The 115,343-nt window shown below is 45.4% G+C and carries 103 protein-coding genes and 2 pseudogenes (2 of these 105 cut by a window edge); 44 read left to right on the top strand and 61 right to left on the bottom strand.

All coding sequences use genetic code 11. From position 1 onward, the window contains the following. From kdpB to QZW82_RS04405, 5 genes are all read left to right on the top strand, one after another. Positions 1-539: the final stretch of a potassium-transporting ATPase subunit KdpB gene (gene kdpB / locus QZW82_RS04425; RefSeq protein ID WP_293145143.1), read on the top strand. The gene continues 1,567 nt to the left of window position 1, outside the view; only the last 539 of its 2,106 coding nucleotides appear in the window; its start codon lies beyond the left edge, outside the window; its stop codon occupies positions 537-539. A 150-nt stretch (positions 540-689) separates the two neighbouring features. Continuing rightward, positions 690-959 carry a K(+)-transporting ATPase subunit F gene (gene kdpF, locus QZW82_RS04420; protein ID WP_293145140.1) on the top strand — a complete coding sequence of 90 codons (270 nt, stop codon included), beginning with the start codon at positions 690-692 and terminating at the stop codon, positions 957-959. 167 nt (positions 960-1,126) lie between these two features. Continuing rightward, on the top strand, positions 1,127-1,753 hold the full coding sequence (gene kdpC / locus QZW82_RS04415; RefSeq protein ID WP_293145137.1) for a K(+)-transporting ATPase subunit C: 627 nt from the start codon (positions 1,127-1,129) through the stop codon (positions 1,751-1,753). 158 nt (positions 1,754-1,911) lie between these two features. Next, positions 1,912-3,063, top strand: coding sequence for a universal stress protein (locus QZW82_RS04410; RefSeq protein ID WP_293145134.1), 1,152 nt, complete (start codon positions 1,912-1,914; stop codon positions 3,061-3,063). A 215-nt stretch (positions 3,064-3,278) separates the two neighbouring features. Then, positions 3,279-4,547 (top strand): sodium:proton antiporter, encoded by a 1,269-nt coding sequence (locus tag QZW82_RS04405; protein WP_366664967.1) that lies wholly within the window; start codon positions 3,279-3,281, stop codon positions 4,545-4,547. 174 nt (positions 4,548-4,721) lie between these two features. Here the strand turns inward: QZW82_RS04405 and QZW82_RS04400 are convergent, their stop codons facing one another. The 5 genes from QZW82_RS04400 to QZW82_RS04380 form a co-directional block, all read right to left on the bottom strand. Beyond that, entirely contained in the window at positions 4,722-5,318 is a 597-nt protein-coding gene (locus tag QZW82_RS04400; RefSeq protein WP_293145131.1) for a ferric reductase-like transmembrane domain-containing protein, read from the bottom strand. Positions 5,319-5,552: 234 nt separating this feature from the next. Further along, on the bottom strand, positions 5,553-6,458 hold the full coding sequence (locus QZW82_RS04395; protein ID WP_293145128.1) for an AraC family transcriptional regulator: 906 nt from the start codon (positions 6,456-6,458) through the stop codon (positions 5,553-5,555). A 273-nt stretch (positions 6,459-6,731) separates the two neighbouring features. Then, the gene (locus tag QZW82_RS04390) at positions 6,732-7,367 is read right to left on the bottom strand and encodes a class I SAM-dependent methyltransferase (protein WP_293145125.1); all 636 of its coding nucleotides are present in this window, start codon (positions 7,365-7,367) and stop codon (positions 6,732-6,734) included. Between the two features lie 6 nt (positions 7,368-7,373). Then, positions 7,374-7,835 carry a cupin domain-containing protein gene (locus tag QZW82_RS04385; RefSeq protein WP_293145122.1) on the bottom strand — a complete coding sequence of 154 codons (462 nt, stop codon included), beginning with the start codon at positions 7,833-7,835 and terminating at the stop codon, positions 7,374-7,376. A gap of 66 nt (positions 7,836-7,901) precedes the next feature. Continuing rightward, on the bottom strand, positions 7,902-8,381 hold the full coding sequence (locus tag QZW82_RS04380; protein ID WP_293145119.1) for a hypothetical protein: 480 nt from the start codon (positions 8,379-8,381) through the stop codon (positions 7,902-7,904). Between the two features lie 227 nt (positions 8,382-8,608). Between QZW82_RS04380 and QZW82_RS04375 the strand changes: the two genes are divergently transcribed. From QZW82_RS04375 to QZW82_RS04365, 3 genes are all read left to right on the top strand, one after another. Further along, positions 8,609-10,063 (top strand): folate/biopterin family MFS transporter, encoded by a 1,455-nt coding sequence (locus QZW82_RS04375; protein WP_293145116.1) that lies wholly within the window; start codon positions 8,609-8,611, stop codon positions 10,061-10,063. A gap of 265 nt (positions 10,064-10,328) precedes the next feature. Beyond that, the gene (locus QZW82_RS04370; RefSeq protein ID WP_293145114.1) at positions 10,329-11,822 is read left to right on the top strand and encodes a carotenoid oxygenase family protein; all 1,494 of its coding nucleotides are present in this window, start codon (positions 10,329-10,331) and stop codon (positions 11,820-11,822) included. Positions 11,823-12,009: 187 nt separating this feature from the next. Beyond that, positions 12,010-12,918, top strand: coding sequence for a DUF4436 family protein (locus QZW82_RS04365; protein ID WP_293145112.1), 909 nt, complete (start codon positions 12,010-12,012; stop codon positions 12,916-12,918). Positions 12,919-13,142: 224 nt separating this feature from the next. Here the strand turns inward: QZW82_RS04365 and QZW82_RS04360 are convergent, their stop codons facing one another. Continuing rightward, complete coding sequence (locus QZW82_RS04360; protein WP_293145109.1) at positions 13,143-13,997, bottom strand: SGNH/GDSL hydrolase family protein; 855 nt, start codon at positions 13,995-13,997, stop codon at positions 13,143-13,145. Between the two features lie 507 nt (positions 13,998-14,504). Here QZW82_RS04360 and QZW82_RS04355 point away from each other — a divergent pair. From QZW82_RS04355 to QZW82_RS04320, 8 genes are all read left to right on the top strand, one after another. Then, positions 14,505-14,747, top strand: a complete 243-nt coding sequence (locus QZW82_RS04355; RefSeq protein WP_293145106.1) for a hypothetical protein — start codon at positions 14,505-14,507, stop codon at positions 14,745-14,747. Positions 14,748-14,853: 106 nt separating this feature from the next. Further along, the gene (locus QZW82_RS04350) at positions 14,854-15,387 is read left to right on the top strand and encodes an RDD family protein (RefSeq protein ID WP_293145103.1); all 534 of its coding nucleotides are present in this window, start codon (positions 14,854-14,856) and stop codon (positions 15,385-15,387) included. A gap of 38 nt (positions 15,388-15,425) precedes the next feature. Beyond that, positions 15,426-15,614 (top strand): 50S ribosomal protein L33, encoded by a 189-nt coding sequence (gene rpmG / locus QZW82_RS04345; protein ID WP_015175916.1) that lies wholly within the window; start codon positions 15,426-15,428, stop codon positions 15,612-15,614. Between the two features lie 128 nt (positions 15,615-15,742). Beyond that, the gene (gene rpsR / locus QZW82_RS04340; protein WP_006631377.1) at positions 15,743-15,958 is read left to right on the top strand and encodes a 30S ribosomal protein S18; all 216 of its coding nucleotides are present in this window, start codon (positions 15,743-15,745) and stop codon (positions 15,956-15,958) included. Positions 15,959-16,260: 302 nt separating this feature from the next. Beyond that, on the top strand, positions 16,261-18,270 hold the full coding sequence (locus QZW82_RS04335; RefSeq protein WP_293145100.1) for a ribonuclease R family protein: 2,010 nt from the start codon (positions 16,261-16,263) through the stop codon (positions 18,268-18,270). 445 nt (positions 18,271-18,715) lie between these two features. Continuing rightward, complete coding sequence (locus QZW82_RS04330) at positions 18,716-20,164, top strand: 1-acyl-sn-glycerol-3-phosphate acyltransferase (protein ID WP_293145097.1); 1,449 nt, start codon at positions 18,716-18,718, stop codon at positions 20,162-20,164. Between the two features lie 753 nt (positions 20,165-20,917). Continuing rightward, positions 20,918-21,811, top strand: a complete 894-nt coding sequence (locus QZW82_RS04325; RefSeq protein ID WP_293145094.1) for a histidine kinase dimerization/phospho-acceptor domain-containing protein — start codon at positions 20,918-20,920, stop codon at positions 21,809-21,811. 246 nt (positions 21,812-22,057) lie between these two features. After that, the gene (locus QZW82_RS04320) at positions 22,058-23,497 is read left to right on the top strand and encodes an IctB family putative bicarbonate transporter (protein WP_293145188.1); all 1,440 of its coding nucleotides are present in this window, start codon (positions 22,058-22,060) and stop codon (positions 23,495-23,497) included. A 282-nt stretch (positions 23,498-23,779) separates the two neighbouring features. Here the strand turns inward: QZW82_RS04320 and QZW82_RS04315 are convergent, their stop codons facing one another. From QZW82_RS04315 to smpB, 3 genes are all read right to left on the bottom strand, one after another. Beyond that, on the bottom strand, positions 23,780-24,010 hold the full coding sequence (locus QZW82_RS04315) for an Osc7112_2153 family protein (RefSeq protein WP_293145091.1): 231 nt from the start codon (positions 24,008-24,010) through the stop codon (positions 23,780-23,782). Beyond that, positions 24,007-24,732 (bottom strand): tetratricopeptide repeat protein, encoded by a 726-nt coding sequence (locus QZW82_RS04310; protein WP_293145088.1) that lies wholly within the window; start codon positions 24,730-24,732, stop codon positions 24,007-24,009. Before QZW82_RS04310 ends, QZW82_RS04315 begins: the two co-directional genes overlap by 4 nt. Positions 24,733-25,747: 1,015 nt before the next feature. Then, positions 25,748-26,215, bottom strand: a complete 468-nt coding sequence (gene smpB / locus QZW82_RS04305; protein ID WP_293145085.1) for an SsrA-binding protein SmpB — start codon at positions 26,213-26,215, stop codon at positions 25,748-25,750. Between the two features lie 138 nt (positions 26,216-26,353). Between smpB and xrtO the strand changes: the two genes are divergently transcribed. Together xrtO and QZW82_RS04295 are read left to right on the top strand one after the other, a co-directional pair. Next, a complete protein-coding gene (gene xrtO / locus QZW82_RS04300) occupies positions 26,354-27,904 on the top strand; it encodes an exosortase O (RefSeq protein ID WP_293145082.1) in 1,551 nt (516 codons plus the stop codon). Continuing rightward, positions 27,882-30,746 (top strand): TIGR02921 family PEP-CTERM protein, encoded by a 2,865-nt coding sequence (locus tag QZW82_RS04295; protein ID WP_293145079.1) that lies wholly within the window; start codon positions 27,882-27,884, stop codon positions 30,744-30,746. Before xrtO ends, QZW82_RS04295 begins: the two co-directional genes overlap by 23 nt. A gap of 248 nt (positions 30,747-30,994) precedes the next feature. On the opposite strand, the gene QZW82_RS04290 is transcribed toward QZW82_RS04295, so the two are convergent. Together QZW82_RS04290 and QZW82_RS04285 are read right to left on the bottom strand one after the other, a co-directional pair. Continuing rightward, positions 30,995-31,465, bottom strand: a complete 471-nt coding sequence (locus QZW82_RS04290) for a cupin domain-containing protein (protein ID WP_293145076.1) — start codon at positions 31,463-31,465, stop codon at positions 30,995-30,997. Between the two features lie 818 nt (positions 31,466-32,283). Beyond that, positions 32,284-32,592, bottom strand: a complete 309-nt coding sequence (locus tag QZW82_RS04285; protein ID WP_293145073.1) for a Rieske (2Fe-2S) protein — start codon at positions 32,590-32,592, stop codon at positions 32,284-32,286. A 116-nt stretch (positions 32,593-32,708) separates the two neighbouring features. Between QZW82_RS04285 and QZW82_RS04280 the strand changes: the two genes are divergently transcribed. The 3 genes from QZW82_RS04280 to QZW82_RS32180 all read left to right on the top strand — a co-directional run bounded on the left by QZW82_RS04280 (position 32,709) and on the right by QZW82_RS32180 (position 35,777). Beyond that, positions 32,709-33,242, top strand: coding sequence for a COP23 domain-containing protein (locus QZW82_RS04280; RefSeq protein WP_293145070.1), 534 nt, complete (start codon positions 32,709-32,711; stop codon positions 33,240-33,242). A 489-nt stretch (positions 33,243-33,731) separates the two neighbouring features. Further along, on the top strand, positions 33,732-35,387 hold the full coding sequence (locus tag QZW82_RS04275; RefSeq protein WP_293145067.1) for a serine protease: 1,656 nt from the start codon (positions 33,732-33,734) through the stop codon (positions 35,385-35,387). 27 nt (positions 35,388-35,414) lie between these two features. Continuing rightward, a complete protein-coding gene (locus QZW82_RS32180; RefSeq protein ID WP_366664968.1) occupies positions 35,415-35,777 on the top strand; it encodes a DVUA0089 family protein in 363 nt (120 codons plus the stop codon). 176 nt (positions 35,778-35,953) lie between these two features. On the opposite strand, the gene QZW82_RS04270 is transcribed toward QZW82_RS32180, so the two are convergent. From QZW82_RS04270 to QZW82_RS04240, 7 genes are all read right to left on the bottom strand, one after another. Then, positions 35,954-36,175, bottom strand: coding sequence for a hypothetical protein (locus QZW82_RS04270; RefSeq protein WP_293145064.1), 222 nt, complete (start codon positions 36,173-36,175; stop codon positions 35,954-35,956). Beyond that, entirely contained in the window at positions 36,138-36,704 is a 567-nt protein-coding gene (locus tag QZW82_RS04265) for a zeta toxin family protein (protein WP_293145061.1), read from the bottom strand. The genes QZW82_RS04270 and QZW82_RS04265 overlap by 38 nt, the downstream gene beginning before the upstream one ends. Further along, positions 36,697-37,050: a hypothetical protein gene (locus QZW82_RS04260; protein ID WP_293145058.1), complete on the bottom strand. Its 354-nt coding sequence runs from the start codon at positions 37,048-37,050 to the stop codon at positions 36,697-36,699. Before QZW82_RS04260 ends, QZW82_RS04265 begins: the two co-directional genes overlap by 8 nt. Before the next feature lie 24 nt (positions 37,051-37,074). Then, positions 37,075-38,535, bottom strand: coding sequence for a serine/threonine-protein kinase (locus tag QZW82_RS04255; protein ID WP_293145055.1), 1,461 nt, complete (start codon positions 38,533-38,535; stop codon positions 37,075-37,077). A 116-nt stretch (positions 38,536-38,651) separates the two neighbouring features. After that, entirely contained in the window at positions 38,652-39,320 is a 669-nt protein-coding gene (locus tag QZW82_RS04250) for an HAS-barrel domain-containing protein (RefSeq protein WP_293145186.1), read from the bottom strand. 232 nt (positions 39,321-39,552) lie between these two features. Next, positions 39,553-39,744: an NAD(P)H dehydrogenase subunit NdhS gene (locus tag QZW82_RS04245; protein ID WP_293145052.1), complete on the bottom strand. Its 192-nt coding sequence runs from the start codon at positions 39,742-39,744 to the stop codon at positions 39,553-39,555. A gap of 365 nt (positions 39,745-40,109) precedes the next feature. Next, entirely contained in the window at positions 40,110-41,180 is a 1,071-nt protein-coding gene (locus QZW82_RS04240; RefSeq protein WP_293145049.1) for an Mrp/NBP35 family ATP-binding protein, read from the bottom strand. 189 nt (positions 41,181-41,369) lie between these two features. On the opposite strand from QZW82_RS04240, the gene hemF reads away from it, so the two are divergent. The 3 genes and pseudogenes from hemF (at position 41,370) to QZW82_RS04230 (ending at position 43,365) form a co-directional block, all read left to right on the top strand. Next, positions 41,370-42,413: an oxygen-dependent coproporphyrinogen oxidase gene (hemF, locus tag QZW82_RS04235; RefSeq protein WP_293145046.1), complete on the top strand. Its 1,044-nt coding sequence runs from the start codon at positions 41,370-41,372 to the stop codon at positions 42,411-42,413. A gap of 346 nt (positions 42,414-42,759) precedes the next feature. Beyond that, positions 42,760-42,891, top strand: a pseudogene (locus tag QZW82_RS32175) (zinc ribbon domain-containing protein); the annotation flags it as partial. Between the two features lie 111 nt (positions 42,892-43,002). Next, entirely contained in the window at positions 43,003-43,365 is a 363-nt protein-coding gene (locus tag QZW82_RS04230; RefSeq protein WP_106149243.1) for an STAS domain-containing protein, read from the top strand. Positions 43,366-43,556: 191 nt separating this feature from the next. On the opposite strand, the gene QZW82_RS04225 is transcribed toward QZW82_RS04230, so the two are convergent. After that, the gene (locus QZW82_RS04225) at positions 43,557-44,207 is read right to left on the bottom strand and encodes a chromophore lyase CpcT/CpeT (RefSeq protein WP_293145043.1); all 651 of its coding nucleotides are present in this window, start codon (positions 44,205-44,207) and stop codon (positions 43,557-43,559) included. A gap of 158 nt (positions 44,208-44,365) precedes the next feature. Continuing rightward, on the bottom strand, positions 44,366-44,524 hold the full coding sequence (locus QZW82_RS04220; protein ID WP_293145040.1) for a hypothetical protein: 159 nt from the start codon (positions 44,522-44,524) through the stop codon (positions 44,366-44,368). A 23-nt stretch (positions 44,525-44,547) separates the two neighbouring features. Between QZW82_RS04220 and psb29 the strand changes: the two genes are divergently transcribed. Further along, positions 44,548-45,261 carry a photosystem II biogenesis protein Psp29 gene (gene psb29 / locus QZW82_RS04215; RefSeq protein WP_293145037.1) on the top strand — a complete coding sequence of 238 codons (714 nt, stop codon included), beginning with the start codon at positions 44,548-44,550 and terminating at the stop codon, positions 45,259-45,261. 401 nt (positions 45,262-45,662) lie between these two features. Here psb29 and QZW82_RS04210 read toward each other — a convergent pair whose 3' ends face one another. Together QZW82_RS04210 and QZW82_RS04205 are read right to left on the bottom strand one after the other, a co-directional pair. Next, positions 45,663-46,205, bottom strand: a complete 543-nt coding sequence (locus QZW82_RS04210) for a late competence development ComFB family protein (RefSeq protein ID WP_293145034.1) — start codon at positions 46,203-46,205, stop codon at positions 45,663-45,665. A 212-nt stretch (positions 46,206-46,417) separates the two neighbouring features. Further along, positions 46,418-47,266 carry a M23 family metallopeptidase gene (locus QZW82_RS04205; RefSeq protein ID WP_293145184.1) on the bottom strand — a complete coding sequence of 283 codons (849 nt, stop codon included), beginning with the start codon at positions 47,264-47,266 and terminating at the stop codon, positions 46,418-46,420. Positions 47,267-47,572: 306 nt separating this feature from the next. On the opposite strand from QZW82_RS04205, the gene QZW82_RS04200 reads away from it, so the two are divergent. The 4 genes from QZW82_RS04200 (at position 47,573) to QZW82_RS04185 (ending at position 49,731) form a co-directional block, all read left to right on the top strand. After that, the gene (locus QZW82_RS04200) at positions 47,573-48,742 is read left to right on the top strand and encodes a formylglycine-generating enzyme family protein (RefSeq protein WP_293145031.1); all 1,170 of its coding nucleotides are present in this window, start codon (positions 47,573-47,575) and stop codon (positions 48,740-48,742) included. 147 nt (positions 48,743-48,889) lie between these two features. Next, positions 48,890-49,012 carry a hypothetical protein gene (locus tag QZW82_RS04195; protein WP_293145028.1) on the top strand — a complete coding sequence of 41 codons (123 nt, stop codon included), beginning with the start codon at positions 48,890-48,892 and terminating at the stop codon, positions 49,010-49,012. Positions 49,013-49,159: 147 nt separating this feature from the next. Then, the gene (locus tag QZW82_RS04190) at positions 49,160-49,402 is read left to right on the top strand and encodes a type II toxin-antitoxin system ParD family antitoxin (RefSeq protein ID WP_293145026.1); all 243 of its coding nucleotides are present in this window, start codon (positions 49,160-49,162) and stop codon (positions 49,400-49,402) included. Positions 49,403-49,404: 2 nt separating this feature from the next. Further along, on the top strand, positions 49,405-49,731 hold the full coding sequence (locus QZW82_RS04185; RefSeq protein WP_293145023.1) for a type II toxin-antitoxin system RelE/ParE family toxin: 327 nt from the start codon (positions 49,405-49,407) through the stop codon (positions 49,729-49,731). Positions 49,732-49,805: 74 nt separating this feature from the next. Here QZW82_RS04185 and QZW82_RS04180 read toward each other — a convergent pair whose 3' ends face one another. Further along, entirely contained in the window at positions 49,806-50,897 is a 1,092-nt protein-coding gene (locus QZW82_RS04180; RefSeq protein ID WP_293145020.1) for an acyltransferase, read from the bottom strand. A 119-nt stretch (positions 50,898-51,016) separates the two neighbouring features. Here QZW82_RS04180 and QZW82_RS04175 point away from each other — a divergent pair, with 119 nt between their 5' ends. Next, complete coding sequence (locus QZW82_RS04175) at positions 51,017-53,332, top strand: cation:proton antiporter (protein ID WP_293145017.1); 2,316 nt, start codon at positions 51,017-51,019, stop codon at positions 53,330-53,332. A gap of 242 nt (positions 53,333-53,574) precedes the next feature. Here the strand turns inward: QZW82_RS04175 and QZW82_RS04170 are convergent, their stop codons facing one another. Further along, positions 53,575-53,787 (bottom strand): RNA-binding protein hfq, encoded by a 213-nt coding sequence (locus tag QZW82_RS04170; RefSeq protein ID WP_293145014.1) that lies wholly within the window; start codon positions 53,785-53,787, stop codon positions 53,575-53,577. Positions 53,788-54,042: 255 nt separating this feature from the next. Between QZW82_RS04170 and dapF the strand changes: the two genes are divergently transcribed. Continuing rightward, the gene (gene dapF, locus QZW82_RS04165; RefSeq protein WP_293145181.1) at positions 54,043-54,900 is read left to right on the top strand and encodes a diaminopimelate epimerase; all 858 of its coding nucleotides are present in this window, start codon (positions 54,043-54,045) and stop codon (positions 54,898-54,900) included. 313 nt (positions 54,901-55,213) lie between these two features. After that, positions 55,214-56,359 carry a hypothetical protein gene (locus QZW82_RS04160; RefSeq protein WP_293145011.1) on the top strand — a complete coding sequence of 382 codons (1,146 nt, stop codon included), beginning with the start codon at positions 55,214-55,216 and terminating at the stop codon, positions 56,357-56,359. Between the two features lie 469 nt (positions 56,360-56,828). Here QZW82_RS04160 and QZW82_RS04155 read toward each other — a convergent pair whose 3' ends face one another. Beyond that, positions 56,829-58,013 carry an aspartate aminotransferase gene (locus QZW82_RS04155; RefSeq protein ID WP_293145008.1) on the bottom strand — a complete coding sequence of 395 codons (1,185 nt, stop codon included), beginning with the start codon at positions 58,011-58,013 and terminating at the stop codon, positions 56,829-56,831. A 231-nt stretch (positions 58,014-58,244) separates the two neighbouring features. Further along, positions 58,245-59,390: an iron-containing alcohol dehydrogenase family protein gene (locus tag QZW82_RS04150; RefSeq protein ID WP_293145005.1), complete on the bottom strand. Its 1,146-nt coding sequence runs from the start codon at positions 59,388-59,390 to the stop codon at positions 58,245-58,247. 193 nt (positions 59,391-59,583) lie between these two features. On the opposite strand from QZW82_RS04150, the gene QZW82_RS04145 reads away from it, so the two are divergent. The 3 genes from QZW82_RS04145 to QZW82_RS04135 all read left to right on the top strand — a co-directional run bounded on the left by QZW82_RS04145 (position 59,584) and on the right by QZW82_RS04135 (position 61,948). After that, positions 59,584-59,919: a DUF4437 domain-containing protein gene (locus tag QZW82_RS04145; RefSeq protein WP_293145002.1), complete on the top strand. Its 336-nt coding sequence runs from the start codon at positions 59,584-59,586 to the stop codon at positions 59,917-59,919. 440 nt (positions 59,920-60,359) lie between these two features. After that, complete coding sequence (locus QZW82_RS04140) at positions 60,360-61,133, top strand: SGNH/GDSL hydrolase family protein (protein WP_293144999.1); 774 nt, start codon at positions 60,360-60,362, stop codon at positions 61,131-61,133. Between the two features lie 98 nt (positions 61,134-61,231). After that, positions 61,232-61,948 (top strand): hypothetical protein, encoded by a 717-nt coding sequence (locus QZW82_RS04135; RefSeq protein WP_293144997.1) that lies wholly within the window; start codon positions 61,232-61,234, stop codon positions 61,946-61,948. Positions 61,949-62,038: 90 nt separating this feature from the next. On the opposite strand, the gene QZW82_RS04130 is transcribed toward QZW82_RS04135, so the two are convergent. The 8 genes from QZW82_RS04130 to QZW82_RS04095 form a co-directional block, all read right to left on the bottom strand. Beyond that, entirely contained in the window at positions 62,039-62,368 is a 330-nt protein-coding gene (locus QZW82_RS04130; protein ID WP_293144994.1) for a type II toxin-antitoxin system PemK/MazF family toxin, read from the bottom strand. Further along, positions 62,355-62,762: a DUF2281 domain-containing protein gene (locus tag QZW82_RS04125; RefSeq protein ID WP_293144991.1), complete on the bottom strand. Its 408-nt coding sequence runs from the start codon at positions 62,760-62,762 to the stop codon at positions 62,355-62,357. The genes QZW82_RS04130 and QZW82_RS04125 overlap by 14 nt, the downstream gene beginning before the upstream one ends. A gap of 245 nt (positions 62,763-63,007) precedes the next feature. After that, a complete protein-coding gene (locus QZW82_RS04120) occupies positions 63,008-63,730 on the bottom strand; it encodes an IS1 family transposase (protein WP_293144988.1) in 723 nt (240 codons plus the stop codon). 238 nt (positions 63,731-63,968) lie between these two features. Continuing rightward, positions 63,969-65,657: a DNA repair helicase XPB gene (locus QZW82_RS04115; RefSeq protein WP_293144985.1), complete on the bottom strand. Its 1,689-nt coding sequence runs from the start codon at positions 65,655-65,657 to the stop codon at positions 63,969-63,971. A gap of 512 nt (positions 65,658-66,169) precedes the next feature. After that, complete coding sequence (locus QZW82_RS04110) at positions 66,170-68,050, bottom strand: hypothetical protein (protein ID WP_293144982.1); 1,881 nt, start codon at positions 68,048-68,050, stop codon at positions 66,170-66,172. A gap of 243 nt (positions 68,051-68,293) precedes the next feature. Next, positions 68,294-68,578, bottom strand: a complete 285-nt coding sequence (locus tag QZW82_RS04105; protein WP_293144979.1) for a peptidase — start codon at positions 68,576-68,578, stop codon at positions 68,294-68,296. Between the two features lie 220 nt (positions 68,579-68,798). Beyond that, positions 68,799-69,233, bottom strand: coding sequence for a hypothetical protein (locus tag QZW82_RS04100; protein WP_293144974.1), 435 nt, complete (start codon positions 69,231-69,233; stop codon positions 68,799-68,801). Positions 69,234-69,597: 364 nt separating this feature from the next. Next, complete coding sequence (locus QZW82_RS04095; protein ID WP_293144971.1) at positions 69,598-69,981, bottom strand: hypothetical protein; 384 nt, start codon at positions 69,979-69,981, stop codon at positions 69,598-69,600. Positions 69,982-70,507: 526 nt separating this feature from the next. On the opposite strand from QZW82_RS04095, the gene QZW82_RS04090 reads away from it, so the two are divergent. Then, positions 70,508-71,932, top strand: a complete 1,425-nt coding sequence (locus QZW82_RS04090; RefSeq protein WP_293144968.1) for an aspartate ammonia-lyase — start codon at positions 70,508-70,510, stop codon at positions 71,930-71,932. 67 nt (positions 71,933-71,999) lie between these two features. On the opposite strand, the gene QZW82_RS04085 is transcribed toward QZW82_RS04090, so the two are convergent. After that, positions 72,000-72,215, bottom strand: coding sequence for a hypothetical protein (locus tag QZW82_RS04085; RefSeq protein ID WP_293144966.1), 216 nt, complete (start codon positions 72,213-72,215; stop codon positions 72,000-72,002). 38 nt (positions 72,216-72,253) lie between these two features. Here QZW82_RS04085 and QZW82_RS04080 point away from each other — a divergent pair, with 38 nt between their 5' ends. Further along, entirely contained in the window at positions 72,254-72,580 is a 327-nt protein-coding gene (locus QZW82_RS04080) for a hypothetical protein (RefSeq protein ID WP_293144963.1), read from the top strand. Here QZW82_RS04080 and QZW82_RS04075 read toward each other — a convergent pair. Further along, positions 72,577-72,780, bottom strand: a complete 204-nt coding sequence (locus QZW82_RS04075) for a hypothetical protein (RefSeq protein WP_293144960.1) — start codon at positions 72,778-72,780, stop codon at positions 72,577-72,579. The genes QZW82_RS04080 and QZW82_RS04075 overlap by 4 nt on opposite strands. An 81-nt stretch (positions 72,781-72,861) precedes the next feature. Here QZW82_RS04075 and QZW82_RS04070 point away from each other — a divergent pair, with 81 nt between their 5' ends. Both QZW82_RS04070 and QZW82_RS04065 read left to right on the top strand, forming a co-directional pair. After that, the gene (locus QZW82_RS04070; RefSeq protein ID WP_293144957.1) at positions 72,862-73,830 is read left to right on the top strand and encodes a DUF362 domain-containing protein; all 969 of its coding nucleotides are present in this window, start codon (positions 72,862-72,864) and stop codon (positions 73,828-73,830) included. Positions 73,831-74,224: 394 nt separating this feature from the next. After that, the gene (locus tag QZW82_RS04065; protein WP_293144954.1) at positions 74,225-75,163 is read left to right on the top strand and encodes a class I SAM-dependent methyltransferase; all 939 of its coding nucleotides are present in this window, start codon (positions 74,225-74,227) and stop codon (positions 75,161-75,163) included. 236 nt (positions 75,164-75,399) lie between these two features. Here the strand turns inward: QZW82_RS04065 and QZW82_RS04060 are convergent, their stop codons facing one another. Both QZW82_RS04060 and QZW82_RS04055 read right to left on the bottom strand, forming a co-directional pair. Next, the gene (locus QZW82_RS04060) at positions 75,400-76,539 is read right to left on the bottom strand and encodes a transposase (RefSeq protein WP_293144951.1); all 1,140 of its coding nucleotides are present in this window, start codon (positions 76,537-76,539) and stop codon (positions 75,400-75,402) included. Positions 76,540-76,983: 444 nt separating this feature from the next. Then, positions 76,984-78,447, bottom strand: coding sequence for an Ig-like domain-containing protein (locus tag QZW82_RS04055; protein WP_293144948.1), 1,464 nt, complete (start codon positions 78,445-78,447; stop codon positions 76,984-76,986). Between the two features lie 141 nt (positions 78,448-78,588). On the opposite strand from QZW82_RS04055, the gene QZW82_RS04050 reads away from it, so the two are divergent. After that, on the top strand, positions 78,589-78,864 hold the full coding sequence (locus QZW82_RS04050; RefSeq protein WP_293144945.1) for a hypothetical protein: 276 nt from the start codon (positions 78,589-78,591) through the stop codon (positions 78,862-78,864). Between the two features lie 200 nt (positions 78,865-79,064). On the opposite strand, the gene QZW82_RS04045 is transcribed toward QZW82_RS04050, so the two are convergent. From QZW82_RS04045 to QZW82_RS03995, 11 genes are all read right to left on the bottom strand, one after another. Then, entirely contained in the window at positions 79,065-79,871 is an 807-nt protein-coding gene (locus tag QZW82_RS04045) for a WecB/TagA/CpsF family glycosyltransferase (protein ID WP_293144942.1), read from the bottom strand. A gap of 120 nt (positions 79,872-79,991) precedes the next feature. Further along, on the bottom strand, positions 79,992-81,065 hold the full coding sequence (locus QZW82_RS04040; protein WP_293144939.1) for an NAD-dependent epimerase/dehydratase family protein: 1,074 nt from the start codon (positions 81,063-81,065) through the stop codon (positions 79,992-79,994). A 58-nt stretch (positions 81,066-81,123) separates the two neighbouring features. Then, positions 81,124-82,377: a glycosyltransferase gene (locus QZW82_RS04035; RefSeq protein ID WP_293144936.1), complete on the bottom strand. Its 1,254-nt coding sequence runs from the start codon at positions 82,375-82,377 to the stop codon at positions 81,124-81,126. 148 nt (positions 82,378-82,525) lie between these two features. Continuing rightward, the gene (locus QZW82_RS04030) at positions 82,526-83,686 is read right to left on the bottom strand and encodes a glycosyltransferase family 4 protein (RefSeq protein WP_293144933.1); all 1,161 of its coding nucleotides are present in this window, start codon (positions 83,684-83,686) and stop codon (positions 82,526-82,528) included. Between the two features lies 1 nt (position 83,687). Beyond that, a complete protein-coding gene (locus QZW82_RS04025) occupies positions 83,688-84,596 on the bottom strand; it encodes a glycosyltransferase family 2 protein (protein WP_293144930.1) in 909 nt (302 codons plus the stop codon). 288 nt (positions 84,597-84,884) lie between these two features. Continuing rightward, the gene (locus tag QZW82_RS04020) at positions 84,885-86,135 is read right to left on the bottom strand and encodes a glycosyltransferase family 4 protein (protein ID WP_293144927.1); all 1,251 of its coding nucleotides are present in this window, start codon (positions 86,133-86,135) and stop codon (positions 84,885-84,887) included. Positions 86,136-86,285: 150 nt separating this feature from the next. After that, the gene (locus QZW82_RS04015; protein WP_293144924.1) at positions 86,286-87,212 is read right to left on the bottom strand and encodes a glycosyltransferase family 2 protein; all 927 of its coding nucleotides are present in this window, start codon (positions 87,210-87,212) and stop codon (positions 86,286-86,288) included. Positions 87,213-87,230: 18 nt separating this feature from the next. Beyond that, positions 87,231-88,292 (bottom strand): hypothetical protein, encoded by a 1,062-nt coding sequence (locus QZW82_RS04010; protein ID WP_293144921.1) that lies wholly within the window; start codon positions 88,290-88,292, stop codon positions 87,231-87,233. A gap of 38 nt (positions 88,293-88,330) precedes the next feature. Further along, positions 88,331-89,548 (bottom strand): hypothetical protein, encoded by a 1,218-nt coding sequence (locus QZW82_RS04005; RefSeq protein ID WP_293144917.1) that lies wholly within the window; start codon positions 89,546-89,548, stop codon positions 88,331-88,333. After that, positions 89,545-90,879: a flippase gene (locus QZW82_RS04000; protein WP_293144914.1), complete on the bottom strand. Its 1,335-nt coding sequence runs from the start codon at positions 90,877-90,879 to the stop codon at positions 89,545-89,547. The genes QZW82_RS04005 and QZW82_RS04000 overlap by 4 nt, the downstream gene beginning before the upstream one ends. A 119-nt stretch (positions 90,880-90,998) precedes the next feature. Beyond that, entirely contained in the window at positions 90,999-92,417 is a 1,419-nt protein-coding gene (locus QZW82_RS03995) for an O-antigen ligase family protein (RefSeq protein WP_293144911.1), read from the bottom strand. Positions 92,418-92,729: 312 nt separating this feature from the next. Between QZW82_RS03995 and QZW82_RS03990 the strand changes: the two genes are divergently transcribed. The 3 genes from QZW82_RS03990 (at position 92,730) to QZW82_RS03980 (ending at position 97,734) form a co-directional block, all read left to right on the top strand. Further along, positions 92,730-94,208, top strand: a complete 1,479-nt coding sequence (locus tag QZW82_RS03990; protein ID WP_293144908.1) for a polysaccharide biosynthesis/export family protein — start codon at positions 92,730-92,732, stop codon at positions 94,206-94,208. A 136-nt stretch (positions 94,209-94,344) separates the two neighbouring features. After that, positions 94,345-96,690, top strand: a complete 2,346-nt coding sequence (locus QZW82_RS03985) for a tyrosine-protein kinase family protein (RefSeq protein ID WP_293144905.1) — start codon at positions 94,345-94,347, stop codon at positions 96,688-96,690. A gap of 678 nt (positions 96,691-97,368) precedes the next feature. Then, the gene (locus QZW82_RS03980) at positions 97,369-97,734 is read left to right on the top strand and encodes a response regulator (protein ID WP_039886668.1); all 366 of its coding nucleotides are present in this window, start codon (positions 97,369-97,371) and stop codon (positions 97,732-97,734) included. 64 nt (positions 97,735-97,798) lie between these two features. Here the strand turns inward: QZW82_RS03980 and QZW82_RS03975 are convergent, their stop codons facing one another. The 9 genes and pseudogenes from QZW82_RS03975 to QZW82_RS03935 form a co-directional block, all read right to left on the bottom strand. After that, entirely contained in the window at positions 97,799-98,296 is a 498-nt protein-coding gene (locus QZW82_RS03975; RefSeq protein ID WP_293144902.1) for a hypothetical protein, read from the bottom strand. Positions 98,297-98,675: 379 nt separating this feature from the next. After that, positions 98,676-101,603 (bottom strand): PAS domain-containing protein, encoded by a 2,928-nt coding sequence (locus QZW82_RS03970; RefSeq protein WP_293144899.1) that lies wholly within the window; start codon positions 101,601-101,603, stop codon positions 98,676-98,678. Positions 101,604-101,836: 233 nt separating this feature from the next. Further along, complete coding sequence (locus QZW82_RS03965; RefSeq protein WP_293144896.1) at positions 101,837-102,091, bottom strand: hypothetical protein; 255 nt, start codon at positions 102,089-102,091, stop codon at positions 101,837-101,839. 258 nt (positions 102,092-102,349) lie between these two features. After that, positions 102,350-102,814 carry a response regulator gene (locus QZW82_RS03960; RefSeq protein WP_293144893.1) on the bottom strand — a complete coding sequence of 155 codons (465 nt, stop codon included), beginning with the start codon at positions 102,812-102,814 and terminating at the stop codon, positions 102,350-102,352. Next, complete coding sequence (locus QZW82_RS03955) at positions 102,811-104,754, bottom strand: CHASE3 domain-containing protein (protein ID WP_293144890.1); 1,944 nt, start codon at positions 104,752-104,754, stop codon at positions 102,811-102,813. The genes QZW82_RS03960 and QZW82_RS03955 overlap by 4 nt, the downstream gene beginning before the upstream one ends. A 181-nt stretch (positions 104,755-104,935) precedes the next feature. Next, complete coding sequence (locus QZW82_RS03950) at positions 104,936-105,466, bottom strand: RNA-guided endonuclease TnpB family protein (protein ID WP_293144887.1); 531 nt, start codon at positions 105,464-105,466, stop codon at positions 104,936-104,938. A gap of 24 nt (positions 105,467-105,490) precedes the next feature. Further along, positions 105,491-106,549: pseudogene (locus QZW82_RS03945) on the bottom strand (ISKra4 family transposase). A 72-nt stretch (positions 106,550-106,621) separates the two neighbouring features. Then, positions 106,622-107,257: a transposase gene (locus tag QZW82_RS03940; RefSeq protein WP_293144884.1), complete on the bottom strand. Its 636-nt coding sequence runs from the start codon at positions 107,255-107,257 to the stop codon at positions 106,622-106,624. A gap of 949 nt (positions 107,258-108,206) precedes the next feature. Next, on the bottom strand, positions 108,207-109,412 hold the full coding sequence (locus QZW82_RS03935) for a 4-hydroxy-3-methylbut-2-enyl diphosphate reductase (RefSeq protein WP_293144881.1): 1,206 nt from the start codon (positions 109,410-109,412) through the stop codon (positions 108,207-108,209). Between the two features lie 52 nt (positions 109,413-109,464). On the opposite strand from QZW82_RS03935, the gene QZW82_RS03930 reads away from it, so the two are divergent. After that, positions 109,465-109,974, top strand: a complete 510-nt coding sequence (locus tag QZW82_RS03930) for a GxxExxY protein (RefSeq protein WP_293144878.1) — start codon at positions 109,465-109,467, stop codon at positions 109,972-109,974. A 325-nt stretch (positions 109,975-110,299) separates the two neighbouring features. On the opposite strand, the gene QZW82_RS03925 is transcribed toward QZW82_RS03930, so the two are convergent. The 3 genes from QZW82_RS03925 to QZW82_RS03915 all read right to left on the bottom strand — a co-directional run. Then, positions 110,300-111,745 (bottom strand): ammonium transporter, encoded by a 1,446-nt coding sequence (locus QZW82_RS03925; RefSeq protein WP_293144875.1) that lies wholly within the window; start codon positions 111,743-111,745, stop codon positions 110,300-110,302. Between the two features lie 623 nt (positions 111,746-112,368). Next, positions 112,369-113,286: an SGNH/GDSL hydrolase family protein gene (locus QZW82_RS03920; RefSeq protein WP_293144872.1), complete on the bottom strand. Its 918-nt coding sequence runs from the start codon at positions 113,284-113,286 to the stop codon at positions 112,369-112,371. A 535-nt stretch (positions 113,287-113,821) separates the two neighbouring features. Then, positions 113,822-115,343 carry the 3' portion of an ammonium transporter gene (locus tag QZW82_RS03915; protein ID WP_293144869.1) on the bottom strand. 92 nt of this gene lie beyond the right edge of the window, so 1,522 of the gene's 1,614 nt are visible here — the last part of the coding sequence; its start codon lies beyond the right edge, outside the window; it ends in the stop codon at positions 113,822-113,824.

The raw sequence follows: 115,343 nt of genomic DNA, 5'->3' as shown, positions 1-115,343 counted from the left end.
TCGAAGTAATTCGCAAGCAACAAGCCGAGGGCAAATTAGTAGCAATGACGGGAGACGGAACCAACGACGCACCCGCCCTAGCCCAAGCAAACGTAGGTTTGGCGATGAATTCTGGAACCCAAGCAGCCAAGGAAGCTGCGAACATGGTGGACTTAGATTCTGACCCCACAAAACTAATTGATTTAGTGACAATTGGCAAACAGTTGCTAATTACTCGCGGCGCACTGACTACGTTTTCCCTAGCCAACGATATCGCCAAATATTTTGCAATTATTCCCGCAATGTTTGCCCCCGTCGGCGCATTAAACGTGATGGGTTTAGCCAGCGGTCAATCTGCGGTTTTGTCCGCATTAGTTTACAATGCTTTGATTATTCCCGCTTTGATTCCCCTGGCACTAACTGGGGTTAAATTTCGACCACTAAGTGCCAATCAACTGTTGCAGCGGAACATTTTAATTTACGGATTGGGCGGAGCAGTTGCGCCGTTTATCGCCATCAAAATTATTGATTTTTTCATTGCTGCGATCGGGTTAGCATAAAGAAGGAAGAAGGAAGAAGGAAGAAGGAAGAAGGAAGAAAATGCGTTACCAGGCTCTGGCGGGGAATGCAGATTCAGAGGCTATGCCTCGTTTTTCCCACAAAAAATCTAATAGAAAGAGAGATATTTAGTTACCAAGCAAGGAGAATTTATGAAACGAAACGATTTGCTGAACGATGTTTTGCCGAGGGATTTTCAAGAAACCGTTGAGTTAGGACAAATGCTGTGGCAGCGCCACCCAATCCCGGTGCAGTTATTTCTAGTAATGTGCTTTAACTTAATAATTGCCCCGGCTGTTTATGCGGCTGCGGATGAAGGTTTGACTAAAAAAGCTGCCTGGGGTTTAAGTCTTTTGGGTTTAGTAATTATCGGGCTAGCAGTTTATTTGTTTGTCGTGATTTTTCAGCCAGAAAGATTTTAGGCAAATATTTGCATTGTCAGTCTTAGAAACCGGGTTTTTTACCGAATCTAGTGGCTAAACCAAATATTTTCGCAAAAACCCGGTTTCTCCATCTCGTGCGCTTCCCTCTTCCCTCTTCCCTCTTCCCTCTTCCTTCTTCCTTCTTCCTTCATTCATTGAGGTCATTTATGAGAGAATTAATCAGAGCTATTCGTGTTACTTTAGTTTTGTGGGGAATCACAGCGATTATTTATCCATTAATACTGCTAGCAATCGGTCAACTTGCTTTCAACTCCCAGGCAAACGGCAGTTTAATTACCAACCAAGGAGTGGTAGTCGGTTCCTCATTAATCGGTCAGTCTTTCGGCTCGGATAAATATTTTTGGGGTCGCCCCAGCACCACAAATTACAGCAGCTTTGTGCCAATAGATTACGACCCCACAAAGGCAGAAAACTTAAGTCAGAGAACGGGCGTTTCCGGAGCGAGCAACCTGGCTCCCAGCAACTCCGATCTGCTGAAGCGAGGTAATGAAAAAGATGGTTTTCAGGGCGTGGAAGTTGAGTTGGCTCGCCTAAATTTATCTGGTATCAAACCGACAGCAGATTTAGTCTATACTTCCGGTTCTAGCCTTGACCCGCACATTAGCGTAGAATCAGCTAGGGCGCAAATTGAACGGGTAGCAAAAGTGCGATCGCTCAATCTCAATCAAGTAGAAATGTTGGTAGCCAAAAATACAGACAGCAGATTTCTCGGCATTTTTGGCGAACCGGGAGTTAACGTCCTCAAACTAAATTTGGCTCTCGACCGTTTATAATACTCAGTGGTCAGTAGTCAGTAGTCAGTATTCAGTTGTTATTAGTCATTGGTTATTGGTTATTGGTCAACTGTCAACTGTCAACTGTCAACTGATTAACGCTGTCAACTGTCAACTGTCAACTGTCAACTGATTAACGCTGTCAACTGCCAACTGCTATGATTCACTCTAGCGAACTCAGCAACCATTCCGACCCTATTTACGCCCAACCGAATCGCGCTTACGATCGCCCTCACCGCCGGGGAAAGCACAAAATCTTTATCGGAATGGCCCCCGGTGTCGGCAAAACTTTCCGAATGCTGGAAGAAGGGCACAGACTCAAATCTGAAGGTATTGATGTCGCCGTTGGACTGTTAGAAACCCACGGGCGGAAAGAAACCGCAGCCAAAGGCGAGGGACTGGAAATAATCCCGCGAAAACAAATGTTGCGCGGCGAAAAAATGCTGACCGAAATGGATACCGAGGCAGTGATAGCACGCCGCCCTCAACTAGCATTGGTAGACGAACTGGCTCATACAAATATTCCCGGTTCTCTGCGAGAAAAGCGATATCAAGATGTCGAAGAAATTCTCAATGCTGGAATTGATGTTTTCTCCACCGTCAACATTCAGCACATAGAAAGTCTCAACGATTTAGTCGCTCGAATTACCGGAGTTGTAGTGCGAGAGCGAGTGCCCGATCGCATTCTCGAAAAAGCTGACGAAATAGTCGTGGTCGATGTTACTCCAGAAACCTTAGAAGAAAGGTTGCTAGAAGGCAAAATTTATGCACCCGAAAAAATTCAACAATCATTAGAAAACTTTTTCCAACGCCGTCATTTAATTGCTTTGCGAGAACTTGCACTGCGAGAAGTAGCAGACAACGTTGAAGATGACGCAGAAACTTTAAAAGGTCAAGTTTGCAACATTCACGAACGAGTTTTAGTCTGCATCTCCACTTATCCCAATTCCTTGCAACTGCTGCGGCGGGGTGCGAGGCTTGCCAATTACATGAATGCCCCATTTTATGCTTTGTTTGTAGACGATCCAGATCGATTTTTAACAAAATCCGAAAGCTTGCACGTTGAAACTTGCCAGAAGCTTTGCCAAGAATTTAACGGCCAATTTTTGCGGGTGCAAAGTCAGAATATTGCACAAGCAATTTCTGAGGTAGCTAAACACTATCGGATCACTCAAATTGTGATCGGCGAAAGCCAGCAATCACGATGGAAATTGCTGTTTCGGGGTTCCTTGACTCAACAGTTAGTACGATCGCTCAAACACGTAGATTTGCACATCATCGCTACCGAAAAAAATGGGGTTCCTAATTAGTCAGTTGACAGTTGACAGTTGACAGTTGATAGTTGACAGTTGTATAAGTAAGTCCACCTAATTAAACGTAAACGTAAAATACGGATCGCTCTCCAGCTTGCTGTGTATATCTTCTTTCTTCTTCCTTCTTCTACTTAACAACTGCAACTTTCGGAGGATAGCAGGCTCTAGCTTTCGGCCGATGTGCCAGAAGCTTTAATCTGTCAAGATCGCACTTGTCACGCCTGATTAAAAGTGCGATCGCTATGGTAGATCATTACATTCTCAACTTGCTAGTAATTGGCATCCTCCTGCTAACCGTCACCTTGGGCTCCGGATGGATTTCGCGATTGCCGGTATCTTATGCCTTAATTTATCTAATTGTCGGTATCGGATTGGGGCCCTACGGCCTCAAGCTGGTTGAATTGCGCCCCGAAGCTCAATTTTTAGAAAGACTCACAGAATTTGTAGTTATTGTTTCTCTGTTTAGTTGCGGCTTAAAAATGAATCGCCCGCTGCAACCTTGGGCTTGGAATTCCACAGCGCGGCTGCTCGGTTTTTTAATGCCAATTTCGATTTTAGCTGTTGCTGCGATCGCTCATTGGTTTATCAAATTAGATTGGGGGCCCGCGATTTTATTGGGAGCAATTCTCGCACCGACAGATCCAGTTTTAGCCTCAGAAGTTCAGTTAGCGGATATAGACGATCGCGATGAATTGCGTTTTGGCTTAACATCGGAAGGCGGTTTGAACGATGCTTTAGCTTTTCCCTTTGTTTATTTCGGTATTTATGCGCTAAAAGATAACAACTGGCCGAACTGGTTTTCGCAGTGGGTAGCAGTTGACTTACTCTGGGCGGGCGCCTCAGGTATCGTGATGGGCATTTTAGTAGCCAAAGCCGTCACTTGGATCGATCGCCGATTGCAACGCTACAGGCCCGCCGATGAACTAATGGAAGATTTCATCGCCCTCAGCACAATTCTGCTCACATATTCCCTGACAGAAGTAGTCAACGGCTACGGATTCCTCGCAGTTTTTGTAGCAGGAATTGTAGTGCAGCGCAGTTACCGCGACCCAGAAAAACCGCTTTCCCAACTGCACTTTACCGAGCGCATTGAAAAGTTAATGGAAGTAGGAACAATTTTAATATTGGGTTCCATGTTGCGCCTAGAAGCTCTCGTTGCACATGGAAGCTACGCCCTTTTAATAGCTGGATTGTTAATCTTTTTGATTCGGCCTGTGGGAGCTTGGATCAGTACGATCGGGAGTCGCTTGCATCCCGCCAGCCGCTGGCTCTGCGGTTGGTTCGGCATTCGCGGCGTCGGTTCAATCTATTATCTTACCTATGCTTTCGGTCACGGCTTGAAAGGCGAAATCGGCGAGAAAATTGCCTGGATTACTTTTACTACGATCGTAATTTCTGTGATTGTGCACGGCATTAGCGCCACCCCGTTAATGAACTGGTACGAGCGCCGAATTAAACCTAAAGTCCCCGACTTAATTTAATTCACAGGACTAACACACAAAGCAGATAAAATAGGTTCGTAGTGAGGACTTCAGTCCTCAGGAATCAGGACTAAAGTCCTCACTACAAACCAGCAATAGGTTCGTAGTGAGGACTTCAGTCCTCAGAAATCAGGACTAAAGTCCTCACTACGAACCAGTTTTATTAGTCAAGTCCTAACCAACTAATTTTCTCTGTATTCTCGGAGAAACTAAGCGGAGCATCATTGCTGCAACTAGCAACCCTGTCAAAGGTAAATATACGATCGCCGATTTGAAAATCTTGATCCCAAATTCAAAGGTAAAAGCCAGCCAGAAATAGTGCATTCCAGCATTGTGCAGAATCTTCCAGGCCCGTTGACCGATCCATTTTGCCGATCGCTCAAAAGATGTTACAGTCATTGCAAACAGGAACACATAGCCCAAGATCCCCAGAGGGTCAAACCCGGGCGACGCGCCATTCGTTGCCCACCACAAACCACTCCAGGCGATCGCGTGATACGTATGCGACACAGCCATCGACAAGCCGAAATAGCGGCGATTTTTTAACAGCCACTGTGTAAATATATTTGGCCACAGCCTGCGAAGTGACGAAGCCACAAAAGCACATAGAAATAAGATACACGAAGTACGAGCAGTTGCTCGAATCGCCAACCGCATCGCTGTCTCATCAACACCGTAAATCAGCCAAATCACAGCAAGCATAATCCCAATTGTCAGCGCAGACAAACCAACAATACTCCATCTTTCAACAGCAAATTTACGATCTTTCATCCGTGGTGAATCCTTACAATAAATTCTCAGATCCTGTCCAATCGAACACCATGAAAAAATAGGTTCGTAGTGAGGACTTTAGTCCGCATCCAAGAAAGGACTAAAGTCCTCACTACGAACCTTATGATTGCCGGCAATTAACAGGACAAAATTTCAGTGCATACTAAATTTAGCGATCGCCCGTGGCCGCTGTCTTGCCCAATCTTCCCAAAAATGTCCTAATCTTCCCAACCTTCAAAGCGCATCTCTATAAGCCTTTGGAGTAGTTTTAACCTGTTGGCGAAACACTCTGGTAAAATGACTTTGACTTTGAAATCCGACTTGGTGGCAGATTTCTACAAGTGTCAACTCCCGCAGCCGCAGCAACTGCTTCGCTCTCTCTATGCGGCATTTCACCACATATTGATGCGGTGTAATTTTTGTAGATTGCTTGAACAAACTTGCAAAATAATGCGGACTAATCTGCACGAGATTGCTCAGTTTTTCCAAACTCAAATTATCGTCTAAATGTTCGTCAATATAATTGCATACTTGCCTTAGTTGATACTTGCACAATCCGCCCGTATAGTTTTTAATCTCCTTTTGAAAGGAACAGTAGCGCCTCAGCAAATGCACAGCAAGCGCTGTCCCCATAGACTCTGCATACAGGCGACTGTCTGCACCTCCGGCTGCTAATTCTTGCTTCAAAGCCAGCCCCATATGCTGAATTAACGGATCGCGCAGGTGCAATTGCGGCACTAACTCAAGGCGATCGGCATCCACAGAGTCAAAAGCAGCGCGCGCCAGCATTTCAGGCGCGAGAAACAGCTCAATTAATGGAACTTCGCGATCGACAAATGTTCTCGGAATAGCTTGAGTAGCAGGAATAATCGCAATATCGCCGCTGGCATAATCTACCTCTTGCAAACTTCCATTCAACATAAAACTCGCCCGAAAATCATTTTCAGCGATGAGAATAAAGTGGTGTTCTAAATCAGTTTCCGGCATTTCGTCAGCAGGTTCTAGCTCATAAATCAGATTCAAACCATTCCATCCCAATTCAAAGCTAGAAAGGAGGTGCAAATGCGGTGCAGGTTCATTATCAGACACGGCTTTCAACAGTTGACAGTTGACAGTTGACAGTTGACAGTTTGAGAGCAAGCTCTAGCTTGAAGGAAGAGGATTGGAGTAATGAAAGGAAGAAAGAAAAATGTTTATGGCGAAGGTACGTAGTTGCGCTTAAGGGCTCTTTCCTAATATTATAAAGAGGGCTAAAGCCCAACTACGTACCTATTTCTAAGATCCTATAAAACCGCCCACCCTTTTTTAAGGGGGGATAGGGAGGATCGAATATCTAATCGTTAGACAGCCGACTGGTACTACGTTTGACATTAAGTTAACACGCTTTGAGCAGTGCTGTATCCTTACCCGCAGCTAAATGGGTTTCACCCCAGCTAACAAAGCTAGTTCCCGCCATTTCCAATAACAGTCTACATCGTCAAAACCAATTTCTCTAAACCAGCGCAGTTGCATTTCCACATCCAGCAATTTATTAGAAGGATCTTCACCCTCTTTGCTGATACCCAGTGCCTCTCGAAACTTCTCATGCAAAGCCTCTGTTGGGGACGCTACGTGTTCCAAATTGCAAAAAATGCCTCCGGGTTCCAAAAGCTCAAAAATCTCGGTGTAAAGCGAACGTTTGCGATCGTCCTCAACGTGATGGATGGCAAAACTAGAAACGATCGCATCAAACTTGCCCAAATCCGGCAGAGGTTCGTCAAAATTGTGCTCGATTACCGTGACAGTATTGTCATCAGCAAAGCGAATGCGGGCTTTTTCAAGCATAGTTGGCGAAAAGTCGATCGCCACAGATTCAACATTCGGGCGATCGCACTTCAGCAAGTCCAAAAGACGCCCATCACCCGTACCCAAATCTAGAATGCGCTTGACATCTTTCGGCACTTCCTCCAACAAAACCGCTTCACCTTCCGTGCGGTGAGGAATACCATCAGCCTTAGCAAGATACCACAAAGCGTGTTCCGCCGAACTCCAAAGATTAACTTGACTCATAAACTTTCAACCCTCATAAATCTCGCCATTTTTGCGAGTAAAAATCCAACCATTATCGCCCGCTTTCGCGATTAAGTCATCATCTGGGTAATTAGCTAAATCGCCAGAAGTGCGATCGCCAATTTCCAGATAAACAACATCAGCATTCGATCGGTTGACTAAATGATGCCCGTCGGCATCGCCAGCCGGAAAACCCGCCGCCATACCAGGTTGCAGCACTTCCTCACCAGCATTTGTAATCAGAGTAACTTCCCCTTCCAGAACATAGACTAACTCATCTTGACGAGAGTGCCAATGTCTCAGAGCAGAACAACTTCCCGGCGCCAACCTCACCAAATTTACCCCAAAATTCTGCAAACCCGCAGCATTACCCAAGCGTTTTTTAACTCTTCCCGCAACAGCAGATTTGAATTGCTGAGGATAATTTGAGCCTGTACTTTCTGGGACATTTTTAGGATTAACAATCATACAAGACTCCTTCTCTTCTCTTCTCTTCTTTCTCTTCCTTCGCGTTTTTCGCGCCTTCGCGGTTCCTTATTCCAAAGGTTTCAAAGTAGTAGGATTTTCCCGAACAGGCTTAACAAAACGGCTGTTAGCCCGCACAAAACAATTACCCTTATCCGTGGAAATAGGCAACCAAGGTTTACCATTAGAGTCAGCAATCATAATTTGATTGGCATTATTTCCCGTCACCGCTTGCAACCGTTCACCGCGCCGAAAAGTAGTCACCACAGGCCACTGCGAAACATTGTGTTTATTCCTCTCAAACAATTCATCTGGTGCATCAAGTCCATCTACAGAGATCGATCGAAACCTCTGGGCCATCCGACAATTTAACCCTTGAGAATCCGAGTCAACAACCACCCAATTCACCTGCCTATTTCCCCGCTGTCTCGCCAGCAGCCCCGTATAATCTCCTTGCTGATTAGCAACAGGTAAAGCCAAGGCTAAATTAGCCCCCGCTCCTAAAATCCAAGCTACTGCCAGAGAGACAATTCTAATTTCTGCTTTCATTGATACAAAAAATCCTTAAATTCAAATTAATTACAATCGTAGCAAGCTCTCCTGGCGATCGCGAAATTCCTAAATTCCTAATTGCTGAAACCGTTGCGTCCCTTTTTCTTCTGACAACAGTCAACCGTCAACTGACAACCGTCACAACCGTCAACTCTCAACAGTAAACTGTCAATTCATTAAGAATGTGTTATAAATATTGAGATTCATTAAGAAATATTGCTCAAATGCTCCTTTCCCCCTCTGGCGCCAGCAAACTCAAAGAATCCTTAAAAGAAAAAGTATTCTTCGGGAATGAGCCAACCCCGGAACTCATAGCCATCTTACTGATTTATTTCGTCCAAGGCATCCTCGGACTAGCCCGCTTAGCCGTCAGCTTCTTCCTCAAAGACGAACTCGGCATGAGTCCCGCCGAAGTCTCAGCCTTGCTGGGCGTCGTCGCCATACCTTGGATTATCAAACCTCTGTTTGGTTTCATGTCCGACGGGTTGCCCATATTCGGCTACCGCAGACGGCCTTACATCGTCCTCTCAGGGCTGTTGGGGACGGCTGCATGGGTGGGGATGGCTACAGTCGTACACACGCCCTTAGCCGCTACAGGGGCGATCGCCCTAAGTTCCGTTTCACTAGCCGTCAGCGACGTAATCGCCGACTCCCTAGTAGTAGAAAGAGCGAGAAAGGAAACAGTTAGCGACGCCGGTTCCCTGCAATCCTTATCTTGGGGGGCATCAGCCATTGGCGGACTAATTACCGCTTACCTCAGCGGTTCCCTGCTGCAACACTTCAGCACCCACACCATCTTTTTAATCACCGCATCTTTCCCGCTAATCGTATCAACAACAGCCTGGTTAATTACCGAAGAAAAAGTCAACAAAAGAACCGACTTTGAAACAGTAAAAGACCAACTCAAACAACTGCGGCAAGCTGTTACCCAAAAAACAATTTGGTTGCCCACGGCCTTTCTATTTCTGTGGCAAGCCACACCAAGCTCCGACTCCGCCTTCTTCTTTTTCACCACCAACGAATTAGGCTTTCAACCAGAATTTCTCGGACGAGTGCGCCTCGTCACCAGCATAGCCGCCCTCGTTGGCATTTGGCTGTTTCAGCGCTACCTCAAAGCAATTCCATTTCGAGTCATTTTCGGCTGGTCAACAGTCATGGCAAGTGCCTTGGGCATGACTACATTATTATTAGTAACTCATGCCAACCGAGCATTAGGAATTGACGACCAATGGTTCAGCATCGGAGACAGCCTGATCCTGACAGTAATCGGACAAATTGCTTATATGCCCGTGCTGGTACTATCAGCGCGGTTGTGTCCTCCCGGCGTCGAAGCAACCTTATTTGCAGTGCTGATGTCTGTCACCAATTTAGCAGGAATTATTTCCTACGAAGGAGGTGCAATTTTGACACACTGGCTCGGAATTACCGATCGCAATTTCGACAACCTCTGGCTGCTAGTAGTGATCGCCAACCTCTCCACACTGCTACCCCTTCCCTTCTTAAACTGGCTCCCAGCAGAAAGTACAGAAAGCGGAGATCCAAACTACCAACAATCTCTCCCAGTATTAGAACCAGAACTGGGCTGTACAAAACCGGGCGGACAACATTTCATGCCCGAATACTTTCCCGACTTAGTGCCAACAGTAATCTCCGAAAACCTCACCGCAGATAGCAAATAAAGAAAGTTCTGCAACAGATAAATTGAACAGTGTTTTCAACTCTGTGACTCTCTCACTTTTGCCCATAAGAATGGGTTTTAAGCCTCCTCCTTCGAGGGGGAAATCAAACAAAATCATTCACTGTTTCAATCCTCTTCTTTATAAATAAGTAGAGGTAGCTATCCAACTGTCAACTGTCAACTGTCAACTGTCAACTGTCAACTGTTGAACCTCTCTGTGTCCTCTGCGCTCTCTGCGGTTAAACAAATAAAAGCTAATTCCACCCATGCAAAAACTACAAGTTCCCCAATCTCAAACAGTAGCGCCAAACCTATCATACGATCGCAAAGACTGGCAGCGCGGCTACGAATCCCAACCCAACGAAGCCGACTACTGGATTGACAACATCGAAGGCGAGATCCCAGAAGGCTTACAAGGCACATTCTTTCGCAACGGGCCCGGATTGTTGGATGTCAACGGATCGCGCATCCACCACCCCTTTGACGGCGATGGCATGGTTTGTGCGATCGCAATTTCCCAAAAACGCGCCCACTTCCGCAACCGATTCGTGCACACCGAAGGCTATCTCGCCGAACAAAAATCAGGAAAAATCCTGCACCGAGGCGTATTCGGCACACAGAAACCCGGAGGCTGGTTAGCCAACATCTTTGATGTCAAAATCAAAAACATTGCCAACACAAACATCATTTATTGGGGCGACAAACTGCTAGCACTCTGGGAAGCAGCACAGCCCTACAGACTCGACCCCCGCAGCCTAGAAACCCTCGGATTAGACACCCTAGATGGGATTTTACAACCCGGTGAAGCCTTCGCCGCCCACCCCAGAATTGAAAAAGGGAAAAATGGTAAAGGAGACACATTAGTCAACTTTTCCGTCAAGCCCGGTTTGTCAAGTACAATCACGATTTACGAACTCGACGAAAGCGGCAAACTTTTACAAAAACACGCCCACGAAATCCCGGGTTTTGCCTTCCTGCACGACATGGTAATTACCGAGAATTACTGCATATTCTTCCAAAATCCTGTCAGCTTCAACCCCCTACTTTTCCTATTAGGATTTCGGAGTGCAGCGCAGTGCATTCAATTTTCGCCAAACAAGCCCACCCAAGCAATTTTAATTCCGCGCAACGGCACTGACGAGGTGAAGATATTAGAAACAGAACCTTGTTTTGTGTTCCACCACTGCAACGCCTGGGAAGAAAACGGCGAAGTTTTTGTAGATTCAGTTTGCTACGAATCATTTCCAACAGTAGAACATGACGGCGATTTTCTGGAGATTGATTTTAACAGCATTCCAGCGGGCGAGTTGTGGCGGTTCAAGCTAAATCTGCAAGACAAAACCGTGCAGCATCAAATTGTGGAAACTCGGTGTTGCGAGTTTCCGACTCTGCATCCGAATAATGTCGGACAACCTTACCGATATCTTTATATCGGCGCGGCTGACTCTCCCACTGGGAATGCTCCTTTGCAAGCTATTCTTAAAATAGATTTCCACACGGGTGAGAGGCAAGTTTGGAGTGTGGCGCCGCGCGGCTTTGCGGGGGAACCGGTGTTTGTTCCCCGTCCCGATGCTGTGGCTGAGGATGACGGTTGGCTGCTCGTTTTGATGTATGATGCGGCTAATCATCGATCGACCTTAGCGATTCTAGATGCCCGCGACATCACCAAAGGCCCCCTAGCGCGCCTGCATTTAAAACAGCACATCCCCTACGGTTTGCACGGCAGTTTTACACCAAACGTACTGCTTCCTGAGAACTAAGATCAAATTGGTTTGTAGTGAGGACTTTAGTCCTCTGACGGATGCGGACTAAAGTCCTCACTACGAACCTTTTGTTTGTAGTGAGGACTTTAGTCCTCTGACGGATGCGGACTAAAGTCCTCACTACGAACCTTTTGTATTGCGGGGAATGCTAACAACTGTTCGAGACATAAAATATCCATAATTAATGCAAACTATCAATAAAATTAATTTCAAAAAAATACTTATTTTAATTTGCAGCCTCGCCCTAAGTTTTGCAATTATCTTATCTATTTACTCTCACAATGCTAATGCCCAAGAGCCTTACAGCCCCTCTCCAGATACCGCTGTAGCCCCCAAAGGCTTGGTTGAGGTCAAAATGACCGTAATTGGCGTAGACCCGATTAAAAACGAATTAGAAACCCGCTTGCAGTTCGAGCTCAAAGGTATTTATAAAAAAGGGCCTACTTACCCGGCTCAAGATTTATTAATGACAGTTAACGGTGCCAATATCGAGGATTCGGAAATTAGCTTTAAAGAAGGTAAACCGATGATTGTCCCGGCATTAAAGTTTAACTTAGTCAAGGGAAAAATCAACAATTATCCATTTGACACGCACATTGCTAAAGTAGCTATTTCAATTGACCCGCTGGCTTCAATTGGCAAACAGTTTGCTCCCTTCCAACTAAATCCTGTGCCGCTGGAATTTAAGTTTAATGCTGATGTTCCCGGCTTCGATATCAGTTATAAGCCAATGGAAGAGAATTCATCTATCTTTATTTATATCGATATTTCTGCCACGCGATCGCTCCCGGTAAAATTTTTTGCCATAGTGATTATTGTGATTATGTGGGTGCTGTCAATCATGGCGCTGTTGCTAGCATTAAAGGTGATGAAATCGGGGAAGTTACCGGAAGTCGGAATGTTGAGTTGGACTGGTGTGATGTTGTTTGCTTTTCCCGGTATTCGCAACTCTCAACCGGGAGTTCCGCCAGTGGGAACTGCTAGCGATTTCCTATCGTTTTTTTGGACGGAAATGATCGTTGTGGTAGCGTTGGTGATTATCGGTAGCTGTTGGTTGAAGCGCTATCATCCGCCAGAAAACCCCGGCGATTAGAAACCGCAGAGTTTACGGGTACACAACCGAAGCCCCGGCGGTTAGAAACCGCGGCTATACAACCTAAGCCCGGCGGTTGGAAACCGCGGAGTTTACGGGCATACAACCGAAGTCTGCCTCCGCAGACTGAAGATAAATCCTTGATTCTTCAACCCACGGAGGTGGGTTTTGTTTCTGTAGCCGCGATTTCAATCGCCGGGTAATATCACTAAACTTACTTTTTTTCAATTTTTTACCTGCAAATTTTCAATATCCTTAGCGGGTACTCCCAAACCGCGCAAGATAGTAAAAGCAATGATTCGATATCCCGACGGATTCGGGTGAACTCCATCGGCTGCTAACAAATTTAGAGTCTTTCCCGCGTGTTTTTGATAGGTTCCGATCACTTCCCGAAAAGGCGCATTCAAATCGATAAATAAACACTGGTTTTGCTTGGCGATTTCTCGCATCGCGGCAACATATTCTTGCAACCTGCGATTTTCCGGGCCGTCGAGAATCTCGCGAATCGGAGTAGGAGAAAGCAGTACGACTCTAATTCCTGCGGCTTTTGCTGCCAGCACCATTTGAGTTATTTTGTTTGTATATTCTACCAGCGATAATCCTGCTGCTAGGTTGCCTTGCGGATGAAATTGCAGGTTTTGGAAGTCGAAGAAAGCGTGCCAAACGTCGTTGACTCCGGCGTTGATCGTGACTAAATCTGGCTTTTTGTCGATCGCATCTTTTTGAAAGCGCGCCTGCATATCACTCGCCTTGTTACCGGAGATTCCCGCGTTGACGATCTCGATTTTGCGATCGGGATACAGGGCATTTAGATACCGTTGCAGCAGCCAAACGTAACCTCCGGGGTATTTCGCGGCTTCGGTGATGCTGTCCCCCACAGTCACAATTTTGCGCTTACCCGCGAGCACGTTTTGGATTTCTGGTGGTGGCGATGCTTCGGATACAGGTTCTTTAAACACGGGAATCAAGGAGTGAGGTATGTTGAACGCGATAACAGCAGCAATTACGCCGAGGACAAGTCTGATTAACACTTGCTTCAGCGGGGATTTGGGACGGGGCGATCGCACATTTGCAGACATTATGGAGTTTTTTAGTAAAAGTCTAACTATTGAGGTCGCCAATAATCATATCGATTTTTGGATTTTTTGTCACTTATTGACTCGAGTCAGGACTTACGGACAAACACCAGTTTCTACGCAAATCCACAATCCACAATCGACAATCCCAAATCTAAAATCGATACATTTCGCCTGTCCAAGTCTCCTAGGTGAAATTACTTATGCTTTTACGAGCGGGATATCTATTTGTAATTCGAGTCACAAAAAACTCCGCCAAATCTCACATAATTTTTGCTACTTGCAGCACAACTATAGAAGATAAGCGCGGTTTATATTATAGATCTGTTCACAAGTAAGTCGGCGCTTTCAAACACAACTATGTAAACAATTGTAAATAAACAATTGTAAAGTGTCTAAACGTTTTCTACTGGCTGACACAAGCCTGTTTGCATACTGTTACATTGTTCGTTTAATTCCGTCTACATACTTAGATATTCAAGAAACAAGTTTTCAGGGAAGGTTAAAGTAATGGTAGCAATTTCAGATTTTTTATATCCTAAAAATCGTTACTACGGTGAAATAAAGCCAGAGAATTTGGTGTTTAATGCGAATTTACAAGAGTTTTCGCAGCGGGTGGGTTACATCAGTGCCTTGGTATCAAACGGCAAAATGCCTGTGGAAGAGGCGTTTATTCAAATCAAAACACTTTGGGAAGAGGTGGAAAAGTCGAAAATGCTGTTGGGAATCGGCGAAAATCCATTTTCTGCTTGAAGAATTAGGGCTGGGCTTTGACTTTGATTTAGTTTGATTTAGACCGATCGACCGGCTGAACAGTTTAAAATAAAAAAGTAGCTAATGGCGATCGCCCTTTTGACCCATGAGTTCCGACCTAGTTCCCCTCCTGCCTAAAGTATCACTCGAACGCCGCGCCGGTGCCTTCTGCATCGACGCGATCGCCGTTTGGATACCCAGTTTGCTTCTCGGTACCAATCCGATCGCCCAAACGATCTTTTTTGTCCTGCTGTGGATGATAATGCGCGTAGCTATCGTCAGGAAAAACCAAGGTCAAAGTCTCGGGCGCTGGGCCCTGGACATGAAAATTTTCGATCCCAGATTCCAACGGACTCCCGGAGTGCAAGAATTGTGCAAGCGCGAGGCATTGCTGGGCTTTTGCGCCGCCCTAGCCTTCGCAGGCGTGGCTGGACTCACTTCCACTAACGCCGGCGTCTTGCTGCTGATGTTACCGCTGGCGATCGACTGTAGCGTTGCTTTCACCGAGGCAGAAAGGTTTCCCCAAGCTTTTCACGATCGACTATCCCAGACGATCGTCATCGGAACCAAGCGCGGCTACTCCCTAGACATCAAAGTCAGAAGATTGCTTGACCAAGTGCAGACAAATGTGAGACGATAGTAAATTGTGTTTAAATTAGTCGAAATTTATTTAGAATTATGGCTAAAGGCGTCCGCATCATAATTACCCTAGAGTGTACTGAGTGCCGAACTAACGCGAGCAAACGCTCCAAAGGCGTGTCTCGGTACACCACGACCAAGAACCGTCGCAACACGACGGCACGGCTGGAACTCAAAAAGTTCTGCCCCCATTGCAACAAGCACACTGCTCACAAAGAGATTAAATAGTCATTAGTCAGCAGTCATTAGTCATTAGTCATTTGTTATTTGTGATTAGCTACGAGTAACCAATGCCCTGTCTGGCCAATGCCCTGCGCAGACCAATGCCCAATGCCCAATTACCAATTCCCGAAAAAATGACTTACTTTCGCCGGCGCGTTTCGCCAATCAAACCAGGAGACCCGATCGACTATAAAGATGTCGATTTGCTCAAAAAATACGTCACAGAACGCGGTAAAATCTTGCCCCGCCGGATTACCGGTTTGACGGCAAAACAACAGCGCGACCTGACCCGCAGCATCAAAAGAGCAAGAATTGTAGCTTTGATGCCCTTCGTAAACCAAGAAGGCTAATTGGATTTTGGATTTTAGATTTTAGATTTTGGACAAAAATAGGACTTACGCTAAAACAACGTCTTTTTGTCGGAAGCGATGGTAGCTAATAGCTGGCAATATTTGGTATTGAGTCGCTGGTGCGTAAGTCTTAATCAAAATCTCAAAAGTTAAAAACTAAAGCACAAAAAGCAAAACTTTTTAGATGTTAGTTTTGACAATTGATTTAAAAAATGTAAACATCCAAAATCTAGAATCGGAAGCAAAGAAACTCGATAAGTGGCAACTGTAAAAATCCAAAATCTCAAACATAAAGCGGGCAAGTGGAGAAGGGAACGTTAGTAGAATTTAGAGTGCACGGCGACCGCCGTCTGGCCGTTGCCGATCGCCCCGACGGCAAGAAAAACTGGGTAGTGGTAGACGAAAACGGTCAACCGCACAGCATTCCGCCCAAACAAATCAGCTACGAAGCAGTCGGAGAAACTTACAAACCCTCCGACATTTCCAAATTTCTTAAAGAAGTAGAAGCTTTCTCAGATCCGTCGAGTCTAGAAGTAGCTTGGGAACTTCTAGTGGGTGACGGAGAAAATACAGATCCAGAAGCCCTGGCTATGCTGCTATTTTCCGATCGCACTCCGGCGCAATGTTATGCAGCTTACTGTTTGCTGTCAACAGACAAACTGTATTTTAAACAAAAGGGCGATCGGTACGAGCCCCGACCAATTGCCCAAGTAGCCGAAATCAAACACCAGCAAGAAGTAGAACAGCAGCGACACCAAGAATCTCAAGGATTTTGGGATCGAGTCAAACAGCGGCTGGCTGGGGAAAATAATGTAGATTGGGCAACTAGCGATCGAACTCGCCTCGACGCCCTAGAACGCTTTGCCACCCTCGGAGAAGAAGCAACTCACCGCACGCCGGCCTTAGAAACTTTAGCCAGCTTACAACGTCCCGAAAACCCCGAAGCAGCATTTCAACTCCTAGTCGATCTCGGCCTGTGGAGTCCCCACGAAAACCTGTTTTTGCGGCGAAGCCAAATTCCCCTACAATTCTCCGCAAAGGTATTAGAAGTGGCCCAAAGCTGCCTAGAAAATCCCCAAACTGACTCGGACACAAATCGTCTCGATTTAACTCACCTCAAGGTTTACACGATCGACGACGAAAGCACTACGGAAATCGACGACGGCCTCAGTTTAGAATTCCTCGAAAACGGCCAGCAGCGACTCTGGATACACATAGCAGATCCCACTCGCTTGCTTTCCCCTGGAGACGAACTCGACCTCGAAGCCAGAAAGCGCACGACTACAGTTTATCTGCCCACGGGCATGATCCCGATGTTTCCCCCGGCTTTGGCAACCGGGCCGATGAGTTTAATTCAAGGGAAAGAGTGCAGCGCCCTCAGCTTTAGTGTCACCTTAGACGAAACCGGGGCGGTTTTAGATTACAGCATTCACATCAGCAAGATAAAACCCACCTACCGCTTAACCTACGATGACGTAGACGAAATGCTGGAGTTGGGAATTGAAGCAGAACCGGAAATAGGCGCGATCGCGGCTTTGGCAAAACTGCGTCAAAAATGGCGCGAAGCCCAAGGCGCCATCAGCATTTTCATGCCCGAATCCGTCATCAAAGTCTACGGCGACGAGATCGACATCCACGTCATCAACGACTCCACAGCTAGATTGCTAGTAGCCGAAATGATGATTTTGGCCGGCGAAGTCGCCGCCCGCTACGGTCAAACTCACAGCCTGCCCATACCCTACCGCTATCAGCCGCAGCCGGAACTCCCCCCAGAGGAAGAACTGCTGGCCGTGCCCGCTGGCCCAGCCCGCGCTTGCGCCGTGCGCCGCTGTATGCCCCGCAGCGAAATGGGTCTGACCCCCGGACGCCACGCAGGCTTAGGTTTGGAATCCTACACTCAAGTTACTTCCCCGATCCGCCGCTATACCGACTTGCTGACTCACTTCCAAATTAAAGCCCACCTGCGGGATGAACCTCTACCTTTTTCGGCCCAAGAAATACAGGATATTGTGATGTGTCTCGGTACCGCAGTTAGAGAAGCCTCTACCGTGGAACGCCAAACAAACCGTTATTGGGGATTGGAATATTTGCGGCGCAATCCCGATGAGGTTTGGGAAGCTTTGATGCTGCGCTGGTTGAGGGAAGATAGCAATCTGGCTTTGATTTTGTTGGAAGATTTGGGTTTGGAGTTGGCGATGCGGTTTGGTCGATCGGTCGAAATTGGCGATCGGCTAGAAGTCAAAGTCACTCACTGCGATCCGCGATCGGACGTGATTAACTTCCAAGAAGTCATTCTTGAAGTCGCACAATAGGATTTTAGATTTTAGATTTTGGATTTTGGATTGCCAAAATCTTAGCGAGAGGAGTTATCCGCTTGTGGCTATAAACCAATAAGCTTAAGTTAGCAATCTCATTGAAGTGGGTTTTGTTTCTCTAGGGGCGGTTGCAAGCGCCGTCTTATATCATGTCCAGTCGATTACCATCACAAAAACCGTTTGTTTGTAGCGCGGACTTTAGTCCGTTCTTATGCTGCGGACTAAAGTCCGCACTACGAACCCTTTGTTTGTTTGTAGTGCGGACTTTAGTCCGTTCTTCTGCTGCGGACTAAAGTCCGCACTACGAACCCTTTGTTTGTTTGTAGTTCGGACTTTAGTCCGTTCTTCTGCTGCGGACTAAAGTCCGCACTACGAACGAATCTGATTGCGGTAAATCGATCGCACATGATATTAACTAAAATCTAAAATTTAAAATCGCCAAATGCCCAATTCTATAAACCAAGTTCAGCCACCGCTGGAATTCATACCCCCAGCCTACAACCCCCTCATCGTCAATGGTTGTCAGCAAATACTCCCCTGGTGGCTGCGATTTAAGACAAATATCAGCCACATTCAAGCCGAAAACGTCGAAACCCTCGCCGAACTATTCCACCAATTTCAAAACCAGAAAGTTCGCTTCTTGCTAGCCTTCCGCCATCCCAACTCAGAAGATCCCTACTGTTTGGGACAACTGGTGTGGAAACTCGTTCCCCAAGTGGCCCGACAACAAGGCATTCCCCTGCAATCCCCCGTACATTCCCACTTTATTTACGATCGCGGAATTCCCCTGTGGGCCGGTTCTAGCGTCGGCTGGCTGTATTCTCGCCTCGGTGGTACTCCGATTGTGCGCGGCAAGATCGATCGCGCTGGATTGCGATCGGCCCGCGATTTATTCGCCAACAGCCAATTTCCCATCGCCGCCGCCCCAGAAGGCGCCACCAACGGTCACAATGAAATAGTCAGCCCCCTGGAACCGGGAATCGCTCAAATGGGCTTCTGGTGCGTTGAAGACTTGCTAAAAGCCGGACGTACTGATGAAAAAGTGTTGATTGTGCCGATCGGCATTCAATACCGCTATGTCAATCCACCTTGGGAACCCTTAGAAAAACTTTTAACTCAATTAGAAATAGATTGCGGACTTCCAGCCTTAGAACCCACCGAGATTGCTAAATTAGAGGCAGAAAATCTCGCTCCCGCAGACCAGCATCACAAATTCCAATATCTGCGCCTGATTCGAGTTGGCAGTCATTTGCTAACTGTAATGGAACAGTTTTACACCCGTTTTTATCATCGAAATCCACAACAGTTAAAAACATCTTCTTTGACATCACTATTACTGCCCGAAACAACGACAATCGATTCGGAAAATGAAGCGATGATTGCTCGACTGACAGCACTATTAGACGTAGGTTTGCAAGTAGCAGAAGAATATTTTAACTTGAAGCCCAAAGGCAGTTTGATAGACCGCTGCCGCCGTCTGGAACAAGCAGGCTGGGACTATATTTATCGAGAAGATATCAAAGATATTGCAGGACTTTGTGCCTTAGAAAGAGGATTAGCCGATCGCCTCGCTGAAGAAGCAAGTCTGCGGATGTGGCACATGAGACTTGTCGAAAGTTTCGTCTCAGTCACCGGCAGATACGTCCAAGAAAAACTCACAGCAGAACGTTTGGCAGAAACAACTTTACTGCTGTGGGACGTACTGACTCGCATCAAAGGCGGAAATCCTTTCGGCCGCCCTTCTTTGGGCAAACAGCAGGTGCAAATGACCGTCGGCGAACCGATATCAGTCGGCGATCGCTGGGAGGGATATCAAAGCAGCCGCAGGGTAGCAGTTGCCGAACTCACTCAAGACTTGCAATCCGCTTTAGAAGGAATGATTAAATCTTAATTAGTCAGATTTTGGAGGAAGCAGGAATCAGGAATAGAGAATAAGAAACTGGAGGCATCTATCGGATTCTTTGGTTCAAATCCTCCGTATAGGGTAAGAAATATCGGTTGAAAAACGTGGTTGATTCCATCTATAGCAATCCTAAATAATTTCAATAATTTTGTAGGTAGTGCCTTTATTTTCCTACCCCCTATCTATCGGGTTCTTCACTTGGGAAGAGTCCCTATAAGAATTACACAAATGATTTAGGATTGCTATATATAGCCTCGATCAAAAAAGTGAGGTATGTCCGCGATTCCAATGCCCAATGCCCAATGCCCAATTCCCTATGCCCATGAGTACATCATCTTTCTGAGAAAGGCTATAGTGTGTAAATTCTCAAGAAAAAAGAAGCTGAAAGAGAGAAGCAGGAATCAGGAAGATATCGCGCGCCCGACAGTTAGGAAGTTTTTAATTGCTCAAACCCTAGCGGAAGATCGCAACTTCGGTCTTCGGTCTTCCTTCTGCTATATATTGCCTTTGGGTTGCCACTCTATTTTTAATTCGTGCAGCAAACAACTTGTTATAAACTTGGGGAAGATGTATAATAAGCAACTAAGTATCAGTGCCGGTTAATCACTGATAATAAAGTTGTTTTCGTTCGGCGTTATAAGATTTTGAGGGCTGCCGTCCTCAGTACAAACTTAATTAGAATTATTTAACCGGACTGGATCTAACAATAAGCGCTCGATAATGAACCAACAAAAATAACCGATGAATAGCAAACCTATCGATTTATCTACTAACTCAATTAAAGTAAAACTGCTGAATCATTTAGCGCAAGAATTGCTCACCCCGCTCACTTCTGTCCTCGGCATGGCAAGCGTATTGAACCAAGAAATTTACGGCCCCTTAACGAGCAAGCAAAAAGAATATATCGACGTGATCCAAGACAGCAGCCGATCTTTGCGATCGCTAGTTGAAGAAATTTTGGAACTGGCAGATCTAGACGATACCGCTTTCACATTGAAGCGAACCGCAGTTGATATAGAAACTTTGTCTCAGCAAGTTGTGACAACCCTGTCGCCAGCAGCCTCTAGACGAGAGCAAGAAATTAACTTGTCCATGGGGCCCGGGCCGCGCATCTGGTTGGCCGATAAGGATAAAGTTCAGCAAATGCTGCACCACTTAATTTTTAGCATTATTCAATCGGCTGGGGCAGGCAGCGTGATTCGAGTCCACGTTTCTCGGAAACAAGACGGTATCAATATCGGAGTTTGGGTTTTTCATCCTTGGTTGGGTGAAAGTTTGCCCCATGCTAAACTCTACTCCGACTACTTGTTGAAGGTCGGAGCCGATCGCGGTGCGCGATCGAACTCCGAAACCGACTCCCTGGAATTTGAACCGCCACTTCCGTCACAGACACAGGCTTCGCAGCGATTAACGCTGGCGTTTTCTGAGTTGGCGGCTTTGGTGGCTGAGAATGCTGCGGATACGGCACCTGTGTTAGCTGGTTACGGCGCTAGGGAACGCTTGGGGCTGCTGCTTTGCTGCCAGTTGGTGGAAATTCAAGGCGGCCAACTCTCGATTCAAGGCACTCCAGAATCTGGATATCGGTACGTGCTCTGGCTCCCCTGTACCAATGCTACCGAGTTGTTGGAAAGGTAAAAATCAGTTGACAGTTGACAGTTGACAGTTGACAGTTGGCAGTTGACAGTTGGCAGTTGACAGTTGGCAGTTGGTAGTTGTTAGAAATAAAAATTACCTTTTTCCCAATTCCGAATGCCCTGTTTTCCCAATTCCCTGTTTGCCCAATTCCCCATTCCCAATTACCTTTTTCCTAATTCCCAATTCCCAATTCCTAATTCCCAATTCCCAATTCCCGATGCCCGATTCCCCATTCCCAATCTAAAAATGAATTCAGTTTGGCAACAGTTAACTCTGGCAAATTTGCCGCTCTCTCAGTGGCAAAGTGGCAGTTATTTATTGAATTTGGCGATCGGCTCTTTACGCAGTTGGCGGCAGAGTAGCTGGCTGATGCAGTGGGCAGAGCCCCTGGGTTTTGTTTTGCTCGCCTTGACGTTCGGTATGGGCCCGTTTGTAAACAACGCCCTGGTGGGTGTGTTGATGGCTGCTGCCGCTGCGTTTTGGGTGCTGCTGACTGTTTCGGACGATCGCGCGATCGCCCTCACACCCATTCACTTGCTGGTACTTTTGTACTGGGGCATTGCTACCGTCGCCACCGCCATGTCGCCGGTGAAAGCCGCCGCTTTTACAGGCTGGACGAAGCTAACGCTGTATTTGCTATTTTTTGCACTGATGGCGCGGATATTGCGAGATTCCCGTTTGCGATCGTGGTTAATAGCCGTATATCTTAATGTTGCTTTAGTTGTCAGTTTCTACGGCGTGCGGCAGTGGATTGATAAAGTGCCACCCTTAGCTACTTGGAACGATCCGACATCTACTCAAGCCGATGTCACGCGAGTTTACAGTTTTTTGGGCAATCCCAACTTGCTCGGTTCCTATTTGCTACCAGCCATTGCCTTGAGCGCCGCTGCACTTTTTGTGTGGCAAGGATGGGGAACCAAACTTTTAGCGCTGACGATGCTGGTGGTGAATTGCGCGTGTTTGCGCTACACCGACAGCCGGGGTGCTTGGATCGGTTTTGTGGCTCTGCTAGTAGTGTTTTTAGTCCTGCTTTGGTACTGGTACAGCCCTTTGATGCCTAGGTTCTGGCGCACTTGGGCGCTACCGTTAGGGTTAGGAGGTTTGGCTGGAGCGTTAATTTTGGGAGTAGCTTTGGTGCCAGCGTTGCGCGATCGAGTTTCGAGTATGTTTGTCGGCCGCGGCGACAGCAGCAACAATTTTCGGATTAATGTTTGGACTGCGGTGATTGACATGATTCGCGATCGGCCAATCCTCGGCATTGGGCCGGGAAATACTGCTTTTAATAAAGTTTATCCGCTTTATATGAAGCCAAAATTCACTGCTTTGAGCGCTTATTCTGTGCTGCTCGAAATTGCCGTCGAAACTGGTTTTATCGGTTTAATGTGTTTCCTGTGGCTGATGACTGTTACCGTAAATCAAGGTTTGTTGCAGATCAAAAAATTGCGCGACGCACAATTTAACAGCTCTCATTTACAGGAAGAATCCCCAAATCTCAAATCAAATCAGGGGTTTTGGTTGATTGGGGCGATCGCCACTTTAACTGGTATGATGGCTCACGGTTTTGTCGATACAGTTTGGTATCGGCCGGAAGTTAATATGCTTTGGTGGTTGATGGTGGCGATTATTGCTAGTTTTTACAGCAATACTCAGCAGCAGCAAGATTCAGGTTTGACACAGGGCGAGTAGATAGCGATCGAGCCTATAAAAGTGATGGCGGGGTTTTATCCCCGCCCGGTAAGGATTCCAGTTCCAAAAAAGCAGGCAGTTTTAGGAAAGCTGCAAGCGATGATAGTCATCAGTCATTTCCAATTCTTTAATCTCAAATCTCAAATCGAAAAATCTCAAATCTCAAATCTCAAATGGTATAAGGTGCACAGCGTGCACCTACATAACAACTACTACATACTACATACCTGTTAGTTGTAAAGTGCTAGTGGCGAACTCTACAAAAATTATCGAAAATAACTCTTATTCTTCGCTATCCGAAGGCATTGCAAATCTCGGACACGCATAATATCCATCTCTATCTTTGCACCGCCGCCACGCCGTAGACTGATTCGATTGGAACAGCGTTGCGACTGATTCATTCACTGTGGGTGTAACAGTTGCAGGAGTTGGCATTGCTCTTGAGGCTTGACTTAGCTCCATTACCGTTATAATTGCCAGCATGGTTGATGAAAGCAAAACTGTGCGTTTCATTTATTTGTTTTTTCCTCTTTTAATCGTTGACGTGCCATTCCTATCCATATATCCTCATCGAATTCTTGGGAATCCGCATACTTTAGACAAGTTTTCCACAGCGGTAGCGCTTCCTTCGTCTTTTTCATCCCTTCTAGGACTTGCGCTTTTAAGCAGTAAGTTGCTGGTCTTTCACTATCAAGCTTAATCGCTGCATCCAGATGCTGCAACGCCTCGGAATATCTACCCTGTTTCAGCCGAGCCCATCCCAAATTTTTGAGCAAGGAATATTTTACTCGATCGTCCTCAGCCAATTTTAAACCTTGCCACAGCAAGTGAACGGCAGCAGCATAGTTTTTCTTGTCTACTATATATAATCGAGCTAAATTGCTGTAAGCAGCAGGGAGACCCAGTTTGGCAGCTTGCAGGTATTTTCCTCGGGCGCACTCTAAATCTTGCACCTCTTCGCACAGCCATCCCAAATTGTAAAGAGCTGTTCTGCTCTTGGGATCTACCGAGAGGGCTAATTCATAGGCTTTTTGAGTATCAGCCAATCTGTTGGCTTTATAGTTTTCAAAGCCCCTATTATTAAACAGTGAGGCGAGTTCCGGCAACCCAAATTGCCAGCCCCCAAAGCCTACTGCTAGCATCAGTAGGAATGCCGCCCACTTGGAGTGATGATGCTTTTTTGTTGGCTCTTTCATGACATTAAAAATGTTAGCTAACGGTGTCGTTTTTAGCATCTTTTAACTTGAGAGTTGGGATATTTTGTTGTCTAGATTGAATTGCCACCCTCATGGCATCATAATCTTAGGAAATGAAAGAAGGCTTGAGTTCATTTCTCATTTATGGTTTGCAACTCCACAGCCGAATGCTTGCGTCATGCTGCGATTACCTAGATGTATTCGAGCATAGGTTAACCCTTCGCGGGACTCCACAAGCAATCCGGATATTTTTAAGAAGATTGAAGATTGAAGCGGGAAGAAGGAGAGTTGACAGTTGACAGTTGACAGTTGACAGTTGACAGTTGACAGTTGACAGTTGACCGTTGACAGTTGACAGTTGACAGTTGACAGTTGACAGTTGACAGTTGACAGTTTACGGAATGATGACTGATGACTGAATGAATGAATGATGATATGGTGTCCGCTCGATTAACGGCACGCGCGAACAGTTTGTAGTGCGGACTTCAGTCCGCTCTGAAGCAGTTTGTAGTGCGGACTTCAGTCCGCTCTGAAGCAGTTTGTAGTGCGGACTTCAGTCCGCTCTGAAGCAGTTTGTAGTGCGGACTTCAGTCCGCTCTGAAGCAGTTTGTAGTGCGGACTTCAGTCCGCTCTGAAGCAGTTTGTAGTGCGGACTGAAGTCCGCTCTGAAGCTGCGGACTGAAGTCCGCACTACGAACCATTTTTATTATGGTTATCAGTTTGTAGTGCAGTTTGTAGTGCGGACTTCAGTCCGCTCTGAAGCTGCGGACTGAAGTCCGCACTACGAAACATTTTTATTATGGTTATGGATCGGACATGATAGGGATCATCTCAGTTTTGTATTTATAGTGCTGTCCCCGCTCGCGTATTGTATAGTACGCGAGCTCTTAAGCTCGCACTAAAAAAAATGCTTTTTACAAAAATGAGATGCTCCCACATGATATGACTGATGACAGTTGACAGTTGACAGAAGAGTCAGAAGAGCAAAGTCGTTGAGTAGACAGGTAACAGTTGACTGTTTACCGACTAATGACTAATGACTAATGACCGATGACTAATATTGCTTCATCGCACGTTCCATATCCCGCTTGTCTTCGCGTTTCTTCAAATCTTCGCGCTTGTCGTGCAGTTTTTTCCCTTTTCCCAAACCGATATCCAGTTTTACCCAGCCACCTTTCAAATACATTTTTAACGGCACTAAAGTCAAACCTTTTTCTTCCACTTTGCCGATTAATTTGCGAATTTCCTGCTTGTGCATCAGCAATTTGCGGGTGCGGCGAGGCTCGTGATTAAAATAGTTGCTGGCACTTCTCCACGGCGAAATATGAACGTTAATCAGCCATATTTCGCCATTTTTAACCAAAGCATATCCGTCCCGCAAATTCGCTTTTCCTTCCCGAATCGATTTGACTTCGGTTCCCTTTAACTCGATGCCCACTTGATATGTATCTATAATTTCATACAAATGGCGCGCTTGTCGGTTGTCGCTAAGAATTTTGTATCCTGTCGTTTTTTCGCTCATTTTTACCTCCGATTAAATTATTATAAGGCTAACATTTATGTATAGAAAATAGAAGCTTGACAAAACTTAATTTACGGGTCTAGGCATTACCAATTTTGCTGAGCTAAGATTTCATCAATGTGAATTTCAAGCGGTATCATGCAGCGCACCAATATTCCAGATTCGGGAATTTCAGATTCTGTTAGTCCCCCTCAGGCGGTTAATTTGGTTTGGCTGGCTCCTTTTTTGCTGGCGCTTGCTTGGTTTTGGGCCAATATCTCTGCTGTTAAGTGGCTGTTATCGTCGTTTGTTGAGATACCGGCACTGTACAAGATAGCAATTGGTTTTCTGATTGTAGCATTAGTAGTGCGATCGCTCGGTTGGGGCGATCGCCCGCGGGCATTTTCCCCAAACTTCGTTTTGAGGCGCAATCCGCTGCTGTTGATTTTGGGTGCAGGTGTTTTGGCGATCGCCCTTGGGTGCATAATTAATATCCCACAAGTTAGCGTACTGCTATTTATCCTAGGAACTTACGGGCTGTCGGGCTTCTTTGCAGAACCGAATTTTTGGCAAAAAAACTTGCCAATTGCCGGCTTGCTGGCTTGTATTTTACCCTTCAGCAATCAGTTTAATAGCGGCCTCGGCTTGCCAGCGCGAGTGATGACTGCTCACGTAGTAGAACAGTTGCTCTCAATCCTGCACGTGGGAGCTATTTCTTCCTACGATATCCTGATTTTGGAAAACGGCATCGCTCACGTTGATATACCTTGCAGCGGCATTAAAACCCTATTAGTCGGGACGCTATTTTTGCTAGTGGCTACCTGGTTAGAAAGCCGAAAATTAAGTTTTCAATGGCTGGCAGTATGCGCTGCCAACTTGTTAATGTTGCTGTCTGCTAACGCTTTGCGGGTTGTCGCGCTAGTGCTGGTTGCCCAAGTTTGGCAACAGCCAACCTATGCAGAAATCCTCCACGTACCGCTGGGAATTGTAGGTTTAGTCTGCGGTTGTTTTGTAAGTTGGCTGATGCTGCAACAAGTTCCCAAATTTCAGGCAACAACACAAATTGATTTCCCCTCGCAACGAGATTCGGAAATACTCAAAAATCAGCCTCTGGCAAAAGCCGGACTAATTGCGACGGTGGCTGTTTTAGCAGGAATTTCTCAATTCTATCATGTCGAAAGTACCAAAGTAGCGATCGCCCCTTTACAACTACCCCAACAAATTATATCCGAAGCAATCCCGCTAAATCCCAGCGAACAAAGATTCTTCGGCAATTACCCAGAGACAAAAGCAGAAAAAAAGAGATTTGCATCAGGTAACTTGCACGGTTCCATGCTCGCAGTAGCCAGCACATCTTGGCAGACATATCACGCACCAGAGTTGTGCTTTGTCACCAGTGGCATCTCCGTCAATCGCATAGAACAAAAACAGCTAACTCCTACCGTAACTGCTCGCTGGCTGTATCTCAAAGACAACAAACTATCCGCTGCATACTGGTTGCAATCTCAAGCCCAAACCACAGATAACTTCTTATCGCGCATCGCCAGCGATATCACCCATCGCAATCAGACTTGGGTGCTAGTTTCTATTCTTTTTGACAGTTCCGTAAATCCCGATAGTCCTGAGGTAGAAGAGTTTACTGCTAACGTACACAATGCCGTCAAACAAAGCTTAACAGGAGCAAAAAATGAAAGCAAAGCAGGTATTTGATGCAATTTTCAAAATAATTTTCTGGGTGTGGAACTTGACATTTTTGTCAACTGTTTATCTAGGAATTTTGCCATACCTAGCAATTCCGTTAATCCAAGCCACAATAGACGGAATTATTCCCCTGGAATTTTCCTTGACCCTAACAGCACTGATTGCAGTACCGACAGTGTTTACCATACTAGGAGCAAGGCGTTTTCACAAGCAACCATTGCAGCTAATGCGCTTGTTTTATGGAGTAGAAGCGCCGTTGTTTTTGCTCTGCTTAATCAGGCTGTTTATGCTGCGAGAACTGAATCCAGCCAGCTCGCTAATTATCGCTACAATCGTTTTGTGCATTGCAGCATTTTTAGTAGAAATGCTGTACGGATATTTTGGGAAACAAGAAAATATTCAAGATATTTCAATATCTCAAGATGCTCGCAACCGAAATTCCAGTTTGATTGGATTCAGGGGAAACCAGCGAAGTGCATGGATACAGTTAGGATTTCACAGCTTAATGCTGCTAGTTGGAACTTGGGCGGCAACCTTGCTGATGTTTTACGCTCTACCTGTAGCATTTACCATCACAGTTGGATTTTTCAGTTTTGTCTGGGTAGCACCACTGATAGATTCTCTAAAATACACTTCATTATCGATAATTTGGTGGCTACCATTATCCTTGATTTTGTTTGGTCTTACCTCCAGCTTATTCGTAGTAATGCCTTCGCTTTTCGGCTTTCTCTACATCCAATCTGGACGCAAAGTATTTCGCAGTTTTGCTTCCCAATACGGAAAGAATCAAGCAATCATGGGTAGCTTGGGAGTTATGGCCGCTTGGCTGGCGATTTTCGCAGCTTTGCTACAGCAACCGCAAATTCAAGCAATGAAAATGCTGGCAACTCCCGCAGCAAATGACACTGCACGTCAAACTTTATTAGCCAAGTCTGATATGATTCGATCGGGCTTAGTTAATGCTTATTTATCTCCGTACCGCTATCTCAGCACTGTGGGAGAAAACAACCACATTTATGAGATGTACAAAAATACGTTCAGTTTGCCTAACACAGCGGCTCGCAACGTGCAGAACAGCTACAATTTTATCATGTCGCCGTTTTTGTATCAAGGCTCTAATTCCGATGTTAAAAAAGCCGAAAAACTCTACGCTGAATTCTTCGATACCGAAATTCAAAAAGGTGACACGGAAGCAGTAAAACACGCGGTGCAGTCAACATCTAACCGCCAAGAAGCTAAAGCAGGTTTGCTGAATGTGAATGAGGAAAAAGTATGGTTGCAGTCGCAAGAAGTTAAAGTCACAGAAAAGGGCGACTGGGCTGACGTTCAACTCTACGAAGTTTACAAAAATCAAACGCCGAACTTGCAAGAAGTATTCTATTACTTTTCACTGCCGGAAAGCGCCGCAGTTACAGGAGTTTGGCTGGGCGATACTGGCGATTTGAACAAGCGTTTTGTATTTACTGTCTCGCCCAGAGGTGCCGCCCAGCAAGTTTACAACCAGCAGGTGAGAGAAAGCGTAGATCCAGCTTTGCTCGAACAAGTTGGCCCGAAACAATACCGCTTGCGAGCTTTTCCAATTCCGGCTAAACGAGAGTTTTCGCCCGCGCCAACTAATGGGCCAACGGAAATGCACTTGTGGCTGACTTACAAAGTGATGCGACAACCACAGGGTTGGGCGATGCCTGTTTTAGCAGAAAAACGTAACATTTATTGGGATGGAAATACTCGCCGCACAATTGCTGGAAAACAGGTAAATTACAGGGGGAAAGAGGCAAGAGAAACTTGGCTGCCGGGATTCGTGCCAGCAGTTTCGCAGCAGCAACCAATACCGCGTCTGGCGAATTTGCCGGGAGAAAATACGATTTCTGCTAAGCCGCTGGTTGATGCAAATTATTCGCTGCCGCAGGGCAAAAAGTTTGCAGTGATTCTGGATACTTCCCGCAGTATGACGGGGGAAACAAAGGATGTTAAGGAGACTTTTGAATGGTTGAAAGCGAATAGTTTAAAAGCAAATACGGTTGATTTGTATGTGGCGAGTGCTGCGGGGATGCCGCCGAAGTTGGTCGAAGATTTGGGGAGTTTTGATGTTGGAAAGTTGACGTTTTATGGTACGCTCCAACTTAAGGATATTCTGCAACAGTTTGCACAGTTGCGCGCCGATCGCACTTACGATACTGTATTCTTGGTGAGCGATCGCCACAGTTACGAGTTATCCGACGATCGCAAAACCAGCGTTTCCATGCCCTCACCCCTATGGACTGTGCATTTGGGAGGCTTACCACCGGCTTACGATGATGGAACTTTAAAGCTGATTCAAGATAGCGGCGGCGGAGTTTCTACCGATATCAAAGAGGCGATGCAGCGAGTGGCGACGACAGCAGCATCAGGGAAATCTGCAATTACTGTTGTTGATGGCTACGTTTGGAGTTATGCCAAAACTCCCAAGTCGGCGGCGGTTGCGAAAATAACTGATGATGAAAATGAAGGTTTTAAACCGATAGCTGCGCGACAGTTGATCGCTGCACTTAGCAAAGAGAAAACTTCCAATCAGTTGACTCAGTTGGATGCAATGCACTCGCTGGCTAAAAACTTTAAAGTCGTCACGCCTTATTCTTCGATGATTGTGCTAGTTAATGACGCGCAAAGGGCGCAGCTAAAGGCGGCGGAAGCTAAGAGCGATCGATTTGAAAGAAAGATAGAATCGGGTAAGGAGGAGTTGACGAAACCGAACAATCCTTTGAATGTTTCTGGGGTTCCGGAACCGGAAGAATGGCTGCTTTTGATCGTTGGGGCGATCGGGCTTTTGACAATTTTCCTCCGCCAGCGGCGCGCCAAAGTGATAGGTTGAAAAGTGCGGTGGTTTAAAGTTAATTAACTCCTTCCCAAGCGATGTGCTTGGGAAAGAGTCATATCATGTCCGCTCTATTACCATAACAAAAACAGTTTGTAGTGCGTCGGGAGTGTCCTCCGCATGAAAGCTGACTGAAGTCCGCACTACGAACCAATCTGATTGTGCTTAATTACTCGGACACCATATGAACCCCAGATGCCGGTTCAAAACTTTAATCCGCCACCACCAAGCACCAGTAAAGTCGATTAACGCTCGATCAAAATTGCTTTCGGTTTCTGAGAATCCAGGAGAGAAGTGGAAAGCAGAATTACCAGATCTCCTGTTTCATTTTGACCGTAATGCACCATACCCCCTGCCTCAACTAAAGAATCTCCCACCGTCAGACGAGTAGTTTTGCCCGCGTCTAGGGTTTCTTCTTTACCATTGGCGCGTTTAATTTTCGCGATTCCCTGGACAACAGTATAGGTGAGTGTCCCCAATTCAACTTTGAAAATTTGCATCCCTGGATGAAGGTGAGGCAGCATTTTTGCCATACCAGGAATGGTATAACGTACTAATTCTAAAATTCTACCTTCTGCCTCACTAGGATAACCACTCGCGAAGACTTCCCGTTTCACGGTTTGACTATAGGTATTGATAGGTGGTGTTGTTTGCTGACTTCTGACAATTGCAACTGTTCCCAAGCTAATCATCACCATCAAAAAAAAAACAGGCATAGTTTTTTCATAATTTTATTTATTGGAATATCTGGTTTTCCGTCCCTAGTTGAGATTTTATCTTTGACGATCCTTGCCGCGTGAAGGTACGAGGAGTATGAACACTATTGAGAATGTTTGTTGGGTTATAAAACAATACGGTTTACTTAACACTATTTATGCCCGGAGATCCCCCTCGCATCCCCCGCATCGAAGGGGGACTTTAAGAGCTTCTTGTCCCCCCCTTGGTTCGGGGGGTTAGGCAGGGTGGTTTTATTGTTGTCATATAAATTAGGTACGTAGTTGCGCTTCAGCGCTCTTTCTAAGATTAGGACAGAGCGCTGAAGCGCAACTACGTACCTTGGCAAAAGTGCTATCCGACCTTTGAGCGATGCTTTCGATAGTTTCAGATTTCTTTTTCCGACAATAAAACTGCCCTGCTTGGTTCAGGGGGTTAGGGGGGATCTGTCTTAAGTGAACCGTGTTGGGTTATAAAATTGCTGGTATCATGCTCGGAGCCCTTCTATTAAATGCGTGGGACTTTGTACTTTACCAGGAAACTCAGATTCTTATGCTCTGCCTTGTTTGACTCCCATGTCGGCAAAGCCTCCCGGGGCTAGCAGGTTTGTGTTGGAAACAGCACATAATAAGATTTTGACAAATTGTTGTTACGGTTATTAAAGGTTATTAACTGTATAAAAAATATCTGTCTTAAGGCATAGATTGTCAGACACGGTGCCGTGCGGTTTCCCTACAGGTAAAAACCTCTAATTTCTTGTTCTCATTTTTTATTATTATGAGATTTTGTTTCAAATTGGTATGAATAAATGACTGATGAATCATGATTCATCGATGTCAACAAAAACGATTTCGCCCTCAATCTTTACGGGATAAGACTCTAGGGAATCACTCGGTGCATTCAAACATTTACCAGTATCTAACTCGAACCGATATTTGTGAAACGGACAAGTAATGATGCCGTTATCAACCTTACCCATGTCGATCGGATATTCTAAATGAGTGCAAGCATTGCGGTAACAAGTGACATTCGCACCTTGGCGATTCAAAATAAGTGAAATTCCTTCAACTTTTACCTTCAAAATATCCCGTTCTGGAATCTGATTTAGTGCTGTTATCTCTACCCACATATGATTTTTTTGTTTAAATAAATTATGACAGACTGATTTGCGGCTTCAGCATCAGGATAAGTTCCAGGTTGCAAATGTAGCTCAGCTATGAGATAATATATCAAAAATTTATACTTATGAAATTCAAAATCTTGACGGGACTCCTGACAGGGTTAGTAGTTTCTACTACCACGAGTGCGCTGTTTAGTCAACCCAGCCGTGCGGGAAATAATAGCTTTTTCTGCGCTACTCTCAACAGACAGCCTGTCACCTTGGTTCGCACCCCACGGGGGAATGTGCCACTCGTTCGCTGGACTTCTAACAACTATTTTCCGCCGCCGTGGACTGCCCAAAAACGCTGCCAAGAGGTAGGTCGAAGATTTCAGCGAAACTACGACAACGGTACTCTCAAATATATTAACACTGGAATTCTGAACGGAGAACCGGTGGTATGTGCTGCTGTTAACAAAGACGATGCTTGTACGAATAGGACTTTGCTATTCACTCTCAAGCGGGGGAGTGATGCTGATGCTACTTTGCAAAGATTGATGGATCGTCGCGGGTTGGCATCTGGATATATATTATCTGAAACTGGGCCTGGTTCTGTTGATGTGGATAGATATTTGGAAGAGACACCTGTTGAGGAAAATGTTTCTCCTATTTCTCCATAGTCAATTCGTATTCCTTATGGGCGATCGATCGACCCTAGCGCGTGTTTTGAAACCCGGAGATCCCCCCTAACCCCCCTTCTTAAGGGGGGGACAAGAGAGCAGTCAAAGTCCCTCTTATTAAGGGGGATTTAGGGGGATCGAGCCTTCGAGAAAAACGAGAGAAACCCAAGAAAACTCAAAGTCCCCCTTCTTAAGGGGGATTTAGCAGGGTGGTTTTATTGTTGTCATATAAATTAGGTACGTAGTTGCGCTTCAGCGCTCTTTCTAAGATTAGGACAGAGCGCTGAAGCGCAACTACGTACCTTGGCAAAAGTGCTATCCGACCTTTGAGCGATGCTTTCGATAGTTTCAGATTTCTTTTTCCGACAATAAAACTGCCCTGCTTCTTAAGGGGGATTTAGGGGGATCGAAACTTCGATACCAACGAGATTTCCGAAAGTACAAATTAAATTAAGCTCAACTCACCTATTCCATTAACACCTAAACTCAATGAACTTCTCCAACAAAATTCCCATCGCCTTAATCGGTACAGTTGCAACTATTGTCATCGCCCAACCAACCGCAGTTTTCGCAATATCTGCTGATGAAGTCGGCAAAATAGCTAAATCTATCACAGTCCTGATTGATAGTAAAAATCCTGGTTCTGGAATCATCATCAAACGGAATGGCAACACTTACACCGTGCTCACAGCCCGTCACGTTTTCAAAGATGCTCAAGCTAAATATGAGATTGTCACCCCTGACGACAAGCGCTATTTGCTCAATTACAGCAGTGTGAAAAAACTGCCAAATATTGACTTAGCAGTTGTCGAGTTTACCAGCAGTCAAACTTACAGCGTGGCTAAGATTGGCAACTCGGATTTGGCGACGGAAGGGAAAGCTGCTTATGTGGCAGGTTTTCCGAAGACTTCAGCGGCGATTAATACTTCGATTTACAATTTCACCGATGGGCGGATTACTGCTAATGCTTCTCGACCTTTAGAAGATGGTTATGCGTTGGTTTATAGTAACAATACGCTGCCGGGAATGAGCGGGGGGCCGGTGTTGAATGAGAATGGCGAGGTAGTGGGAATTCACGGGAGGGCGGATACGAGGGCGGCGGAATCTAGCAGTATTAATCAGAATATTCAAATTGCTAAGACTGGTTTCAATCTGGGGATTCCGATTAATACGAGTTTGAGATTGTTGGCTTCATCTCAAGTGGATTTAGGGGTAAAGGTTCCGAGTGCGCCTGTGGCGACTGGGCCGAAAGCTGATGATTTCTTTATTCAGGGTGGGGATAAGTTTAATAAAGGAGATTATCAGGGTGCTGTAGCCGCTTATAGTCAAGCAATTCAGCTTAATCCTAATTATGCTGAGGCTTACTACAACCGAGCTGGTGCTCGCTATGAATTAGGAGACAACCAGGGTTCGATCGAAGATATAAGCCAATTTATACGAATTAATCCTAACTATACGCAAGGCTACAACAACCGGGGATTTGTCCGCTTAGCATTGGGAGACAACCAGGGTGCTATAGCCGATTTCAACGAAGTTTTACGAATTAATCCTAACATTGCCGCAGCCTACTACAACCGAGGATCTGCCCGCCGTAGATTAGGAGACAAACAGGGTGCGATCACAGATTTCAACCAAGCTTTGCAAATTAATCCTAACATTGCCGAAGCCTACGGCAACCGGGGAAGTGCCCGCTATGAGTTAGGAGACAAACAGGGTGCGATCGCAGATTTCGACCAAGCTTTGCGAATTGATCCTAACCTTGCCAATGCCTACTACAACCGGGGTGCTGCCCGCTCAGCATTGGGAGACAATCAGGGTGCGATAGCCGATTTCAACCAAACCCTGAAAATTAACCCTAATGAAGCTGAAGCCTACAGTAGCCGGGGTAGCGTCCGCCTCAAATTAGGAGACAAGCAGGGTGCGATAGCCGATTGTAACCAAGCCCTGAAAATTGACCCTGGTCAAGTTGATGCTTACATAGTCCGTGGTGCAGGTCGCTATGCATTAGGAGACAAGCGAGGTGCAATAACAGACCTTCAGAAAGCCGCAGACTTACTTCAGCAACAGGGAAGGATAGATGATTATCAAGGGGTATTAAAAGTAATCGAGTTATATAAGCAACAAGGAGGAGGTAGACGGAGATAGACGGACTTACCGAGATCCCTAAATAGAATTAGATATCTTCAAAATAATACACCGACTCAACCAACATCTACAACCCTACTCAGTGCTAATAACTCATTAATACCCGGTAGATCCTCTGCCCTTCCCTCTGACGGAAGTCTGTACGAGCAACATACCTTTCAAGGCCGAGCCGGTCAATCAGTTACAATTAGCGTAGAAAGCCGCGATTTTGATACCTTAGTCGCACTTTTTAGCCCTGATGAAAAACTGTTAGCAAAAAATGACGACATCAGCAGCTCAAATTCCAATTCTTCTGTCACTGTCACCTTACCCGCTAGCGGCCGCTATACCGTAGTTGTTAATGCTTATAAAAAAGGCGAAAGAGGTAGATACACTTTGACAATCCGCTAGTATTCAATGTTGATGATGCTTACATTTATCAGATTGAGTGATTACGTTAATTTTGAAGATTCTCAGGATTTACTCACTGCGACCAAAGAAACCGGGTTTTTACCTAATCTGTCGGCTACGACGAATATTTTTCGTAAAAAACCCGGTTTCTCGGCCCCCGTAAGTGCTAATTAAGGTTAACTATCATTATCTAATTTCAGGGGAGGAATTTGATCGGCAGTTAAAGTAATTACTTTGCCATCTTGCCAAATGCTAATTGATTCCCCTAATTTGCGGTGTTTTTCTATGGCTTTAGCAATAGCAATTTTAACCCCAGCATCAATCTTTTGCTGGAGTTCTGTGAGGGTAATTTGCGGTTTACTATCTAAGGATGATTTGGTTCCAGATTGGGGGTTCATAAATAATTTCCTCTCGATCGTTACCGGATGCTGCCACCAATTGAGGTTGACTTTTAGTATTATCATACACCATCCAAGTATCGCATAAAGGTAAATACAAATCTATTAAGTTTGTCCGTCCCCGTTCGTAGCGACGGCGGATAGTATCTTCTGGGATATTGTGGCCCCCACTTTCTACCCGTCGGCGTACCCGCGTAATGGCTAATTCAGGACTTTGCAACCAAAAATAAATTAAGTTGATTTGATAACCTTTAGTTCTACACTCTCGCAAAAATCGGGCAAAATTCCGAGCAGCTAGAGTAGTTTCAAAAGCAAAATCAGCTTCAGCCTTGACTAAAGTTGATAGCCTTTCTAACATTAATCGTCCCGATTGAATAGCTACAGATTCAGGGTTAAAAGGAGAAAGACCCGCCGCTATTTCATCGGCGTTGACATATTCAAAAACCTCTAGGAAGTAGGGTAAGATTTCCCTAGCGGCGGTGGTTTTTCCAGAACCGTTAGCACCGCCAATAATGTATAAATTAGGCATTTAATAAATTATTAGTTTCAAGTAAAATACTCTGTAACTTGCGCGTCCAATCTCCTATCCCCTTATAGCAAAATTCCCAATCAGCCAAGTCAATTTCCCACAAATTATTAACCTTCGATTCTAGATTTCTGATAAAAACTTCATCTTCAGAAACTCGCTGGTTAAAAGTGAGATAATCCATGCCATATTTAGCTTGATACTGAGCATTTCTTTGCCGAAGTTCAGCAATTTTACCTGTAATCTGCTCGATGGTATAACGTTGGATTGCCAAATCCATAGCGGCCTGCAAATCACCCAAAGCACTCAACACTTCAACATATTCATCTTTGATTGATACTGTCACCATAATCTGACAACTGCCTCAATAAATTTATTTCGTGTCTTGAACTTCCAGCGACTTAATCATCTTCTCAACAACCGGCAAAAACTGCTCGTACTTTCCCGCTTCCGCCTCATAGGTTATCAAATAAGCCTTGTCATTTTTCATTGTCCAAACATTCAATTTTTTAAACTCTTCATTCCCTTCTTTTGTTGTATAAACAACTCTATACCCATTTTTGCCAGCCAGAGTAGATTCTTCCTCTTTATCTATCTTAGCATTTTTATCTAAATTCAGGATTTCTTGTTTAGATAACTTGGTATATTCATCAAGGGTTTTATTATTCGTCGTAGGTTCGACTGTCACAATCAGCCGTTCTTGAAATTTATCGCCCTCGCTTTCTTTCGGTGAAATAAATTGAACCACCTCTTGGGTAATGGCGTTAGACTCTTCTTGTTTAGTCCAATTATCGGGATATTTGATTTTAATGCCTTTGGCTGTATTGTCATAACTTGCCAGATTATCCGCACCCTCCAATCCCAGCATCTTTCTAATTTCTGGTGTAAAGAATGCTGCTACACCAAATATAGCAGCCAAACTAACCCCAAGCAAACCAATTATATGTTCTCGCGTCCAGTTACTCATTAATGTCAATAAGTTAGGAGATGATATTACAGTAGTAGGTGGTCGAACTCTCCTTAAATTGTTGAGAGCTTGCAACACCTCTGCGGCTGACTGGTAGCGATCGCGAAAATGATAGCGCACCATTTTGTTTAAAATATTAGCAAAGCCGTCGCTAACTCGAGCCCGATCGCGCCAAACAATTTCACCATTAGCATCCTTTGGCAACTCGTGCGGAAGTATCCCCGTCAGCCATTCAATCCCAGTCATTCCCACAGCATAGATATCGCTGCTAAAGTTAGGATGTCCGTTATTTTGTTCCGCTGGCATATACCCACCAGTACCGATGCCAATAGTCGGCGGTATTTGCCCAGTGGTATTAACTATTTGAGTAGTAATTTGTTTGACAGCACCAAAGTCAATTAAGAATATTTTGCGATCGGAATTGCGCCTCATTAAATTAGTAGGTTTAATATCCCGGTGGATGACTTTGTGTTGCTGAACAAATACTAATATTTCTATGATTTCATGCAAAATAGCCATAACTTCCGACTCGCTAAGCCGCTGGCCAGGGATAATTTCTTTACTTAAATCTCTTCCATCAATCAACTCCTGAACTAAATAAAATTCTTGATTTTCCTCAAAGTGATCCAAAAGTTCGGGAATCTGAGAATGAGTTCCTAGCTGGTGGAGGCTTTCTGTTTCTGTTTTAAATAAACGTCTAGCTATACTTAAAGTCTGCGGATCGGTAAACTGCGGCTTAAGTTGTTTGACGACACATCGAAGATTTCCCGATCGCCTTTTATCTTCAGCCAGGTAAGTCTGACCGAAGCCACCGCCTCCCAAGTGTTTTATGATGTGATAGCGTCCTGCGAGTATTGATCCCTGCATAAGATTTATTTTGTATAGCAGTAAAGTGGGGTCTGAACTATTGATAGTTTAGTTTAGTTTAGGAAACCTGTCATCTATAAAATGCCAGCTTCAGGCTATTTCAATTTTGTCGAGTATTACGGATGAATCTGACTCAAAATCACCCGCAACCTGTCATAATCATCCTTCAACAAAACACTTAAATTCCTCCCCGCTTCCACCAACCAAGATCGATCGCGCATTCGCAACTGATAAATCTCCCGAATCGTCGCAGCCACCAGCGCATCCACAGGCGCATTCGTCACTCCCAGCAGCGTCCTCAAAAAATCCAACTGCACCGTAAAATCAATCACCTCATCCGGTTCGCAGCGATAAACCGCTTGGTGAATTTGCGGCGGGCGCGGCGGCAAATACTGATAAATTGTACCCCTCGATGGGCCGTGGCCGTTCAACCTTTCCGGTGGCTTCTCAAACCCCACAAGCGCCACTCGAAACTCGGTTTTCAGCATCGCAAAAATCTGCGGTTGTTCTTCCCGCAACTCTTCCAGCGATAAACCCAAAGCCCGAGCTCTGTGCACCGAGTCGATCGGGCTAGTGGTAGCATGGTAAACTACGCCGTAGATTTGATTTTTAGACTCTTCATCTTCCGCCTTCACCCAACTCCCAAAAGGCGGCATCACCGGAAAACTCAAGTCATCCGGTTCCAAGCATTGAGCTAGAAACTCTGTAGTTGCTGTCTCGATGACTTCAGCAATGCGATCGGGATGACGCTCTTTTGTAGCAAATTGAGGTAAAGGTAAACGCATATTAGTCAGTTGACAGTTGACAGTTGACAGTTGACAGTTTGTAGGGGCGGTGGATGGTGCGTGCCCGCCCTCTTTGAGTTGGCAGTTGACAGTTGTCACTTGGCGGTTAGCAGTTGGTTATTTATTATTTGTTATTTGTAAGTGGGTACTAACAACCAATAACTAATAACTAATAACCAATAACCAATAACCAACAACCAATAACCAATAACAACTCACTAATGACCAATGACTATTTCGCGCGGCCAGCCGTAGCATCGACAAGTTCCAACTGCGACAGGCGGAAAGTAATCAACTTGTCCCAATTGCCACCTTCAAACAGTACGGCGACTTTCCCGTCGGTAACTCGCTGGACTTGTCCTTGAAAAGCGTAGTAAATCTCGCCCTTATCTTTAACTCGAACTGCGGAACCAGGAAAAATCATAATTGTTTGAATGTGATGTTTGCTGTTTATAGTTTACCGTTTCTTGGCGATCGAGTTCGGAGACGGCAATGCCGTCTCCCTACCCCAAAATAATCAGGTAGGGACACGGCACGTGCCCAAGGAGTGTCAACTTAAGCCTGAAAGCTTTGATAAATCTTGTTTTTACCTAAGTCTAGATCCCCCTAAATCCCCCTTAAGAAGGGGGACTTTGAGAAGACTCCTGTCCCCCCCCTTCTTAAGGGGGGCTAGGGGGGATCTGGCCTTAATCGTCCAACAGCAGTCTCTGAGTGCGTTTGACGTTAAGCCGACACTACGAAAGGCACGTGCAGTCTCCTGATTTCGGGTAATGTTAATTCCAATGTAATTTAGGCTAGGGCTGCTACGGAAACTTTACCAGCAATCCGACCCGCGATCGCCCGCAACTCCCTCGCCGAAGCAGAACCCGGTTGTCCCACCACAATCGGCACACCCGAATCGCCACCTTCGCGCAGCGGAATTTCCAGCGGAATGCGGCCTAACAGCGGCACTCCCAACTCTGCCGCCGTCCTTTCCCCGCCGCCGGAACCGAAAATATCATATTGCTTGTCAGGCATATCCGGCGGCACAAAATAGCTCATGTTTTCCACAATTCCCAACACCGAGACTCCCAACTGCTGGAACATCTTCAACCCCTTGCGGGAGTCCAACAAAGCCACCGTCTGCGGCGTCGTCACAATCACCACACCCGCCATCGGCACCGCTTGGGCCATCGTCAACTGCGCGTCTCCAGTACCCGGAGGCATATCGACAATCAGATAATCTAAATCGCCCCAATTCACCTGATACAGAAACTGCCGGATAATCCCATTCAACATTGGGCCGCGCCAAATTACAGGCTGGTCTTTCTCAATTAAAAACGCCATCGACACCAATTTGACGCCGTAATTAAACGCGGGTTCGAGGCTTTCCCCGCTTTTTCCGTCCCTAACCATCACTTTCGCGTCCCCCAAACCCAACATATTTGGATCGTTGGGCCCATAGATATCGGCATCCAGCAAACCCACCTTGGCTCCGGTTTGCGCTAGCGCTACAGCCACATTCACGGCTACCGTGCTTTTGCCGACGCCGCCTTTGCCGCTGGAAATGGCGATAATATTTTTAACGCCTTCTATGCCTTGCCGATCGACCACTCCCTTCTGCTGGGGAGTCTCGGCTGTCACCTCCACTGCCACTTTTTCGACTCCTGGCAACTGTTTGACCGCTTTTTGGCAATCTTCGACAATAAACTCTCGCAGCGGGCAAGCAGGCGTTGTCAGCACTAAAGTAAAACTGACGACTCCGCCGTCAATTTTGATGTTACGAATCATGTTCAATTCCACCAAACTTTTTTGCAGTTCGGGGTCTTGCACAGGTCGCAGGATTTCTAAGACTGAACTAATATCGAGTGTACTGGGCATTGTGTTCTCCACCATAGCTCTGCAATTGTGTCAGTGAATGTTCGATCGCAAGTTTAAGTATATTTTTATTGCTATTTTTTAATGTAACTTCATAGCGATCATTTGCAGACCTGCGGTGGCATAATTACATGGCGACTGGATTTGGCAATCATCACCATCTAAGATTCAAATCTGACAACAGAAAATTTTATGACAGTTTCTACAACACTTAAAACCACGACTTCTCCGTTTTTGCCGCCCGCTGACTCTAGAGCTAGAGTCAGCCAATTTATGAAAAGCCTACAAGACGAAATTTGTCAAGCCCTCGAACTGGTCGATGGCGGCGGCAAATTTAAAGAGGACTCTTGGGAACGCTCCGAAGGCGGGGGCGGACGTTCTCGCGTTATGCGCGAAGGCAATGTGTTTGAACAAGGCGGAGTTAATTTTTCCCAAGTTTGGGGCGAAAGTTTGCCTGCTTTGATTCTGACCAAGCACCCAGAAGCTGCCGGTCACGATTTCTACGCCACTGGTACTTCGATGGTGCTGCACCCCCGCAATCCCTACTTGCCTACGGTTCACCTGAATTACCGTTATTTTGAAGCGGGCCCGATTTGGTGGTTTGGTGGCGGTGTCGATTTGACGCCCTATTACCTGTTGGATGAGGATGCAGCTCATTTCCACAAAACTCTGAAAGCAGCTTGCGACAAACACCACTCGGACTATTACCAGGCATTTAAACTCTGGTGCGACGAATATTTCTACCTGCCCCACCGCCAAGAAACTCGCGGTATCGGCGGCCTGTTTTTTGACTACCAAAACGCTCAAGGCCCGCTTTACCGCGACCAGAATGTCAAAGGGAAAGCTGCTGAGTACAGCAAAAATGTCGGAAACCCTGAGCCTAGAAGCTGGGAGTCGCTGTTCGCCTTCATACAGGACTGCGGCCGCGCATTTTTGCCGGCTTACACCCCAATTGTTGAAAAACACCGATCGAAAGCATACGGCGATCGCGAGCGCGATTTCCAACTTTACCGCCGCGGCCGTTACGTTGAATTTAACTTAGTGTACGATCGGGGCACGACCTTTGGCTTACAGACCAACGGACGCACCGAATCGATTCTGATGTCCCTGCCACCTCTGGTACGCTGGGAGTATTGTTTCGAGCCAGAACCCAACTCTCCAGAAGCCGAACTCTACTCAAAGTTCTTAAAACCGCAAGATTGGGCGAATTGGATGCCTCAGCAGTCACCGACCTGAGTTAAACTACTGAGAAAGTGCTTAGCTAGCAATTGAGTAGACAGAATGGTAAACTTTTACACAAACACTCATAGTGTGCCATGTTCAAACCCTGCGCCATTTGTGAAAAAACTTGGACTTTCAGCATCAAGTCACTACTTACTTATGCAAAAACCACGCAACGATAAGTAGAAGATTTAAATGTTGATGGGATGCTAAAAAATCACAAACTAGCACAGGTAATAGCTGACTGTGGATTCTCTGAATTCAAGCGTCACCTAGAATATAAGGCGAAAAAGTTTGGTTGTGAAATAATCATTGCTGACCGCTGGTTTCCGCCCTTGCAAAACAATAGTCAAGCTGTGGGCATATCCAAGATATGCCACTGAAAGAAAGAACCTTCAACAGCGAAAGTTGTGGTAACTCAATGGACAGAGACTTGAAGGCAGCGATTAATTTATCACGCTTGGCTAAAGCGCGAAAGCTTACTGAGGGATAACCGCTCCCATGCTCCCTGTGAAGTAAGAAGCAAATGTCTAGACAAGTCTAGTATTTGTATAGCAGAAAGTAACCACCGCGATAAATAGTCATAAATTTGAGGGAAGGGTCAGTGATTCATATTGATCAAAAAACCCACACGCTATCTGACGGTACAACAGTTATCGTCTTAGCACCGACAGGACGGTTGGACATCACGACAGCTTGGCAATTCCGCCTCAAGTTGCAAGAGTGTATTTCCAAACTCAGCCGTCATGTCGTCGTGAATCTTGGTCAGGTAAACTTTATCGATAGTTCTGGCCTGACCTCGTTGGTAGCCGGTATGCGCGATGCGGATAAAGTTAAGGGCAGTTTCCGCATTTGCAATGTTCATCCAGAAGCCAAACTGGTGTTTGAAGTCACCATGATGGATTCTGTCTTTGAAATCTTTGAAACAGAAGAAGAAGCTCTAGAGGGGGTGCCGCGCGCAAGTTAAGAAAACCGGGCGGTTGAAACCGCTTCTACACAAACAAAACCTGCCTCCGCAGGTTGAAGAAGACCGGGCGATTGAAATCGCGTCTACACAAACTTGCACGTGTCTGGTGCAGGTTAAAGACCGGGCGGTGAAAATTACGCGATCTTCTTCTTTAGTCCGCGGAGGCGGACTTTGTTTCTGTAGACGCGGTTTCAACCGCCGTCCGATCCGATCCCAAGCGTATTGGCCAATATTTCAGAAGCAAAATCCTGACGCTTCACAAATCTAAAAGGGCCCATTAAAGCTCCCCAGATAGCCTTGCCTGTCGTGGGGCTGATTCCTTTGTCGTAGCTGAAAAATTCCTCGTCTGCGGCTTCAAATCCCAAGTCTACTTGGTAAGTTTGCCCATCGTAGGTAAAGCAGCAACGAGTTCCTTCCGGCAGAGACGCCCGAAATCGATAGCGATTTGAGCCTAAATTTTGCACTGCAACCGAGAGGGTGCAGCCGGGAAGAAGTTCGATTTGGTCGCCCTTTAGTTGTGCCAGTAAGTCGGGGTTGCGACCGGCTCCTTTGACGGCTGCGATATCCTTGAACATATAATACTGAGCTTCTATAAGTTCCGGCGCCCTCTTCACGTGCCTCAGTTGCACGATGCGGGGACGGTAAGGCTTATCTAATTCTAGAATATTGGCTTGTTCGGCAAACAGGGCAATGCTGGGCTCGGAAAATAGAGCAACGGGCAGGGGTCTTTGCCAAAAACGCAGGTGGACGTACCACGCCGGGTCTGCTAGCGCTTGTTCTCGGTTGTCAAATTCGCCCGCCATGTATTGGGCTAAAGCTCTTAATTCAGGAGAAATTGTCATGTTCGTGGGATTTTTGAGGATTGGGCTTGACAGTAAAATCTGATTGTGATAAAGGTTGCCCGAACAGGGCCGGGAAGTCAGAAGATGGGATTTAGGAGCGATCCCAGAAGAGCTATGATTGTAAAGATACTTGGCTTTTGCCATCGTATTGCGACAGATTAATTGTTGCTGCCGATCGCCCGCAAAATCTTCTCGATAAAATTTTGTCTCGCAGTCTCGGCTGCACAGTTAAAAAAAACTGGCAAATTTTGCCAGGGAGATCGCCAATCGACTCCCCCGACTTTACTCATGCCGCGCTGGTCCACCTGTGGCGGCACAATTATTTATCTATAAAACTCAGGTGAACAAGAACCGTACCGTTTCAGATACTAAGCGAAGTTTCTATACGATTCACACTCGGCCGATTAACTCTATTTACCGTCGAGTGGTAGAAGAGTTGATGGTAGAAATGCACTTGCTTTCGGCGAATGTAGATTTTCAATACGACCCGATTTATGCTTTGGGCGTGGTGACAGCTTTCGATCGATTCATGCTAGGGTACGCCCCAGAAGCAGACAGACTTTCGATTTTTAACGCTTTGTGCAAAGCCCTAGAAGACGATCCCGATCGCTACAAGCAAGACGCTCACAGATTGGAAAGCTTGGCCGATCGCCTTGGAGGGTCTGAGTTGCTCTCGTGGCTCGATCGCTCCAGCAGCTTTGAAGATACAGGAGATTTGCAAGCGTCCTTAGGGGCGATCGCCAGCAACGCTCAATTTAAGTACAGTCGCTTATTTGCGATCGGTTTGTTCTCACTGTTAGAAAAAGCTGACCCCGAGATGGTAAAAAACCAAGAAACTCGCAACGACGCGATCGGCAAAATCAGTGCAGCTTTGCATCTACCTGAAGACAAAGTTAGCAAAGATTTAGATTTGTACCGCAGCAATTTGGAAAAAATGGCTCAAGCGCGAATAGTGCTTCAAGATGTCATCCAAGCTGAACGGAAAAAACGTGAAAAACGAGAAACAAAAGTTACTGCCGCCCCCTCAGCAGACTCTTCTGAGAGCAATAATTAATCGTTTCAAGTCATCAGTCATTAGTCATCAGTCAGAGGGCAGAGGCCAGAAAGAAAAGGGAATTGTTTGCTACCTAAAACAAACAATTCCTTTATTTTTTTTCAATTGTGACGGATATCTTGTGATATCAAATCCGGTAGCATCGTCCTGTATTAATCTCTCATTTATCTCTCTGTGTTCTCTGCGCCCTCTGCGGTTAAATAATTCCGATACAACCGGAAACGATATGACTAATCAAATCCTCGGACTTCTAGGTAGAGGTAGTTATCCCAGGTCAACCCTTCGGCTTCGCTGACTGACAAGCGGTCAACTGTCAACTGTTTGTGGCTCAAAAACTAAAAATCCCGCTTTTTTAATTCAGCGGGATCGAGTTAACCAAAATAGAGCTTTTGGACGTGGTACTAAGGCTGTGGCTCAAAATTAACGGCGTTAGCTTGCAGCCAATTGCTCAGATTTGACAGAACTTCGGTTCCAGAAGACGGCTTACCCAAAGCTGTGGGGTTTACCGGTTCAGGTCTGACCAAGTTGCGGTCGATCGCTGCGTTAACTTCTTTGGAAATCAAATCGTGAAGCTGCTCCTTAGCCCTAGCCCTTTGAAAGTGAGCTCCCTCTTCCGTCGTAGCGTACAGAGGGGGAAGCCTATTTAAAGCATAAGCCGCAATATCTCCCACATCCAGACTCAGCTCGCTGCTCGTCGCCTCAATTTCTGCAACTCTGGCGATCGCCTCGCTAAGCACCAACTCTTCCATCACATTGATGAACTGTTTGCGCGGCAAAACCACCACTTCTCCGGTCAACAAAGCTCCCATCAGGCGATCGAGAGCCATGTACTCTTCGATCGACAATTCAGAAGCCGTATTACAGATACGTCCTACCTCAGCTTCCATAGACGGCGTTAAATAGCCGTCTTGCAAAGCCTGTTCAACAATTTTTTCAATACTCATATATGCTTCCCGCTCAACGGCATCATTAATACAGTTTTGTTTTGTAAAGACGCAATTGCTGGCGTCTTGAGATTCGAGTTTTGAGGCTTGAGTTGAGAATTTTTCTACAAATCATAACCCAATAGTGATAACCCAGAACAGTTATCTACACACCCCAGCCACAAACTTACCCCATAATTGACTTTTAAATTCGTCAAAATCGGTAAAAAGTCTTACTCAACTCCCTGAAGCCGCCAAGGTACCGGATCGACCGACTGCCCGTGCACGTAAAGTCCCCAGTGCAGGTGAGGGCCTGTCGAAGCCCCCGTTGACCCCAAAGCACCAATTACTTGACCCGCTTTGACGAAATCGCCTTCCTTGACATCAATCCGGCTGAGGTGCATCAAAATACTTGCTACCCCTTGGCCGTGGTCGATACCAACTACATTACCGTGGATTTTGAACCCTTGGGATTCGCGTCCCACGAGAGACACGCGACCGGCGGCCGGTGCAACTACAGGGGAACCGTAAGCGCCCGCGTAATCGACGCCGCGGTGGTAGTAGTCCTTAGCAAATACCCCATTATAGTACCGCCGCACGCCGTAAATAGTGGTAATTTCGCCGGAGTTGGGGCGCAACAATTTGCCATCCCAAAATTTTTGGGGTGTCACCAGTGCTTTAAACGCGTCCACGCGATCGAATTCGGCATCTGTACCTTCGGAGTCTTTCCCGGGCGGCAGCCAGATGGATTGAGTGGGAAAATCTCGATCGCGCACTTGCACATTCAAATTCTGCACTTGTCCGTCACCGGAGACTTGAAGAAGGCGCGCACCGGGTTTCTCCAGTGGTGTCGTCGGTAGCAGGGCCCGAAAGCGATTATTGCCCATGGGAAAAGCCGGGTAATTTTTTTGCTGTACCGAAACCGTTGGAGTCGGGCTGCCGCTGTCTACCTGAATGATGACTGACAGCGTATCTCCTAATTCGGGATTTGGCGGCGTCACCTGCACCTGCAAAGCTTGCGCGGGCGATACCACACCCAGAATGCCCGCCACAATTGGGCCAGTCAAAATCGCCTTCTTCATGCTTGTTCTCAAAAGCCTATATCCAAAAATAGCACTCGCCACTATTTTGCCAGTTTGTCCGCAGTTAGCTCGATTCACAGTCGCTGTCATGCCCGATATCCTTAACCTTTGTCTAGCTAATGTTACACAAAAAATCTAATTTTAGCACCCTTGCACCGCAAAGGATAACGCCCTATTAGGACTTGCGCTGCGCTATATTCAGCATGACATAAAAAGACATTGTTCAAACATATTATAAGTTTTGAATATTTGACATAATTATTAGATAAATGCCACAGTTGTAGATATTATAGAGGTTAAAATGCTATGCCAAGCGAGCAAAATAGACCCAAAGAATACGATGCCGTCCTTGGCGGTCAAAATTTAATTCCTAGCGATGCTGCGGTACTTGGAGGAGTTGCGGGTGTTAAAAGCCGCTTGGGCGTGCCTTCTGCCGAAGTTAGAATCGCCGCACTCTCCGATGCACTTAAATATGGAGATGCAGGATTAGATTTGATAATTGGAGCAGTAAGGGATAAGTCAATACAGGTACAATTAGCTGCCTGTTCGCTGCTGAAAGATATAAATGAGGATAAGATAAAACAACATTTGCCAAACGATTCTATATTTGAATTTGATGTTATTACAGTTGATTCTGATGGACAACAAATTAGCTGCCGCAAGTCATTTGCTTTCTACTTTCCCGAAGACATAGGGAACGAAATAGTGGAAATGGTTTACATTCCCGGCGGCACATTTATGATGGGTTCGCCATTAACAGAATTAGGTAGAATGGATCATGAAAGTCCGCAGCATGAAGTCACAGTACCCGCTTTTTTTGCAGGAAAATACCCCATCACCCAAGCACAGTGGCAAGCCGTGATGGGAAACAACCCGTCTTCTTACTACAGTAAAAAACATACTGTAGACAAGATACCGTGGGATGATGCCGTCTTATTCTGTGACCGACTATCGCAGCACACCGGAAAAAAATATCGCCTGCTCAGTGAAGCAGAATGGGAATACGCCTGTCGCGCTGGTACAACAACGCCATTTCATTTTGGAGACACTATTACCCCGGAGTTAGCCAATTATTATATGGGTGGTCCCTTCTTTAGAGCAAGGGAAGCGGACAGATTTCCTCCTAATGCTTTTGGACTTTATGGTATGCACGGTAATGTTCAGGAATGGTGCAATGACGATTACTCCCAAAACTACTTTAAGACACCGACTGACGGAAGTTCTTGGGAACCTCGCGCAATCATCAATCGAGTAATGCGTGGCGGTTCCGCGAAAGATGGGAAAGCCTTTTGTCGCAGCGCGGCTCGCCAAACGGCGTGTGCGTGGCCATCAGACATCGGGAAACCCATTCTCCCTAATGATTATATCGGTTTTCGCATTGCGGTGAGGTCGATTTTTGTTGAGCCTTGCCTGCTGTCGCAGCTAGAATCGCTACGCTCTCCGATACGACCAAATATGGAGGAGATGCAGGATTAGATTTGTAGGGTGCGGATTCTTCTACAGTCTCCAAATGCGATCGACAATCTCACAGTGACGCACCATCGAAAATAAAGTGCGATCGAACTAATTAAACCCTGCGGTGCGTCGCTTTTAGATTTTTCGATTTTTTACCGAGATTCTGGATTGCGACGCACCCTACAGCTAGTTAAGGATATAGGGTGCGGATTATTCTACAACCTGCAAGTGCGATCGACATTTTACACCAGCGACGCACCATCCAAGATAGAGCGCGATCGAACTAATTAGGCTCTGCGGTGCGTCGCTCACAGATTTCTAGATTTTTCAGCGAGATTGAAAAAAGCGACGCACCTACACAAACGAAAATAGGTTAAATTTGGTTTATAATATTGAAAATATGCTAAAGGCGATCGCACATCAGGAAGGATAAAAAATATGACTCTCAATCTTCCTCTTCCCGATTCAATTCAAAAATTTATTGACGAACAAGTCGCGATCGGAGGCTACAGCAATGCAGCGGAATATATCTTGCACCTAATTCGCCAAGAACAAGCAAGAGCATTGCGAGTAGAGTCGTTATTGTTGGCTGGTTTGGATAGTGGCAATTCTGTAGAGATTACCGATGATTGGTGGGAGCAAAAACGTACTCACTTGGTGTCTCAACTTGACGAAAAGTAGCAATGACTAAACGTATTGCCATTACACCAAGAGCAAGTCAAGATTTAGACGAACATTTTGCTTATATTGCTCAAAATAATCTTGATGCTGCGTTGCATTTTTTTGATGCAGCACGTCAGACATTGGGGAGGTTGGCTCAAATGTCGGGAATGGGTCGCCTCTATCCAGTGCAAAATCCACGGTTAGATGGTTTGCGAAGGTTTTCAGTTAGGGGTTTTGACAATTATGTAATTTTCTATTTGTCTTTTGATGACTTTATTGAGGTGGTACGAATTCTGCACGCAGCGAGAGATTTAGAGGAAGTTTTGTCAGGAGATGAAGCCGAGTAATATCAAAAGTAGGGTGCGTCGCATTTACGAATTTGCAAGTTCGATCGCACATCTCACAGCGACGCACCCTAAAATTAGCTTGCTTGTGTTTTCGGAAGAAACATTTTTTCAACAATATTTTTCCGCAGATAAACTGTCAATGGTTTTTCGATGAAAGAGTAGAATATGCAGCCGACAACTACGGCAAACAATGCCACTAGAGCCGGGGCAAAGAAACCGTCGAAATATTTTCCTAAATTCGCCTTTTGTACAATTTTTGTAGTTGCTGATATCACCGGGCTGTGGAGCAGAAATATTGAATACGAGGCATCGCCCAGGAAAATTAAAAGATAAGGAAGTCTCGGAGAATCCTTAAGCTCGATCGAAGTTGCAGCAACGATTAATATAGCTGCCAGCACTGCAAAAGTCTTGATCCGATCGAACTCTATGTTGCCCCAAGCGACAAACAGTCCTAAAATAACATATCCTAAATTTGCTATCCCAAATAGGATCCATCTGTAATTAGTAATCTTATTGTTATATTTAAGCACGATATACGCAGCTAAGCCACCCAAAACAAATTCTAGATTCATATTCCCAAATACTGTATTCAGTAAGAAAAAAGCGTCGGGAAATTGTATTATTTTAGAAAAATGTAGAAGTGTGACAAATAGCCAAGCTGACAGCATAGGCACAGACTGTTTAGGCTTGAGCCAGATAGCTATGCTGAATAATACATAAAAATAAATTTCGTAAACTAAAGTCCAACCTACATCCAGAATTGGCTTGCCATATTGAGGAATCAAAAGCAGCGACAGAATTATCTTGTCCAAACTTAAGTCTTGAGCATTCGCAAAGCCTGGAATCACTAGAAAGAAAAACACAACTGTCAGAGTAATTATCCAGTATATCGGGTAAATTCGCACGCAGCGCTTGACTAGAAATGATTTTAACTGGTCTTTTTTACCGATCGCCGATCGGTGAACGTAGACCATGATAAAACCGCTCAATACAAAAAAGTAATCAACACCACTCCACCCAGCCTGAAATAAATTAAAAAAAGTAACTTGATTTAATCTTTCAGTGCTCATCTGGTTGACGTGAAACATTACCACCAATAAAGCTCCAATCCCTCGATAAACTTGCAAGAGGTTAAGCTTTTTGTGAGGATTTGAACTCTTTGTCATTAGAAAATACCTTGTTCAAGAGTGGCAGTTGGGCTTGCTACTCAACTATAGTCAACGCTCCCCAACATAGTCAACACATTAAACACTATAATATAACTTTACACTTTTTTCATAAAGTTGTGCAAGAAGACTTCCGACTGATTGTTGACTTAGTTCTAGTTCTCGCTGCTGCCGCAGCAGGAGGACTCTTTGCATCGTTGTTGCGACAGCCGGTAATTCTCGGATACCTCCTGGGAGGGATCGTAGTTGGGCCGGCCGGTTTGGGGCTGATTAAAGAATTAATTCAGGTAGACACCCTGGCAGAATTTGGTGTTGCTTTTCTGTTGTTTGCTTTGGGAGTAGAGTTTTCATTCGCCGAACTCAATCGAGTTAAAGCAATTAGTCTGGGCGGGGGGGGCTTGCAAATTGTGCTGACGATCGCCATTACTACTGCAATTTCTTTGGGTGTAGGCTGGGTAGATTCCCCTGCCCAAGGGGTGTTTTTAGGGGCGATCCTGTCGCTTTCCTCGACGGCGGTTGTACTCAAATGCTTGATGGAACGCAATGAAGGCGGTACTTCCCACGGGCAAGTCATGCTGGGAATCTTGGTAGTTCAAGATTTGGCCTTGGGGCTAATGCTGGCTGTTTTGCCGGCCCTCAACCAGCCCGCAGAGGCGATCGGCATGACAATAGTCTGGGCCCTGGTGCGGATCGGATTATTTGCTGCGGGTGCAGTAGTAGCGGGCATTTGGATCGTCCCGCAGTTGCTGCGCTACCTCGCGAGAACAGAAAGCCGGGAACTGTTTTTGCTGGGAGTTGTGGTTTTGGCTTTAGGGATTGCGCTGCTGACAGAATATCTGGGTTTCTCGATCGAGATGGGCGCATTTGTGGCTGGTTTAATGATTTCGGAGGTGGAATATGCCGACCAAACTCTAACTTATGTCGAGCCTTTGCGAGATATTTTTGCATCCTTATTTTTTGTTACCATCGGAATGTTAATCGACCCAGTGTTTCTCTGGAACCATCTAGAGTTAATTTTGGGACTGGTATTTCTAGTATTTGTCGGCAAATTCTTGATTGTAACGCCGATCGTCCGATTATTTGGCTATCCCCTAAAAACAGCATTAATCGCAGGTTTGGGCTTAGCTCAAATCGGAGAATTTTCCTTTGTACTCGCTAGTTCCGGCCAAGCTATGGGACTGGTTTCGCGAAACGTTTACCTATTAATTTTAGGAACGACAGCAGTCACCTTGGTGCTGACGCCGTTTGTATTGAGAAGCGTGCCACAGTTATTCAAGTGGGCGGAAAATTTCGGGCCTTTGCAGCGCTATTTTGACCAAACATCTCAACCTGTCGAAATAGCTGAAACTTTGCCGGAACAAAATCATGTTGTGGTTTGTGGCTACGGGCGAGTTGGCAGAAATTTAGTCAAAGTGCTGCAAAGCCGCAACTGTTCAATTGTGGTAATCGACGAGTCGGAAAGCAGAATTCAAGAATGCAGAGTGTCAGGAATTCCTTACATTTACGGGAATGCTGCTAGCTTGCACGTATTGGAAGCCGCCGGGGTAGAACGCGCCAAAGCAATGGCGATTACTCTTCCCGATCCGATGAGCACTCGTTTGTGTCTGAAGCGGGCTTTAGAATTAGTCCCGGATTTGGATATTGTGGTGCGCGCCAACAAAGATAAAGATATTGAACTGCTTTACCAACTCGGGGCTTGGGAAGTTGTGCAGCCGGAGTTTGAGGCTAGTTTAGAACTGTCTGCCCACTTGCTGGCTGGGATGGGTTTGTCTGCAATGGCTATTGGGCGGGATGTGCAGCAAATTCGCAGCAGCCGCTATCTGGAATTGCGGCCGGCGCGGGAACCTTTGGCGGTTTCGCGGGATTTGAAAGTGGCGGTTCGAGATCTCAACGGCGATTGGTACAACTTACCGGAGGGCTCTCCCATCGGTGGGATGACTCTGGAAGAAACTAACTTGCGGCAGTTGACAGGGGTCAGCGTGATGGCGATCGTCCGCGAAGATGGTGAGGAAATTGATTATCCTAACGGGAAGGCTGCTTTGCTGTCGGGCGATCGACTTTTGGTAGTGGGTGAACCGGAAGAACTGATCAGTTTTGAGTTGCTGGCGAAGGGCGAAGTTGCTGTCCCCGAGGGCGACAGTTCTTGTCAGTGGTTGAGGTTACCAGCCAACAGTCCTTGGGTTGGCCAAAAACTGTCAGAGGTAGATTTGCTCACCCAGTATGGGGTGCAGGTGCGGGCGATCCGCCGGGAAGGGAAGTTTACTCGCTGGCCGGATGGAACTACTGATTTGCAAGAGGGCGATCGTTTGCTGCTGTGCGGAGGCTTCTACGAACTCGGCTTGATGCAGCGGACGGCCTCGCCTCCGGTGCCGCAACCTGCCTTAAAGCTGCCTTTTGTCACCGCCCAAGTTAGCGAAAAGCTATTTAGCGATTAGTCAGTTGTCAGTTGACAGTTGACAGTTGACAGTTGACAGTTGTCAGTTGTCATTGGGCATTCGCCAAAGCGAAGCGGAGGGATGGGGCATTGGGCATTGGGCATCGGTGCTGTCCTCGCGATCGAACGTTATTCGTCAGAGGGAAGAGGGAAGACGGAAGACGGGAGCCTGTAGGGGATGTAACGGATGGAAGGAAGAGGGAACAGGAAAGATTTTCCCCCTCTTTCCCTCTCCCCGTTTCCTCAGGCGTTGGGTTTGAGATAAGCAATGGCCGATCGCGAGATCAGAATTTGTGTTTCTGAGGCATCGAGGAGGCAAATACAGCTATGATCCTGCCAAAAAATTCTGCCGGCTAGCAAGTCGCCTGTCATGAGTTTGATCTCTAACTTTTCTTTGTCTTTGATGTAGCTTTGTATTAAGCGAACGCTGGGCAATCCGGTCTCAAATTCTGACATAGTGGGAAATGGGTAAATTGGTCATTGGTCATTAATCATTAGTCATTAGTCATCGGTCATTAGTGCGAGCGTCCCCGCTCGCGAACAGCATTAGTCATTTTTTTGCGATCGACTGTCAACTGCTTGCGGGTTCGCGCAGCCGCAGGGTCAACTGCTTTACCCGATCGCCCTTTGGCAGCGCGGATAAACGCAGTCGTTGGGTCAACTATTAACTGTCAACTGTCAACTGTCAACTGTCAACAGAGGTTTGTTTTTATGCCGATCGAATTTGCGAAGTATCACGGACTGGGCAATGATTTTATTCTGATTGACAACCGCCACTCCTCAGAACCAGTTTTAACACCTGAACAAGCTGTGTCCATGTGCGATCGACATTTTGGGATCGGCGCAGACGGCGTGATTTTTGCTCTTCCGGGTCAAAACGGCACTGACTATACGATGCGGATTTTTAACTCCGACGGTTCGGAACCGGAAATGTGCGGCAACGGGATTCGCTGTTTGGCTAAGTTTATCGCCGATTTGGAAGGTGAGAAAGCAAAAACTGAGTATCGCATTCACACTCTGGCGGGTGTGATTAGCCCCGAATTGCGATCGGACGGTCAGGTTAAGGTGGATATGGGACTTCCCCGGCTAATGGCTGCGGAAATTCCGACAACTTTGGCTGCAACAGATGCCAAAGTGATAGATGTGCCGATCGAAGTTGCCGATAAATCTTGGTCTGTTACCTGCGTCAGCATGGGAAATCCTCACTGCATTACCTTTGTAGACGATGTTTCGGCTGTGGCTTTGGAAACTGTGGGGCCTCAATTCGAGCACCATCCAGCCTTCCCGCAGCGTACAAATACTGAATTTATTCAAGTTATACGACGGGACTACATAAAAATGCGTGTGTGGGAAAGGGGCGCAGGTGTTACTCTAGCTTGTGGGACTGGTGCTTGTGCTGCTGTGGTGGCTGGGGTGTTGGTCGGAAAGTGCGATCGAACAACTGCTGTTGAACTCCCAGGTGGCGTTTTGGAAATCGAATGGGCAGAAGTTTCTGGGCGGATTTACATGACTGGGCCAGCACAGCAAGTATTTACTGGTTGTCTTAGTCAGTTGTCAGTTGTCAGTTGACAGTTGTCAGTTGACAGTTGTCAGTTGACAGTTGACTGTTGTGATTAGTCATTAGTCATTAGTCAGTTATGATTAGTCATCAGTCAGAAGGAGTTTTTTGTGGAATTGACAAACAAGGAAAATTCTTGAATTCCAAATTTTTCTTTAATTCTTTAATTATGAAGAATGATGAATGAATAATCCCTTGCACCTTCTGAATTCATTGACTAATAACTAATAACTAATAACTAATGACTAATGACTAATAACTAATAAATCAGCCTGAATTCTAAAATCTAAAATCTAAAATCTAAAACTAAGTAGGTGGATGTGCATGGCTGGAGGTATTTATCTGATTCAGGACGACGACAGGCTGGTAGAAATGATGGAACAGCCCTACGACTCGGAAGACCAGTTACAAGACTTGCTTGTAACTTATCCTAATCTGATTGCCGGAGATCAAATCGATCGGGCGACGGCGCGGAAGTGGCTGTTAATTTCACGGGAAGCAGCAGTGTCCACCGATGAGGAAAGTGCCGTCCAGTGGTCGCTGGATCACTTGTTTCTCGACCAAAATGCAGTTCCTACTTTGGTGGATGTCAGGCGCACTCCTAATGCTGCACTCCGGCAAAAAGTTTTGGGTCAGTCGATCGACTATGCTGCTAATGCGTTGGTTTACTGGCCAATAGATTCAATTATTGCTCTGTTTGAAGCCAATTGTCGCGATCGGGGTCGCGATCCCGAACAGATTTTTGAAGAGTTTCTCGGTGCGGATGCTAATGAAGACCTATTTTGGCAGAAAGTTAAAACTAATTTGCAAGCCGGTAAAATTCGCTTAGTATTTGTAGCAGACGAGATTTCCGCTGAAATGCGCCGAGTTGTGGAATTTCTCAACGAACAAATGGATCCGCTTGAAGTTTTGGCCCTGGAAATTAAGCAATATGTAAGTGAAGATGGTTTGAGAACCTTGGTTCCCAGAGTTATCGGTCAGACAGCCGAAGCACAGCATAAAAAATCCAACGCAATGCGCGAAAGAAGGCGCTGGGATGAATCGTCATTTTTTGCGGAAATCAAAGCCAGACAAGGCGCGGACGAGGCGCAAATGGCAAGATCGATATACCTTTGGGCGAAAAGTCAAGAACCCGAAATTCAAATCCATTGGGGAACGGGGGACACCTACGGGGGTTTCGCGGCCGGGTTGCATCACAGGGGCAGAAAACCATATCAGTTATTCACTGTAGATATTGCTGGCAGAATGGAGATTTCTGCTGACGATTACGGTTCCCAACCGCCATTTAATGCTGAACAAAATTGGCTGGAATTGAGAAATAAGCTAAGTTCGATCGGTCTTTCGCTACCTACAGAACCGGGCGAGAGAAGGTCGCCGAGTCTGGCTTTATCTACTTTGGAAGACGAATTTGCCCTCCAGCAAGTTATGGAAACGTTCAACTGGGCGATCGAACAAATTAAAAAGTTATAATCATCAGTCATGTGTACGGTTTGTAGTGAGGACTTTAGTCCTTATAATTCAGAGGAATAAAGTTCTCACTACGAACCAATCTTATTAGGGGAAATTGACTGGATATAATATGCACTAATGACCAATGACCAATGACTATTGATAGCGAACAAATTAAAATTTTATAATCATCAGTCATGTGTACGGTTTGTAGTGAGGACTTTAGTCCTTATAATTCAGAGGAATAAAGTTCTCACTACGAACCAATCTTATTAGGGGAAATTGACTGGATATAATATGCACTAATGACCAATGACCAATGACTATTGATAGCGAACAAATTAAAATTTTATAATCATCAGTCATGTGTACGGTTTGTAGTGAGGACTTTAGTCCTTATAATTCAGAGGACTAAAGTTCTCACTACGAACCAATCTTATTAGGGGAAATTGACTGGATATAATATGCACTAATGACCAATGACCAATGACTATTGATAGCGAATGTTTGCTTGTTTCAAACGTCGCAAAGCTTCTCCCAGTCGATCGCAATCTGCAATCAAACTAACCCTCACATATCCTTCACCGCCAGGGCCGAAAGCATTACCAGGAGTGACAACCACACCAGTTTTTTGCAAAACATTCAGAGCAAAATCCGTCGAACTCATGCCCGGAGTGCAAGGAACCCAAAGATACATTGCAGCCAGAGGTTTAGGAATATTCCACCCCAATTCTGCCAATCCTGCAACCATAAAATCGCGGCGAGTGCGGTAGCGTTCCTGCACTTCGTGCAAGTAACTATCTGGTAATTGCAACGCTGTTTCTGCTGCTGCTTGCAAGGCAGAAAATATGCCGTAATCTAAGTTAGTTTTTAACGTCCGCAAACCTTGAATGATCCGGCTGTTTCCAACTACAAAACCGACTCGCCAGCCGGCCATATTGTAGGTTTTTGACATGGTGTGAAATTCGACTCCAATTTCTTTGCCGCCGGGAATTTCTAATAAACTTGTCGGTTGATAGCCGTCAAAGGCTAATTCCGCATAACACAAGTCGTGCACCAACAAAATTTGATGTTTGTGCGCGAAAGCAACAATATCTTTGTAAAATTCGCGGGGGGCCGTTGCTCCGGTCGGATTGCTGGGATAATTAAAGTAGAGTATTTTGGCTTGTTCGGCTACGCTGTCAGGGATGGAACCTAGGTCAATTACCCAGTCATTCTCTGGTTTGAGGATGATGTTGTGAACTTTGGCACCGGCGATGATTGGGCCGCGAAATAATACGGGATAAGCGGGACTCGGTACTAATACTAAGTCGCCGGGATTGATATAGGCGATCGCAAAATGTGCTAAGCCTTCTTTGGAACCCAACAAAGGTAATGCTTCCCCTTCTGGATCGAGTTCAACATTGTAGCGGCGGCTGTACCATTTGGTAATTGTACGGCGAAAACTGGCAGTTCCTTCAAAGGGCGGATAGCCGTGATTTGCAGAATTTTGGATAGCTGCGATGGCGGCTTCTACTACCGGTTGCGGAGTCGCACCGTCGGGGTTTCCCATTCCTAAGTCTATTAAATCTAGTCCTTGTTCGCGGGCGCGGGCTTTGAGTTCGTCGAGACGGGCAAATACGTAGGGCGGTAGTTTTTGCAACCTGTCAGCAGGGCTAATCCAATCCAAAGTCATTTTTTGTGTATCAGTTATTAGTTGTTTTTCGGGTTTGTAGTAAGGACTTCAGTCCTTTCTGACGCAGTTTTTTAAGGACTGTAGTCCTTAAAAAACTGTTTTAATTCTTAATTTTTAATTGTCCCACAAGTGGTGCGGTAGAAAACATCGGATTTTGCCTGGTTCGTAGTAAGGACTGAAGTCCTTTCTCGGGCAACCTTTTAAGGACTAAAGTCCTTACTACAAACTGTTTTAATTCTTGATTTTCAATTCTCCCACAGGTGCGGTGGTAGAAACCATTGCTGCCATTAATTGTTCGGGAACGACTTTAAATGGGAGTCTGTGGATGTCGGAATTGGGATAGCAGGCTATTTCGGCGGCGCGCTGCAATTGTGTGAGGCTAACGTCTCCGAGTCCTAAGTCTTCTAAAGTTTGGGGCAATCCAATCTCGGCGTAGAATTTTAGCAGTTGCTGTCTGGCGGTTGCTGCTAGTTGATTGTTTTGCAGAATTTCTTCTAGCCGCAGTTGCACTAATATGCCGTAGGCAACTTTTTCGCCGTGCAATGTGCCGTGACTTGCTAATAGATGAGTTAGGCCGTTGTGGACGGCGTGGGCGGCGACAGTGCGACATTGGGCGCCACCAATTCCGCCGATTACTCCTGCTAGCAATACGGCGGCGTCTGTGACTTCTTGCCAGGTTTCGCTACCTGGTTCTTTGAGGGCGGCGGCTGATTTTTGGAACAGGATATCGCGCAGGATTCTAGCTTGTTGGACGGCAGAAATTATCAGAGTTTGTTCGGAGTGTCCGCTGCTGACTGATGCTTCGTACCATTTGGCGATCGCATCTCCAATTCCTGCTACTAATGTCCGCTGCGGTGCTGTTTGAATTAAGCCGTAGTCGAGTATCAATAAATCGGGACATCTGGCTAATGTGACATCGTATTGAAAGGCACCTTGTTCGGAATAAATATTAGAAAGTGCTGTCCAAGCGGCGCAGGTGGCTGCTGATGTGGGGATGGTGACGATCGCAATTTGGCACTGATGGGCGAGAAGTTTGGCTGCATCCAAGGCTTTGCCGCCACCGACACCGATGATGAAGTCGGCTTTGTGGGTTTGGACGGCTGCGCGGAGGGTTTCGAGGCTTCTTTCGCTGCAATCGTTGCCGTAGGCTGTTTGCGCGGATTCTAATTGCTGCTGTTCGAGGATTGGTTGCAGGTAGGGTTGCGCCGTGGCGAGGGAGTTGCTACCGCCGACTATTAGGGGCCGCTTTCCGAAACGGGCGATCGCATCTCCGGCTTGTGCGAGGGCGTTTTGACCGCGCAATACACAGGCTGGAGCAATTGTCAAGGAATAAATTGCAGTAGGGGTGGCGGTTTTGGTGCTTTGGATGTGAGTCATCGAACCACTAGATAAGTGACGGGAAGGTTGACGCTTTGCAGGATTGCTGGATTTTATAGGATAACTCTAACTCGTGTTGGCCAACATGGTAACTTTTGTAAAGTTTTTATTAAGTATTGTGGTTGGGCATGGATTGCGGGAGTTGTAAGGGCGATCGGTATAATAGATGTACAGCACGGTGAGGATAAAACCGATGACTCAAAATTTTCAAGACTTATCCACACAGCAATTCGCTGATTTATCGGTGTTTCCTGGGACAAGTTGGGTGGTATTAGCTGAGCCTGTGCCACAAGGATCGATTCATCGCTTGAAGATGAAGCAAGGTACAATTATTCCAGTTCATACTCATCCGGCTGATGAGTATGTGTTCGTCGTTTCGGGTAGTCTTAAAACGGGCGATCGAGTGTGTGAAGCGGGATGCTTTTGGACAACCCCAAAAGGAACAAGACAAGGAGCGCATGAAGCGTTAACCGATGTAGAGTTAATCACTATTCGGCTGGGAGCAATGGGAGAATTTGAAGGAACATAACTGAGGATGAATGGATACCTGTGCAGCTAAATATCGCTAGTATATCCCAATACAGTTTACTTAAGAAAAATCTGACTTGCCCAAAATGGCTGTATTGCCAGAAAATCGTCAGATGAAATTCATCAAAAGCGTTAAGTAAACCGTATTAAATTATAATCCACTCCATCAAGAGAAGAGTTTTGAACCACAGAGGGCGCAGAGGGCGCAGAGGGAAGAGTATTGCGAGGGTTTTGGATGTCGTAAAAAAACCTTTTGTCCCTCCCCTCTCTGTGTTCTCTGCGTTCTCTGCGGTAAAATCTTCTTAAGATCTATTTCACCTCTTTATAATCCAAAAATCGTCAGATGAAATTTATCAAAAGCGTTAAGTAAACCGTATTGTAGTATATCCATCTTAATTTTTCATAAAATGTGAGAGCAAATTGCACTCAAATCCTAAAAACATGGCAGTGAGCAAACCTACTATTCTGTCGATCGCACTTTTATTAGTCCTAGGAAGTTCAATTTTCCTAAATATTCTGCTTTTGGGTCGAGCCAAACAGTATTATCGCGAACTCAATCAAACTCGTTTAGATCCTCTGGGATTGACCAACCATCCCATCAATGCCCAGCCAGCTACTAATACCAAGCAAACCCGAGTGGTTTTCTTTGGTGACTCCAGGGCCGCCAGTTGGACATCACCCAATCTCGGTGAATATGAGTTTATTAACCGGGGAATTGGTTCTCAAACCTCTGTTCAGGCGATCGAGAGATTTGCCTATCATGTGAGTTCCTTAAAGCCCAAAATTGTAATTATCCAAGTTGGTGTCAACGATCTGAAAACCATTCCCTTGTTTCCAGAAAGCAGAAATGCGATCGTTGCTAATTGTCAAGCAAATATTAAGCGAATTGTCGAAGAATCTAAGAATCTAGGTGCAGTAGTAATCGTGACTACTATTTTCCCGGTCGGAGAAGTGCCACTAGAACGCAAGCCTTTTTGGTCTGATGATATAAGTCGGGCAATTCAAGAAGTCAATACCTACATCGCTACCTTAGCGGGAGATAAAGTTATAGTGTTTGATACATTCCCGATTCTTGGCGATAGTCAGGGCAAAATCTTGCCGCAATATAAACGCGATGAACTGCACTTTAACGTACAGGGGTATGAAATTCTAAATCAGAATTTGTTGCGAATCCTAAGTATAATAAGGCAGAAGAAAATACAGTCAGGACTTTAGTCCTGGGATGGATGGGGACTCGCATTCCTGACCGCAAAAATTTTGTATTTCAGGAATTGACTGGATAGGTATTAGTTGAATTCAAATTTATTAGCAAAATGGGAAAGAAGAAATCTCTTAATGCAAAACGGCTCAAAAGAAATCAGGTTCAGGAATTAATAGAATCTGAGGGAAGACTCCATGAGGAGTTTACAAAATTCTTTGAGAAAACTTATAGCACTGGATACAAAGATCGGCCTCAAGTTTATGAGTTATCAAATGATAGATTTCTATTTGTTTTCGATCCAAAAGGATTTTCAATTCCTGGTAGAGGAGATATTTACTCTAAAGAATATTTTCTGCACATGATTCGATGGACACAGAAGGTGAGGGATGATTATGCTAATAATCGCGGTAATTCTGTAAGTCATTGGATGTATTTTTCAAAAAATAAATTACAGCTTGTTAACAAGGTTGATGAATTAATTAATGAGTTAACAATTTATTTGGATATTTTGGATGAGGAGTTGGATTATTCATACAAAAGTTTAGACATTGTATCTAGCAAGGCTGAAAGTTATGGATATGAAAAACTTCAAGCTGATTTATACGATAATTTAATTGCCTATGTAGGAGAGGTTATGCGACGCAGAGTAAAAGGTGATTGGGTTATTAGAGAACAATATCCAGGTTGTGAATACCCTGTTATTCAAGTAAATAATGGCGTACTTATGCCTATTAATGTGGTGTGGCAAGAGCTAGGTGGGCTTGAATCAATAAATCTACGCCAAGAAGCTGCTAATGAAATAAGACGATTTTCACTCAGATATCGGTAGATGTCAAATTTTACTAGATTTAGAAAAGTTTTTATTAAGTATTGTGGTTGGGCATGGGTTGAGGGAGTTGTAAGGGCGATCGCTTAAATATTAGAATTGAGGCTTAACGTACAAATCCCAAATTCGTTTCACTACTTCTGCATCTGATTGAGAAATTTGTCCGATTTTCGCCAGTAACAAAGACTTTTCCAGACTATCCAATCTAGACAAGCGTACTGTTGAAGCAACGCGCAAACCGCTAGCTGCCCAATCATTAAGAAATACATCAGTTTGGCTGCGGGGTTTTGCAGAGGTGACGGCTGCTGCTACCACATCTTCGCCATCCAGCCACAGTAAAAGTACGGGACGTTTTTTAAAGTCTGCGCCATTTGTAAAGGGAATATTTGCTACCCAAAAATCACCCGGTTCAATAGTCATCATAAAGTCCTTCGTCTTCGGGTGCGTAGCTGTTCAAAAAAGCCTCGTGGCTGCGAGTAATAGCTGAGTCAATTAAAGATTCTTCGCCATCAAGTACCGAAAACTCGGTTAATTCAGGATAATTCAAAAAATCTTCGGCTGTAGCTGTTATATATGGTGCTAGTATTTTATGGCGTTCTGCGATCGGCAATCTAGCAATTTCTCTAAGTGATAGCTTGAGGGTAGGTGCGGTTGTTGGCGAATTGTTAGATTCAGAACTTTCGCTGGGTAACTGCTTTTTGTGTTCCACTTTTTGCACGAGGAATTGTGCAAAATCAAGCACTTCCTGTTGTTTCTCTGCTGGCAATTGTCGCAGATTCTCTAACACAGCTTGCTCAAAATTAATTGTTTCTGGCATATGAATTACCTTCCTTAAGCGTCGATCAGTTTAGGGTGCATCTCTTTTGGGCAAGGGCGAAGCATTTCGGCACATAATTTATGAACCAGAATCAGAGATTTACTGCCGAAATGCTTCGCCCCTACGAGGATATTTGCATTCATTGAGATGCACCTATTAGTTTATTTGTCACGCAGCTAAGTTTAGGGTAGTGCCCTGAAGGAAAGGATCGAGAGAATAAACTGAACTCAAAGAAAAGTAGGCATTTAGAGTTGTAAATTAGCATTATAATGATGCACAAACCTCCAAATTGCAGCAATATGATTTTCTAATTTTTTAGAGAAGCCTAAGCTCTTTCTTACCAGTCGAGATACTCGTTGTCGAATAGTACAGTTAAACCGCTCGATATAGCTAGTCAAACCACTATCTTTATCTACACTCTGATGACGTTTACTGGGCAATACAGAATCATAAGCACTCCAATGGTCGGTATAAATTACTGCACATTGACGATACACTGGTGGTATTGAATCCCATAAAGCTTGAGCCGATACTGCGCTACGATCCCCAATATGTACACCAACAATTTCCCTAGTCTGGGCATCCAATGCCAGCCAGACCCACTGCTGATTTCCTTTACTATCAACGAATGACCATAACTCATCCATCTGAACATTCAAGCGTTTTTTTTCCTTGGGAGTCACGTCCACTTGCTTCTTAACAGCAGCCGCTTGGCTATTAACGTATCGCTGCACTGTATCTTCTGACACTTGAAGTACCCGAGCAATCCCTGCCTGAGAAATACGTTCAAGTAGCATCCGTGACATTAACTCTTTTTGCTCTTCTGTAATAGGCTTCCATTCAGGATTTAAAACAAATTGACGACCACAATCTCGACATTTAAAATTTTGTTTACCATGCCGAGTTTTACCGTTCCGACTAACTTCTTTTGAGCTACAATTAGGACAATGGACTATCTCTACTGTCATATCACGCTATGGTAAACACTTCTCTCTAATAGTAACTTACTCGATCCTTTCCTTCAAGGCACTACCAAGTTTAGTTTGCTCAACTAAAGAGCATAATTGCGGGTTTGGGCGAAGTAAATGCTATAATGTACCAGTAAAATCTGAACTCCAAATTAAAGCTTTTACTCATCTAACTCCACCATCAAGTCGGCAATTACTAGCGCGTTAATATTGTAACAAGTCTATCCTGCAAAGCGAACTAACCATCGCCTTGAACCTCAATAGTATAACTGTAGCCCTGTTCAGTCAGAAACAGTTGGCGGTGCCGCGCAAAATCCTCCTCGCAAGTTTGTAGCGAAACTAATGTATAAAAACTCGCAGTATGTCCATCAGATTTAGGCCGGAGAATCCGTCCCAGGCGCTGCGCTTCTTCTTGGCGAGAACCATATTTACCTGATACTTGAATTAACACGTCGGCATCGGGTAAATCGACGGCAAAGTTGCCCACGCGAGATAGAATTAATCCGGGAATCTCTTTGTGGCGGAATGCTTCGTATAACCGATCGCGCTCAACCTGTTTTGTCTTCCCCGTAATCAGCGGCAAATCGGTAACTCGGGCGATCGCATCTAACTGTTCGAGATACTCACCAATAATTAAAATACGGTGTCCCGCCTCCTTTTGCAACAAACCTTGCACCACATCCAACTTACCCGGATTTTCAGCAGCAATCCGAAACTGGCTGCGGCGGGGCGCGAGGGCATATTCCATTTTTTCGGCCTCATTTTGGGCGACGCGGATTTCGGTACAATTGGCTGTAGCAATAAATCCCTGTCCTTCCAATTCGCGCCAAGGTACGTCATAGCGCTTCGGGCCAATTAGCGTGAAAACATCGCCTTCTTTCCCGTCTTCGCGAATCAATGTCGCAGTCAAACCCAACCTACGCCGCGCTTGCAATTCAGCGGTAATCCGAAATATTGGTGCAGGTAATAGATGGACTTCATCATAAATAATCAGTCCCCAGGATTGCGCGTTAAATAACTCGAAGTGCGGGAATTCATCATCTTTAGTCGATCGATAACTGAGCATTTGGTAAGTCGAGAGAGTTACAGAAGCCGTTTTTTTGCTGTTGCTGCTGTACTCCGCGATCGCATCTTCAGTTAAACTCGTCTTGTCCAATATTTCCCTGCGCCACTGGTGCACCGAAGTCAAACTGCTGGTGAGAATCAGCGTCTTTTGCTGCACCAAACTCATCGCAATCATCCCCACAATCGTCTTACCAGCCCCGCACGGTAGGACGATCGTCCCACTGCCACCTCTAACCTCTCCTCCTTGATAGAATGCCTCTACGGCTTCCTTTTGATAGGCGCGCAAATTAAAGGGTAAGTCGCCTCCTAAAGTGCGATCGCGCAACGCAATCGCCAACTCGGCACCTTCCACATATCCAGCCAAATCTTCCGCCGGATAACCTACTGCTAGCAAAGCTTGTTTGAGTACACCGCGATTTCCCGCATCAACTTGAAAGCAAAGATCCGAGATCCGCTTACCTAACAACGGTTTTACGCGCTCTTCCCGCACTAACAACTCCGTCAGCGGGCGATCGACAATCCGCAGTTGTAAATCGGGATTTTCTGCATCAATCCTTTCAATTACCGTCAATCCGTAGCGCGTACCGAGTAGTTCAATTTCCTGCGCTACCGATTCGGGAATATCATATTTAGCATACTTTCGCAGCGCTGCGATCATCAATTCAACTAACATTCCCGCCGCCCGGGCATTCCAGACACTTAAGGGCGTGATCCGATAGGTGTGGATGTGTTCGGGACTTTTGATTAATTCCGCAAAAGGTGCGATCGCTTCTCGTGCTAATTTCGCTGTAGGGGCGTGAACTTCTAGTAAAATTGAGCGATCGCTTTGCACGATCAAAGCATTTTCAGCAACATAACTCATAATTAACAGTTGACAGTTGACAGTTGACAGTTGACAGTTGGCAGTTGATAGTTTGTAGGGGCGGTGCCCCCGTGCCCGCCCTCTTAGTTGATAGAAGGAAGAAGGCGCTTCGACTTCGCGATCGGGTAAAAAAATGGAATAAAGAAGTTCGGCAACGGATTTTGTAACGGATGTAACGGATTGAAGACAGAAAGAAAGATAGAAAGACAGAAAGACAGAAAGACAGAAAGAAGTTTGCTCGATCAGAAATGTTTAGTTTATTTGCTCCAGTCTATGTCAAAGGTGCGTCGCGATCGAGATTGTATATCTTTTTAGGGATTTATCGCCAGCGACGCACCCTACAAATACTGGCGATTAGGGTTTTTCCCCCCTAGCCCCCGCAACGATTTGGGGGGGGGGACAGGATGCTTCTCAAAGTCCCCCTTTTTAAGGGGGATTTAGGGGGATCTGGCCTCGGCTATAAACGAAAGATACAAAAGTCGCCATTGTTGAGACTAATACTATCAGGCGTATTATTTATCGCTCTGGGGTAAGACATAACCCATTTGCCGCAGGGCGGTGCGAAATTTCGTTTCCTGGCCCAATGGAACCGCTAAAGTGCGATCGCCCGCCAACTGACAGAATTTTTTAGTACGGGAATCATTTGCAATCAGCAATGCTAAATGGGCGGTAGTACATTCGATCAACCTGACAGTACCTATATCTTGCACGCTATTCGATCGCTCTGTAACATCCGTCAGAAATTGTTGCACAGTTTGCGGCAGCGGTTCAATACTCCGGGCGTCCAAAAACTCTGTAAACTCGGCTAATGGATATCCGTTTTCAATGGCTGCAAAGATTTTTGGGCGATCGAGTCGCCACACCACATCCGAAACTTTCTTAGTATAGACATCAAGGACGATCGCATCAGATGTCTCGACACCATCTCCCGCCGCAATAATTTCTAGATTCGGCAATACCCGCAGCGTTTGACGAACCTCAATTACTGGCGGAGTATACTTATCCGTCAACTCCAAACAATAAGCCCCCAAAGCTGTCAAACGAAAATATACTAAGCCATCATAACGACTCAAGAATTCCAGATAGTCCGTTCCCCAAAGATAGTCATAATCGGATGGTATGAGTAACGGATCGACATATGCAACATCAATGATTCCCAAAGTTGCAGCATACTCAAACAAAAAACAGCGCATATATCGTTCTTCCAGAATCGGCCAACTGTAACCACCCAATTCTGATAAGTTCCCATATCCAGCTTCACCAATATACAGACAGTAGGGTTCCTCAGTCACCTCAAACCTATGGCCCGTTGCGACTAGATATTTACTAAAGTCATGAAACATAACCCACTTACCTACAGGACATTCTGCGAGCACAGTGACGATCGCATCTCTCCGCCACGTCACATCCGTCATGCCATTTGCGCCCCTCCCAGTTTGTCCTTTAATCGCATCAATGCGGCGAAATTCATCAAAGATTTTTGTCTTTAACCAGCGTTTCCATGCTGTCTGTAAACCTTTGGCGGGTGATTCTAGTAAAGCTTTTTGTCCCGCTTTCGTCAAAACTAGCTTTTTGCCCGATCGTTCCGCGAACTTGCTTCCTTGGGCTATCATTATCCAAGCAAAGGGCTTGATGCTACCGATTTCAGCGAATACTTCATCATCGTAGTCGCTATCCTTGGCTAGGGTAATTTGGCGCTGTTCCTCATTATAAAAATCACCACCTTGCAATATAGAGGCGATCGCCTTTACACTTCCAGCAGTAGGCAAACCAGTTTTATCGCTAACAGCAACTTTACCCGACTGAATCAGACGCAAAACCGCTGCAAAATCCTTTGTAGCTGCCAACTGTGTTTCACAAGAAGTCAAGGGAATATCGTATTCTTCTATCTCCTTTTGTTTTGTACTGTAGTTATATCTTTGAACGCGGAGTTTAACCTGATTTTGGACTGTTTCACCAACATTATCTAACGTGGCTTCTTCGGGTGGTGGAACAAATTTTAGCAATTCTTCTTCTAAATCGTAGGGGATCTGCCTGCCATAAATAAACAAGCATAGCAGTGATGGTTCTCTGTTACTTCCATAGCGATCGCTTGTTCCAAGATTTGCTGGTTCTCCGTATTTTGCGCTAAATATCTCCGGAAAATAAATACCATCTTCCCCATGTATAACTTCAGCTACAGCCGCTTTTTGAAGGTCGTCTAATTTCGCCCACACCTTCCGAAGGTTCTCTCCCCGCAATTGCGATTTAATTCCATCAACCAGATCCGCTTTACGGGTTAATTTACGAGGATCGGGTAATAATGCTTTGAGCTTTTTTAAATCGTCAACAATTATTCCTTCTAGTGCCTGTTGGAGGCTAAACAGGTTATTTATGGCTGTGTTACGCGACATAATATTTGACAATGCGCCCGCTTCAAAATTGTTTTTGCAACCCAAATATAACAACTTTACCGGATGCAAAACTTGAACTTTTGTTACAAAACTCCAGAAATTTGGTTAAACAGTTACGGTACGATGAACCGGAACGATGTATAGATTATCCGTTTTAATTTTTAAGGGAATATTTTTCACCCTAAAATTACCCGGTTCAACAGTCATCATCAAGTTCTTCGTTAGTGTCTCGCATCTTTACTTTTAATCGTTTGAGGTTGGCTGTTTTCTTCTACCAAACAAACCCGACATACTTAAACCTGTCACAAGCAAGCCGAGCATTCCCAATCCGTTTAAAATTGGGTAAATTGCTTGCAAGTGAAAGATTTCGCCTGTATGAATTTTCAACAAGAATCTCGATGAAATTTCTATACCAAGGGGCCACTCTCGGATGATTGTGATAGCCATTCCAGTCAAAACGGTCAGCACGATCGGCAAAGCAACAATAATGCCTATAATGCGGTGGTACTTGCGAAATCCTCTATTCATAATAATGTTCAAGTTTTGAGAATACTGAGGTTATAGTAGAAGGGAGCATTGAGTGCTTGTTTATGCGTAAGTCCGAGCATATAATTATTACATAAATTATGCACTCTGACCCAGAAAAACCAGAGTTTTTAACTTGTATTCAAGTTGAGAACCAATTACGGAGTTGAAAAACTCGGCTTCTGCGTATAAGACACTAGAATCAAGCAGTTAGTAGTCGATATTAGGACTTAGGAATGCTACTAATAGTTTTTTCAAGAGATTGCAATTGTGCCAGCACTTGGTCTTTACTAGGCTTTGTTTTTTTCAGTTCTGCCATTACTTTCTCGGCAGTTTCTTCAACTGCATCGTAGCTTTTAGGCGATTTTTTCTTGATGCCGTCTTCTACTTTCTTCCAAGCAGTCTCAAACTTGTCAAATTCAGTTTTGGCTTTGGCAAAGTTTCCAGTCTGAACTGCTGCTTTGGTATTAGTAACTACACTGAGCAACTCTGCATAGCTAGCGGGAGATGCTGCTTTGTCAGATGTGCTTACAGCAGTAGCAGCAGGAATTTGTGAAGGTGAAGTCTTCGGAGTGGAAGCTTCCTGGGCGCCGTCGCAACCAGCCAAAGCCAGAAGGGTGAACGCACCAACCACAAGAATTTGATTTAAACGAGCCATGAACAATCCTCAAAAAAATTAATAGTACTCTCTATTTTGCCACAAAAACAGCAGATAGCTTGGTGAAATAATCTGCAATTTTTGCGATCGATCGCAGTTAGCAGCAGAGGTAAGATAGCCGTACTGCTAACACCGTCATTGTCTGTGGCAATCCTAAATGATTCAGATCGATTTGTAGGGGTAGTGCCCCCGTGCCTACCCCTTATCTATAGCGCGATCGCGGGCCATCGAGTCCCTACAATAATTACACAAATGATGCGAGAATCGCTATAGACGGTTGCGCGAGTTTAAAAAACAGGGTTTCGGGAATTTAGGTAATGTTCTAACTCGCAAAGTTTAACAACCTAAATCTAACATCAAAATATTACTTAATCGAAACTGACATATTGTAACTTGCGCCTCCTCTTTCTGTGCCGACAGCTATTTCATAATCTCCTGTTTCGCTCAATTCTCCAGACCAGGCTTTTGATTCTTTAACTATCGTCTTTGTGTTTGGGTCTATGATGTTAAAAACAGCATTTTTCTCAAGGGATTGGATCTCGATCTTCATCTTTTGCCCTTTTTTAGCTTTAATCAAATAAGTATTGACAGTGCCTCGCGCTACTCCTCCTTTGATTTCGGCTGAATGAGTACCTTTTTTGAACTGGATTCGCTGCTGAACCTTAGCCATTAAAACGGCAGGGTTTTCGGAAGTTACTGGCGAGGAAACAATGCTGGATATAGCTTTTACTGAAGCCGGAAAAATCATCGAGATACTTAAGCCGATTATCAAATAATTTATCGGGTGTTTGATTTTTTTTGCTGGTTTGTTCATGGGAGTTTAACAGTAAGATGGAAATTTGTTTGCTTGTAAGATTATAGCTAACTGGGGCTGTCTGCGCGCGATCGCCCTTACCAGAAAGAATTGGTTGAAAGCCCCAACCCCGAGCGGGAGAAATTAAAATCAGACTATTCATTACTCCAATCCTCGGACTTCTGGGTAGAGGTCGTTCTCAAACTGTCAACTGTCAACTGTCAACTGTCAACTGTTGAACGCCAACTTGATTGCAGAGGGAGCCCCGAGATGTGAGATAATTTTGGGCGATCGAGACTGTCGATTTTCCATTTTCCGATTTGAGATTTTAGATGAAACACGCTTGATGTGAGATAATTCTAGGCGATCGCAAATTACAGATTACTGCACAGTCGCCAGCGGGTGCGGTACAGTAAAAACACCCGCAGCGCGGTGTTACCCAAAAAATTGTACACTTCCTAATTATCGCAAACCAGACGACATGACTCAACAGCCAACCATCACCTACCGCACCGAAAGCGACTCGATGGGAGACAAACAAATCCCATCTACTGTTTACTACGGCATCCAAACTCTGCGCGCCGTTGAAAATTTTCCAATTAGCGGTATTAAGCCTTTATCAACTTACGTCGATGCTTGCGTTTTAATTAAAAAAGCTGCCGCCATAGCTAACGGTAAACTCGGCTGCATTCCTGAAGATATCAGCGCAGCACTGATTAAAGCGGCTGATGAAGTTTTAGCGGGAAATTTACGCGATCAATTTGTCGTTGATGTCTACCAAGCAGGCGCCGGAACTTCTCACCACATGAACGTCAATGAAGTTCTTTCCAATCGCGCTTTGGAAATTATGGGCGATGAAAAAGGTAACTACAAGCGCGTTAGTCCCAACGATCACGTAAACTACGGTCAATCAACCAATGATGTGATTCCAACTGCAATTCGGATTGGCGGATTGTTGGCTTTGGAAAAAACTTTGTTTCCAGCTTTGTCTGGGGCGATCGCATCCCTGGACAAAAAAGCCTTAGAATTCCACAATATCGTCAAATCCGGCCGCACTCACCTGCAAGATGCCGTCCCGGTGCGACTCGGCGAAACCTTCCGCGCTTGGGCACAGATTCTTAGAGAGCACAGTGCCAGAATTGCCACTGCTTCCGGAGATTTAACATCCTTGGGATTGGGCGGAAGTGCCGCGGGAACTGGCTTAAACACTCACCCAGAATACTGCGAAAAAGTCGCTCAAATTCTTTCGGAGTTAATCCAAAAACCTCTGAAACCAGCACCACATTTAATGGCAGCAATGCAGAGTATGGCGCCGTTTGTCAATGTCTCCGGCGCCATCCGAAATCTAGCTCAGGATTGCGTTAAAATGTCCCACGACTTGCGTTTGATGGACTCGGGGCCAAAAACGGGTTTCAAGGAAATTCAACTGCCTCCCGTCCAACCTGGTTCGTCCATTATGCCTGGGAAATACAATCCGGTGATGGCAGAAATGACATCGATGGTTTGTTTTCAAGTTATGGGTTACGATAGCGCGATCGCCCTAGCAGCCCAAGCAGGACAATTAGAATTGAACGTGATGATGCCCCTGATCGCCTACAATCTGATTCACAGCATCGAAATTTTGGGCAACACCATCAGCGCCCTAACAACCAAATGCCTCGACAAAATTGAAGCCAATGGCGATCGATGTCTCGCCTACGCAGAAGGCAGTCTCGCCCTCGTTACCGCCCTCAATACTCACATCGGCTATCTCAACGCCGCCGCCGTCGCCAAAGAATCTCTCGAAACCGGCAAATCTTTGCGGCAAATTGTGCTGGAACGCGGTTTAATGAGTGCAGAAGACTTGGCAACAGTTCTGGATTTGGAGAAAATGAGTGCGATGCCAGTATCTTCTGCTAATGTTTAGGCGATCGCAGGTATAAGCCAATGCCCTTGGGAGAAGAAAACCGGCGGTTAAAATTACATTATTTTCTTCAGTCCACGGAGGTGGACTTCGTTTGTTTAGACGCGGTTTCAACCGCCGTCTTCGTTTGTTTAGACGCGGTTTCAACCGCCGTCTTCGTTTGTTTAGACGCGGTTTCAACCGCCGTCTTCGTTTGTTTAGACGCGGTTTCAACCGCCGTCTTCGTTTGTTTAAACGCGGTTTCAACCGCCATCTTCGTTTGTTTAGACGCGGTTTCAACCGCCATCTTAATCTTTTCAACTCTAAAGTTTGGGAGCAATATTTATGCGCGCAGGTTCCTTTGGCAAAGTAACTCAAGATAAAGAGAACACCACTCAAGTGACATTTCATTATGTGGAAGGTCACACGGAAACCTTTACTGTTCCGATGCCTGCACAAGAATTTCAAGAGGAAGTGCTAAATTTGTTAAATCAACCTTGGTTGACTTTTCATCTAGTCGATCAAACGGTTTTTATCTGCACGGCCCGGTTGGTGAAAGTGGAAGTTAAACCTGCTATCCCGGAACTTCAAGGTCAAGGAATTTTCTCTAACTCCCTGCGAGTTAGTACCATGCAGCGGGCTGCTTCTGGCAGATTGCCGATGTCTACTTAAACTTGGTAATTGGTAATTGGTAATGGATAATTGGTAATTGGTACTTGGTAATTGGTAATCACGAAGTAAAAAAATACTAATAATCCATTTCTCCTGCCAATTCTCGATCGCCAATTACCCATTACCAATTCCCGATTCCGAAAAAAAATTAGTTTAAAGCCGGAACCCCGATCGGGAGAAATTAAAAGAACACGATTCATTACTCCAATCCTCTTCCTTCTTTTGTCAACTGTCAACTGTCAACTGTCAACTGTCAACTGTCAACTGTCAACTGAATCATTATGTCTGCTGTTAGTTTAATTCAGGCCAATTCATACGATCGCCAAAAACTCCAAAAATCCTTAGAAAACCTGCTCGCACCCTTGGGCGGAATCTCGGCTTTTGTCAAATCGGGCGATCGAGTTTTACTAAAACCCAACCTCCTGACAGGTGCTCGCCCTACCAAAGAATGCGTCACCCGCCCGGAATTAGTTTACTGCGTAGCGAAAATGGTCATCGAAGCGGGCGGCAAACCGTTTTTAGGAGACAGTCCCGCTTTTGGTAGCGCCATGGGTGTCGCTAAAGCCAACGGTTATTTGCCACTGTTGGCAGAACTAAATTTGCCAGTAGTAGAGTTTAAAGGAAAACGCTACGAAACAGTCAGCCAAGATTTCAACCATCTCCGACTTTGCAAAGAAGCAATGGAAGCTGATGTGGTGATTAATCTGCCCAAACTCAAATCTCACGTTCAATTAACCGTCACCATGGGCGTCAAAAACTTGTTCGGCTGCGTCCCCGGGAAAATGAAGGCTTGGTGGCACATGGAAGCTGGCAAAGATAGCGCCAGATTCGGTCAAATGCTGGTAGAAACGGCCCGGACAATTAACCCAAATTTGACGATTTTGGATGGGATTATCGGTCACGAAGGTAACGGGCCCAGCGGCGGCGAACCTAAGTTTTTAGGAATTTTGGGCGCGTCCAGTGATGTGTTTGCTTTGGATCGAACTTTAGTAGAAATTATTAATGTCGATCCAGCAATGGTTCCGACTGTAGCTGCGGCGATGAGATTGGGACTGTGCTCGAATTTGGAGGAACTCGATTTTCCACTGTTGCGCCCGGAAACTCTCAAGGTTGTCGATTGGAAGTTACCAGAAAATATGATGCCGATCGACTTTGGGATGCCTCGGGTGATTAAGTCAGTGTTCAAGCACCTTTATATCCGCTTTATCAAAGAAAATAAGGGAACAAGTGTGTTTTTATCGAACAAGTGACAAAGCAAGTTAAGATAATTTCGACATTTTTGGGCAGTGGCCCAAACCCTCATTCTACCGTTTAAATTTGAGCTGTCCAGAAAGCCCAAACCCTATCCCAGCCTGATTCCTGACTAAAACCTGTCCTGAGTAGTGAAATTCAATGAGTTATCTTCAATAAGATGCTAAGCTAACAACCATGCCGGAGAAATCTGTTTCTGAATCCTCATAATTTTAGGGTAATCATCTACTGTGTATCAGAACACACAATTTTCAACTGCGATCACTGATTTCATGATGTAAACTGCAACTCCGGTGGTTATCAGTACATCAAGTCTGTAAAATAAGGAGAACTCCAATGCAAACTCAGAAGCCCTTAAGTCCTACTGTAGTTTCCCTTATATCGGGACAGAGTATGAAACCCTGGTTATTCATCCCGGGTGATTGGCGAAGACCTGCAAATAAAGAGTCATTTCAATTGTACTGGTGTCAAAAATCACAACTTGGATGCCTCCATCCTCTACCAGAACTCGATCAAATTGAGAGCTTCTACGACATCGACGATTACTATACTCACCATGCAGAATTTACCGACTCAGAAGCACCATCTTCTATTTCCTTCTTCGATAAATTGCGGACGCATCTAGCTTGGCGTTTCGATAAGGGAGTAGATGTCACCACTCAATGGTGGAAACAGCAGTTCGGGACTTCTTCTTACTCGATATTAGAAATCGGTTGCGCCAATGGCAAACTGCTGGAAGAATTCAAATTGGATGGTCACAAAGTCTGGGGAGTAGAACCAGATAGACAAGCTTTGCGTTTCGCCGAGGAACGAAATCTTGATGTATATTATGGCACTGCTGAATCTTTGCCCCCGGAAATCACGTCGAGAAAATACGACATGATTATTATGAACCACGTACTGGAACATACCATAAATCCTTTACTGGCACTCCGCAATACCATGGAGTTGCTCCCGGAGGGCGGCAAATTGGTGATGGAAGTACCAAATAACTCGTGTAGGGCGCTAAAAGAATCAGGGATTGCATGGCTCCATCTAGATGTGCCAAGGCATTTTTATTTCTTCACACCGGAAAGTTTGCGCGCTATCTGCGAACAGGTGGGATTTGAGGTAATTTCTACCGAGTTTAATGGCTACTATCGCCTATTTACTAACGGTTGGATCGAGGATGAAAGAAAAATTTTGAATGCGCTCGATTCAAGGCAATCTCCTGGGATGGTAAAGCCCAAAGCAAACAGTAAACTCCAAGCTTGGAAGTTACTACTGAAAACATTTCTGGCTCCCGACAACAAAAAATACGATTCAGTCAGAATTGTTGTACAAAAGCCATAGTAAGAGCGAAGGAAGGGAAATAAAGCTTTGAGAATTTCAAAAGCGAGGCTTCCGATTACCTAAGACAGGACTTACGCATGACGGACGGGTGCATTTCACTTGGGCAATTACGTCTTTTTTGCCTTAGTGCTACTTTCCGTTCTATGAAACCTACTCAAATCTACTCATAGCGGATTTGATGTTCACTTCCTGCTTCCACCAAGGGAGTCGGCTCCTTCTTATCCACAGGCTTAACTTCAGACCGAACTGGCCTTACCAGAGAATGAATAATGAGCCAAGTTAATCGCGGCATTTAAGTCACGATTAATAATTGCATTACAATTTTGACAATAAAAAACTCGTTCTTTCAGCGGCATTGACTGAATAGTGCCACAATTTGAACAAGTTTTTGATGACGGATACCAACGGTCAACCAATTCAACTGTCGTACCGTACATAGCCGACTTATATTCCAGCTCGCGCCGAAATTCAAAGAAACCGCAATCTGAGATAGCAGCCGCTAATTTATGGTTGGCTATCATCCCACTTACGTTCAAATCTTCGATGCGAATGTGGGCATATTTTTGGCTAATTTCTGTTGTAGTTTTCTGCAAGAAGTCTCGACGTTGATTAGCAGTCTTCCCATGAATTTTGGCGATTCTACGATAATGCTTGTGGGCATTATTGGATGCTTTTACACCCAATTTTCTATTACCCAATTGCTTGTTGCGATTTCTCCACTGTGTTTTACTCAGCTTGGTTTTCGCTTTGGTGAGCGGACGGGGAGATTCGTAATAATTGCCATCGGAAAGAGTAGCAAAAGTTGACACACCCAAGTCAATACCTACCGTTTCAACAACGGGGTGAAACAAAGGTGGAATCTTTTGGGCTTTGATAGCGAAGGAAACATACCATTTATCGGCGGTTCGGGAGACTGTAAATGTCTGCGCCATACAAGGAAACGGGATAGCTTCTTTCAGTCTAAAAGTTCCTAAGGTGGGAATTTTAATTGACTTTTGCGGTTTGAGCAAAATTGCATGATTCCAGTCAGCAGTATCCACCGTAAAAGAGTCGCCATCTTTTTTCCTTTTGAACCTGGGGAATTTTCCTAATCCTTGAAAACTTCGGGATAGTGCTTCACCGAAATGCCGGAATGTGGTTTTATAAACTCTGGAAGACAAAGTGGTAGTCCACTGATATTCGGGTAATTTCTTGACATGGTTGGTAAAAACTCGTTCAATTGCCGCCACTTTTTTACTACTAGCGCCTTGGAGTTCTTTAACTCCTTGGTAAAGAGATAGGGCGTAGTTATAGCAAAATCTAGCATAACCAGAATGTCTTGCCATCAAGGTACGTTCTTTATGATTAAGTTTTAGTTCTCGTTTGATGGCGTACATAGCTGATTAAAATTTGTGAACGATTTCTTTAAGTTCGGCTGCTTCCGAAGGGGTTTACTTGCTCATTTAAGCATCAAGTGCACACTTAATGGGCAAATTTAGTAAGATTTAGGTACATTTTTGTGAACTGTTCTTACCCCCCTATAGCAAAGCTTCTCTAAAGCGATCGCCAGCGATGTCGCACTATTCAACCAAAACTGAGATGCTCCCCTGACTCACCAGCTCTACATACTGCAATACGGTTAACTTAGGAATGAGAATAAATAACTTACAATTTGATGGTTCTTGTGGGACGGGCGGGACGCCCATCCCACAAACTTGTGTAAATTATTTAATTTGCAATCCTTATTGTCGAAACTTTGTCCGAAAAGAGGAACGAAGCAATGATAACCCTTAACTGAAAAGAGAAACGAAGCAATGAAAAAATCAGGAGTTTAGATTTGTTTAGGGCAGCCAGCGAGGGCGGAATCCTTTTAAAGGCAAGTCTTCGGGCGATGGAGAATTATTAGATGCCGATGCGTTTTTTAAGTTTAAAAGTATGAGAGTTGAAGAGTCGATCGCACTTCCGCCATCTGTTCTCAAATCTCCTGCGACTGGTTCTGATTTCTTGACAACTACCCGATCTAACAGCAATTCTAACCCATCGGGCGACAAACTCATTTTTGTCTCGATCCGATCCGGCAAAACTAACAATGGTTTTACTTTAAATGTCTTCAAATCAATGGCTTCGAGGGTGAGTTGTTCGGAAAACTCTTTCCCTGGCTTGCGCCTGGTTAACAAGCAGTAAAGCTGAGGATTTCTGGGGTCAAACTGACAGTTGATGAATTCTCCGGCGGTGCGGATTAATTCTTTTTGCAATCCCTGGTTGGTTACTAAAAAGATTGACTGCGTAAAATCGCTATTGTACTTGAGCATTGCCGATTCTCTGCCGTCGGGAGTGAAGCTGAATACTCTCCGAAAAGATGGTATGAATTCTAAAGGTTTGACGTTTGGTGTTAGGGATAAAATGGCGATGCCGTCGGCTTGCGGGTTTGCTAGGGTTGCGCTGTCTGGGGCGATCGCAAATTCTCCTGCGGGATGACTTAACAACCGCTGCGGCACTACCGAAGTTTGCGATCGCACTACCCACAAACCAATGTCCTCTGCATTGCCCCTCTTTGCTCGCTGAATCGCGATCGCCTTGCCATCAGGAGACAGATCGAATTTGAGATTTTCATAGTCTTGATTGCCTAAAATCTGCTGAATGCTGCCAGGTTTTTGAGCCGGATCGGAACTTCTGCCTGTAGTGACGGCATACAAGGATTGTTCGTACAAACCAGGCTGATATTTTGACCATTCGCTAGCAGAAAATAAAATGCGATCGCCCGCCGGGTAAATTCTATAATCTTTAACTACTAAATTTTCAGGAGTGAGGATGATTTTTTGTTTGCGGGTGAGATTGTAAAGAATTAACCGCCCTTTTTCTGAGGCTTCTGTGCCAGTGTAAACAAAAGCTCGATCGGGCGTGCTAAATTGACTGACAAACGGTGCGATCGCCTTTCCTTGTTTGTCAGAACCTAGTTTTTCCCGCGCTTGTTGCAAAGAAATTGTATAAGTGCGATCGTACTCAGGAGGCGCGATCAAAGTATATACCAACCGCCGCCCCGACCAACTAAATTTTCCCGGCAAAGGAGGCTCGACGTGCAGGTTTGCTTCAACGCTTGCACGATCCATCGGGCGACTGAAAGTCAGGACAAAAGCCGTATCTCTCGCCCCTACTTGTTTGTTTTCCCAGCTAAAAGCGCGCACTTTCGGTAAAGATCGATCGCCCACAGCCAGCAAAAACCCGATCGCGAAACTCAGCAATACAATCAATGATACAGCCGTGCGGTCGATCGGCTCGAACCTTTTTAATTTTCCCACAAACATACAAAAGCCTGAATTTAGACTAGACTTATTCCCAAACTTGTTTCAATACAAACAAGCAATCTCAAATAAAAGTTAAATTTTATGCGATGCCTCAAATCAGTCTGTTAAACTAATATTTTTCCCCTCTACTCGAAAGCGATCGTGAACAAAAACCTACTGACTGTACTGGGATGCTCCGGTTCTTTAAGCTTAATGCTCTTCGCGGTAAATCCCGCCAATGCTAGCGCCCCAATTGCCCCAAATTTCAGCATCGAGCGCAATGGCGAAATATCGGCCAGTCCAGACATAAATCAAGACGAAACCCAATCCTCGCTGCCAGAAATCAACTCTGACAAAATAGGAGACCTCGCCCTCATAACTTCAGGCTGCAACTGTGCTGGCTGTCGAGTTCAAGTCCCCCAAACGGTCGAACAATGATGGCTGCTAGTTCCTCAGCAATCTAAATAGCAAGTTACGAAGCAAGCAAAACAAAAATCCCAGAAAACAACCCATTAATTCTCGATTTAAATCGTCACAAGTTTAAAGTTGCCAGTTAAAATAATTATTTATTATTTCTACTTTCAGCTTGTGGCTTTTTATTTGTCAAAACTGACTATTTACAACACAATAGAGAAAATTCAACCATACAATACTTCTTCCACAGGCGGCGTAGCGTCTTTGGGGTCGAACTCTTTTAATTTGAAAGCTTGCAGCAAAAACAGCCAGATATAAAGCGGATTCAACAAAACATACCGCTGCCAGAGGCGTCGGGGTTCCTTCATCAGCCTAAACAGCCATTCCAAACCTATTTTAGATAAAAAATCGGGAGATTTAGCCAAATTACCCGCATGAAAATCGTAGGCTGCACCTACAGCAATCAGCGGCATTGATATGTCATCCCGGTATTCGTAAGCCCAGACTTCTTGTCGCGGACAGCCCAAACCTACAAAAGTAATGGCTGCACCGCTGTTGCGAATTTGCAGCGCAATTTCCTTTTTCTCTTCCGGCGAAACGTGCCTAAATTTAGAAGGCTGAGTTCCAGCAATAATTAACTTGGGATAAAGTTGGCAGAGATTGCGAGACAAAGCCTCCAGTACAGAAGCATGAGAACCGTACAAATAGATAGATAATCCTTCTTCGGCCGCACGTTCGCAGATTTCTAACATCGCATTCGGCCCGCAAACTCGATCGGGCAATCCCGTATTGTAGAGCAAATTTAACGCCCACCTTACCGGTTGTCCATCCGGCAATACTAAGTCAATGTGATTGAGCCGATAGCGGTGAGTGCTGTCAAGAACCCCTGTCATTACCCCGTGCACCGCTAGAGCCGAAACTGAAAGTGGTTTTCCGGCGTTGGCTGCCGCAATAATTTTGCTGACAGCCGCTTCATAATTCAGGGCATTTACTAATATGCCTAGTACATTCTTTTTCCCGAGATCGATCATAGAACACCTCTGTAAGCCAACAGCCGTTACAGTCATAAATCTCCTGTAGGATTTGTTTAACGTTGTATTCAATCTTTACCAAAAATGCCAGCAAATTCTTGTTGTTACTGCTCAATCCTTCTAACCCTGTTTCAGCCAACGCTCGCGGTTACATTCATAAATCTCCTGTAGGATTTGTTTGACGTTATATTTCATTTTCCAGTCAGGATAGTGACTGGAAAATTTTGAGTTGTCGCTAATCCACCAAATGTGATCGCCAATCCGATTCCCTTCTGCATATGTCCAATTAAATTTGCGTTCCGCAATTGCCTCGCACATCTGGATGGCTTCTAACATGGAACAATTGCTATATCTGCCTCCTCCTGTATTATAAACTTGGGCGCTTCTGGGAGCTTTATAAAATTCATAAAAAGCAGAAATTAAATCAGCACTGTGAATGTTGTCGCGGACTTGCTTGCCTTTGTACCCAAAGACGGTGTAGGGAGTTCCTGTCACGGCGCACTTCATCAAGTAGGCGAGAAATCCGTGTAATTGAGCTCCCGAATGATTGGGCCCAGTCAGACAGCCACCCCTAAAACAAGCCGTATTCATATTAAAATAACGACCGTATTCTTGAACTAAAATATCAGCGGATACCTTAGACGCACCAAACAAACTGTGCAGGCACTGATCGATTGACATATCTTCCCGAATCCCACCTTCGTAAGTGTGACCTGGTTCAATTTCCCACCTGTGTTCTAATTCAATTAAAGGTAATTTGTTGGGCGTATCGCCGTATACTTTGTTGGTAGAAGTAAAAATGAAAACGGCTTTGGGACAGTACAAGCGAGTTACTTCTAAAAGATTGAGAGTACCGTTAGCGTTGACGGTAAAATCTATTTTAGGAGCGCGGGCAGCCCAATCATGGCTGGGTTGGGCTGCTGTGTGAATTACTAACTCGATCGACTCGCCATACCGCTGAAAGATATTGGTAATCGCTTCATAGTCGCGAATGTCCACATCTAAATGGTAATACTTTGTTCCCAGTGATTTTTCGAGTTGTTGGCGGTTCCAATTAGTAGAACCATCAGCACCAAAAAAGAACTGACGCATATTGTTGTCGATGCCAACGATGTCGAAACCTTGTTTGGCAAAGAATTTACAAGCCTCGGATCCAATTAAACCCGCCGCTCCAGTAATAATTGCAACGCTCACGTTTCACCGCCTAAAAAATATAGTTTTCTGTGTTTTGTGCGATCGCACAAATCAGAAGTTATCCTGATTTGCCTTGGAATACATCTTCGCACAATTCGGCGCACAATTCTTCGCACAATTCGGCAAAAAATTTACCTTTTATATTCCAATCATATATTTCCCTGACGCGCTTTTGACCGGCTCGACCCAAGCGATATCGCAATTCACGATCGTGCGCTAAACACACTATAGCTTCTGCTAGACCTTTCGTCACATTTTCTGGGTCGGTAGCCTTGACTTTAATGCCAGTTTCAGCAGTCACTTGAGTCGCGGGCCCACCTAAATCCAAACAAATCGTAGGACGCCCAACCCCCATCATTTCAGTACAAACAAAACCTCCCGAGTCGTGCAAACTCGGATGGAGGAGAACATGAGACTCGCCCATTTTTGCAAGAGTTTCAGTACGCGGTAAAGCTCCCCAAAATAATACTTTATTTGCCAATCCTAATTCTGTTGCCAAAGCTTCTAAACGCTGCCTTTCCGGGCCGTCTCCCACAATCCAGTATTCCGATTCTTCCACCTTCGCCTCCGCAAATGCACGGAGTCCCAAGTGTACTCCTTTCCAGTGTAATAGACGACCGACACTAATAAATCTAATTGGTCGATCGGGCGGGGTTGGAAATTTTTCTAGTTCCTCAATTTCCTGCTGGGACAAACCGACTTGGGAGAAAATTTTCACATTTTTTGCTTTGAGAAATCGCAGTCGAGCTGCTGTTTCTTCGGTAGTTGCTAGGGCGACGGCACTGCGGCGCGCTGTCAGCCCCACAAACGGATCGCGTTCTCCTACGCTTTGAGCTAATGCTCGCAGTGTTTCATAAATTTTGCCCCGGCGGCTAAAATCTTGCCAAAAAGGCTTTGGTGCTGCTTCTGCACCCCCGACAGGCCCCCAAATAAAAGGATGTGGTAACAGTGCGAGGAAACTTGGCGACCAATGTTTAACATAAGTTACGTGGTGTACTATGTCAAAACCGATTTCGCGATCGAGCTTTCGAGCGATAAAATAAGCCCAGAGTTGCCACAGATAGTAGTGGAGTTGCAGCAATCCCTGTCTCCCCTTCCAATCTTCGCTCCACCCAAACGGATCGAAATAAACAAAGTGCAGGTTAGGCACTGGATTGCGTTCTAGTTCTGCTTCAATGTACGATCGACAAAACGTCCGAGTAAATACCCAACTTTCGTGATGTTTGGCAGATTGGATAACAGTATTCCATCCAACTCCCTCTTCAGAGCCTAGATTTGGTTCGCAAGCAAACGCAGATAATAGAACTTTCATTTGTTATTTTGTAATTTGGCAAAGAGGGAATTGGGCATCGGGAATTGGGAATTGGGCATCGACTAAACAGGGCATTGGAGGTAGAATGGGGAAGTTATTGCTAACCAATAACAACTGTCAACTGTCAACTGTCAACTGTCAACTGACTTCACCTCTTCCCCATTAGAAAAGATGTAACTTCGACATAAGCTTTAGCTGCTGTTTCCGGAGATTTTTGAGAAATTAGCTGTCGCGAACACTCTCCCATAGACTCAATTAAATCGGGACTATCTAAAAAAATCTGCATCTTTTCTGCCAACTCCTGGGCATTGTTAGGATCGAAAATATAACCGTTTTCCCCAGACGCAATTAACTCACAGGAAGCTGCACCATTAGAACACAATACAGGTTTTCCAAACACCATTGCTTCCGGTACAACCATACCCCAGACATCCTCAAAAGTAGGAAAAACAAAAATATCAGCCAACTGAAAATAAGTTCCCAAACTTTTGTAGTCAACCCATCCCACCCAGTTTACTTGCTCCGGGAAATCTTGCTTTTTAATAAAAGCTTCCAACTCCTCTCGCTGGTCGCCCTTGCCAACAATTAGTAAAGTATAATCAGAATATCCTTGCTTTTTGAGCATGGCACAAGCTTCTAACAGCGTCTTAATTCCTTTTCTAGCTGTGATCCGTCCCACATATAAAAAAACTGGGTGTTTGATATCTAAATTTAGCGGCTTGGTTGCGGTCAAAGGTTTCAGCAGCGTTTCTGCATCGGGAACTAAATAAGTTCTCGTAAAAACTTGCTCTTCGGGTGCATCGAGAACTTCCACCAAATATCTTTTTCCAGCTTGGCTGTTAGAAACAAAAGCATCGGCAAACTTAGCTAAAATGCGTCTGGCGAATGTCCGAAAACTCGAATCTCGAAAATCTGTGTTTGGGGAACTCCCGTCATAAATAATTGCAACTCGCCATTGACAAAACGGTTTGAGGAGAATTACCAAGACAGTCCACAAAGAAAAAGCTTGAGGAAAAACTACTTGCGGCCTAAATTTGAGCAAATGACCGATGATGCTAGGCGACACTGCGATGAAACCGCGATCGTATCCTGTTTCGATCTTTTCTGTCTCGACAAATTTAGTCTCTCCTACCAACTTAATTGCTGATGCTCCCGGTAGCGTCGGATCGAACCCCGACCAAACGCGACCAGTATAAAATACAGTATTTTTATATACCTTTGTAAATTCTCTTAATACAGGCTGCCAATATGCACCCAATTCTACTTCTGGAACCAGCCAAGCGACGCGCAAATCATCTCCATCAACCATGCTATTCACCTTCAGTTTTATTTTTAGTGAATCCCAGCTTGCTTAAAACTGAAAACCAAACTAACCTTCTGTAAGGTAGCAACCAATACACTGGCCAGAATAAACCACCGTGACGGCGAGCAAAAACTTTCCATTCTTCCCAGGGTTGAAGGGTAGCATCTTTAAAAGCTAAACCCTTGGGTTGGTTCATTTTTTTCAAGCCTTCACTCATATTGGCAGCGGCTGTTGTGGTTGACTGCGGATTGAGAGAACAGGTTCCTTGATAGCCTGGAGCTATCCAAACTGTACAGCCTTTTTGTCGGGCGCGCAGGCCGTATTCCCAATCTGATAGATAATGAATAAAAGCTGGATCGAGATTGCCAACCAGTTGAACTACGCTGCGGGGAATTAATACACAATTACCATTCATGCTGTCACAAGGTTGAGGTAATTTTGTTGGCTGAAGGAAGCGAAATTTAAAGGGAAGTAATGGGGTAATCTTGACTATACCGCCGTATGTAAAATCACCGGTTTCTGGATCGCGAGTAGAGCCGGCAACGATCGCCTTTTTTTCTCCTTTTTTAATTAGCTCGCTACTGGTGGCGAGCAAGTCGTTGAAAGCTTCTGGTTCTAGCACGGTGTCGTCGTTGAGCCAGACATAGTAGTCCGGATCGTCTTTCATAGCTTCGCTGAAAGCAACCCGCATTCCTCCATTCCAAAATAAGTTACCATCTCCCGAAAAAATCTTGACGTGAGGGTATGTTTGCTGTATTACTTCTGCTGTGCCATCAGTGCTACCATCATCTACCAGATAAGCATTGAGTGCAATTTCCTTTGTTAATTTTTGCTTAAACAGCGACTCTAGAGTGGCCAAAGTCTTTAACTTGCGGTTATGGCAAGTCATCAGGACTGCTATACTTATCTGCTCCATCTATATCAAATATTGGGCTGTTTGTGCAAAATTGGTATAAAACTGTCCTCGCGCGATCGACAATGCCGATCGCAGGCGAGTCCTATTCAATTATTAACTTAATCTGTCGCAAGTATCAAGATATTTAGTCGATCGTTTATTTTTTGATTTTCCAGCTTTGCCCAGACTCTAATTGCCTGACGGAGTAATGGTAACAATCAACACGTCCGGTGTCCGAAAATATACTAATACACACCGAAAAATCGGCATTATAAATACCCTACAAGTTGTCAATTTAATTAGTTTTACTTACTTGGGAGGAAGGATAACTTCTTGATAAAGATTTTGATACTCGCGAGCTTGTACTTCTAAGGTAAACTTGGCTTCAACTTTCTCTCGTGCATGGCGACAAAGCTTTTGGTGCCGCTCACCATCTTCTAGCACCCAAGCAATCCCTCGCGCTAAATCCTCGCTATCATAGGGTTGGGCTAAATAGCCATTGTAGTGCCGATCGACAATATCCTTTAATCCCGTCACATCAAAAGCCACCACAGGCGTACCGCAAGCCAGTGCTTCCGATGCCGTCTGCCCAAAAGCTTCATAGCGCGAAGGTACAACCATCACATCCGCCGCGGCATAAACCTTTGACAAAGTAGTATCATCCAACCTGCCTAAATAATGAGTTTTGAAACCAACATCGATCGGGCTTTCAGGCTCAGCACATCCAAAAACCAACAGTTCAATCTTATCTTGCCAACCCGACTGACTGAGGCTTTGCAAAGCCGGAACCAGCAACGGAAAGCCCTTCCAGCGATCGCCCGTACCCTGCATCGCCCCAAACAACACCAACTGTTTATCTTGAGGCAAATTTAAACTATCCCTAACCTGCGGGCGGTTCAGCGGCTTGTAGAGTTCAGCATCAAGGCCATTTGCAATCACTTTCACTGGATAATTTTTCAACAAAGAACTAGATTTCGCGCATTCAGCCAACCAATGACTCGGAGTTACCAAAGTCAGATTCAAATTTTGCCAAGCCTCAGCTTTTCGCTGCCAAATCCAACGAGAAATATCAGCATCCTTACTGCTGTGCAGTTGCGGACAAGCACCGCAAGCATTAAGATAGCGATCGCAATTTTCACTGTAATGACATCCACCCGTAAACGCCCACATATCGTGCAGCGTCCAAACCACCGGTTTATTAAACTTAGCCAGGGTTTCAACCTGCATATAACCTTCACAAACCCAGTGCAAATTAATTACATCCGGATTAATTTTGGCAACTTCCGAGGCCAAAGAATCAGGAACCCACTGCGGCGAAAAAATTACCTGACCTAGTTTGGGATAAACTTTTAACGGCAATCTATTTAATTTTCCTCGGAGACTCTTAAACTTTTCTCCTAACCTTGTCGGCATCAACCGCACAGTTTCATCATCACTAAACTTATAACCAGCCAAAATTTCGGAATTCACCCCGATACTTTGCAAGCCCTTGTGCAGCCGATAAGTCGCCCTCGCAGCACCACCTTTAAGATCGTAATTACTCACCAGCAAAACTTTCATCCAAACATCCTCATTATCAAATCCCTTCTCCTCTTCTCTTTCTCTGCGCCCTCTGCGCCCTCTGTGGTTAAATCCTTAAAAATCCCCAACCAAATACCCAAATCCCCGACTCATTCAAAAAGTAGAATCTCTAAAAAACAGCATTTTTACTTAGATTTTCAAAATTTGTTTAAGTTTTCGCTGGACTTTCTTGACCAATTTCGGATCGTAATCATATAAACTCTCTTGAGTAAAGCGATCCGCTTGGGCATCGCGAATCACAAACGGAGGATGTTTTAGAGGAAAGGCGATCGGTTCCACAGACATATTGTTGTAGGGACTGTTGACATCATCCGTGTGAGTTCCCCCCGTTCCGTGTCCGATATTTGCAGCCAAATTGACATTAGACAAAATATTCAAACCATTTTGAATAAAACTCGCAAATGTCCACTGAAAATCCCACGTATCAATAGCTTTGTCGTAACACAACTGACAAGTTTTAGTCCAGATTTTAGCAGCATGAGCATCTTCCAATACATCCATCAAAAAATTGCCATCTCGCACCGAAGGCCACAGCTTCATATCTAGATCGTAGTGTCGCCAAGCTCGCCTCCAACTCGCCCAACTCCAGCAATGAGTGTAGCGAGAAAAGTAGTAGCTAAAATCAGTTCGCTGCTTGCCAAACTGCACGTTTTGACCGGATATCGACATAATTCGTTCGTCGTATCGGTAACGTTCCAGCAACTCTTCGGCAAAGTAGAAAAATGTAGTGTCAGGCAAACAATCATCCTCAATAATAATCGCCTCTTCCACCGTATCGAACACCCAATTCAACCCGCTAGAAACGCGATCGCGACAGCCCAAATTAGTCTCAGCATAGTTCCGCAAAACTTCGCATTCCCAATCTACCTGCTCAACAATTGCGCGAGCAGCAGCGCATTGCGCGTCTTCTCCCGGCTTGTCCGGCCGCGGCCCGTCAGCAACTACTAACAATTTTGACGGCTTGACTTTGCGAATTTCTGCGAATACTCTCTGAGTTTCTTCGGGACGTTTGAAAATAATAAATGCAACGGGGGTTTTTAACGGTCGATCGAACATTTACCCAACTCCACTATGCTAATTGCTGACAACACTTTTGACTTTTGACAATCTCCTTTTGATCCCAGAAATTCTATTGTCAAAAACATCCAAGACAGTCTTAGAAATATTGCGTTGTGGTATGCCAACATAACCCGCAACATATTTAGTAAACTGCTCTCCTAAAGGCAAATTCCAAAAATCTGATTGGGGATTAGAAACTTGTGCAAAAATTCGCTTAATTCCGTATCCTTTTTCTGCTGGCAAATGCCATATATCCATTTTTAAATCAGCCTCAGTTGCCGTATGGATTATCGGCGATGTCCACACTCGATTAAAATAAGCATTGCCGCTGCTGCGAGCATATCCCAGCTTGTTGTAAATGTAGGTGAGCATCTGCTCTTCTGTATTTAATTTTGTCTTTCCTTCGGCAAATCTTTGCAAGCAAGTCTCCCAGATCGAGTCTACTTCGTCGGACAATATTTTAATGTGTTTGCCACTTCCTACGATAAATTCTGCACCAAAATACTTGGGAGGCTCATCTACTTTATAGCCTAATTCCTCATAAATTTTCTGCATTTCTCGCCTGGTTAAACCGCTGATTTTTTTGTCTTCAGGCTCGTACAAATCGTAGGTAGCCAAACCTTGTTTTTCAATATCGGCAATTATGCGATCGGCGGAGTTTACCCACACGCAGTCAGAGTCTAAAGCTATACAGCGATCGTTTAACTCTGAATGATTTTTCAAATATTGAATAATGTCAAACTTAAAAAAGGTACTTCTGAATGCGGGGTAGTATTCCATTGGCGGCTGATAGGTAAATGGAATCTGGACAACCTTAACTCCAATTTTGTCAAAAAACTCAACGGTGTTAAAGCTTTCAATATTTGGAATGCGATCGGCATTCGTAAATAAAATATGCTGAGCTGTTGGGTTATGTCTAACGCTGGAAGCAAAATATACCACCGCACACCGCCAGTAAACTGATTGAAATTTTTCCGAAGAAGATTTAGCATCCGATCCTTGGGGATATTTACTTTCCTGGCCTTCTTCATCGCAGCACATTCCAGTAACTATATAAACAGAACCGCTGTCATTCATCGTGTCTATCTCCTGTTATATTTAAAGTGTGAAGTCAATTAAAGCCGTGAAGCGAAGCTATCCCTAAGGGAATCGCCCGTCATGTGAAAATAGAAATCCAAGCGCTTGATAATCATTTCAGAACCAATATGCGCTAAGTTTTTTAAGCTAGTCGCCAGCGGCAGATATCGATAGCGAAACGAAGACAGTCTGGGGTCTGTTTCTTGATATAAAATATCTTGAGCAAAGTTGCCCCACCTTTCATCGATCATATCGATCGTCATACCAGCGTGTCCCGAAGGCAGTAACATATTGGAACCGTGAATCCCAATCACCAAGCGACTCTCTGAATAAACCTGACACATTTCCCTCTCAGTTTTTTCATCGAACTTATCCACTCTGAAATCTTCTACCCACTCTGGAAAGCTAGTGTTTTTGCCTAAACCTACAACTGCAAACTTAGCTTCCGGTAGCAACTTTCGCATTTTTGCAAACAACCTCCGCACTTTCCAATTTTGAATACTTAAAGGAATTTGTAGCAAGTTAATTTTTCGGAAAATTTTGACAAGCAAATGCCGGCACCACAGCCGATCTTCCCGCCAAACAAAAGTAATTTTGTATTCTTCCTTATCAAAATCGTGTTTGGCAACCCCCGTAAATTTACTAATATCAAATTGACTGGGGTGAGAATAGGCTTCACTGATGTAAACTTCCTGGAAACGTTCTAACTGTTTGCTGACAAAAGCGTCAAAACTGGGATAGTGAGACTGACCATTTTTCAGCGATATAGGTACTGTCCAGACTTCAGCAACTCCTTCGGGAACCATCCACCTCATAAATTTTTGGACAATGACAATCAAACCAAATTCTGGGTGAGATTCTAAATGCCTCTGTGCGTTGAGCAACTTTAAAAGGCTGTGTCCGTACAGATAATCAATGCAGTTTAATACGATCACCCGATCGCAAGATTTGAAGATTTCTTGAGTAATTTCTAGGTGTTCGTTTTGAGGATTTTGGAGAGATTTGAGCAAGGGTTTTGCTAAAAATTCTTCCGCATATTTGTCATCGCTAAAAGTTGTTCCTTCAGCTAAGTTAATGCTGTAAGCAGTTTTAGCCGCGTGACCAATTCTCAACTCGTCAATGATTTCGCCACCTCCTGGAGACTCAGACACAACACAGATGCGGGAACCTTGCCACAATACTTTGACAGGTTTGAGTATTTGCCCAGAAGAGGGACAGTGCGATCGGTGTTCGAGCTTGGGTTTAATTTCAATCATTTGATCAATCCTATCAGCCTGGATGCAGCCTTGTATAAATTCAGCGAATTCAGAATTAAATTACCAAAAGGTCTCAGTTCTTTAATCAAAAAGTTGACTAAAATAATTACATAGAAATAAGTAATTAAAGTTGCCACAGTTGCTCCAAAAGCTCCATATTTAGGAATTAGTAGAGAGTTCAATACTATGTTAAAAAATGAGCCAATAAATGTCAAGTAAAGACCGTATCGCAGTTGACCTTCTAAAGCAAAATAGGTATTTCTAGCGATGCCGAAGTTACTGCCAAATTGAGCCCAAACGTAGATTGACAATACCCTGGCTGAGTCTGTATATTGAGCGCCGTAGAGAGTTTGGACTATGAAAGGAGCTAGCAGAGAGATTGGTAATGCCACTCCCAACCACAAAAATAACATGGCATCTGAGTAAATCTGAAAGTTTTTTAAGTATTCGCCATAATTTTTTTCTCTTAACTGTGCGAGTTTCGGGAAAATAGAAGAAGCGATGATCACAGGCAAAAAATCACATATTTCTGATAGTTTGACTGCAACTGCATAATATCCTAACTCAGTTTTATTTATAGAACCGAGCATGATTTGATCGATTTTGGAATAAATAAAAACCGCCAAGCCTGAAAGCACCAGCGGCCAACTTTCGTGAAGCAGTTCTTTACCTCGCTGCCAACTGACTCGCCACAGCTTTAAATCATTTCCCTTGTTTTGATAGACAATTGCGATCGCCAATCCGGCTAATGCTACCTCTCCCAACCTGATCCAAGCAAAAGCAATCAGTGGTGCTTTGAGTTGAATTAATCCGATTCTGAGTCCTGCAACCAGTAATGATACGCAATTTTTAGCGAGAACTGTATACTTAGATTGAACTTGAGATTGAAACCAAAAATTTATTGTTTCAAAGGACTGAAAAATCGTGCCGGCGGCGATAATCCCTACCAGCCAACGAGTTAAGCTGTCATTGGGATTCTGTATTGAAATCACTGTGACAGTGAGCAGTAAAGTGATGATTCCGCCTGCTAATTGTATGGCAAAAGCAGTCCCTAGAGTCTCTTCTTTGCAGTCGGGATTGCGAGCAATGTCTCGCACTACCAGAGTACCCAATCCCATTGTTGCCACCGAGGAAAACAGCGAAACAAAGGCGATCGCATAATTGATTAAGCCAAATTGTTCCGGGCCCAGATATCGTGCTACCCACACTCCCACCAGCAGACCCAGACTCATCTGCAAAATTTGGTCAGTCAACAGCCAAGCCAGGTTGCCGAGTACCTGGCGGAGGCCGGGGCCGAGCTTTTGACTGACCGCATTTAGCTTATCTAACATCAGAAAGTTTTCAGTCCTTGTCAGAAATAAATATACTTTTCGAGCGTTGGGGGATTAATCAAAAACCAGGCTCATTAATATAGTATATCATAGTTCGAGCAATTTTTAACTTCTGCAAGTTAATCATGATTCAATCTGGATGAAGATGGCGCCACCAAATCGCCTCCGGAAATACGCCGGTTGCTGGATGGAGATTTGCCACTATCGATACTGAGTCTAACTGTTATTAACACGTAGGCAAGCCAGACATCCCCAATATCACATAGAGAACCTTCAGTTAGGTTGTTCAAAACAATAAAAACTAAGTAAATAATCGGTATTCCCGCTTGAGATAGCGGGCTGCGGCTCAGTTGGCGGACGGCAAAAATCAGATTTGTAAACACAGAAATTATGATTAGGGCCAGTCCTGGATAGCCGAAAGAGAGTAAGACTGCTATGGAGCCATTATGAGCAGTTTTAGGTTGAAATCCACTCGTAGTATATATATAATAAGCTGGGGTCTCCTTTCCTATTAATGCTTGTTGAAAAAATCCCTCAAATCCATAGCCAAACCAAGGACGCTGGTTGGCTGCCGCGATTAATTGCGGCCAGAACTCCGTGCGTCCTGTCAAAGTCAAATCTTTTCCTAAACCTCCGACAACAATGGATTCCAAATTGTCCATTATATAAACGCTACCTATGATACCGAAGATCGTAAAGCCGACAATACAAGTAAATGCCCATTGAAACTTTAACTTGCTCAAAAAGCTTAAGGATGATACTACAACTATGAGCATCAAACTATTAACTAAAGAACCCCCAGAGCTAGTAGTTCTAACCAAATAAAAGGAAAAAAACATGAATGCCAGAGCTATCCAGCGTTCTTTCTGAGTTTTCGCACCTTGGGAATAGTGCAGGTACCAAAGTGCTGTACTTACTACCATCATGCTGCCCAGAGAATTTTTGTGACTGGTAATTCCTGACAATTCCCGTGTCACATTCGGGTAGCGCAAAAAACTAACTATACCCACCGAGGTATAACCCCATCGCACTAGGGCTGATAGTTCGTGCCACTCATATCGCGCACCTATATAAAAACTCACAACCGTAAAACCTGTAAATGCTATCCCCGCTTTCAGCGTAATATCAGGAACTAGCGACCACAGTGTCGATGTTATTGGTAGCCAACAATATAGCGAAAAACCCGGATTTCTCAGCACCACAAATAACAATCCTTCGACAAGTTGGTGTTTACAAAAATTAATAAATCTTCCACATAAAATAAAAACCATCCAGGGATAAAATATATAAGGAAGCTGCTTAATTACTCCACCCTCAGGGTCAGTGATATTGATAAAGTGCATATAATTAAAAGGAGGTACATTAACATGAGTAGACATGAAAATGTACAGAACGGCAAACCACTTTTCTAAAGTAATACCAATTTGTTTTTTGCTGGCAATCTGAAATATCAACAGAGTGATCGCCAAGCCACTGACACCCAATATCATCAGCAACAAATTATTGCTGAGCATGAGTTCCTTAATCATTCTCGCCATAAATATCTACCCTCTCTGAGAAAAATATCAATTTAGCAGCGGGCTAATTCCACCAAAATAACAATAAACCGAGGCATTTGTCGCTGGCGATCTTTCTATATAAGCTGCTGCTGCTCTAAAGTGTTGGTTGGTTGGGTATGAGGAGAGGGGTTGGGGAATGCCGAGGTTTTTTTATTCTGCCTTCTAGATAATTGCCGGGAGGGGGAGGGGAAGAAAATTTGATGATTTTTTTCTTTGTATCTGCGATCGACATTGCTTTTCAACGATCGGCGATTAAACTGGTGAATGATCCTCAAATAAAATAAGTAGTCTGTGGTTAACACTGATTTTTCCAAACAAGTAAACCCGCCAGTCTTGGGTTTGACGTTGTGGACGATCGCCTGCGCGAGTATTTCCCTCGGGTTCCCGATTGGTGCAACAGCGCAACTACCATTGCGTCCTGGCGCAGTCACAACACCTGTCGGCGTTAGAAGATCGCCCCAAAGCTACAAACTCGGTGGTGGCGATCGCATCCAAGTAGAAATACTCGAAGTACCAGAGCTCACCCGTGGCTACGAAGTCCTCTCAGACGGTTCTGTTAACCTCCCGCTGATCGGTCTGATCTCGATCCGCGGCCGTACCTTAGTCGAAGCCACCACCATCATCCGCAACGCCTACCGCCGCATCCTCAAAGATCCGATAGTTACAGTCAGCCTCATCGCCGCCCGCCCCCTCAACGTCGGCGTCATCGGAGAAGTCACCAGACCCGGAAACTTCACGATTACCCTCACTCCAGGCCCGGGGGTCGCGCCCAGCGTCCAGTACCCAACCGTCACCCAAGCCCTCAGACTCGCAGAAGGTGTCACTGGCGTCGCCGACATCCGCAACATCCGCGTCCGCCGTCCCCAACCCGACGGCCCCGACCAAGTGCTTAGCGTTAACCTGTGGAAATTCTTGCAAGAAGGAGACATTTCTCAAGATATCATTTTGCAAGACAGAGACACGATTGTGATCCCTACCGTCGCGAACTTCAACCAAGCAGAGGCGCGCCAATTTGCGATCGCCAACTTCTCGCCGCCGCCGGAAAAACCCCGATCGATCTCCATCGTCGGCCAAGTAACCCGCCCGGGGGCTTACGTAGTCATCGGCGGCAACACCAATAGCGACCTCAGCCGAGAAGGATTTCCCACCGTCATTCGCGCCATCCAGCTTGCGGGCGGAATTACCTCCGAAGCCGACATCCGCCAAATTCAAGTGCGCCGCGTCACCAGAAAAGGCGAACAAATCATTCCAGTCAACCTGTGGCAATTCCTAGAGTCTGGCGACGGCGCCCAAGATACCATCCTCCAGCAGGGAGACACCATCATCGTTCCCAAAGCAACTATCGTCAACCCCGCAGAAGCTGGCGTGCTGGCTAGCACTAACTTTGCTCCTTCCGGCATTAACGTTTATGTAGTAGGAGAAGTCAGAACATCTCTCGATCCCTTGAGGCTGCCACCTAATGCCACCCTCAATCAAGCTTTAGTTTCCAGAGGATTTTTTGGCTACGAGAATACGAGAGCTAGAAGGAATAAAATTGAGCTAGTCCGCCTCAATCAGGACGGTACTGCTACTAAACGGACGATCGAAGTCGATTTAACTCAAGGCATTAACGAAGAAGTCAATCCTCAACTTCGGAACAACGACATGATTATCGTATCCCGCAGCGGTATCGTCAACTTCATAGACCGCATGAACGCGATCGTCGGGCCTGTCGCACCAGCTACCGGAGTGTTAAATTTTATAAACGTTCTCCGAAGTTTATTTAGGTAAGAATGTTGCTGGTGAGGTGGATAATTCCTGCGAAAGGCTAGAATAAATTAAACAATAGAATTTCTGGCGTCGCGGCGTGGCAGCTTCAAAAATATCAACATCAAAAATATAAACCTCAAGAATACCCAGGCTGAATATGGATAGCAGACAAGATTACCAACCCTTCACACCCAAATCTAATGGCAAACTGCCCGACTTCTCGGCTCAGAACTACAGAGATAGGTTCGTCGAGGAGACAGAGGAAGAAAAGCTAGACTTGTCGTGGCTGTTAGGAGTCCTGCGCCGCCGTATCCTGGTGATGGCAGCAGCCACAATTGCTTTGAGCGCCCTCGCAGGAACAGGGATCGTCACCGCTTCTAAACGGATAACGCTGGAGTATGAAGGCTCATTTTCTCTGTTAGTAGAACCAGCAACCGCTGAAGGTTTGCTATCCAAACAATTAGACAATACCGTCGCTGCCGACTTAGCAAAAATTAATATAGAAGGAATTAGTTTAGTAGATTACGAAACCCAAATTAGGATTTTACGCAGCCCCAAAATGATGCAGCCAGTGCTTCAAGATTTGCGAGCTTGGAATCCCAACCTAACCTACAGCGAACTGATGACAAAACTGTCGATCAGCCGCGTCAGCTACGGAAGAGATGGCAAACAGCAAGGCACAAAAATTTTAGAAGTTCGCTACAAAGATCCAGACCCAAATAAAATTTACGGTGTATTGGATAAGGTTTCTAAAGCTTATCTAGAATATAGCTTGCAGCAGCGGCTGACGGGCATCAATCAAGGTATTAAATTTATAGACATGGAGATGCCCAAGCTCCGAGAAAGAGTCGAAGTTTTGCAACTGCAAGTCCAAAGACTGCGCCAGAATAGCAACTTGTTTGAGCCGCAGCTAGAGGGAAAATCTCTGTCAGAACAAGTTCAAAGCATTCGGGGACAGCAAGTAGGACTCCAGGTACAGTTAAAAGGGATGCGTAATCTCTACCAAAGCTATCAAAATTTACTGGATAAAAATAACCCCATTGGCGTATTGATGACCCAAGGACAAGCTTACGGCGGACTGTTATCTCAAATCCAGAAAATAGACTCAGACTTGTCCCTGAAATTAGCTCAGTATAGAGATGACAGTTTGCCTGTTTTAGCACTGCGAAAAAGCCGGGAAGAACTGGTTTTAACAGCGACTCAACAAGCAAAAGAAGTGGTGATGGGAAATTTGTCAAGCCAAATCAAAGAAGTTGAGGCGCGCGATCGCGAAATGACTGCTTTGCAAAAGGCTCTCTACCAAAAAATTAGAAATTTCTCAGTAACAACGAGACAATACGACAATTTAGTGCGGGAACAACAAGTTGTTACTAAGAGTTTGTCGGACTTTTTGGCAAAACGGGAAGCCTTGCGGATTGATGCAGCTCAGCAGCAAATACCCTGGGTGCTGATCAATCCTCCGGAAATTCCACTAGACAAATTCAACAGGCCGATCCCATCTACAGTCAAACAAACCAAAAGACAGTTAGCATTGGCAGTAATTTTAAGCAGTCTGCTGGGCATAGCAGTCGGCTTGCTCGTAGAGGTGCTAAATACTGTTTTCCACACTCCAGAAGCGCTGAGAATCGCCACAAAATTGCCGGTGATCGGGGTGATTCCGTTTAGCAAAAAAGTCAGGCGCAGACCGCCAGCGAGGCAGAGGAAACTAACTTCGGCTCGCTCGTCGTCGAAGTCGCAAGTGCAAGTTCTCGAATCCCTCGACACTGAACCTACTCCTCCGACGCTCATCGGGGGGCAAAGTATTTTTAGGGAGTTGGACTATCAATTTTTAGAAGCATTTCGATCGCTCTACACTAATATTCACTTGCTCAGTGCAGGTACGGCAATTCGATCGCTCTTAGTGAGCTCGGCCGTGGCTGGAGACGGCAAATCTACAGTAGCTTTGCACCTGGCTGCCATAGCAGCAGCAGTCGGACAGCGAGTATTGTTAGTAGATGCAGATTTGCGCTGCCCGCAACTGCATACTAAGCTAGGACTGCCGAACGTGCGCGGGCTAGCCGATGCCATTTCCACGGATCTCAGCCTCAACGACGCGATTCAGCGAGCTTTGAATCAAGACAATTTGTTCGTACTCACCGCAGGACAAATTCCGCCCGATCCGATCAAGCTGCTTTCTTCCAAAAAGATGCAGTATCTGATGGAGCAGTTTCAAGCATTTTTTGACTTAGTGATTTATGACACCCCACCGCTAGCCGGCTTGGCAGACGCCCACTTGATCGCAGCTCACACCGACGCTACGATTATGGTCGTGCAAATTGCCAAAACAGACCGAGCGCAAGTTCGCAAAGTTTTAGAAGAATTAAAAATTTCTGGAGCTTCGGTTTTGGGAATCGTGGCTAACGGCTGCAAAAACGATCCTAACAGTTACCGGCAGCGCTCGGTCGGTTTAGACACGCTCTACGACCAAAAACTATCGGCTTTAGGTACAAAAAATCAAAATTAGACAAATTTCGATCCCAGCGGCGCCGTGCCGCCCTCCTCTACCCGAAATGCACAACCAACCTGCACCATCATTTTTTGACCGAAAGACGAGCCTCCCGTGCCCCGGGCGGCGCGACATGGGGATAAGTCGGTAGCGGTTTCAACCGCCGTGTATAATCAACAGAAGCGAAAAGTGAGTAGGAATAACATAAGAGCGGATTGAAGTACCCTAGTAGGTCGCAATCCCAGCAACGGACAGATCCAACTAGAGTTGGAATAGTTAAAGGGCAAATAATGGCAGGGTATGGAGCGTTCAAACTTAGACACACGAAGGACTCAGAAAGTATACGCAATCTCAGCTTAGAGCTGTTTGAGTGAGTAGGGGGATACTCTTATTGTCCCCTTAGATCCTTGATTGGTGGGCAAGAATCCCCCGGCTTCAGACGTGGGGAGGTTCAAAAACGTACCATTTGAGAAAGAAAATGATAGACTAACGGACATAGCCTCGTGTGTCAACCGAGATTGCGCGGATATTTGATTCGCGGTAATTCTTTAAAAAATGATTGGGAAATCAGCAAAAGTGGGTAAACTACATCTAGCAGAGCGCAATCTCAATCAGGAAAAGACACCTTTGAAGGTGAACGTTAATGCAAACGTTAATGTGAACGTTTCAACCCAGAAACTTGGTAGGGATTATTCTATGAGTACAGTTATGGTTGTTGATGATAGCGTCACTCTGCGGGAGATGATCGCCGACTTGCTCAAAGGTAGAGGACTCAACGTCACCGTAGCTAGTGATGGCGTAGAAGCTCTGGAGCAAATCAAAGCCAACCGCCCGGATTTAGTCGTTCTGGATATCGTGATGCCCCGGATGAACGGCTACGAAGTCTGTCGCCGGCTCAAGAGCGACCCCAAAACTCAGAATTTGCCCGTGGTAATGTGTTCGAGCAAAAGCGAAGAGTTCGATCGCTACTGGGGAATGAAACAAGGAGCTGACGCTTACATCGCCAAGCCCTTTCACCCTCAGGAATTGGTGGGTACCATTAAGCAACTGCTGCGCGGTTGAAGTAGAGGAAGAGGGACAGAAAAAAATGTCTTGAGTGGTTCCAATTTCTGATCCCGCAGCCTCTCTAAACTACTCGATTGACAATAGTCCAAACATCCCCGTCCGATCGCACGTAGGGTACAGAAATACTCTTAAAACCCGTAATAAAAGGCTTGTAATAAACCTGCCAGTAGCTGGGGCTAATTTGGTCGGCAATGGCTTTAAGTTCCTTCACTTCTCCCGCCAATTGGGCTGCCAGTTCGTTAATCCGTTCCGCGTGTCCGCGAGCGAGCTCTCTTCCCTCTTCAACTTGCTGCTCCATTGGACTCATTCTTTGCAAGTTTACCGATAGCTGTTGTTTCTGATTCAGTTGAACAGACAGAGCTGCGATCGCATCATCTATTCCCTTGACTTCTGCCGACACTTGTGCTGTTTCCCTCGCGTGACGGCGGTAAGCATCAGCGATGGCTTGGGGCGAATCCCCCGCTGGGGCGATCGCGCCAGTGCTAAGCTGTTGGCGTTCGCGGCGCAAGGCCTCAATCTGAGAGCAAATTGCTTCTATGTCTGTCTGAAGTTTGTCCACTTCTTATTTATTGCGTGGTTTTTGGATATTTTAGCATATTAACACAAACCAATCATTCGATCGGCATTTTATAAAAGGTTTGTAGTGTGGACTTTAGTCCGCAACATATCTGCGGACTAAAGTCCACACTACGAACCAATTTGATTGAGGTTTGATCGTTCGGACTTTATTAGTGAGATTTTGATGCGGACTAAAGTCCACACTACGAACCAATTTGATTGAGGTTCGATCGTTCAGACTTTATTCCTAGATTTTGATGCGGACTAAAGTCCTCACTACGAACGAATTTGATTGAGGTTTGTATCGAGGACTTTATTCCTAGGATTTTGATGCGGGCTAAAGTACTCACTACTAACATAATTACTAATGATTAATTGAATTATTTTAAATTGTTAGCGCCGGCACGCCTCAAACTGACTACAGCCTCCACCAAGACATCGGGCTGTACGGGTTTAGTCAGATGCCGATCGTAACTAGCTTTCAAAGCCCGATCGCGGTCTTCATCTCTAGCATAGGCCGTCAGGGCGATCGCCCGAAACTTCCTGCCGCTTTGGGTTGCCAGAGAACGCAGCCTTAACAGCAGCGAATAGCCGTCTTCCTCAGGCATTCCGATATCGCTGACCAAAACATCCGGCACAAACTCCGAAGCCACCTCAAACGCCTCAGCAGCACAGGATGCAGCCCTGACAGCCGCCCCGCAATCGCTCAAGACAAACATCATAAATTCCCGCGAATCCACCTCGTCATCAACCACCAAAACCTTGACTCCCTGTAAATTACCACCGCCAGCCAACAGCGACGCTTCCTCACGGGCGATCGAATTTACCGGAATCGAAGGGAGGCGGAAAGTAAAAGTCGAACCCATATCCAGTCCCGGACTCTGGGCCCAAACCCTGCCGCCGTGGAGTTCCACCAACTGCCGGACGATCGCCAGACCCAGCCCCAAACCGCTATAATTGCGAGTAATCGTAGCATCCGCTTGCCGGAAAGACTCAAACACGTAAGGCAAAAAATTCGCAGCAATCCCAATTCCGGTGTCGGTAACAGTTAGCTCAACCTCCGAATCAAATCGCTCCAAGCGGATTTCCACTCGCCCGCCGCGCGGCGTAAACTTAATCGCATTCGTCAACAAATTCCAAATTATCTGCTGCAAGCGGCCGGGGTCTCCCGATACCAAAAATCTCGGATTTAACGGAGATTCGCGATCGCCAGAAACCTCTTTGAGCGGGCAAAATTCAGCAGTATCCCAGCCCAAATCTAGAATTGCCAACTCCACGTCGATCGACTTAGCATCGGCCGCCAACCGCACCGTATTTACCGCTCCTTCCACCATCGAAATCAAATTTACGGGACAAGGATTTAAAGTCAATTTGCCGCGAATAATTCTCGAAATATCCAGCAAATCCTCAATCAATTGAGTTTGCAATTTAGCATTGCGCTCGATTGTTTCCAAAGCCCGAGCAGTAGCAGCCGGACTAAAACTGCGGTGTCGCAGCAGTTGCGCCCAGCCCAAAATCGCGTTTAAGGGCGATCGCAACTCGTGAGAAAGAGTTGCTAAAAACTCATCTTTCATCCGATTTGCTTGCTGAGATTCCTCATAAAGCCGCGCGTTTTCGATGCTTGCCGAAACTGCCTGAGCCAACTGCATTAAAATATTTTCGTCATCTTCCCCAAACTCCCCCTCATACTTGTCCGACAACTGAATCAATCCCATATTTTTGCCATCGCGAGCCGTCAGCGGTACCGCCAGCCAGCCCCGCATCGGCGGGTGCTTGTCGGCAGCCTTGCCGAACTTCCGCCACGCCTGGTGAGCCTCTAACTCGCTTTGAGTCATCCGCATCGCCTGTTGGTGCCGGCAAACTTCCTGATAAATGCCCGTACCGTCTGGCTCTTCGCAGTAATCTTGCCACTGGGCGTATTTTTCGGATAGGGAAAACTTGCTAATTCCAACATCCCACTGGGCGGAAGGGCTGAGGTTGACGGCTGCTTGGTGGACTTCCAGAATGGAGCGGGCGCTATCTGCTGCTAACTGAACGATGTCTGCTACCGAAAGCATGGAGTGGAGCGCAACTGAGGCGGAGGTTAACTTTTGCAGGCGGTGCAAATACGATCGCTCGCGCGCCAAAGCTTGGGAGCGATCGTATTCTAACTGTTTGCGAGCGGTAATGTCGATCGCAACGCCGAACAGCCGCACAGGTTTACCGGATGCGTCAAAAACCACCCGCCCTTTGTCGTGAAGCCAAATCACCGAACCGTCGGGGCGCTTTTGGCGGTGTTGCGAGTCGTAAACTCCCGAGCCGTTGAGTGCGGCATCCAAATCTGCAAAAAAGCTGTCGCGATCGTCTGGATGCACCGCATTCTTTTTTTCCTCCAAAGTACCAACGGCGCTCTCCGGGAGAAAACCTATCTCTGTTTGGGCATTGGAAAAACGGCGGATTTCGGCGGAAACAAAATCCCAAGAAAAAGCAACCGTGTTAGCTGCTTCCAGGGCAAAGCGCAAATTTTCCTCGCTTTCCTGTATTCTGGCTTCGGATAACTTGCGATCGGTAATATCCCAAACCACGCCGATCGATCGCACCGATTTACCAGTACCATCATAAAAATACTTGCCCCTAGCCGCGATCCAGTGCAAGCTGCCGTCGGGCCAAATCACTCTAAATTCGTGCTGGTATTCTATCTTGTTATCTAAAGAAAAGGCGATCGCGCGAGCAATAGAATCGCGATCGTCTGGGTGAACGCAGGCAAAAAATGCTTCATAACTTCCCGAAAAACTGCCTTTTTCCAACCCGAATAACAGTTCGTGTCCCTCCGACCAAACCACCTCGCCAGTTAATATATTCCAATCCCAAGTTCCCATTTGCGAGGCGCAGATAGCCACCCTCAGCCTTTCCTCAGAAATTGCCAACTGCGCCGAAGTTCTCGCGTAATTCTCCCGCAACTGCTGTTTTTCCAAACTTTCGCGCACGGCGGACGCCAGCCGATTGAAGTGCCGCCCTTTGAACACGTAATCGCTCAAACCCGCTTTCATCGCTTCGACTGCCACTTGTTCGCTGCCGCTGTCGGTACACATAATTACCGGACAATTTGGGTACTGGCTTTGAACTTTTTTCAGAATAGTTAATCCGTCGCTCCAGCGCACTTGGTAATCGGTAATTACCATGTCAAAACCCCCGACGACCAGGATTTGTTCGAGACTTGGGGCATCTATCGCCGACTTAACTTCTAAATCGGGCAAAGTTTTTCTCAGTTCTCGCTCGATCATCAGGCGATCGTTCGGGTTGTCGTCGATCAACAGAATAGACAGCATGGTTTTTGGGCTTTTTGTATTGGCACAAACATTCTTGAATCTAAGAATATGTTATTGAGGAATCCCGTTATTTCAATATTTAGTGCTAATTAACTATCCTCGGATTTTTTTCATTGTATTTGCTTGTATTTTATTATATCTCACAGATTATGCTGTCGGTAGTTTTTTCCCAGTATTTGCTAACAGATACATAACCTAATGTCTTCTCTCGAACCTTGTGGGTATTATATTAGTCAATGCCTTGCTTCAACAGTTGACAGTTGACAGTTGACAGTTGACTTTTGACTTTTGAGGGCAACCTCTACCCTTAAGTCCGAGGATTGGAGTAATGAATAGTCTAATTTTAATTTCTCCGTCAAACGCGGGCGGGCTTTCAACCAATTCTTTCTGGTAAAAATCCCAGCCTTACGATTTTCGAGGTTGATTAGCCTCCCGTCAATCTTGGATTCATCGCACAGGAACAGATGATACAGGACTCGCCACCTCAAAACCAACTTCTACCAGTTTTGATTTGATTATATTTGAGATTAAAGAATTGGGAATGACTGATGACCACCCAAAAATGGATACAAGCCCACGACAGCAGAAGTGGAGATTACAAAATCTTAGACCAAAGTTCAAACTCCCAGATTCACGGCGCTACAAGTAAATCTCAAACTTGTACAGCCAAGTCGAAGTATCTCAAATCTCTCGTTACGAGGAAAAGTCTGACAACGAGGAAATAAACCCTAAAAATTGGGATAGCGCTACGATAAACCAGAAAATTCTATAGGTTCCGGCAGTTCGGTCTGGTTGAGCCAATACTCGCCAAAACTCTGCATCATGTCCGATAAAGAAGCAAACCCGACAGGTTTAACCAAATAAGAATTAACGCCTAGATCGTAAGCTTGATTGACATCTAATGTTTGCCTCGAAGATGTAAGAACAACCACAGGTAAACGTTTTAGTTGTGGCTGCTGTTTGAGCCAACTCAGAACCTCGTGACCCGATCGCCTGGGCAACTTCAAATCTAGTAAAATTATCGCAGGTAAAGGATAGCGCTCGCGATCGCTGTATTCTCCATCACCATTTAAATAAAAAACCGCTGCATCTCCATCTCGGACAATTTGCAGCGAAGTATTAGTAAAAATCTGATTGCGAAACGCCCGCTGCATCAACAGAATATCAACGGGGCTATCTTCCACCAGCAAAATCGTCTGCCTTTGGCTCATCCTTTCCTCAGTTGTATCCAAAATCGACTGCCGTGTCCTAATTGGGATTCCACCCCAACTTGACCGCCCATGCGATCGACTGCTTTTTGTACAATAGCTAATCCTATACCAGTTCCGGGATAGGACTCGATACCGTGAAGCCGTTCAAAGACGCGAAAAATCCGTTTTTGATGTTCAGGAGCAATACCGATGCCATTGTCTTCTACCCACAGACGAATGATGCGATCGTCTTCGTTGGCTTTGATAACAGGCAATTGGCCAGTGCTAATCAATAACTGCGAATGCTCCCACTTTTCCACTGTCCCCCTTTTCCATTCTCCCGCAGTCTGTCTGTCTGTCTCTCCTTCTGGAGGCAGTTGAATTTCCTCAGCCCATATCTGCACTTGCGGCGATGCGCCTGCCACAAATTTTATAGCATTGGCGAGCAAATTTGCGATGACTTGAACTAAAGTAACGCGATGGGCAATTACCCGCAATAAGGGCGATCGCACGCTGATGCGAGCACCGTTGGACTTAGCATCGGCTTGTACCATAGCAATTGCCTCAGCGACAGCAGATTCTAACTCTACAACTTGCAGCGATAAATCAGTGCGGCTCAGGTGGCTGTATGCTAGCAAATCTTGGATCAAATCTTCTAATTGTTGCCCAGAATTTACAATTTGCTGGGCATATTCTTGACCGAGTTCGTCAAGGATTTCGCCGTAATCTTCTAACAAAGCTTCAGCCAATCCCTGCATTCCCCGCAAGGGCGCGCGCAAATCGTGGGCGACGGTATAGGTGAAAGCTTCTAATTCTTCGTTAGCTCCTTGCAGTTGATTGGTGCGGAGTTCGACTCGCTGTTCTAACGTAGCGTTAAGCATCCGAATTTCCGCTTCTGCTTGTTTGCGTGCAGTGATATCAATGGCGGTACTAATTACTAAACTTCTGCCGTCGGAAAGCTTGCCTAAAGGTGCAGAATAAAAGTCCCAAATTCGTTTGTCACCCCTGGCTGTGGTAATTATATATTCACCTTCAGAAAGGCGCGAGTTTAATTTGTGCAGCCAATTAATATTTGCTTGCACTAGGGATTTGCGGCTGCCGTAAGCTTTTTCTGTCCAATCTTCAATTGTAGGAATTTCTGAGGATTTGTAGCCTGAAAATTCTGTCCAAGCGGAGTTAATTTGCAAAACTTCTCCGTTTTCAGCGTGCAGCATAATTGGCAGTGGAGCGTTAACAATGGCGAGGCGGAAACGTTCTTCGGTTAATTGCAGGGAATTGCGATCGTGTTCTAGTTGTTCTAAAAGTTGATTTTGCTTGATTTGGGCATTGTCGCGCAAAATGCGATCGCGCTGCACCAAATAGTAAACCAACACCAGCAACAGCCAATCTACTACAGCAGCAACGGTAAAAGTCACGATTGTCAGATTAGCGCTGGCTTGGGATTCTCGGGCGCGCTGCTGCAATAGCTGATTTTCTGCCACAATCATCACAGCTACCTGCTGTCGAATCCCATCCATGATTTGCTTTCCCCGATCGGTTTTTACTTGCTGCATGGCTGCTGCTAAGTTTTTTTTGCGCCGCAGATTGATGGTTTCCTCAAGTTCGGCTAATTTAGAGTCGATCGCAATTTTTAATTGACGAGTTCGCTGTTGCTGCTGCTTGTCAACTATTAGCTCCTGCAATCCGACTACTTGTACGTTGACACCAGCGATCGCGCTGTAATATGGTTCCAAATACCGTTCTTCTCCCGTGAGCAAATAGCCGCGCTGTCCAATTTCAGCATCTTTTACCGTCGAAAGTGTGACTTCGAGTTCAGTTAACACTCGGTGAGTGTGACTCACCCAGGCTTCATTTTCGACTAACTTCAGAGTATTGCGGTAGGAAGTTGCCGCATTAAAAATTAGCATTCCCAAGGCGATGCCGATGCCTGCGGTGATTTGGCGAGTCAGCGATTTGTTCATGAAATAGTCGGCGCGCGAGTCCCGCTTTTTTTTGTTTTAGCTCGCTGCAGGCGATGAATTTTCTGCTCGGGCAGACACGGCGGCCAAAGCAGATAAATTTAAGGCTCAAATTTGCGATCGTCTTGTTTCTAGTTTAGTCTTGCTGCTACACAAATACTAGACAAGTCTAGACATTTGCTTCTTACTTCGTCGGGAGCATGGGAGCGGTTATCCCTCCGTAAGCTTTCACCGTGAAAGCCAACCGTGATAAATTGATGGCTGCGTTTAAATCCCTGTCCATCGAATGACCGCAACTTCCACAGTTATAAACCCTTTCTTTGAGTGGCATATCTTGAATATGCCCGCAACTCGAACAGGTTTTGCTCGACGGGAACCAGCGGTCAGCAACGACAATTTCACAGCCAAACTTTTTCGCTTTGTATTCTAGCTGGCGTTTAAATTCATGAAATCCGCAATCAGCTATTACCTGTGCTAGCTTGTGATTCTTTAGCATCCCTCCAATATTCAAGTCTTCTACTACTATCCTTGCGTGTTTTTTGCATAAGTAAGTAGTGACTTGATGTAGAGTATTCTTTCTGAGGTTTGCTATTTTTGCATGGTGTTTTGCCAGTTGGATTTTGGCTTTGTATCTATTGCTGGAACCTTTCACCTTTCTAGCAAGAACTCTTGATAATCTCTTCAGCTTTAGAAAATGCGCTTGGGAGCATCTCAAATATGTAATGAGTATAAATACTATTCAGGCCAAAGCGAGATTTAAATAAGCACAACGATGTTTCAGAACTTGAGCCAGATTGTCACGATTCCATTGTGCTCCGGATATTTTAATTCTCCGTCCAATTTGTTTAATTGTCGCCTCGACAGCACCAGAACCAATTGTGATTTTTTTAGACTGCATCACCTGATAATCAGGAATTCTACATCGATGTCGTTCTAAATAATCCAGAAAGTTTTTGACGTGAGGTGTATCCCAGTCAGCCAAAGCAGCGATTGCCCCATCAATTTGACCACGCCACAGATGAGTCTCCACGGTTCGCAAACGTTGATTAGAACCACCCAATTTGTACAGGTTTTCATGTTTGGTGATACCAATCCAAAATCTCTAAACGTTTCTCGGATGAAGCAATCCCAGCTATCAAATTCCAGACCCCTGGATGTCCATCACCCAAACAAGTAATTGGCTCACTTAAAGGCTGTAGATTCACCCAATCCAATAGCTTGTTATTATCTTGAAAGAAAGCGGCACACTGTTGATTATGCAACGCCACGGCTTTGTAGTCTCGCCATTCACTGGCTTCTCCTAAGTCGGTTCTTAATCTTGCCTTGCCTCCATCTAAACTCAAAGCGGTGACAGTTTTCTGTGCTACAGTCTCCACAAATTCTTGTCGATGTACTAGCCGTTGTTGCGTACTGTGGGATACGTATATTCCTGTGAGTTGTTGTAAGTCTTTGGTCGCATTGGCATAAGATACGTTAGCGCTCAATATTAGGCAGCATTTTTCCGGCGTGAGGGCTTAATCTTGTCCCTTTCTTGAGTCCAAGTTTTTTACTTTGTTGTTCTGTTACTCGCCATTTACCCATGCAGGTCTGGATTTCTCTGGCTCTGCCTGCTTCTGTCTGACTGCTGCTGCTTAAAAAATTTTCCAATTTCTGGAGCTACTTCTTTGAGGACATGATCTCTAACGGCTAATTCAATACTGCCAAAGTCTTTTAGCTGTTCTGATGGTGTATTCTGGAGTAAGATAGAGGATACCGTTTCTAGACATTTTTGGATTTCTTGAGTTTCTTCTGGGGTCATATTTTTCTGACTCGTAAGTGTGTTTTTACATTTTACATAATTCTTGCATATTACCATTGTAAGTATTTCTACTTATTGCATAATTGAGATGCTCCCATGCGCTTTGTAGTGCTTTGGGTTCGGGAATACTACGCCAGTTGAAAGTGTAGCCAACTCTTTTACTCCCAAATCAACTCCTACAATTTCATGAGTTTTGACTGTGGGTTCATGATTCTGTTCGTAAGCAAATGCGATAAACCAACTGTCGGCAGTGCGTGAAATGGTGATTGACTTGCAAGTTGTGTGAGGTAGTCCTTCGTGGGTTTTTACCCAGCCGATTGTCGGCAACTTTATAGACGTACCACCCACAGGGATAGGCTTACCGCCCGCGTCAATAGTGAAAGAGTCGTGATGCCCCTTCTTTTTGAATCTGGGAAATCCACCTTTTTTTGAGAAAAATTTAGAGAACGAATCCCCAAGATTGTCAAAGGCGTATTGAGTTATTTTCTGGCAGATTCCCGTCTCTTTGATCCATGTAAATTCAGGTTTTACATGATTGTTGAAGAATTTCTTGAGTAGGTATTTATTGGGCTTTAATCCATCTTGATAAAGGCTATTCCAAGTAGCTAGTCCCCAATTATAAGTAAACCTCGCTATGCCAGCGTGTTTGCTCATAACCGTTGCCTGGTTATTGTTTGGCTTTAACTTTGTCTTGATGGACAGAAGCATTGTTTGGCCTCAACACTCGATTTATTTGTTTAATTTTGCCACATATTGTAGGGGTTTGTCAACAGCATTTTTTAGTTTTATTTGATTTCCTTGGAGTAATTTTGCAGGCCGTATAATCGACAGGAAAAACAGTGAATTATTTCAAGTATTCTAGCAATTCATGTTGAGGAGACGGCGAGTCTTTTTACTGACAATCCAAGCTTTTTTGCGAATTCATGTGGTTTAAACAAAATGGTATACCGTAGATTTGTCCACAAGTGTACCACTCTGTCTATTTATTTGCTACCTAGGTACTAGCTCCTCTTCGCATCCTCCTTAAGTAAGAGAGGCCAAATATACAATCTCTCGCTCTCTCGCTAAGCTTAATTAGTCATTTTCTGTGGCATCACTTTTGCTGCTTTGACTATTTCAAATCGCGGCGCAAAAAAAGGAGTTTTTACCTATTGATTTTGGTTGATTTATGGGGTATATTTTAGATAATGGGAGTGGTGACTTCAATTTGAAAATTGCCAGTATTTCCATTATCAAATAATACCTTATCAAGCAGCCGGCGTCAAGCTTTTTACCCCAAAAAAAAGGCGATTTTTTCATCATTTGTGAAAAAAATAATTTGGGTAGGCAGGGGAGAAATTCCTAGGGAAACCAACCGCAGATAAACGCAGATATAGCCTTTTGAGCTCTCATATGAGGTACGCATAGGGCATAGGGCATAGGGCATAGGGCATAGGGCATAGGGCATAGGGCATAGGGCATAGGGCATAGGGCATAGGGCATAGGGCATAGGCATCGCACGCATACCTCACTTTTTTGAGAACCGCTATAATTTTCAGATAATTTTCAGCATCAAGATGGAATGAAGAGCAATTGGAGTCTACAGTCTGTTTGCGAGCGAGACGATCGCACTGCACGCCGAAAAAAAGGATTCCGAGTGCAGTAGCCAAGCAGAGAATTAGGCAATAACAGTGGCTTTCATCGCCAAAATGCGATCGATCGCATCCTCAACAACCTTATCAGGAGTCGAAGCACCCGAAGTCACGCCGACAACAATATTACCTTCAGGCAGCCAATTTTCAGTTACGACCAAATCCCCGCCCAAAGGCTTGTGTTCGATGCGATTTCCCGGTAGAATGCGCTCCGCAGAATCAATGTGATAAGAAGGAAGAGTTTTGTCGATCGCAATTTCCTGCAAGTGAGTAGTATTAGAAGAATTAAAACCCCCAATCACCAACATCAAATCCAACTTTTCCTCAACCAAACTCAACATAGCATCTTGCCGTTCCTGAGTCGCATCGCAGATAGTATTAAAACTCAGAAAATGTTCGTTAAGATTGGACGGCCCAAACTTCCGCATCATCGTCTTTTCAAACAACTTGCCAATATTCTCAGTCTCAGTTTTGAGCATAGTAGTTTGGTTAGCAATCCCGACACTTACCAAATCCACATCCGGGTCAAAACCAGCAGAACAAGCCTTGCTAAACTTAGCAAGAAACTCAGCACGATCGCCTCCGTGCAAAATATAATTGCTGACATATTCAGCTTCCTGCAAATTCAGCACAATCAAATACTTGTCAGCAAAAGAACTCGTTGCCACAGTTTCTTCGTGCTTGTACTGACCGTGAATAATCGAAGTATAATCCCTTTTCTTGTGTTTTTCAACAGTATTCCAAACCTTAGAAACCCAAGGACAAGTAGTATCAACAATCTTGCAACCCCTATCGTTCAGCAACTGCATTTCTTGCACGCTCGCTCCAAAAGCAGGTAAGATTACCACATCGCCGCTATCCACCACAGAAAAATCTTTCTGCCCCTTTTCCACAGCAATAAAACCAACTTCCATATCGCGCAAATGCTGGTTCACAGAGGGATTGTGAATAATCTCATTAGTAATCCAAATCCGTTCCGAGGGGAAGTGCTGGCGAGTCTCGTAAGCAATAGCCACAGCGCGTTCAACTCCCCAGCAAAAGCCAAAAGCCTCAGCCAGCCGGATGGTGACAGCGCCGCGTTGCAGCCTGTAATTGTTGTCGCGAATTTGCTGGATCAGGCTGCTTTGATAAGCTGTCTCCATTACATCAGCTACCTCAGCTTCGTGTCCGAAACCCTTGCGGTGGTAGTTTTCAGACTGTTGGAGCGATCGTTTAAAAGCTTTAGTATCCATGCGGTACCGAGTTCAAATCTAGGTTAATTACCTTTGATTTTAGAAGGCCTGGGTGCGATCGGGATTATTTGCTTCAGTAGGGAACAGCGGATATGCTGTTTGTACGATCGATGAAAGGGAAGAAGAAATGAACCGCGAAGACGCAAAGGACGCCAAGGAAGAAGAAAGAAGAATGAGACTATTGGGCGAGCAGGTAGAACAGTTAGCCTATAGAGTGATTGGGGCTGCGATCGAGGTACATCGGCTATTGGGCCCAGGATTTTTAGAATCAGTGTATCAGGAATCCTTAGAAGTGGAATTTGGCCTGCGGGGGATACCTTGTGAGCCTAGAAAGCCAGTAGCAATCAACTACAAAGGTCATCGCGTCGGCGAAGGTCAATTAGACTTTCTAGTAGGCGATATCCTAATTGTCGAACTAAAAGCTGTCGAAAAGCTAGCCCCTATCCACGACGCGCAAGTTATCTCCTATCTAAAAATGACAAAAAAAACCCTAGGCCTGCTGATCAACTTCAACGTTCCCATCCTCAAAGAAGGCATCAAACGAATAATTCTCTCATCTTAACCCTTCTTCCTCTTCTTCCTTCGCGCTCTTTGCGCCTTCGCGGTTCGTTAAAAAAAATTAAAAAAAGCGCCAGCAAAATCCCGATCGCAGTCCGAACCAAGAAGGAATTAACCGCGAAGACGCGAAGGACACGAAGGAAGAGAAAGAAGAATGAGAAAGTTGGGTTATAGATTGATTGGGGTCACGATTGATATCAAACGCATCCTTCTCTCATCTTAACTCTTCTTCCTCCTCTTGCTTCGCGCTCTTCGCGCCTTCGCGGTTCGTTAAAAAAAAGCGTAGAGACGCAGATAAGTGCATCTCTACGCGATAGATATCGATAAAATTAGCCCACCTTTTTCGGCGCAAAAGGAGAATCCGATTCAAAGGAACTGAAACCGCCGGCAAAATCCTCACCGTAAGCTTCTTCCCCGTGCTGGCCGATATCCAAACCTTGATCTTCAGCAGATGATGGCACTCGCAGTTCCATAAACTGTCCCAAAAGTTTCAAAATCACAAAAGTACCGACAGCCGCAAACACGTAAGTGGCTACAACGCCTATAAACTGTGTCACAAGTAGCCCCGGATTTCCGGCAAACAGCCCGTCATTTCCGGCAGCGTTAACCGCTTTAGTCGCAAACACACCTGTCAGAAGAGCACCTACGGTTCCGCCGAGGCCGTGAACCGGGAAGGTATCCAAGGAGTCGTCAAATCCTAGCTTAGCTCGCAAGCTAACGCCAAAGAAGCAGCAAACGGAAGTTATCGAGCCGATTAACAGCGCTCCCACTGGCAGTACGTATCCCGCAGCAGGTGTGATTCCTACCAATCCTGCTAGGAAGCCACTGGCAATTCCGACTGCTGTAGGTTTGCCTCTGAGTACCCATTCGATGATTGTCCAAGTTAAACCGCCGGCTGCGGTTGAAATCATTGTGGTGACAAAAGCCACTGTTGCTAAGGAACCTGAACCCAAAGCGCTACCGCCGTTGAAGCCAAACCAGCCGAACCACAGCAGCCCAATTCCCAGCAAGACGTAGGGTACGTTGTGGGGGGTGTGGGGCTTGTTCAAGTGGTCTTTGCGGGGGCCGATTACCCAAGCTGCGACAACCGCTGATACGCCGGAACTGATGTGTACGACTGTGCCGCCTGCAAAGTCTAATGCTCCCATCGCTCCCAGCCAGCCTCTACCCCAAACCCAGTGGGCTAGAGGAGAGTAGATGAATGTTGACCACAGCAGCACGAACCAGAAATAGGTTTTAAATGTTACCCGTTCGACGATCGCCCCGGAAATCAAGGCGGGAGTGATGATGGCGAACATCATCTGGTAAACCATGAATACTTGGTGCGGTATTGTCGGTGCGTAGCCGATCGGATCTGGTTTGTCGGCTGCGACGTTGTTCAAGAACATCCAGTCGAAGCCGCCGATGAAGGTTTCAAATCCTTTCCCAAAGCCTTCGGAAACTGGAGTGGAAACGTCAAAGGCCAAACTGTAACCCCACAGCGTCCATGTGACGCCGATGAGTCCCATCATGACTAAGCTCATCATCATGGTGTTGAGGACGTTGCGCGATCGCACCAGCCCTCCGTAGAAAAACGCTAGCCCGGGTGTCATTAGCAACACCAGTGCTGATGAGATCAACATCCAGGCTGTATCGCCACTGTCGATCGGATTTGCCGCCACCGCAGCAGCTGCAGGAGCAGCATCAGTAGCATTTTGAGCTAAAGCATTGTTCATCAGCGGCCAGCTTAACAGCCAAAGTGCTAGGATTCCGATCGTGAAACTTTTTTTGATCACGTTACTTTCACCTTCTCTCAAATATAATTAGCAATTTTCTGGAAGACCAAGCCGATTTTAGATGCGAGGATTTTAGATGCAATAGTTAATTTCGTTTTAAGTCCCTGTTGTAGCGGAACAAATCTTTAATAGATAATTCCCCAATCCTCAAGCCTCGGACTTGATATAGCCGGACTCATCTAAATTCGTCAAGTATCAATCCAATACTTTCCGCCTTTTGGATTCCACCATTTGTAACAACTGTTATTCTGTATCGTATTATACTAAATACCAAACATCATATTTCCTTAATCTATCCAAAGGTACTTGACATCACCCGTGGGAGCAGAGTATTGCGAGGAGAGTTGGGGAGGGGAGAGGGGGAGATGGGGGAGAGGGGGAGATGGGGGAGAGGGGGAGATGTAGGTTTTTTGGTAAAAGCCCGATCGCATAAGAGTTTGAGATTTTCGCAAGGCAAAAGCCTACGACTCTTGCACTGTCTGGATTTGCGGGTTTTTGCTACGCAAAAACCTGTACCTGCCAGGAGGGGGAGATGGGGAAAATCTTCCTCCTTGCTTCAATATCTGACTAATGACTAATGACTAATGACAACTGACTAATGACAACTGACTAATGACAACTGACTAATTTTTCAACTGCATTTGACTGAACATTTGCAAGGCCGATCGCCAAACCAGATAACCTCGCTCGTTAAGGTGTAAGCCGTCTGTACTGAGTTGGGTTGGTAAATTGCCGTCAGCATCCGCAAACAGTGGTTGCAAATCCAGATAGGAAGCATTTTCGGAACTAGCAATTTCTTTCAGTCGCCGATTGATTGCGCGAATCCGACTGTTGGGAATCGCTAATAGTCGATCGCGATTTTCCCAGGTAGACTCTTCCCCGCTGTGGGGCAAAATTGACTGCACCACCACTTGTGCTTTCGGGTGCGCCCACCGCAAATCGCGGATTATCTGTCGCTGGTTGTTCAAAATCCCTTCGTCGCTGGCCCCCCGCAATAAATCGTTAATCCCGATCATCACAAACACCGTATCGGGCAGAGTTCGATCGAACAACTGCAATCGCTTCAGCAAACCTACCGAAGTCTCCCCGGAAATCCCTTGATTGAGCCAGATGCGATCGGGCGGTAAGAGCTTCGTGGGAAACCACATACTCAAAGAATCCCCAGCCAAAACACTCAGTTTTGGGGGACGATTTGTGGCGGCGGCCTCAGCTTCGCGGCCCAACTGCGTCACCCACTGCTGGTAAGACCATTTGTGTCGGGGGCCTGCGGGGGGCAAGTCTGCCACTGCCTTTGCAGAGTTTGTCGCCGTCGGAGAGCGAATTAGTTCTTCCGTGCTTTCTAGCGTTAGTGCAGCGCTAGCAGGGAAGCTTTCAGTCAAGTTGTTTCCCCTACCGATTAGTTGAGCGACTGTGACAATTAGTACCGCGTTGGTGAGCAGAGATAGCAAAGCCCAAACCGGAACAGTTTTCGATCGGCTAACTTCCATCCCCAAGAGGGATTTATGAGTTCTACTTCTGCTAACTACTCCAAACTTCTCCATAAACTCAAGCGATTTGCAGGCACCATACTGAAATAATTGGCACTGATTGCTGCATCAATTTTTACCGTTCAATTTTCGCCTCAATTCTTGTAAGAATCAAGCACTGTGCTGTGTGGGGCGTGACGGCGATGCAGAACTTTGCTTTTTGGCACTACTCTACCATAAAAAATCTGCCTGCCAAACTTTCTGGCGCAGAAATCAGGCGATTTGAGATTTTCCATTTTTCGATTTTAGATTTTAAATTGGGGAATGATTTACTGCATCACGATTTAGAGCTTTTATACAGTTACATTTTTTCTTTCCTAGCCTGTATGCACCAACTCGGTTTGTTAACGTAAATTGGGCGATTTTAGCAAGCAACCCAGAACGATAAACCGGTTTTAAAAGGTTCAAGAGTGCGATCGGCACTGTATCTGCGGGCGGGGGATTTCAGATTGTGGTTTTTCACAGTCAAGCCCTAGATGGACGTACAAATCGCCCATCTAGGGCCAGAAAGCTGAAGAAATTCGATCGTCCCACGCTTTAAAGTTTTGCTCTAAAGTTTGGTAGTCCTGTCGGCAGCACCCCCAGAATAACCGCCGTAGCTGCTCTCTGTTCTGTTCCCAGAGCTAGTTTCCTTGACAAACCCGGTATAAGCTTCCATCCCGTGTTCGCCGATATCCAAACCTTCAGCCTCCTCAACAGCAGAAACCCGGATACCTAACAAAGCTTTGAGTGCAGCCCAAAAAATTGTACTCAGCAGCACAGTCATTCCGCCTACAGAGATAATGCCAATTAACTGCGGTATTAGCTGATCGAAACCTCCGCCCACAAACAATCCCGCTTTCGGGCCTGCGGTATAAATGCCAGTTTTAGGGCCGTCAGAAAACAAGCCAACGGCTAGAGTTCCCCAGATGCCACAGACTAAGTGAACTGAAGTTGCGCCTACAGGATCGTCAATTTTCAAGTTGTCGAAGAATGTTACTGCAAAAACTACCACGATGCCAGCGATCGTCCCGATAATGGCAGAGTTGGGTATGTTGATCCAAGCGCAACCAGCAGTAATTCCCACTAAGCCAGCCAAAATGCCGTTGATAATCATTGACAAGTCTGGTTTGCCCAGATACAACCAAGCGGTGATGGTGGCGGCAACTCCCCCAAAGGCTGCTGCGGTGTTTGTGGTGAGCGCAATGTGGGCGATCGCATTTGGATCTACAGCCATTGTCGAACCAGGATTGAATCCGAACCAACCCAACCAGAGAATCAAGCAGCCCAGAGTGGCAATACTCATATTGTGTCCGGGCATCGCCACAGTATCGCCGTCGCGGTACTTGCCAATCCGCGGCCCCAAAAATGCCGCTCCCATCAAAGCAGCCCAACCGCCTACAGAGTGAATCGCTGTCGAACCTGAAAAATCCCAGAAACCTGCTTTTTGTAGCCAGCCACCGCCCCAAATCCAGTGTCCGGTAATTGGGTAAGCAATGCCTACTAACAGCAAGCTGAAAATTAAGAAGTCCAGGAATTTAATTCGCTCTGCAACGGCTCCAGAAACGATCGTGGCCGCAGTTCCAGCAAAAACTAATTGGAAAAAGAATTTGGCGTTGAGAGGTACTCCCGCCCAGTTAAGCGAGTCGAAAATGCCTTGATAGGCCTCTCCTGTCGCAGGGCTATTGTCGGCTACATTCCACAGGAAAAATCCGCCGCTTGTACCGACAAAACCGTTGCCGTCGCTGAACATTAAGGCAAAGCCGATCGCCCAATAAGCAATTGTAGACAACGCAAACACGATCAAGTTTTTTGCCAGCACGTTAACGGCATTTTTTTGGCGGCAAAAACCGGTTTCCAACATCCCGAAACCTGCGTTCATAAAGAACACTAGCATCCCAGCCACCATAACCCACATGGTATCCATGCCCACTTTGAGGCTGGCTAATTGTTCCTCGGTGGTTGGTGCGGGCGCAGGGGTTTGGGCTACGGCTGCATATCCCCAGATGCAGACAATGATGGCTGCTAAAGGTATACAGGCTTGCCAACTCGGATTGAGGCGGGCGATCGTCCTTTGTAATTTCTTGAACCTG

The organism is Microcoleus sp. bin48.metabat.b7b8b9.023 (genome assembly GCF_013299185.1).
In the GTDB taxonomy this organism is placed as follows: domain Bacteria; phylum Cyanobacteriota; class Cyanobacteriia; order Cyanobacteriales; family Microcoleaceae; genus Microcoleus.
Note: the sequence above shows the minus strand (reverse complement) of the source record. Positions and strands in the feature narration are given on the sequence as shown.

What these genes read in the sequence shown, in the direction of transcription:
- kdpF (WP_293145140.1), top strand. Translation starts at nt 690, where the DNA reads ATGAAACGAAACGATTTGCTGAACGATGTTTTGCCGAGGGATTTTCAA.
- kdpC (WP_293145137.1), top strand. Translation starts at nt 1,127, where the DNA reads ATGAGAGAATTAATCAGAGCTATTCGTGTTACTTTAGTTTTGTGGGGA.
- QZW82_RS04410 (WP_293145134.1), top strand. Translation starts at nt 1,912, where the DNA reads ATGATTCACTCTAGCGAACTCAGCAACCATTCCGACCCTATTTACGCC.
- QZW82_RS04400 (WP_293145131.1), bottom strand. Translation starts at nt 5,318, where the DNA reads ATGAAAGATCGTAAATTTGCTGTTGAAAGATGGAGTATTGTTGGTTTG.
- QZW82_RS04390 (WP_293145125.1), bottom strand. Translation starts at nt 7,367, where the DNA reads ATGAGTCAAGTTAATCTTTGGAGTTCGGCGGAACACGCTTTGTGGTAT.
- QZW82_RS04385 (WP_293145122.1), bottom strand. Translation starts at nt 7,835, where the DNA reads ATGATTGTTAATCCTAAAAATGTCCCAGAAAGTACAGGCTCAAATTAT.
- QZW82_RS04380 (WP_293145119.1), bottom strand. Translation starts at nt 8,381, where the DNA reads ATGAAAGCAGAAATTAGAATTGTCTCTCTGGCAGTAGCTTGGATTTTA.
- QZW82_RS04375 (WP_293145116.1), top strand. Translation starts at nt 8,609, where the DNA reads ATGCTCCTTTCCCCCTCTGGCGCCAGCAAACTCAAAGAATCCTTAAAA.
- QZW82_RS04370 (WP_293145114.1), top strand. Translation starts at nt 10,329, where the DNA reads ATGCAAAAACTACAAGTTCCCCAATCTCAAACAGTAGCGCCAAACCTA.
- QZW82_RS04365 (WP_293145112.1), top strand. Translation starts at nt 12,010, where the DNA reads ATGCAAACTATCAATAAAATTAATTTCAAAAAAATACTTATTTTAATT.
- QZW82_RS04360 (WP_293145109.1), bottom strand. Translation starts at nt 13,997, where the DNA reads ATGTCTGCAAATGTGCGATCGCCCCGTCCCAAATCCCCGCTGAAGCAA.
- QZW82_RS04355 (WP_293145106.1), top strand. Translation starts at nt 14,505, where the DNA reads ATGGTAGCAATTTCAGATTTTTTATATCCTAAAAATCGTTACTACGGT.
- QZW82_RS04350 (WP_293145103.1), top strand. Translation starts at nt 14,854, where the DNA reads ATGAGTTCCGACCTAGTTCCCCTCCTGCCTAAAGTATCACTCGAACGC.
- rpmG (WP_015175916.1), top strand. Translation starts at nt 15,426, where the DNA reads ATGGCTAAAGGCGTCCGCATCATAATTACCCTAGAGTGTACTGAGTGC.
- rpsR (WP_006631377.1), top strand. Translation starts at nt 15,743, where the DNA reads ATGACTTACTTTCGCCGGCGCGTTTCGCCAATCAAACCAGGAGACCCG.
- QZW82_RS04330 (WP_293145097.1), top strand. Translation starts at nt 18,716, where the DNA reads ATGCCCAATTCTATAAACCAAGTTCAGCCACCGCTGGAATTCATACCC.
- QZW82_RS04325 (WP_293145094.1), top strand. Translation starts at nt 20,918, where the DNA reads ATGAATAGCAAACCTATCGATTTATCTACTAACTCAATTAAAGTAAAA.
- QZW82_RS04320 (WP_293145188.1), top strand. Translation starts at nt 22,058, where the DNA reads ATGAATTCAGTTTGGCAACAGTTAACTCTGGCAAATTTGCCGCTCTCT.
- QZW82_RS04315 (WP_293145091.1), bottom strand. Translation starts at nt 24,010, where the DNA reads ATGAAACGCACAGTTTTGCTTTCATCAACCATGCTGGCAATTATAACG.
- QZW82_RS04310 (WP_293145088.1), bottom strand. Translation starts at nt 24,732, where the DNA reads ATGCTAAAAACGACACCGTTAGCTAACATTTTTAATGTCATGAAAGAG.
- smpB (WP_293145085.1), bottom strand. Translation starts at nt 26,215, where the DNA reads ATGAGCGAAAAAACGACAGGATACAAAATTCTTAGCGACAACCGACAA.
- xrtO (WP_293145082.1), top strand. Translation starts at nt 26,354, where the DNA reads ATGCAGCGCACCAATATTCCAGATTCGGGAATTTCAGATTCTGTTAGT.
- QZW82_RS04295 (WP_293145079.1), top strand. Translation starts at nt 27,882, where the DNA reads ATGAAAGCAAAGCAGGTATTTGATGCAATTTTCAAAATAATTTTCTGG.
- QZW82_RS04290 (WP_293145076.1), bottom strand. Translation starts at nt 31,465, where the DNA reads ATGCCTGTTTTTTTTTTGATGGTGATGATTAGCTTGGGAACAGTTGCA.
- QZW82_RS04285 (WP_293145073.1), bottom strand. Translation starts at nt 32,592, where the DNA reads ATGTGGGTAGAGATAACAGCACTAAATCAGATTCCAGAACGGGATATT.
- QZW82_RS04280 (WP_293145070.1), top strand. Translation starts at nt 32,709, where the DNA reads ATGAAATTCAAAATCTTGACGGGACTCCTGACAGGGTTAGTAGTTTCT.
- QZW82_RS04275 (WP_293145067.1), top strand. Translation starts at nt 33,732, where the DNA reads ATGAACTTCTCCAACAAAATTCCCATCGCCTTAATCGGTACAGTTGCA.
- QZW82_RS04270 (WP_293145064.1), bottom strand. Translation starts at nt 36,175, where the DNA reads ATGAACCCCCAATCTGGAACCAAATCATCCTTAGATAGTAAACCGCAA.
- QZW82_RS04265 (WP_293145061.1), bottom strand. Translation starts at nt 36,704, where the DNA reads ATGCCTAATTTATACATTATTGGCGGTGCTAACGGTTCTGGAAAAACC.
- QZW82_RS04260 (WP_293145058.1), bottom strand. Translation starts at nt 37,050, where the DNA reads ATGGTGACAGTATCAATCAAAGATGAATATGTTGAAGTGTTGAGTGCT.
- QZW82_RS04255 (WP_293145055.1), bottom strand. Translation starts at nt 38,535, where the DNA reads ATGCAGGGATCAATACTCGCAGGACGCTATCACATCATAAAACACTTG.
- QZW82_RS04250 (WP_293145186.1), bottom strand. Translation starts at nt 39,320, where the DNA reads ATGCGTTTACCTTTACCTCAATTTGCTACAAAAGAGCGTCATCCCGAT.
- QZW82_RS04245 (WP_293145052.1), bottom strand. Translation starts at nt 39,744, where the DNA reads ATGATTTTTCCTGGTTCCGCAGTTCGAGTTAAAGATAAGGGCGAGATT.
- QZW82_RS04240 (WP_293145049.1), bottom strand. Translation starts at nt 41,180, where the DNA reads ATGCCCAGTACACTCGATATTAGTTCAGTCTTAGAAATCCTGCGACCT.
- hemF (WP_293145046.1), top strand. Translation starts at nt 41,370, where the DNA reads ATGACAGTTTCTACAACACTTAAAACCACGACTTCTCCGTTTTTGCCG.
- QZW82_RS04225 (WP_293145043.1), bottom strand. Translation starts at nt 44,207, where the DNA reads ATGACAATTTCTCCTGAATTAAGAGCTTTAGCCCAATACATGGCGGGC.
- QZW82_RS04210 (WP_293145034.1), bottom strand. Translation starts at nt 46,205, where the DNA reads ATGAGTATTGAAAAAATTGTTGAACAGGCTTTGCAAGACGGCTATTTA.
- QZW82_RS04205 (WP_293145184.1), bottom strand. Translation starts at nt 47,266, where the DNA reads ATGAAGAAGGCGATTTTGACTGGCCCAATTGTGGCGGGCATTCTGGGT.
- QZW82_RS04200 (WP_293145031.1), top strand. Translation starts at nt 47,573, where the DNA reads ATGCCAAGCGAGCAAAATAGACCCAAAGAATACGATGCCGTCCTTGGC.
- QZW82_RS04190 (WP_293145026.1), top strand. Translation starts at nt 49,160, where the DNA reads ATGACTCTCAATCTTCCTCTTCCCGATTCAATTCAAAAATTTATTGAC.
- QZW82_RS04185 (WP_293145023.1), top strand. Translation starts at nt 49,405, where the DNA reads ATGACTAAACGTATTGCCATTACACCAAGAGCAAGTCAAGATTTAGAC.
- QZW82_RS04180 (WP_293145020.1), bottom strand. Translation starts at nt 50,897, where the DNA reads ATGACAAAGAGTTCAAATCCTCACAAAAAGCTTAACCTCTTGCAAGTT.
- QZW82_RS04170 (WP_293145014.1), bottom strand. Translation starts at nt 53,787, where the DNA reads ATGTCAGAATTTGAGACCGGATTGCCCAGCGTTCGCTTAATACAAAGC.
- dapF (WP_293145181.1), top strand. Translation starts at nt 54,043, where the DNA reads ATGCCGATCGAATTTGCGAAGTATCACGGACTGGGCAATGATTTTATT.
- QZW82_RS04160 (WP_293145011.1), top strand. Translation starts at nt 55,214, where the DNA reads ATGGCTGGAGGTATTTATCTGATTCAGGACGACGACAGGCTGGTAGAA.
- QZW82_RS04155 (WP_293145008.1), bottom strand. Translation starts at nt 58,013, where the DNA reads ATGACTTTGGATTGGATTAGCCCTGCTGACAGGTTGCAAAAACTACCG.
- QZW82_RS04150 (WP_293145005.1), bottom strand. Translation starts at nt 59,390, where the DNA reads ATGACTCACATCCAAAGCACCAAAACCGCCACCCCTACTGCAATTTAT.
- QZW82_RS04145 (WP_293145002.1), top strand. Translation starts at nt 59,584, where the DNA reads ATGACTCAAAATTTTCAAGACTTATCCACACAGCAATTCGCTGATTTA.
- QZW82_RS04140 (WP_293144999.1), top strand. Translation starts at nt 60,360, where the DNA reads ATGGCAGTGAGCAAACCTACTATTCTGTCGATCGCACTTTTATTAGTC.
- QZW82_RS04135 (WP_293144997.1), top strand. Translation starts at nt 61,232, where the DNA reads ATGGGAAAGAAGAAATCTCTTAATGCAAAACGGCTCAAAAGAAATCAG.
- QZW82_RS04130 (WP_293144994.1), bottom strand. Translation starts at nt 62,368, where the DNA reads ATGATGACTATTGAACCGGGTGATTTTTGGGTAGCAAATATTCCCTTT.
- QZW82_RS04125 (WP_293144991.1), bottom strand. Translation starts at nt 62,762, where the DNA reads ATGCCAGAAACAATTAATTTTGAGCAAGCTGTGTTAGAGAATCTGCGA.
- QZW82_RS04120 (WP_293144988.1), bottom strand. Translation starts at nt 63,730, where the DNA reads ATGACAGTAGAGATAGTCCATTGTCCTAATTGTAGCTCAAAAGAAGTT.
- QZW82_RS04115 (WP_293144985.1), bottom strand. Translation starts at nt 65,657, where the DNA reads ATGAGTTATGTTGCTGAAAATGCTTTGATCGTGCAAAGCGATCGCTCA.
- QZW82_RS04110 (WP_293144982.1), bottom strand. Translation starts at nt 68,050, where the DNA reads ATGTCGCGTAACACAGCCATAAATAACCTGTTTAGCCTCCAACAGGCA.
- QZW82_RS04105 (WP_293144979.1), bottom strand. Translation starts at nt 68,578, where the DNA reads ATGAATAGAGGATTTCGCAAGTACCACCGCATTATAGGCATTATTGTT.
- QZW82_RS04100 (WP_293144974.1), bottom strand. Translation starts at nt 69,233, where the DNA reads ATGGCTCGTTTAAATCAAATTCTTGTGGTTGGTGCGTTCACCCTTCTG.
- QZW82_RS04095 (WP_293144971.1), bottom strand. Translation starts at nt 69,981, where the DNA reads ATGATTTTTCCGGCTTCAGTAAAAGCTATATCCAGCATTGTTTCCTCG.
- QZW82_RS04090 (WP_293144968.1), top strand. Translation starts at nt 70,508, where the DNA reads ATGACTCAACAGCCAACCATCACCTACCGCACCGAAAGCGACTCGATG.
- QZW82_RS04085 (WP_293144966.1), bottom strand. Translation starts at nt 72,215, where the DNA reads ATGGCGGTTGAAACCGCGTCTAAACAAACGAAGATGGCGGTTGAAACC.
- QZW82_RS04080 (WP_293144963.1), top strand. Translation starts at nt 72,254, where the DNA reads ATGCGCGCAGGTTCCTTTGGCAAAGTAACTCAAGATAAAGAGAACACC.
- QZW82_RS04075 (WP_293144960.1), bottom strand. Translation starts at nt 72,780, where the DNA reads ATGAATCGTGTTCTTTTAATTTCTCCCGATCGGGGTTCCGGCTTTAAA.
- QZW82_RS04070 (WP_293144957.1), top strand. Translation starts at nt 72,862, where the DNA reads ATGTCTGCTGTTAGTTTAATTCAGGCCAATTCATACGATCGCCAAAAA.
- QZW82_RS04065 (WP_293144954.1), top strand. Translation starts at nt 74,225, where the DNA reads ATGAAACCCTGGTTATTCATCCCGGGTGATTGGCGAAGACCTGCAAAT.
- QZW82_RS04060 (WP_293144951.1), bottom strand. Translation starts at nt 76,539, where the DNA reads ATGTACGCCATCAAACGAGAACTAAAACTTAATCATAAAGAACGTACC.
- QZW82_RS04055 (WP_293144948.1), bottom strand. Translation starts at nt 78,447, where the DNA reads ATGTTTGTGGGAAAATTAAAAAGGTTCGAGCCGATCGACCGCACGGCT.
- QZW82_RS04045 (WP_293144942.1), bottom strand. Translation starts at nt 79,871, where the DNA reads ATGATCGATCTCGGGAAAAAGAATGTACTAGGCATATTAGTAAATGCC.
- QZW82_RS04035 (WP_293144936.1), bottom strand. Translation starts at nt 82,377, where the DNA reads ATGAAAGTTCTATTATCTGCGTTTGCTTGCGAACCAAATCTAGGCTCT.
- QZW82_RS04030 (WP_293144933.1), bottom strand. Translation starts at nt 83,686, where the DNA reads ATGGTTGATGGAGATGATTTGCGCGTCGCTTGGCTGGTTCCAGAAGTA.
- QZW82_RS04025 (WP_293144930.1), bottom strand. Translation starts at nt 84,596, where the DNA reads ATGGAGCAGATAAGTATAGCAGTCCTGATGACTTGCCATAACCGCAAG.
- QZW82_RS04020 (WP_293144927.1), bottom strand. Translation starts at nt 86,135, where the DNA reads ATGAAAGTTTTGCTGGTGAGTAATTACGATCTTAAAGGTGGTGCTGCG.
- QZW82_RS04015 (WP_293144924.1), bottom strand. Translation starts at nt 87,212, where the DNA reads ATGTTCGATCGACCGTTAAAAACCCCCGTTGCATTTATTATTTTCAAA.
- QZW82_RS04010 (WP_293144921.1), bottom strand. Translation starts at nt 88,292, where the DNA reads ATGAATGACAGCGGTTCTGTTTATATAGTTACTGGAATGTGCTGCGAT.
- QZW82_RS04005 (WP_293144917.1), bottom strand. Translation starts at nt 89,548, where the DNA reads ATGATTGAAATTAAACCCAAGCTCGAACACCGATCGCACTGTCCCTCT.
- QZW82_RS04000 (WP_293144914.1), bottom strand. Translation starts at nt 90,879, where the DNA reads ATGTTAGATAAGCTAAATGCGGTCAGTCAAAAGCTCGGCCCCGGCCTC.
- QZW82_RS03995 (WP_293144911.1), bottom strand. Translation starts at nt 92,417, where the DNA reads ATGGCGAGAATGATTAAGGAACTCATGCTCAGCAATAATTTGTTGCTG.
- QZW82_RS03985 (WP_293144905.1), top strand. Translation starts at nt 94,345, where the DNA reads ATGGATAGCAGACAAGATTACCAACCCTTCACACCCAAATCTAATGGC.
- QZW82_RS03980 (WP_039886668.1), top strand. Translation starts at nt 97,369, where the DNA reads ATGAGTACAGTTATGGTTGTTGATGATAGCGTCACTCTGCGGGAGATG.
- QZW82_RS03970 (WP_293144899.1), bottom strand. Translation starts at nt 101,603, where the DNA reads ATGCTGTCTATTCTGTTGATCGACGACAACCCGAACGATCGCCTGATG.
- QZW82_RS03960 (WP_293144893.1), bottom strand. Translation starts at nt 102,814, where the DNA reads ATGAGCCAAAGGCAGACGATTTTGCTGGTGGAAGATAGCCCCGTTGAT.
- QZW82_RS03955 (WP_293144890.1), bottom strand. Translation starts at nt 104,754, where the DNA reads ATGAACAAATCGCTGACTCGCCAAATCACCGCAGGCATCGGCATCGCC.
- QZW82_RS03940 (WP_293144884.1), bottom strand. Translation starts at nt 107,257, where the DNA reads ATGCTTCTGTCCATCAAGACAAAGTTAAAGCCAAACAATAACCAGGCA.
- QZW82_RS03935 (WP_293144881.1), bottom strand. Translation starts at nt 109,412, where the DNA reads ATGGATACTAAAGCTTTTAAACGATCGCTCCAACAGTCTGAAAACTAC.
- QZW82_RS03920 (WP_293144872.1), bottom strand. Translation starts at nt 113,286, where the DNA reads ATGGAGAAGTTTGGAGTAGTTAGCAGAAGTAGAACTCATAAATCCCTC.